Source organism: Streptacidiphilus sp. MAP12-33 (genome assembly GCF_041261265.1).
GTDB lineage: Bacteria > Actinomycetota > Actinomycetes > Streptomycetales > Streptomycetaceae > Streptacidiphilus.
The window spans coordinates 57,672-167,027 of record NZ_JBGCCA010000017.1; the positions used below are offsets into that span (position 1 = coordinate 57,672).

79 protein-coding genes and 1 pseudogene (1 of these 80 cut by a window edge) are annotated in these 109,356 nt (G+C 72.8%); 30 read left to right on the top strand and 50 right to left on the bottom strand.

Annotated elements, in window-relative coordinates:
• The 4 genes from ABH931_RS18355 to ABH931_RS18370 form a co-directional block, all read right to left on the bottom strand.
• Positions 1-2,123, bottom strand: partial view of a hypothetical protein gene (locus ABH931_RS18355; RefSeq protein ID WP_370114521.1) — the 5' portion only. 1,132 nt of this gene lie to the left of the window's left edge; 2,123 of the gene's 3,255 nt are visible here — the first part of the coding sequence; the start codon lies at positions 2,121-2,123; its stop codon lies beyond the left edge, outside the window.
• Positions 2,120-3,301 (bottom strand): hypothetical protein, encoded by a 1,182-nt coding sequence (locus ABH931_RS18360; RefSeq protein ID WP_370114522.1) that lies wholly within the window; start codon positions 3,299-3,301, stop codon positions 2,120-2,122. The genes ABH931_RS18355 and ABH931_RS18360 overlap by 4 nt, the downstream gene beginning before the upstream one ends.
• The gene (locus ABH931_RS18365) at positions 3,298-4,119 is read right to left on the bottom strand and encodes an AAA family ATPase (RefSeq protein ID WP_370114524.1); all 822 of its coding nucleotides are present in this window, start codon (positions 4,117-4,119) and stop codon (positions 3,298-3,300) included. Before ABH931_RS18365 ends, ABH931_RS18360 begins: the two co-directional genes overlap by 4 nt.
• Before the next feature lie 147 nt (positions 4,120-4,266).
• Positions 4,267-6,948 carry a hypothetical protein gene (locus tag ABH931_RS18370; protein ID WP_370114526.1) on the bottom strand — a complete coding sequence of 894 codons (2,682 nt, stop codon included), beginning with the start codon at positions 6,946-6,948 and terminating at the stop codon, positions 4,267-4,269.
• A gap of 74 nt (positions 6,949-7,022) precedes the next feature.
• Between ABH931_RS18370 and ABH931_RS18375 the strand changes: the two genes are divergently transcribed.
• Positions 7,023-8,276 (top strand): hypothetical protein, encoded by a 1,254-nt coding sequence (locus ABH931_RS18375; RefSeq protein WP_370114528.1) that lies wholly within the window; start codon positions 7,023-7,025, stop codon positions 8,274-8,276.
• Positions 8,277-8,291: 15 nt separating this feature from the next.
• On the opposite strand, the gene ABH931_RS18380 is transcribed toward ABH931_RS18375, so the two are convergent.
• The 4 genes from ABH931_RS18380 to ABH931_RS18395 all read right to left on the bottom strand — a co-directional run bounded on the left by ABH931_RS18380 (position 8,292) and on the right by ABH931_RS18395 (position 12,742).
• Positions 8,292-8,702 (bottom strand): DUF779 domain-containing protein, encoded by a 411-nt coding sequence (locus tag ABH931_RS18380; protein WP_370114530.1) that lies wholly within the window; start codon positions 8,700-8,702, stop codon positions 8,292-8,294.
• Positions 8,702-10,219 (bottom strand): aldehyde dehydrogenase, encoded by a 1,518-nt coding sequence (adh, locus tag ABH931_RS18385; protein ID WP_370114531.1) that lies wholly within the window; start codon positions 10,217-10,219, stop codon positions 8,702-8,704. Before adh ends, ABH931_RS18380 begins: the two co-directional genes overlap by 1 nt.
• Before the next feature lie 221 nt (positions 10,220-10,440).
• Entirely contained in the window at positions 10,441-11,232 is a 792-nt protein-coding gene (locus ABH931_RS18390; protein ID WP_370114533.1) for a class I SAM-dependent methyltransferase, read from the bottom strand.
• A 163-nt stretch (positions 11,233-11,395) separates the two neighbouring features.
• Complete coding sequence (locus tag ABH931_RS18395; protein ID WP_370114535.1) at positions 11,396-12,742, bottom strand: GAF domain-containing protein; 1,347 nt, start codon at positions 12,740-12,742, stop codon at positions 11,396-11,398.
• Between the two features lie 441 nt (positions 12,743-13,183).
• Here ABH931_RS18395 and ABH931_RS18400 point away from each other — a divergent pair, with 441 nt between their 5' ends.
• A complete protein-coding gene (locus ABH931_RS18400) occupies positions 13,184-15,925 on the top strand; it encodes a SpoIIE family protein phosphatase (RefSeq protein WP_370114537.1) in 2,742 nt (913 codons plus the stop codon).
• 35 nt (positions 15,926-15,960) lie between these two features.
• Positions 15,961-16,560: a GNAT family N-acetyltransferase gene (locus tag ABH931_RS18405; RefSeq protein ID WP_370114539.1), complete on the top strand. Its 600-nt coding sequence runs from the start codon at positions 15,961-15,963 to the stop codon at positions 16,558-16,560.
• A 38-nt stretch (positions 16,561-16,598) separates the two neighbouring features.
• Here the strand turns inward: ABH931_RS18405 and ABH931_RS18410 are convergent, their stop codons facing one another.
• From ABH931_RS18410 to ABH931_RS18450, 9 genes are all read right to left on the bottom strand, one after another.
• A complete protein-coding gene (locus tag ABH931_RS18410; protein WP_370114541.1) occupies positions 16,599-17,147 on the bottom strand; it encodes a hypothetical protein in 549 nt (182 codons plus the stop codon).
• A gap of 107 nt (positions 17,148-17,254) precedes the next feature.
• Positions 17,255-17,494 carry a hypothetical protein gene (locus tag ABH931_RS18415; RefSeq protein WP_370114543.1) on the bottom strand — a complete coding sequence of 80 codons (240 nt, stop codon included), beginning with the start codon at positions 17,492-17,494 and terminating at the stop codon, positions 17,255-17,257.
• A 173-nt stretch (positions 17,495-17,667) separates the two neighbouring features.
• Positions 17,668-17,859 (bottom strand): YegP family protein, encoded by a 192-nt coding sequence (locus ABH931_RS18420; RefSeq protein ID WP_370114544.1) that lies wholly within the window; start codon positions 17,857-17,859, stop codon positions 17,668-17,670.
• 131 nt (positions 17,860-17,990) lie between these two features.
• Positions 17,991-19,163 carry an acyl-CoA dehydrogenase family protein gene (locus tag ABH931_RS18425; protein ID WP_370114546.1) on the bottom strand — a complete coding sequence of 391 codons (1,173 nt, stop codon included), beginning with the start codon at positions 19,161-19,163 and terminating at the stop codon, positions 17,991-17,993.
• A gap of 75 nt (positions 19,164-19,238) precedes the next feature.
• Entirely contained in the window at positions 19,239-20,411 is a 1,173-nt protein-coding gene (locus ABH931_RS18430; RefSeq protein WP_370114548.1) for an acyl-CoA dehydrogenase family protein, read from the bottom strand.
• 55 nt (positions 20,412-20,466) lie between these two features.
• Entirely contained in the window at positions 20,467-22,593 is a 2,127-nt protein-coding gene (locus ABH931_RS18435; RefSeq protein ID WP_370114550.1) for an acetate--CoA ligase family protein, read from the bottom strand.
• A 3-nt stretch (positions 22,594-22,596) separates the two neighbouring features.
• Positions 22,597-22,788 carry a ferredoxin gene (locus ABH931_RS18440; RefSeq protein WP_370114551.1) on the bottom strand — a complete coding sequence of 64 codons (192 nt, stop codon included), beginning with the start codon at positions 22,786-22,788 and terminating at the stop codon, positions 22,597-22,599.
• Positions 22,789-22,834: 46 nt separating this feature from the next.
• Positions 22,835-24,316 (bottom strand): NADH-ubiquinone oxidoreductase-F iron-sulfur binding region domain-containing protein, encoded by a 1,482-nt coding sequence (locus ABH931_RS18445; protein ID WP_370114553.1) that lies wholly within the window; start codon positions 24,314-24,316, stop codon positions 22,835-22,837.
• Positions 24,313-24,792, bottom strand: a complete 480-nt coding sequence (locus ABH931_RS18450; protein ID WP_370114555.1) for a hypothetical protein — start codon at positions 24,790-24,792, stop codon at positions 24,313-24,315. Before ABH931_RS18450 ends, ABH931_RS18445 begins: the two co-directional genes overlap by 4 nt.
• A gap of 298 nt (positions 24,793-25,090) precedes the next feature.
• Between ABH931_RS18450 and ABH931_RS18455 the strand changes: the two genes are divergently transcribed.
• The 8 genes from ABH931_RS18455 (at position 25,091) to ABH931_RS18490 (ending at position 34,134) form a co-directional block, all read left to right on the top strand.
• A complete protein-coding gene (locus tag ABH931_RS18455; protein WP_370114557.1) occupies positions 25,091-26,341 on the top strand; it encodes an aromatic ring-hydroxylating dioxygenase subunit alpha in 1,251 nt (416 codons plus the stop codon).
• On the top strand, positions 26,338-27,015 hold the full coding sequence (locus ABH931_RS18460) for a TetR/AcrR family transcriptional regulator (protein WP_370114559.1): 678 nt from the start codon (positions 26,338-26,340) through the stop codon (positions 27,013-27,015). The genes ABH931_RS18455 and ABH931_RS18460 overlap by 4 nt, the downstream gene beginning before the upstream one ends.
• A gap of 208 nt (positions 27,016-27,223) precedes the next feature.
• The gene (locus tag ABH931_RS18465; RefSeq protein WP_370114561.1) at positions 27,224-28,351 is read left to right on the top strand and encodes a spermidine/putrescine ABC transporter substrate-binding protein; all 1,128 of its coding nucleotides are present in this window, start codon (positions 27,224-27,226) and stop codon (positions 28,349-28,351) included.
• 1 nt (position 28,352) lies between these two features.
• Positions 28,353-29,285: an ABC transporter permease gene (locus ABH931_RS18470; RefSeq protein WP_370114563.1), complete on the top strand. Its 933-nt coding sequence runs from the start codon at positions 28,353-28,355 to the stop codon at positions 29,283-29,285.
• The gene (locus ABH931_RS18475; protein WP_370114565.1) at positions 29,282-30,136 is read left to right on the top strand and encodes an ABC transporter permease; all 855 of its coding nucleotides are present in this window, start codon (positions 29,282-29,284) and stop codon (positions 30,134-30,136) included. The genes ABH931_RS18470 and ABH931_RS18475 overlap by 4 nt, the downstream gene beginning before the upstream one ends.
• A 5-nt stretch (positions 30,137-30,141) precedes the next feature.
• Entirely contained in the window at positions 30,142-31,242 is a 1,101-nt protein-coding gene (locus tag ABH931_RS18480) for an ABC transporter ATP-binding protein (RefSeq protein WP_370114566.1), read from the top strand.
• A 152-nt stretch (positions 31,243-31,394) separates the two neighbouring features.
• Positions 31,395-32,708 carry a flavin monoamine oxidase family protein gene (locus ABH931_RS18485; protein ID WP_370114568.1) on the top strand — a complete coding sequence of 438 codons (1,314 nt, stop codon included), beginning with the start codon at positions 31,395-31,397 and terminating at the stop codon, positions 32,706-32,708.
• On the top strand, positions 32,701-34,134 hold the full coding sequence (locus tag ABH931_RS18490) for an aminobutyraldehyde dehydrogenase (protein WP_370114570.1): 1,434 nt from the start codon (positions 32,701-32,703) through the stop codon (positions 34,132-34,134). Before ABH931_RS18485 ends, ABH931_RS18490 begins: the two co-directional genes overlap by 8 nt.
• A gap of 167 nt (positions 34,135-34,301) precedes the next feature.
• Here ABH931_RS18490 and ABH931_RS18495 read toward each other — a convergent pair whose 3' ends face one another.
• Positions 34,302-34,676 (bottom strand): hypothetical protein, encoded by a 375-nt coding sequence (locus tag ABH931_RS18495; RefSeq protein WP_370114572.1) that lies wholly within the window; start codon positions 34,674-34,676, stop codon positions 34,302-34,304.
• Positions 34,677-34,815: 139 nt separating this feature from the next.
• On the opposite strand from ABH931_RS18495, the gene ABH931_RS18500 reads away from it, so the two are divergent.
• Positions 34,816-37,158, top strand: a complete 2,343-nt coding sequence (locus ABH931_RS18500; protein ID WP_370114574.1) for a tetratricopeptide repeat protein — start codon at positions 34,816-34,818, stop codon at positions 37,156-37,158.
• 57 nt (positions 37,159-37,215) lie between these two features.
• Here the strand turns inward: ABH931_RS18500 and purB are convergent, their stop codons facing one another.
• The gene (gene purB / locus ABH931_RS18505) at positions 37,216-38,646 is read right to left on the bottom strand and encodes an adenylosuccinate lyase (RefSeq protein ID WP_370114576.1); all 1,431 of its coding nucleotides are present in this window, start codon (positions 38,644-38,646) and stop codon (positions 37,216-37,218) included.
• Between the two features lie 149 nt (positions 38,647-38,795).
• On the opposite strand from purB, the gene ABH931_RS18510 reads away from it, so the two are divergent.
• Entirely contained in the window at positions 38,796-39,104 is a 309-nt protein-coding gene (locus ABH931_RS18510; RefSeq protein WP_370114578.1) for a hypothetical protein, read from the top strand.
• Positions 39,105-39,137: 33 nt separating this feature from the next.
• Here ABH931_RS18510 and ABH931_RS18515 read toward each other — a convergent pair whose 3' ends face one another.
• The 5 genes from ABH931_RS18515 to ABH931_RS18535 all read right to left on the bottom strand — a co-directional run bounded on the left by ABH931_RS18515 (position 39,138) and on the right by ABH931_RS18535 (position 43,915).
• The gene (locus tag ABH931_RS18515) at positions 39,138-39,917 is read right to left on the bottom strand and encodes a TetR/AcrR family transcriptional regulator (RefSeq protein WP_370114580.1); all 780 of its coding nucleotides are present in this window, start codon (positions 39,915-39,917) and stop codon (positions 39,138-39,140) included.
• A gap of 50 nt (positions 39,918-39,967) precedes the next feature.
• Positions 39,968-41,512 (bottom strand): MFS transporter, encoded by a 1,545-nt coding sequence (locus tag ABH931_RS18520; protein WP_370114582.1) that lies wholly within the window; start codon positions 41,510-41,512, stop codon positions 39,968-39,970.
• Between the two features lie 127 nt (positions 41,513-41,639).
• Positions 41,640-42,740 carry a DUF2332 domain-containing protein gene (locus ABH931_RS18525; protein WP_370114584.1) on the bottom strand — a complete coding sequence of 367 codons (1,101 nt, stop codon included), beginning with the start codon at positions 42,738-42,740 and terminating at the stop codon, positions 41,640-41,642.
• A gap of 33 nt (positions 42,741-42,773) precedes the next feature.
• The gene (locus ABH931_RS18530) at positions 42,774-43,169 is read right to left on the bottom strand and encodes a DUF3037 domain-containing protein (RefSeq protein ID WP_370114587.1); all 396 of its coding nucleotides are present in this window, start codon (positions 43,167-43,169) and stop codon (positions 42,774-42,776) included.
• Positions 43,166-43,915, bottom strand: coding sequence for a HipA family kinase (locus tag ABH931_RS18535; protein WP_370114589.1), 750 nt, complete (start codon positions 43,913-43,915; stop codon positions 43,166-43,168). Before ABH931_RS18535 ends, ABH931_RS18530 begins: the two co-directional genes overlap by 4 nt.
• A gap of 197 nt (positions 43,916-44,112) precedes the next feature.
• On the opposite strand from ABH931_RS18535, the gene ABH931_RS18540 reads away from it, so the two are divergent.
• From ABH931_RS18540 to ABH931_RS18550, 3 genes and pseudogenes are all read left to right on the top strand, one after another.
• A complete protein-coding gene (locus ABH931_RS18540) occupies positions 44,113-45,474 on the top strand; it encodes an NAD(P)/FAD-dependent oxidoreductase (protein ID WP_370114590.1) in 1,362 nt (453 codons plus the stop codon).
• Positions 45,475-45,653: 179 nt separating this feature from the next.
• Positions 45,654-47,102 (top strand): glycoside hydrolase family 47 protein, encoded by a 1,449-nt coding sequence (locus ABH931_RS18545; RefSeq protein WP_370114592.1) that lies wholly within the window; start codon positions 45,654-45,656, stop codon positions 47,100-47,102.
• A gap of 131 nt (positions 47,103-47,233) precedes the next feature.
• Positions 47,234-47,500: pseudogene (locus ABH931_RS18550) on the top strand (VOC family protein); the annotation flags it as partial.
• 102 nt (positions 47,501-47,602) lie between these two features.
• On the opposite strand, the gene ABH931_RS18555 reads toward ABH931_RS18550, so the two are convergent.
• Both ABH931_RS18555 and ABH931_RS18560 read right to left on the bottom strand, forming a co-directional pair.
• A complete protein-coding gene (locus ABH931_RS18555) occupies positions 47,603-48,268 on the bottom strand; it encodes a hypothetical protein (RefSeq protein ID WP_370114594.1) in 666 nt (221 codons plus the stop codon).
• Between the two features lie 146 nt (positions 48,269-48,414).
• On the bottom strand, positions 48,415-48,903 hold the full coding sequence (locus ABH931_RS18560; protein ID WP_370114596.1) for a hypothetical protein: 489 nt from the start codon (positions 48,901-48,903) through the stop codon (positions 48,415-48,417).
• 333 nt (positions 48,904-49,236) lie between these two features.
• Between ABH931_RS18560 and pflB the strand changes: the two genes are divergently transcribed.
• The gene (gene pflB, locus ABH931_RS18565) at positions 49,237-51,507 is read left to right on the top strand and encodes a formate C-acetyltransferase (protein WP_370114598.1); all 2,271 of its coding nucleotides are present in this window, start codon (positions 49,237-49,239) and stop codon (positions 51,505-51,507) included.
• Between the two features lie 93 nt (positions 51,508-51,600).
• A complete protein-coding gene (gene pflA, locus ABH931_RS18570) occupies positions 51,601-52,395 on the top strand; it encodes a pyruvate formate-lyase-activating protein (RefSeq protein ID WP_370114599.1) in 795 nt (264 codons plus the stop codon).
• Between the two features lie 94 nt (positions 52,396-52,489).
• On the opposite strand, the gene ABH931_RS18575 is transcribed toward pflA, so the two are convergent.
• Complete coding sequence (locus ABH931_RS18575) at positions 52,490-53,560, bottom strand: NAD(P)-dependent alcohol dehydrogenase (RefSeq protein WP_370114601.1); 1,071 nt, start codon at positions 53,558-53,560, stop codon at positions 52,490-52,492.
• A gap of 85 nt (positions 53,561-53,645) precedes the next feature.
• On the opposite strand from ABH931_RS18575, the gene ABH931_RS18580 reads away from it, so the two are divergent.
• From ABH931_RS18580 to ABH931_RS18590, 3 genes are all read left to right on the top strand, one after another.
• Positions 53,646-54,449: a helix-turn-helix domain-containing protein gene (locus ABH931_RS18580; RefSeq protein WP_370114603.1), complete on the top strand. Its 804-nt coding sequence runs from the start codon at positions 53,646-53,648 to the stop codon at positions 54,447-54,449.
• Positions 54,450-54,529: 80 nt separating this feature from the next.
• Positions 54,530-54,940, top strand: a complete 411-nt coding sequence (locus ABH931_RS18585) for a hypothetical protein (RefSeq protein WP_370114605.1) — start codon at positions 54,530-54,532, stop codon at positions 54,938-54,940.
• 111 nt (positions 54,941-55,051) lie between these two features.
• On the top strand, positions 55,052-55,978 hold the full coding sequence (locus ABH931_RS18590; protein WP_370114606.1) for an Ig-like domain-containing protein: 927 nt from the start codon (positions 55,052-55,054) through the stop codon (positions 55,976-55,978).
• Between the two features lie 61 nt (positions 55,979-56,039).
• Here ABH931_RS18590 and ABH931_RS18595 read toward each other — a convergent pair whose 3' ends face one another.
• Positions 56,040-56,888 carry a trans-aconitate 2-methyltransferase gene (locus ABH931_RS18595; protein ID WP_370114607.1) on the bottom strand — a complete coding sequence of 283 codons (849 nt, stop codon included), beginning with the start codon at positions 56,886-56,888 and terminating at the stop codon, positions 56,040-56,042.
• A gap of 208 nt (positions 56,889-57,096) precedes the next feature.
• Between ABH931_RS18595 and ABH931_RS18600 the strand changes: the two genes are divergently transcribed.
• Together ABH931_RS18600 and ABH931_RS18605 are read left to right on the top strand one after the other, a co-directional pair.
• Positions 57,097-60,438 carry a molybdopterin-dependent oxidoreductase gene (locus ABH931_RS18600; protein WP_370114609.1) on the top strand — a complete coding sequence of 1,114 codons (3,342 nt, stop codon included), beginning with the start codon at positions 57,097-57,099 and terminating at the stop codon, positions 60,436-60,438.
• A 70-nt stretch (positions 60,439-60,508) separates the two neighbouring features.
• Positions 60,509-62,698 carry an MMPL family transporter gene (locus tag ABH931_RS18605; protein WP_370114611.1) on the top strand — a complete coding sequence of 730 codons (2,190 nt, stop codon included), beginning with the start codon at positions 60,509-60,511 and terminating at the stop codon, positions 62,696-62,698.
• On the opposite strand, the gene ABH931_RS18610 is transcribed toward ABH931_RS18605, so the two are convergent.
• Positions 62,683-63,138, bottom strand: coding sequence for a molybdopterin-dependent oxidoreductase (locus ABH931_RS18610; protein ID WP_370114613.1), 456 nt, complete (start codon positions 63,136-63,138; stop codon positions 62,683-62,685). The genes ABH931_RS18605 and ABH931_RS18610 overlap by 16 nt on opposite strands.
• Positions 63,139-63,452: 314 nt before the next feature.
• Here ABH931_RS18610 and ABH931_RS18615 point away from each other — a divergent pair, with 314 nt between their 5' ends.
• Positions 63,453-65,609 (top strand): NEW3 domain-containing protein, encoded by a 2,157-nt coding sequence (locus ABH931_RS18615; protein WP_370114615.1) that lies wholly within the window; start codon positions 63,453-63,455, stop codon positions 65,607-65,609.
• A gap of 49 nt (positions 65,610-65,658) precedes the next feature.
• On the opposite strand, the gene ABH931_RS18620 is transcribed toward ABH931_RS18615, so the two are convergent.
• Positions 65,659-65,874, bottom strand: coding sequence for a hypothetical protein (locus ABH931_RS18620; protein ID WP_370114617.1), 216 nt, complete (start codon positions 65,872-65,874; stop codon positions 65,659-65,661).
• Between the two features lie 188 nt (positions 65,875-66,062).
• Between ABH931_RS18620 and ABH931_RS18625 the strand changes: the two genes are divergently transcribed.
• Entirely contained in the window at positions 66,063-66,563 is a 501-nt protein-coding gene (locus tag ABH931_RS18625; RefSeq protein ID WP_370114619.1) for an aminoacyl-tRNA deacylase, read from the top strand.
• Between the two features lie 121 nt (positions 66,564-66,684).
• On the top strand, positions 66,685-68,265 hold the full coding sequence (locus tag ABH931_RS18630; RefSeq protein ID WP_370114621.1) for a glycosyltransferase family 39 protein: 1,581 nt from the start codon (positions 66,685-66,687) through the stop codon (positions 68,263-68,265).
• Between the two features lie 75 nt (positions 68,266-68,340).
• On the opposite strand, the gene ABH931_RS18635 is transcribed toward ABH931_RS18630, so the two are convergent.
• The 7 genes from ABH931_RS18635 to ABH931_RS18665 all read right to left on the bottom strand — a co-directional run bounded on the left by ABH931_RS18635 (position 68,341) and on the right by ABH931_RS18665 (position 90,492).
• On the bottom strand, positions 68,341-69,555 hold the full coding sequence (locus tag ABH931_RS18635; protein WP_370114623.1) for an MFS transporter: 1,215 nt from the start codon (positions 69,553-69,555) through the stop codon (positions 68,341-68,343).
• Between the two features lie 23 nt (positions 69,556-69,578).
• Positions 69,579-78,908, bottom strand: coding sequence for an amino acid adenylation domain-containing protein (locus ABH931_RS18640; protein WP_370114625.1), 9,330 nt, complete (start codon positions 78,906-78,908; stop codon positions 69,579-69,581).
• A 41-nt stretch (positions 78,909-78,949) separates the two neighbouring features.
• A complete protein-coding gene (locus tag ABH931_RS18645; protein ID WP_370114627.1) occupies positions 78,950-84,532 on the bottom strand; it encodes an amino acid adenylation domain-containing protein in 5,583 nt (1,860 codons plus the stop codon).
• Positions 84,533-84,754: 222 nt separating this feature from the next.
• The gene (locus ABH931_RS18650; protein ID WP_370114629.1) at positions 84,755-87,313 is read right to left on the bottom strand and encodes an FtsX-like permease family protein; all 2,559 of its coding nucleotides are present in this window, start codon (positions 87,311-87,313) and stop codon (positions 84,755-84,757) included.
• 32 nt (positions 87,314-87,345) lie between these two features.
• Positions 87,346-88,104, bottom strand: a complete 759-nt coding sequence (locus ABH931_RS18655; protein WP_370114630.1) for an ABC transporter ATP-binding protein — start codon at positions 88,102-88,104, stop codon at positions 87,346-87,348.
• A 176-nt stretch (positions 88,105-88,280) separates the two neighbouring features.
• On the bottom strand, positions 88,281-89,435 hold the full coding sequence (locus ABH931_RS18660; RefSeq protein WP_370114632.1) for a tryptophan 2,3-dioxygenase family protein: 1,155 nt from the start codon (positions 89,433-89,435) through the stop codon (positions 88,281-88,283).
• Positions 89,436-89,493: 58 nt separating this feature from the next.
• Positions 89,494-90,492 carry a methyltransferase gene (locus ABH931_RS18665; RefSeq protein ID WP_370114634.1) on the bottom strand — a complete coding sequence of 333 codons (999 nt, stop codon included), beginning with the start codon at positions 90,490-90,492 and terminating at the stop codon, positions 89,494-89,496.
• 604 nt (positions 90,493-91,096) lie between these two features.
• Here ABH931_RS18665 and ABH931_RS18670 point away from each other — a divergent pair.
• Positions 91,097-91,948, top strand: a complete 852-nt coding sequence (locus ABH931_RS18670; RefSeq protein WP_370114636.1) for an ArsR/SmtB family transcription factor — start codon at positions 91,097-91,099, stop codon at positions 91,946-91,948.
• 37 nt (positions 91,949-91,985) lie between these two features.
• Entirely contained in the window at positions 91,986-92,201 is a 216-nt protein-coding gene (locus ABH931_RS18675) for an MbtH family protein (protein ID WP_370114638.1), read from the top strand.
• 330 nt (positions 92,202-92,531) lie between these two features.
• Here ABH931_RS18675 and ABH931_RS18680 read toward each other — a convergent pair whose 3' ends face one another.
• The 7 genes from ABH931_RS18680 to ABH931_RS18710 all read right to left on the bottom strand — a co-directional run bounded on the left by ABH931_RS18680 (position 92,532) and on the right by ABH931_RS18710 (position 100,076).
• Complete coding sequence (locus tag ABH931_RS18680; RefSeq protein ID WP_370114640.1) at positions 92,532-93,083, bottom strand: flavin reductase family protein; 552 nt, start codon at positions 93,081-93,083, stop codon at positions 92,532-92,534.
• Positions 93,080-94,327, bottom strand: coding sequence for a cation:proton antiporter (locus ABH931_RS18685; protein ID WP_370114642.1), 1,248 nt, complete (start codon positions 94,325-94,327; stop codon positions 93,080-93,082). Before ABH931_RS18685 ends, ABH931_RS18680 begins: the two co-directional genes overlap by 4 nt.
• A gap of 2 nt (positions 94,328-94,329) precedes the next feature.
• Positions 94,330-95,913, bottom strand: a complete 1,584-nt coding sequence (locus tag ABH931_RS18690) for a tryptophan halogenase family protein (RefSeq protein ID WP_370114644.1) — start codon at positions 95,911-95,913, stop codon at positions 94,330-94,332.
• Between the two features lie 99 nt (positions 95,914-96,012).
• Positions 96,013-96,678 (bottom strand): response regulator, encoded by a 666-nt coding sequence (locus ABH931_RS18695; RefSeq protein ID WP_370114646.1) that lies wholly within the window; start codon positions 96,676-96,678, stop codon positions 96,013-96,015.
• A complete protein-coding gene (locus ABH931_RS18700) occupies positions 96,654-98,033 on the bottom strand; it encodes a sensor histidine kinase (protein ID WP_370114648.1) in 1,380 nt (459 codons plus the stop codon). Before ABH931_RS18700 ends, ABH931_RS18695 begins: the two co-directional genes overlap by 25 nt.
• A gap of 208 nt (positions 98,034-98,241) precedes the next feature.
• On the bottom strand, positions 98,242-99,201 hold the full coding sequence (locus ABH931_RS18705; RefSeq protein WP_370114650.1) for a TauD/TfdA family dioxygenase: 960 nt from the start codon (positions 99,199-99,201) through the stop codon (positions 98,242-98,244).
• A gap of 131 nt (positions 99,202-99,332) precedes the next feature.
• Positions 99,333-100,076: a response regulator transcription factor gene (locus ABH931_RS18710; protein ID WP_370114651.1), complete on the bottom strand. Its 744-nt coding sequence runs from the start codon at positions 100,074-100,076 to the stop codon at positions 99,333-99,335.
• Between the two features lie 466 nt (positions 100,077-100,542).
• On the opposite strand from ABH931_RS18710, the gene ABH931_RS18715 reads away from it, so the two are divergent.
• Positions 100,543-101,484, top strand: coding sequence for a ScbA/BarX family gamma-butyrolactone biosynthesis protein (locus ABH931_RS18715; RefSeq protein ID WP_370114653.1), 942 nt, complete (start codon positions 100,543-100,545; stop codon positions 101,482-101,484).
• Between the two features lie 132 nt (positions 101,485-101,616).
• Here the strand turns inward: ABH931_RS18715 and ABH931_RS18720 are convergent, their stop codons facing one another.
• The 4 genes from ABH931_RS18720 to ABH931_RS18735 all read right to left on the bottom strand — a co-directional run bounded on the left by ABH931_RS18720 (position 101,617) and on the right by ABH931_RS18735 (position 104,986).
• Positions 101,617-102,408, bottom strand: a complete 792-nt coding sequence (locus ABH931_RS18720; protein ID WP_370114655.1) for an SDR family NAD(P)-dependent oxidoreductase — start codon at positions 102,406-102,408, stop codon at positions 101,617-101,619.
• 54 nt (positions 102,409-102,462) lie between these two features.
• Positions 102,463-103,158 (bottom strand): HAD family hydrolase, encoded by a 696-nt coding sequence (locus ABH931_RS18725; RefSeq protein ID WP_370114672.1) that lies wholly within the window; start codon positions 103,156-103,158, stop codon positions 102,463-102,465.
• 56 nt (positions 103,159-103,214) lie between these two features.
• Entirely contained in the window at positions 103,215-103,853 is a 639-nt protein-coding gene (locus ABH931_RS18730; protein ID WP_370114658.1) for a ScbR family autoregulator-binding transcription factor, read from the bottom strand.
• 110 nt (positions 103,854-103,963) lie between these two features.
• Positions 103,964-104,986 carry a 1-aminocyclopropane-1-carboxylate deaminase/D-cysteine desulfhydrase gene (locus ABH931_RS18735; RefSeq protein ID WP_370114660.1) on the bottom strand — a complete coding sequence of 341 codons (1,023 nt, stop codon included), beginning with the start codon at positions 104,984-104,986 and terminating at the stop codon, positions 103,964-103,966.
• Between the two features lie 140 nt (positions 104,987-105,126).
• Here ABH931_RS18735 and ABH931_RS18740 point away from each other — a divergent pair, with 140 nt between their 5' ends.
• Complete coding sequence (locus ABH931_RS18740) at positions 105,127-106,959, top strand: glycoside hydrolase family 15 protein (protein WP_370114662.1); 1,833 nt, start codon at positions 105,127-105,129, stop codon at positions 106,957-106,959.
• A 12-nt stretch (positions 106,960-106,971) separates the two neighbouring features.
• On the opposite strand, the gene ABH931_RS18745 is transcribed toward ABH931_RS18740, so the two are convergent.
• Positions 106,972-107,886: an AEC family transporter gene (locus ABH931_RS18745; protein ID WP_370114664.1), complete on the bottom strand. Its 915-nt coding sequence runs from the start codon at positions 107,884-107,886 to the stop codon at positions 106,972-106,974.
• Between the two features lie 4 nt (positions 107,887-107,890).
• On the bottom strand, positions 107,891-108,925 hold the full coding sequence (locus tag ABH931_RS18750) for a Gfo/Idh/MocA family protein (protein WP_370114666.1): 1,035 nt from the start codon (positions 108,923-108,925) through the stop codon (positions 107,891-107,893).
• Positions 108,926-109,356 lie beyond the last annotated feature (431 nt).

Genomic DNA, 109,356 nt, shown 5'->3' on the forward strand with positions numbered 1-109,356 from the left:
CGGCCCCGCGGGCCCTCGCGACCGTCGGAGCTCCGGAAGCCCCAGCCGCCCTCGCGAGCGTCGCGACCCTGGCCGCCGTCACCGACGTCGCGGCCCCGCGGGCCCCCGCGACCGTCGGAGCCCTGGGGGGCCAAGCGGCTGTCGGAGACGAGCAGTTCGGCGGGGACCATCGCGTAGGCGAGGCCGGAGGCGCGGGCGGTCCGGAGCAGGAGGGCCGGGTCGCGTCCGAGCGGGCCGGCGCTCAGGACGACGCCAAGGGAGTGCCGCAGCCAGGCCGGACCGGTGGGGTCGGGTTCCGCGCCACGCACGGTGCCGTGGCCGGGCACGATGGCACGCCCCGGTTCGGTGACGGGCCGCGGGTCGGGGGTGAGCAGTTGGAGGTGCCCGTCCTCGGCGGCGATCTCCATGGCCCCGCCGCGGCCGACCACCAGCAACCGGCCGCCGTCGAGCGCATGGACCGCCTCGGCGCGGAAGGGCACCCGCGTCGGCGCCGATGCGGCCACCGGCTCCACCCCGCCGATCGACATGCGACGCAGCTCCGACGTGCCGTCGGCGATCCACAGCTCTTCAGGCGCGCCCGCCGCGTCGGTGGTGAGGGCGAGCCCGGTGATCTCGCGGCCCGGCACGGCCCGGGTCAGCTCGCGTGCGGCTCGGCCGGGCTCCGCGCCGCTCACCCGGCCGTCCGACAGGGCCCAGCAGACGAGCCCCGAGCCGCAGTCCAGCGCGAGCGCCGTCACCCGGGCTCCTGGACCGGTGAGCGTCTCGCCGACCGGCGTGTCCGGGTCGTCCAGCCACCAGCGGTGGACCCGGCCGGCCCGGTCGGCCGCGGCGAGCCAGGGAGCGGCGCTGCCGCCGCGCAACTCGCTCACCACGTCCGCGTGGCCGAGCGTCCGCCGCAGGCGCCCGTCGTCGCGCAGCTCGACCGACGGCCCGTGCGCCGCCGCGAGCAGCGGCCGTCCGCTCCCCGCGACCCAGGCCAACACGGCAGGCGTGGCTTCCAGTTCGAAGGAGTCGACGACCGGCGCCGGCTGCTGCGCGTGGACGAGCACCACGGTACGGCCGACCGAGACCGCGGCCTGCCGGCCGTCCGCTGTGACGGCCAACCGCTGTGGCACGCCGACCAGTTCGACGTCGGTGGGCCCGCCCTCGCGTTCGAGCCGCAGCCGGGTGGCCCCGGCCCAGCCGAAGGCCACCGCGTGGGCGGACCCCGACCCGCCGTGCGCGCAGAGCAGATCGGCGTTCAGTTCGGCCTGGGCGCTGAGTACGGACCCGTCCGGCCGCACCCGCGCGACCAGCCGCACCCGCAGGTCGGCCTCCTGGCCCTCGTACAGGTCGAGCTCGTGCGGACGGGCACCCGGCAGCGCGCTGCGCAGCAGCAGCCGGGTCCGGGCCGCACCGGAGACGGTGCAGATCCGGGCGTCCAGGGCCGGCGGACGGCTCACCACCGCGCCGTCGGCGGTGAGGCGCACCCCCACCGCGACGCGGTTGCGGGCGAGGGCGCGAGCGGCCAGCAGCTCCTCGGGGTCACGTCCGGCCCCGGCCTCCGGCGGCAGGTCCAGGCCGAGCCGCTCCGCGGCCGCCACCCACAGCCGCCACACCGCCTCGCTGCGGCGGGCCCGGTCCGGCAGGCGGGGCAGGAACCGCAGCAGCCACCGGCCCACCTCGGCCCCCTCGGGCCCGGCGTCGGCCAGGGCGGTCTCGAACGGCAGCAGCTCCGCCCGCAGCTCCTGCTCGCTCGGCTCGGTTCCCTGCGCCTCCGCCCACAGCAGCCGTTCCAGGATCCGCACCGAGGGCGGCGCGTCCCGGTGCTCCCGTTCCGTGAACTCCCGGACCCGGTGCAGCAGCTCGCGGTCTCCGGCCAGCTCCCGCCGCAGTTCGGCGGCCACGCCCGGGTCCAGCACGACGGCGCGGCGGCCGGCTGCCTCCACCAGTGGGGAGAACCAGAGCAACCCCTCGAGCGCGGTACTGCTCCTCGGCAGAAAGTGCAGCCGGGCGCGGCGGACCATCGCCGGCTCGGCATGGGCCGCGAGGCAGAGCCTGGTGGCCAGCGCCACCACCTCCGGGTGCTGTTCGGCCAGCTCCGCCACCCGTGCCGAGGCGCGCCGGTCCACCGGGACGCTCACCGGTGCGGCCCCCGGTCACGCAGCCTGCGGGTCTCCGCGCGCACGGCGCCGATGGTGGTCCGGTGGTCGAGCGGCACCAGCGCGACGGCCTGGCGCAGCGCGGCCGGGTAGACCTCGGGCGGGAAGGGCGTCAGGCACGCCACCGGGTTGCCCATCCGGCGTATGCCGCGCAGCCAGGTGAGCCACTGGGCCGATGTCGTGGCCGTGCGCTCGACGAACGGGACCGGCAGCGCGCCGAGATCGGACAGCACCAGCACCGGACGGCCCGGGGCGGGCGGCTGGTACTCCTGCCAGCTGCGTCCGCCATCGTGGCTCACCCGCCCGCCGCGCACGTCGCGGACCTCGATCCGGTCCCGGCGCAGCACCGCGGCCGCCAGTTCGGTCAGCCAGACCCGGTCGTCGCGGTAGGGCTCCATGGCGGCGCCGCGATCGAGCAGCAGCAGGGCGCCCTGCCGGGTGGTCGGCCGGATCCGCCGGGGCGAGCGCCGTGGACGTCGCGGTGACCCGCCGGTGGCCACCCGGACCACCAGCTCGGCCATCCCCTGCGGATCCACCTCGCGGCCCTCCACATCGGTGGAGGCGGCGGCGAAGAGCACACCGCGCTGGGCCCGGGGATCCCAGGGCGCCGGCATGGCGGCGGCGGACGCCCGGCCGACCTCGAAGAGCGGCGTCGGGGCCGTCGTCGCGGCCGGGGGACGTGGCCCGCGGCCCGGATCCGGGCCGTTGAGCGTGGTGAGCGACCCGGTCGCGGGCGGGGCCGCCTCCACGACGGGCGCGTGCGCCGGGCGGCCGGCGAGGCCGAGCGGCGCCAGCGCGTCGAAGGGCGGTATCCCGTCGACGGAGGCGGCCACGGCGAGAGAGCCGGCCCCGCCGCCCGCGGATCCGGGCTGCGGGGTGGGGCGCTCGGTCGGGTCCGGCGCTCCGGGCCGCCCCTCTCGGAGGGTCGCGGGAGGCGCGAGCGGTGCGGGCGCCGCAGGCCCGGTGGACGTGTGGACACCGCTGCCCGGGCGTGGTGTTGCGTGGGCCGGCCGGCCCGGGTCGACCGCTCCGCCCTGGCCCGGCGTGGGCAGCGGAAGGCCGAGCGCCCGCGCGAGGATCCGCAGGTCCTCGCTGGAGTGCACGTCCAACGCGACGGCGGCCGTGAGCAGGTCCCCCAGCTGCTTGGGGCCGCGGATCACAGCAGTCCCTCGGACGCGAAACCGGTCTTGATCATGGCGAGGTCGGCCACCGTCCGCCACAGCGGCGAGTCCGACCGCAGGGCCAGCCTGCGACAGGCCCGCAGGGTGTCCAGGTACTCGGCGGTGCTCGCCACACCGACCCGGTGCGCCGAGAACCCCTCCAGCAGGTGGTCCGCCAACTGACCGGCCAGATCGCGGTCCAGGTCGTCGCCCAGGTGCAACTCGGCCACCCGCAGCAGGTGCTCCTGGGTGGGCGGCTTCAACCGCAGTGCGATGCAGCGACGCAGGAAAGGCACCGACAGTGCCCGCTCTTCGTTGGTGGTGACCACGACCAAGGGCCGTTCCGTGGCCGGGTCGACGGTCACCGGCGTGCCGCCCGGGCCGGCGAAGCGCAGTTCGCCCAGCGGTACCAGCAGCGCGTTCGGGAAGTCGGGGTCCGCCTTGTCGATCTCGTCGATCAGCAGCACCGCCCGGCGTCGGCGCCGGTCGGCGGGGAGGGCGAGGTCCTTTTCCGGGTCCAACGCCATCCAGAGCGGTCCCGGTTGGCAGTAGGGGTCGATGCCGGAACCGTCCGGCGGGCGCAGCGCCCCGTGCTGCGCGTCGCTCAGCCGCCGCAGCACCTCCTCGCGCCAGAGCAGGTCCGTGTCCTCGGTCCGGGCGGTGACGACCACGGAGTAGTAGCGACAGCCCATGATGCGGGCGACGTTGGGCGCGAGCGACGACTTGCCCGATCCCGGAGGGCCGGAGACCAGCAACGGACGGCCGGTGGCGAGCGCCACGTTGACCGCCAGCACCGTCTCCTCGTCGAACGCGTACACCCGCCCGTCCGCTCCGACTCCGTCAGCCTCACCAGAAACCGGCTCTGACGGTATGTCAGGATCGAACAGCTTGGTGTAGCGCATCGAGGACCCCCGTTCCGACTCACCGCCCCGGCACTTCCCGGCCCGCGCTGAACGATGGTCACATCAGTCACCGCCGGGAGACAACCCCACCTTCCCGTGCACCCGCACCACGAGCCGCTCGGATCTCAACTCCCAGATGTCCCCACCTTGTTCACGTACCAGATCGAGTCGGCGAAGCCAGCGCGCCCGCGCCGCGCAGTCGAGGTCGAAGGCCGCCGGCCCCGGATGGAACTCGGCGAAGACCACCTGGGAGCCGGCCAGCGCCTCCAGACTCGCCAACCGTGGGCAGTCGCGCACCACCAGGGTCCGCAGCGAGGCGCAGTCGCCGAGATCCGGCAGGTAGGTCAACCCGGGATCGCCCGAGAGGACCAGGGTGCGCAGCCCTCCCAGTCGGGACAGCGGCGCGGTGTCGCCGTCGAGCGACCCGTGCCAGTGCAGCTCGGTGACCTCGTCGGCCTCGGGTGAGGCGGCCAGCGCGGCCAACTCCGCGGCGGAGCGAACCACCCGCTGCCCGGAGCCGGGGGTTCGGGACGGCAGGCGGGCGGCGAGCCGGTGCACCGGCTCGCCGTCGGCCGAGCGCGCGAGAGGCGCGGTGGTCGAGCCGTTCGACCGTGCGGGGGCGGGCCGTTCCGACTCCGGCAGCAGACGACGCAGGCGGACTCCGCCACGCCTGACCAGCGCCAGCTCCGGCGCCCCCAGCGGACCGAGGCCCGCCAGGGCCGTACGCAGGTGCTCGGTCGGCACCGTCTGCTCGCCGTCACCCCAACCGTCCCCGCTGCGGTCGCCGCCCTCACCACGGTCGCCGCCCCCGCCCCGGTCGCCGTCCTCGTCCGTCGCCGCCAGGGCGACGGCGAGCGGCAGCAGGCGGGCGACGGAGCCGGACACCGGCACGTCCAGCAGCCCGGCCAGGACCGCGCCGCGCCGGGCCCCGGTCAGCCGCTGGGAGACCAGCAGGATCGGCTCGGCGGATCCGGAGCGTTCCAGGTGCCCGACCAGCTCCGCGACGACCGACGGCACCGGGGCGAGGGCCAGCTCCGTGGCGGCCAGGCAGTCCCGCAGGGCCGCGCTGCCGAAAGCCAGCCGGTCGTGCCGGACCTGGTAGAAGACACCCGCGTGGCCGGTCAGTTCGGTGACCAGCTCGCGGCCGTCCGGCTCCGCCCGGTCGCTGACCGCCGCGGCAGCCTCCTCCCGGCTGACCTCTGTCGTGCCCGCCCGCTGGGCCACCAGCGCCAGCCGCCCGGCCGCGCGGGTCAACCACGGCGCAGGAGGCGTCACTTCGCCGGACTCTCCGGGGTGCGGAACATGGCCGTCCGCACGGGCCGAACGCCAGGCCGCCGCCACCGCCGCGTCGACGAGCCCGCGGCGCGAGGGCAGGGCGGAGTCGTCCGCCCCGGACTCCCCGGACAGGGCGGCCGCCCAGACCGCCGCGGCCCCGGAGGGCCAGGCGGCCAGCTCCCGCAGCACGGGATCGCGCGCGAGCAGCGCCCCCAGCGAGCGTGCCAGCGCCTGCTCCCGCTGCCGCCCGGAGCCCCTGGCGGCCAGGGCGAGGAACGCCTGCGTCTCGTCGAGGCTCCACGGCTGCAGCCGAACCAGGGAGAAGTCGTCGTCCAGCCAGCTCCAAGGCGCCTGTTCGCCGTCGGTCGCCACGGCCAGCGGGGTGGCGGGGTAGCCGGTCAGCAGCAGCCGCAACCAGTCCCAGATCCCCTCCCGCGCCCGGGCGGACTGGGCCTCCAGGCCGCTCAGGGTCAGCAGCACCGAACCCGCCCGCAGCCGGCGGGCGGCCCAGCCTGCCGGCTCCTCCGCCGCGAGCTCCGGCGCGACGGCCTGCACCAGGTCCGGCACCGGCGGCATGCCCCCGCTGCGCGCCGTCAGCGGCAGCACGACGTCACAGCCCCACGGGCCGGCCCCGGGCCGCTCCTCCAGCACCGCCCGCCCCAGCCAGGACAGCTCGCGCCGACGGCCGCTGCCCGGGGGCCCGGTCAGCATCAGGCGGCGGCCGAGGTCCGGGAGCTGCTCGCGCAGCAGTGCGGCGCCCGGCCCGTCCACGGTGGCCACCCGGCGCGGCACGTCCACCGGTGGCCCGTCTCCGGACAACGGCAGCGTCTCGGCCAGCCGAGCCCGCAGCCGCGTGGTGAACGCCTGGTCGTCGTCGTAGAACGGCCCCGCCTGGTCGACGTCCTGCTGCTGCGGCCGTTCCTCGACCGCGGTGGCCCCGACCGCGTTGGTTTCGACCGGGGTGGCCTCGTCCGCGACCACCCGCATCTGCTCCACGAGGGCAGCGAGGACCACGGTGTACTCCGCCGCCAGCCGGGGGGCGCGTCGCAGCACCTGGGCCAGGCCGTGTTCGAGGTACTCACGCGGAAGGCCGGACCGTCCGAGGACGTCCAGCTCCGCGGCGACGGAAGGCAGCCGCTGCCGCATCGCCTGCCACCGGACCGGTAGCAGCAACCGCGGGGTCGACCCGGTGCGGGCCTGGCCGAGGGTGCGCCGCCGGGCCGCGACCGTCCACTCGGCGACCACCCCCGCGTCGCCGAAGTAGTCCGGGGAGCAGAGCGCCACCACGACGTCCGCGCGCCGCGCCCCGAGCAGCGGGTCGTCCCCCGGGGACGCACCGATGCGAACGAAGCCACCCGGCCATCGCCGGTCCAACTCCCTTTGGAGATCGGCGAGAAACCGTGCCGACCAGGCGCTGTCCCCGCCGTCGGCCCCGCTGACGGCGTACCTGGACACGGCAACCGTGGACACCCGACAGCCCCTTCCTCGACCCGCCTGCCGGACTGGAGAGGCTACCCAGGTTCCTTGTGCCACAATCCTCTGCAGTGACGTACGTCACCCCGCACGTGAACAGGACGCCTCAGCACATGGTCGGCCGACCTCCTCCCGCCGCTCCCGCCGCCCTCGCCGCCCCAGCCGCCTCCGGCACCGCGGCAAGCGCCCTGTCCCTGGAGCGGATGGCGACGGCCGCCGAGGCCGGCGCACTCCCGGGCCCGGTCCCCGGAGCTCCCGGAACCGCACGCGGGCTGCTGACCCGTCATCAGTACGCGCTGCTGAGCACCGGTCTGCGCGTGACTCCGGTGATCGGCGCCGACGGCCGGCCACAGGTGCTCCCCATGAACGAGATCGACGCCGCGCTCGCCGTCTTCCGGCCGCAGCACGTGGAGGGGGAGCGTGCGGGGCTGGCCAACCGCGGCCGTCCGCAACTGCTCAACGCCCTGGTCGGGCCGGAGGCCCGGACCGTCGGCTACATCCAGGGGTTGCCACCCGGCTGCCTGCCACAGGTGCTGTCCGCTGTGGACCTCGCCGTCGAACAGCCGGTCGTGCTCCGGGTCGTCTACGGGGCCAGCACCTGCATGCCGTTGCGGGCGCTGAGCTACGTGCTGCCCGCCGTCCAGCTCGCCCAGCGGATCGACACCGTCGTCGGTGCGGGCCGCACCCATGTCGAGGTCGTGCTGATGGGCCGTCTCGGCACCGCGGTCAACGGGCTGCCCGCCGCCGAGGTGAGCGACGAACTCGGGCTGCTGGCCCGGATGCTCACCCAGCTCCTCACCACGCTGCGGCCCGGCGGGTTCAGCGTGCTCGGCGACGCGACCGCGGACGTGGCCGAACCCCTGACCGAGCTGACCCGGCGCCTCGGGTCCGCCACCCGCGCCGGGACGCTCGCGCTGCTGTCCGGCCGCGGCGGCAGCCACAGCGACGAGCAGACCCTGCGCTACGTCGCCGCGCACATCCTGCTGCACGACCTCGGCGGGGTCGAGCTCACCCGCGAGGCGGGCTCGGCCCCACCGGACCGCCCCGTCCGGATCGACGTGGGCGGCCTGCTGGAACGTCACTTCTTGCAGGCCCGCCTGCTGATGCTGCGGGAGCTGGATGCCCCCCTGGCCGCGCCGCTCGTCCTCACCCGCCACTCGGTTCCCCCGTACCTGATGGCCAGGGACGGTGACCTGGCCCTCCGGGACGCCCGCTCCGCCACCCTGACCAGCCATCCGGACACCCCGCTGGCCAAGGCCGCCGGCCTCGACCTCGCCTACCTGCGCCGTCACCTGCCGCCGGGGGTGCTGCCGCCGAACGCCTGACGCGGCGGCGCGGCGTCAGCCGGCGGTCTCCGCGCCGGTGGCGAGCGGCGGCTCCGCGTCGATGCCGGCCAGTTCGGCGTCGGTGAGCAGGCGGGAACGGATCAGGAAGCGGACGCCCTCGGGGGCCTCCACGGAGAAGCCGCTGCCACGACCGGGGACGACGTCGACGGTCAGGTGGGTGTGCTCCCAGTAGGCGAACTGGTCGGCGCTCATCCAGAACGGCGTATCGCCGTCCACGTGACCGAGCAGCACGTCCTGACCACCGACGCGGAACTCGCCGCGCGGGTAGCACATGGGTGCGCTGCCGTCGCAGCAGCCACCGGACTGGTGGAACATCAGCGGGCCGTGCTGCCGCGCCAGCCGCCGCAGAAGTGCGGCGGCCGGCGCGGTCAGCTCCACCCGCGGGACCCGCGGGTCCGGACCCATCAGAAGAAGCCGAGCTTCTGGTCGGAGTAGCTGACCAGCAGGTTCTTGGTCTGCTGGTAGTGGTCCAGCATCATCTTGTGCGTCTCACGGCCGATGCCGGACTTCTTGTAACCGCCGAACGCGGCGTGCGCCGGGTAGAGGTGGTAGGAGTTGGTCCAGACCCGGCCGGCCTTGATCGCGCGGCCGAAGCGGTAGGCGGTGTTGCCGTCGCGGGTCCACACGCCGGCGCCGAGGCCGTAGAGGGTGTCGTTGGCGATCCGCAGGGCCTCCTCCTCGGTGTCGAAGGTGGTGACCGAGACGACCGGGCCGAAGATCTCCTCCTGGAAGATCCGCATGTCGTTGCGGCCCTTGAAGATCGTCGGCTCGATGTAGTAGCCGCCCTCCAGACCGGCGACCTTGCGCGGGCCGCCACCGGTCAGCACCCGGGCGCCCTCCTTCATGCCGATGTCGAAGTAGGAGAGGATCTTCTCGTACTGGTCGTTGCTCGCCTGCGCGCCGATCATGGTGGCCGGGTCGAGCGGGTCGCCACCGACGATCGCCTCGGTGCGCGCGATGCAGCGGGCCATGAACTCCTCGTAGATGGAGGAGTGGACCAGCGCGCGGGAGGGGCAGGTGCAGACCTCGCCCTGGTTCAGGGCGAACATCACGAAGCCCTCGACGGCCTTGTCCAGGTAGGCGTCGTCGTGGGCGGTCACGTCCGGCAGGAAGATGTTCGGGCTCTTGCCGCCGAGCTCCAGCGTCACGGGGATGATGTTCTCCGAGGCGTACTGCATGATCAGCCGCCCGGTCGTGGTCTCGCCCGTGAAGGCGACCTTGGCGACGCGCGAGCTGGACGCCAACGGCTTGCCGGCCTCGACGCCGAACCCGTTGACGACGTTGACGACGCCCGGCGGCAGCAGGTCCGCGATCAGCTCCATGACGACGAGGATGCTGACGGGCGTCTGCTCGGCGGGCTTGATGACCACGCAGTTGCCGGCGGCGATGGCGGGGGCGAGCTTCCACGCGGCCATCAGGATGGGGAAGTTCCACGGGATGATCTGGCCGACCACACCCAGCGGCTCGTGGAAGTGGTACGCGACGGTGTCCTCGTCGATCTGGGAGATCGAGCCCTCCTGGGCCCGGATCATGCTCGCGAAGTAACGGAAGTGGTCCACGGCGAGCGGGATGTCGGCGGCGAGGGTCTCCCGGACCGGCTTGCCGTTCTCCCACGTCTCGGTGAGCGCGAGCACCTCCAGGTGCTGCTCCATCCGGTCGGCGATCCGGTTCAGCACGGTGGCCCGCTGGGTCGGCGAGGTGCGGCCCCACGCCTCGGCCGCACCGTGCGCGGCGTCCAGCGCGCGCTCGATGTCGGGGGCGGTGGAGCGGGCGACCTGACAGAAGGTCTCGCCGGTGACGGGCGTGGGGTTGTCGAAGTAGCGGCCCTCGGCCGGGGCGACGAAGTCGCCGCCGATGAAGTTGTCGTAGCGGGGCTTGAAGCCGAAGACGCTGCCCTCGGTCCCGGGCTGGGCATAGACCATTACGCGCTCCTCGTCGAGCGTCCGGTGGGTTGCCGCCCACTCTTGCCGCCCGAGGTTGGCGAAAGGTTGGCGCCCAGGCGCCTGACGCTCCACCACGACGTAGAAACCCCGGTGGACCTTGCCGACCACCTGGGCGCCGAGGACCACAAGGCGCTGGACCTCGCCGATCAGTGTCCCCGCCCCGGGCGCGAAGGCGCGACGCGCCCGGGCCGAGCCCGAGGCTAGCCGGCGACCGGCCCCGGATCGGCGCGAAGCCGGCGGGCCCGGTAGCACTCGGTGCGGTAAGGGAGTTCGACGTGGCTGCGGCCCGCAAGGGACGGGTGGTGCGCGAGCAGGTCGCGGACCTCGGCGAAGAGGGCCTCGCGTTCGGCCTCCGCCATGGTGATCACGTAGCTGCGCGAGGCGACCATGTCCAGGAGCTGGTCGCCCGTCAGCGTGTTGACCCATTCGACGTCGTGGCGCTCCACCGGACCGAACAGGTCGGGGTGGGCCGCCAGGCCCTCGACACCGACGCCGCCGATGACGGGCGTGCCGCCGGGGTAGAGGAGACGGCCCAGCGCGGCCACCCAGTCCTCGCGTTCGTCGCGGACGTTCCAGACCATGCCGAGGTGTCCGCCGGGACGCAGGACGCGGGCCACCTCGGGGACCGCGAGGGAGGTGTCCACCCAGTGCCAGGCCTGCGCCGCCAGCACGACGTCGGCGGAGCCGTCGGCCAGCGGGACCGACTCGCCGGAGCCCGCCAGGACTGTGGCGCCCGGCACCGCCGCCGACAGCTGCTCGCGCATGCCCTCCGACGGCTCGACGGCGCTGACCTCGAGCCCTCGCGCGCACAGCGACCGCGTCAACTTGCCCGTCCCCGCCCCCAGGTCGACGACGGCGCGCGGCGCGGCGCCGCCCTCCGGGCCTGGGGCGAGCAGCCAGTCCAGAGCCGCCTCGGGGTACTCGGGACGGCCGCGCTCGTAGGCGGCGGCCGCCGCACCGAAGGAAGTGGCCTGGGCAGAGCGGTCGTGCATGCGGTTCCTCACGTCGTCGGTCACGGGCTCCCGGTCACGGGCTCCCGGTCACGGGCTCCCGGTCACGGGCTCCCGGTCACGGGCTCCCGGCACCCTAACGGTCAGTGGCATCCGGCGCCCGTCCATTTCCGCGTCGCCGGATGACCGTCGACGCGGCCGGCCGCTACGCCAGGGCCGCGCGCAGGCGGGCGGTGGCGAGGCCGCGGCGGGTGTCGTGGGGGGCGAGGAGGGAGAGGGCGTGGCGGTGCAGGGCGATGTCGTAGCGGGCGTGGTGGCCGAAGGCGAGGGCGAGGGCCGGGTCCGGGGAGGCGAGGACGGTCTCCCGGAGGGCGACGTGGAGGTGGTCGCGCCACTCCACGATGCCCGGGGCCTCGGAGCGGGCGAGCAGTGGCCCGGTGTAGGCGGCGACCGCCGCGGCCGCGTCGCCGCGCTCGACGGCGGCGGCGACCAGCGCCGCGTCACAGGCGAGCGGGCTGGTCAGCGCGTAGCGGCGGATCGCGATGCCGCCGCCGAGCGCGCTGCGCAGGTGCGAGACCTCCGCCTTGAACGTGGAGGCGGAGACCGGGCGTTCGCCGTAGAGGGCGTCGTGCAGCCGGTCCGGGCTGAACCCCTCGGGTTCCAGGGCCAGCAGGGTCAGGATCTCCAACTGCCGTGGCCGCAGTGGCAGCTCGCACGACCCACGTTCCAGGCGCGGGCCTTCGCCCAGCACGGTCAGCCGCAGCCGCGATCCCGCGGCCGCAGGGGACCCGCTGCCGTCACCTCGTGGCGCCGCCGCGTCCTCGCGGAGCCGCTCCTCGATGCCGGCGGCGAGCAGCCGGACCGTGGAGAGGGCGAGCGGATGGGATCGGTCCCAGGTCGTCGACAGGTCCAGGACCCCGAGCACCCGGCCGTCCGGGTGGCGGATGGGCGCGCAGTAGCAGACCCAGCCGTGCAGCGCGGACAGGTAGTGCTCGGCGGAGAAGACCGTGGCGGCCTGGCCCCGCAGCAATGCCAGCGAGAGGGCGTTGGTGCCCATGGCCCGCTCGTCCCAACGACCGCCCGGCGCGAAGTTGATCCGCTCGGCCGCGCGCCGCATGTGGGCGCCCCCGCAGGTCCACAGGATGGTGCCCGTCTCGTCCGTCACCGCCGCGACGAAGCCGGCGTCCTCGGTGATCCGCCGCAGCTCCTCCGCCACCGCTCCCACCGGGAGTCTCAGTTGGGAATCCGCCCAGCGCGAGCGGGCCGCGTCGGCGTCCGTGGTGGGCGCCTGCGCACAGCCCCGGTCCAGACTGGCGCCGCTGCGCGCCCACGACTCGGCGACCTCCGACCGCAGCGCCCCGCCCGCCGGCTTCGGCCGCCAGGTGCGCGACCGCCCGCGTACGGAACGGGGGCCGCCGGGAGTCTCGCCCCAGGTGACCCAGGCGTGCTCCAACTCCCGCCGGAGCCGCCGCAATCGTGACGCGTCGGGCAGGTCGGTCGATCCACCGGGCTCTGCCCCGGCCGGCTGCACTCCCGCGTCCGTCGTCCCCACGCATCCATTTAGCTCGCCGTGACCGCGCTCGACAAGAGCCCCCGCAGTGGACCGGTCGGGCGCAGCCCGTTGAGCCGGAGTCAGTATTCGCCTCCTGTCCATCTGGCGCACGCTTTCGGCCCGAACTCACTCCTTCGAGTGGTCGGCTCTGGAAAACCTTCCGGATCGGGGCAGCCGGACTAGCGTCGGCAGCGGAGTCGGGCCACGGCTCGGCATCACGCAGGGGCAGGGCAGGGCAGGTGGGGCCCGGCCCGGGTGGGACCGGGCGGGGAGGTTGCCGTCATGGGGAGTTCGGCCGGCAGGGGTGCTCCGAGCGCGGCAGGGACACCGTCCAGGGCGCCGACAAGGACACCGGCAGCGACACCACGGGCTCCGTGGGAGGGCGACCGGGGATCGGCGCAGGCACGTGAGCGCTTCCTCAGTGGCCCAGGTGGTGGAGAGGTGCGGGGCGTCGTCCGGGCCGGGGTGCTCGCCTCCTGGGAGCGGTGCCGCGCCACCGGGCTCTCGGCGGAGCGGACGGAGCTGCCCTACGATCCCGGCTTCGACCACGAGGAGCGGCTGCTGCTGGCGTCGCTGCCGGTGCTGGACCGGCTGCACGAACAGCTACTCGGGACGCGGGTGAGCGTGCTGCTGACCGACGCCCGGGCCCGGGTGATGGACCGGCGAGCCGGCGAGTCCGGCCTCAACCGGCACCTGGACGCGGTGCAGCTCGCCCCCGGCTTCGGCTGGGCGGAGGGGGACGCGGGAACGAACGGCATCGGCACGGTCCTGGCGGAGGGCCGCGCGGGGGTGGTCATCGGCAGCGAGCACTTCTCCGAGGCCCACCGCGCGTTCGCCTGCGCGGGCGCGCCGATCCGCGATCCGCTGACGGGCGCGCTCCGGGGCGTCGTCGACCTGACGAGCTGGCGCCGCGACGCCCACCCGCTGATGGCCGCGCTGGCCCGCGAGGCCGCCCTGTCGGTCGAGCAACGGCTCCTGGATCAGTACTCGCTCAACGAACGCGCCCTCCACGACCGCGCGCTGCGCACCCCCGCTCGCGCGGGCACCCGCCCCCGCCCCGGCCGCGCGACGGCCCCGGGCTGGTCGCCGCCGGTCCACCGCCCGTTAGGGCACGGGGCGCCGTGCGCAGCGGCCGATATCGGCGCCCCCGAGCTCGAAGGTTCGACCGTCACGGCGGACACGGCAGGCCCGGCGGCGGCCGGCCCCGCCCCGGGCACCGGAGTCGTTGGCTGGGGCGAGGCGGAGCCGAAACCGGCTGCGGAGCCGGTCCGTTCCACGAGCGGAGCGGTGTCCGCCACCACGGGCTCCGGGCCGGCACCTGACGGCCCCGCACGCGCCGGTCGGGGAGCCGCCACCGCCCCGCCCGACACCGACGCCGCGTCCACCGTGCCCGTGCCCGTTCCCGTGCCTGCGCCTGCGCCTGCGCCTGCGCCACGCGATGACAGGGCGCGAAGAGGCGACACCCGGCGGCTCGGCCTCGGCCGGCTCGCCGTCGCCGCGCGGGACCGGCTCGCGTTGTTGTGGGAGGCCGGGGTACGGATCGGGACGACACTCGACGTCGCGCAGACCGCGGACGAACTGGCCGAGGTGGCGCTGCCGCAGTTCGCGCAGTACGCCGCCGTGGACCTCGCCGAGTGGGTGCCGGAGGGCGCCGAGGCACCGGCCGGTGAGGGAGTGGGCTCGCTGCGGCGCGTCGCGACCCGGACGATCCGGCGGGGTGGAGCCCTGCTGCCGCTCGGCTCCCCCGCGGGCTACCCGGCCGGCTCGGCGCAGGAGCGTGCGCTCACCGCGGGGCGGGCCGTCCTGGACGAGGAGCCGCTGCGGGTCGAGCGCGGCGAGCCGGGGCTGGAGCGCTACCGGATGGGCTCGGTGATCGCGGTGCCGCTCTCCGCCCGGGGCACGGTCCTCGGCGTGGCCTCCTTCTACCGGTCGCTCGACGCGGGCCCGTTCCGGGCGGACGACCTGACGCTGGCGGAGGAGCTGGCGCACCGGGCCGCGGTCTGCCTGGACAACGCGCGCCGCTACACGCGCGAGCACGCGCTCGCGCTGACCCTGCAGCGCAGCCTGCTGCCGCGTACGCTGCCCGCCCTGCCCGCGATCGAGGTGGCTCACCGCTACCTGCCCGCGCAGGAGGGCGTCGGCGGGGACTGGTTCGACGTCATCCCGCTGTCCGGGGCACGCGTCGCGCTCGTCGTCGGGGACGTGGTCGGGCACGGCATCCACGCCGCGGCGACGATGGGGCGGCTGCGTACGGCAGTGCGCAACTTCTCCGCCCTGGACCTGCCGCCCGAGGAGCTCCTGGGCCATCTCGACGCGCTCGTGGACGACATGGACCAGGAGGAGGGCGAGCTCGGCGGGATCGGCATCATCGGCGCCACCTGCCTCTACGTCGTCTACGACCCCGTCGCGCACCGCTGCACGCTCGCGAGCGCGGGCCATCCCTCCCCTGCCGTGCGGCTGCCCGACGGCGCGGTGGGCTTTCCCGAGGTCCCCTGCGGTCCGCCACTCGGGCTGGGCAGCACCCCCTTCGAGGCGGTCGAGTTCGACCTGCCGGCGGGCAGCGAGATCGTCCTCTACACGGACGGGCTGATCGAGGACCGCGGCCAGGACATCGACGTCGGCCTCGCCCGGCTCGCCGAGGCACTGACCTCGGTCCGTGTCGGGCACGACCGGACGCCCGAGACCCTGTGCCGGACGGTGGTGACCACACTCCTTCCGCAGCGGCCGTGCGACGACGTGGCCCTGCTGGTGGCCCGCACCCGCGGGGTCAGCCCCGCGATGGTGGCGCGTTGGCCCGTCCCCATGGACGCGGCAGCAGTGTCGGGCCTGCGCGCCCAGGTGGGCGCGCGGCTGGCCGCCTGGGGGTTGGCGGAGCTGACCGGCACGGTGGAGCTGCTGGTCAGCGAGCTGGTGACGAACGCGATCCGGCACGCCGCCGGCCCGGTGGAGCTCCGGCTGCTGCGCGACAGGTCGCTGATCTGCGAGGTCGCCGACGGCAGCAGCGTCGCCCCGCGCATGCGCCGCGCACGGACGGAGGACGAGAGCGGACGCGGCCTCTTCCTCGTGGCGCAGCTGGCCGAACGCTGGGGAACGCGGTTCACCAGCGGCGGCGGCAAGGTGATCTGGGCGGAGCTCAAGATACGCGCCCGGGTGGGCGGGACGCGGCGCGACGCGGCCGGGTGATCCCTCGCCCGGGCCGTTCCGACGTAGGGTGAGGCATGGCAGAAATGATCTCCGCTTCGGGCCCTGACCAGCCGAACCGTCCGCTCTCCTTGATCGAGGAGGGGTTCGCCGGATCCACCGCGCCCGGGTGGGCCGTGGCGGCGGAGGAGCCGGACGGCTCCGAGCGGGCGGCGGTCCGCCGGGTCAACCTCGCGGCCTTCCCGACGCCGAACGAGGCCGATCTGGTCGACGCGCTGCGTGAGGACGCGGAGGCGTGGCTGCCGCAGTACTCCGTGGTGGCGTTCGCCCCCGACGACGAGATCGTCGGCCACGCCCTGCTGACCCGCTGTCACGTGGACGGGGTGCCCGCGCTCGCGCTGGCTCCGGTCGCCGTGCTCCCGGCCTGGCAGCGGCAGGGCGCGGGCGCGGCGATGACGCGGGCGCTGCTGGCCACGGCTCACGCGGCCGGGGAGCAGCTGGTGCTGGTCCTGGGCCACCCCGCGTACTACCCGCGCTTCGGCTTCGTCCCGGCTTCGGGATACGGCATCAGGCCGCCGTTCGAGGTGCCGGACGAGGCGATGATGGCCCTCGCGCTGGACCCGGGCCGGCCGGTGCCGGGCGGGTCGATCCGCTACGCCACCGCGTTCGGGGCGTAGCCACCGCAGTCGGGGGCGTCGTGCCTGTGGGGCCCGGGTCAGCCGTTCGGCGTCGAGGCGTCGTCCGCCGAGCCGGTCGACTGGTTCGGGATGTGGGCCAACCCGCCCGCCCCGGGGCCACGCTCGGCCGTGCCGCCGCCGGCCGGGGCGTCGGACGCCTCGGTCAGCGGGTGGGTGACACCGCGGGTGTCGAGGAAGAGGGCACTGAACGCCGCCGCGACGGCGACGAAGGCGTTCGGGGCGTTGGCGTGGCCGGTACCGTTCACGGCCAGCGCGAGCGCGGTCAGCAGCAGGGCCGCGCACCCGACGACGGTCTGGAGCGCCCAGAACACGTCCATCTCCCGCGCGCTCGCCGGGCTCGCGGGCTCCGCCGTGCCCGCCCCGGCGGGCCGCTCGGGTCCGCTCGGGTTGATGGCGGCGCCGAGCAGCCCGGCCCCGAGCGCGCCGAAGACCTGGCCCACCGAGGACAGGCCGACCTTGCCGCCCTGCCAGGCGACCACGGTCATCACGATCATCAGGCCCAGGTAGGCGACGGTCAGCGCGGCCCGTGCCAGCGTGCGCGGCTTGGACACCAGTTCGGCGAACATGGACCAACGATGAAGCGACCGGACGGGTGCCACAACGGTCCGGCCGATAACGATTTGACGGAGCGTCGTCCGTTTCCGGTGGCGCCGCGCCAGGCCCCGGACAGGGTCTACGCCTCGGGCGGCGGGGTGAAGGCCTCGACGATGTCGGCGCTCTCGCCCTCGAAGTCGAAGTGGTCGAGGGTGACCCCGTAGCGCCGGGCCATCTCGTAGAGGTCGTGCGACTCGGTCACCACGACCTCCTCGCCGATGGGGTTGTTGAGCGCGTCGTGGGCCTGGGCGACGACGTGCCGGGGGCCGATCTCGGTCTTGACCCAGACCCGAACCGATGTCCCGGATTGTCCCGTCATGATCCAATTATCCGCCCGCGCACGCGGAAGTGCCACCCCGACACGCGCAGTAGTCGACAACTCAACCAAACTTGACCGGACGCACCGGGCACGCCGGACGCACCGGCCGAACCCGACAAGGGCGCCCACCCGGCACTCACGTGCCCGGTCGGCGCCCGGCCGGAGCGGACGGCTCAGCCCACCGGGGCGCCGGCCTCGACGAGCTTGGCGTAGGGGGCGTTCTTGCGCACCGCCTCGATGCTGCGCTCGCAGGCCTCGCGCGAGTCGAAAGCCTCGCTCACGGCGATGACCTCGCCGGAGGCGGCCTTGAGGGTGAACCGGTACTCCTGCGCCTTGTCCTTGTGCACTTCGAACTTGCCGGGCATGCCCGCACTCCTTCGTCCATCGGTCACTGTGAGTCGCTGGGCGACTACTGCGAAGCTAACGCCGATCCCCGCCCTCGGCATCCGGAGCGAGGGCGAGGAGCGGGGTCGCGGACGGGCGTGCCCTGCGCGGGTCACTCGGCGGACGGCAGCTGCAACACCCCCGTCCCCCGCTTGACCAGCTCACCGGCGATGATCAGGCGCTGGATCTCGGAGGTGCCCTCCCAGATCCGGTCCACGCGCAGCTCGCGGTAGAGGCGCTCGACGGGGTAGCTGCGGTCGTAGCCGCGACCCCCGAAGATCTGCACGCAGCGGTCGATCACCCGTCCCGAGGCCTCGCTCGCGGAGAGCTTGGCGATGGCGGCCTTGGCGTGCAGGGTCTTGCGGTCGGTCCCGGCCTGGTCGGCCTCCCAGGCCACCTGGTGGGTGTAGGCGCGGTGCACCGCGATGTCCGCGGCGCTGTCCGCGAGCATGCCCTGGACCAGCTGGAACGAGGCGATCGGCTGCCCGAACTGCTCCCGCTCCACGGCCCAGTCCCGGGCCAGCTCCAGGCCGCGCTCGGCGGCGCCGATGGTACGGGCCGCGATCATCAGCCGCTCCTCGGTGAACCAGGAGCGGGTGATGTCGTAGCCGTTGCCGATGCCGCCGAGCACGGCGTCCTCGGGGACGAACACGTCGCTGAAGGTGAACTCGGGGTGCTCGTAGACAAAGGTGTGCATGAAGCGCGGCACCCGCGTCATCTCGATGCCCGGGGTGTCCTTGTCGACCAGGAACAGCGTCGGCGCCTTCTCCTCGCCCGCGGCGGCGAGCAGGATCAGGAAGTCCGCGTGGTCACCGACGGTGACGAACCACTTCTCGCCGTTGATCAGCCAGCCGCCGTCGGTCCGCATCGCGGTGGTGGCGAGGTTCTGCGGGTCGGAGCCTGCGCCCGGCTCGGTGACGGCGTAGCAGTCGCGCCGCTGTCCCTTGATGACGGGGACGAGGTAGCGCTCGCGCTGCTCGGGGGTGCAGAAGCGCAGCGCGTTGGCGGGACGCCAGACCATGTCCCACAGGGCGCCGGTGAGCCGGCCCAGCTCCTCCTGGACGACGGCCTGCTCCAGGATGGTCAGTCCGGCGCCGCCCCACTCGGCGGGCATGTTGACGGCCTGGAGTCCGGCCTCCAGCACGGCGTCGCGGACGGCCTCGTGGGCCTCGCGCGGCAGTCCGTTGTTCTCCTCGCAGTCGACCTCGTACTTGGCGACGAAGTCCATCAGCTCCCTGGCCTTGGCCTTGAGCTCGGCCTGACGCGGGGTGAGACGGAAGTCCATGGTGCGTGCTCCTCAGCGGGTGAAGCGGGGATGGGCGGGGATGGGCGGGGATGGGTGAGGGTGGGGCTTCGGGCTTCAGTGCGTGGGCAGTTGGAGGGCGCGGGTGCCGCGCTTGATCAGCTCGTTGGCGATGATCAGGCGCTGGATCTCGGAGGTGCCCTCCCAGATCCGGTCCACGCGCAGCTCGCGGTACATCCGCTCGACGGGGTAGCTGCGGTCGTAGCCGCGTCCGCCGAAGATCTGCACGCAGCGGTCGACCACGCGCCCGGCCGCCTCGCTGGCGGCGAGCTTGGCCGTCGAGGCCTTGGCGTGCAGGGTCTTGCGGTCCGTCCCGGGCTGGTCGGCCTCCCAGGCCACCTGGTGGGTGTAGGCGCGGTGCACCGCGATCTCGGCGGCGCAGTCCGCGAGCATGCCCTGGACCAGCTGGAACGAGGCGATCGGCTGCCCGAACTGCTCCCGGCCCACGGCCCAGTCCCGGGCCAGCTCCAGGGCACGCTCGGCGGCGCCGACCGTCCGCGCGGCGATCATCAGCCGCTCGTCGGTGAACCACTCCTTGGTCAGCTCGTAGCCCTGGCCGACCTCGCCGAGCACGTCCTCGTCGGCGACGAAGACGTCGGAGAAGGTGAACTCCGGGTGCCCGTTGACGGCGGAGTGCATGAAGTGCGGCACCCGGGTCATGGTCACGCCCGGCGCCTGCTTGTCGACGAAGAAGAGCGTCGCGGCACGCTCGGGCCCGGCGTCGGCCTGGACGACGAGGAAGTCGGCGATGTCGCCGCAGGTGACGAACCACTTCTCGCCGTTGAGCAGCCAGCCGCCGTCGGTTCGGGTCGCGGCGGTGGTCCCGGAGGAGGGGTCGGAGCCCGCGCCGGGCTCGGTGACGGCGAAGGCGTCGAACTTCTCCGCCCGCACGATCGGCAGCAGGTACTTCTCGCGCTGGGCGGGCGTGCCGTAGACGAGGACGTTGGCGGGCCGCCAGGGGATGTCCCACAGGCAGTTGGTGACCTTGCCGAACTCCTCCTCGACGATCACCTGGTCCAGCAGCGACAGACCGGGGCCGCCGTACTCGACGGGCATGTTGATGGCGTAGACGCCGGCGTCCATCGCCGCGCGGGTCAGCTCCTTGACGGTCTCGACCGGCAGCGGGCCGCCGGCCTGCTCGGACTGGTCCTCGTACCGCATCAGCAGCCGGGCGTAACCGGCGGCGCGGCGCTTGAGGTCGGCCTGCTCGGGGGTGTAGCGGAAGTCCATGCGGGATCTCCTGCGGGAACGGGCGGTTGGGTGGGGGTTGCTCGGCGGTGCGGGCTCAGGAGCCGAGCACCGCACGGGAGTCGAGGGCGAGCGCGCCGCGCGGGGTCACCAGCAGCGGGTTGACCTCCATCTCGGCGATCTCCGGGTGCGCGGCGGCCACGGCCGTGATCGCGGCGACCGCCCGCGCGGCAGCCGCGACGTCGACGGCCGGACGGCCGCGCACGCCGTCGAGCAGCACCGCGCTGCGCAGACCGCGCAGCAACTGCTCGGCGTGTTCGGGGGTGACGGGCGCCAGGGCGAAGGCGACGTCCCCGAGCGCCTCGGTGAGCACGCCGCCGAGCCCGACCATGGCCACCGGCCCGAAGCGCGGGTCACGGTTGACGCCGACGATGAGTTCGACGCCGTCGCTGAGGTCCGCCATCGCCTCCACGGAGTACGACGGCGCGCCGAGCCGGGCGTGCATCTCGCGGTGAGCGGCGACGAGCGCCTCCTCGTCCGCCAGCCGCAGCACGACGCCACCGGCGTCGGACTTGTGCAGCAGGTGCAGCGCCTTGAGCACGTAGGGACCGGGGAACGCACGGGCGGCGTCCCGCAGTTCGTCCTCGGTGGCGATCTCGCGGGCGGGCGGGAAGGGCACCCCCGCAGCCGCCAGCAGGCGCCGGGTGGCGTGGTAGTCGGGGTCGTCCAGCGGCTCGGCCGCGGGCGGCAGCGCCTGCAGGCGGCGCGAACCGCCGTCGGGCGCGGCGGCCTCGGGGGCGAGGGCGAGCAGGGCGCGGGCGGCGTCCTCCACGGCCTCGTGCACGGGTATGCCGGCCGCGGCCAGGCTACGGCAGCTCACCGACGCCGGGTACATCGACTGCACCACCAGCGGTTTGCCGGACGCGGGCACGGCGGCGGCGATGGCCTCGGCGGCCGCCAGCTCCCCGGTACCCAGCGCGCTCAGCCCGCCCGCGTCGCTCTCCCCGCCGTCGGCCTCGCCGGCGCCCTCGGCCCCGCCCGAGCCGCCCAGCCCGCCGTCCCCGGCGGCGTAGCCGCCGAAGTAGCCGGTGAGCAGCACCGCGTCGACCTCGTCGGAGTCCAGTAGCGCCTGGACGGTACGGGCGTACGACATCGGGTCCTGCTCGCCCATGCCCGCCAGGTCCACCGGGTTACCCACGGCGGACTGCTGCCAGAGCAGACCGGTGAGCTCCTCCTGAAGCGGCCCGGAGAGCTCCGGCACTGCCAGGCCCGCGGCCTCGACGGCGTCGGCGGCGATGGAGCCGTGGCCGCCGCCGTCGGTGAAGACGGCCGTCCGACGCCCCCGCGCACGCCGTCCGGCGTCCAGGGCGCCCAGCACGCAGGCGAGTTCGCGCGGGGTGCGGGTCAGCTGGACACCCGCGTCGCGGCAGGCGGCGCGGACCACGTCGTCGGAGGTCGTGAGGGCGCCCGTGTGGGACTTCGCGCTGCGGGCCGAGGCGTCGCCGCGCCCGGCGGTCAGCAGCACGACGGGCTTGCCGGCCTGGGCGGCGGCCTCGGCAAAGGCGCGGCCGTCGCCGAAGTCCTCGGCGTAGACGGCGATCGCGCGGGTCCCGTCGTGGCGGGCGCAGTCCTCGACGAGGTCCACCAGCGTCACGTCGGCCTGGTTGCCCAGCGAGACGAACCGGGAGAAGCCCAGACCCTGCGGGGCGAGGCGGAGTTGGAGCTCCAGCGCGAGGTTGCCGCTCTGGCTGAGCAGGGCGACCCCACCGGGGGCGAAGCGGTCGGAGGCGAGGTACAGCTCGGTGGTGTTGTCGGCGATGCCGAGGCAGTTGGGGCCGACGAGCAGCGCTCCGGCCGCGCGGACCCTCTCGGCGGCGGCGCGCTGGCGGGCCAGGCCCTCGGCGCCGAGCTCGGCGAAGCCCGCCGTGATCGCGACGATCGCACGGGCCCCACAGGCGAGGGCCTCGTCCACGGCGTCCTCGAAGCCGGTCTGCGGCACGCTGACGACGACCAGCTCGACGGGCTCGCCGATCGCGCCGAGGCTGGTGGCGGCGGTCCGCCCCAGGACGGTGCCGCCACGCCGGTTGACCAGGTGCAACGGGCGCCGCCCGTTGGCGCGCAGCGCCTGCACGGAGATGGCGTGGCCGTACTTGGCCGGGTCGTCGCTGGCACCGAGGACGGCGACGGACGCCGGGTCGAACAGCGCGGTGAGGTCACGTCCCATCGGTCAACGCTCCAGTCGCAGAGCGTCGTTGGGGCAGGCGTCGACGGCGGCGCGGGCGGCGGTCTCCTGGTCGGCGGTCAGCTCGACGACGAGGAGCTTGGCATAGCCCCACTCGTCGAGCTCGATCAGCCGGGGTGCCGGCGGCAGGCACTCCCCGTAGCCCTGGCAGCGGGTGGAGTCGATGCGGAGTTTCATGGCGGCCCCTCTTCGGGTGGGCGGTGGGACGGGGGAATTCAGGTGGTCAGCACAGGCCCGCACCGACGGGCGCGGGCGTCGACCCGGCGCCGGGCTCCGCCGCACGGGCGGGCCCGCTCGCGGGCTCAGGCGCGGACGCAGGCCGCGCGGCATGCCGGGGCTCCGCTCCGGAGCCGAACCCGGCCGCAGGGCCGGGGCTCGCAGGCGCCGATCCCTGCTCAGGCGCGGGCGCGGGCGTCGCCCCGGCGCCGGGCTCCGCCGCACGGGCGGGCCCGCTCGCGGGCTCAGGCGCGGGGACGGGTGCGGGGACGCGGAGGCGTTGACCGCCGTTCGGCGGGGTGGCGGCGCAGGTGGGGCAGGGGTGGCGCTGGTGGGCGGCGACGAGGTCCGGGAAGCCGGTGAGCAGGCTGCCCGCCAGGCGGGCGGCCGCGTCGAGGAGGCCGCACGCGCCCCGGCCCGGGAGGGCCTGCGCCCAGCGGGCCAGCGCGGCGATGCCGTCGTCGTCGCAGCGTCCCTCGGCGAGGGCGACGAGCGTGTCGCGCAGCGCGCGGGTACCGGAGACGCAGACGCCGCACTGGCGGCTGCTCTCGACGGCGAGGTGGTCCACGGCGTCGGCCGCGACCGAGACGGGGCACTCGTTCGGCGCGAGGAAGCGGATCGCGCCGCAGCCCAGGCCGGTGCCCGCCGCCGCCAGCCGGACGCGGTCGAGCGGCAGGTCGAGCGCGGACGGCGGGAGCAGCCCGCCGAACAGGCCGCCCATCAGCACGGCGGCCGGCTGCGGCGTGCCGTGCTCACGGGCGAGCCGACCGAGCGTCACTCCGTAGGGCCGCTCGACCAGCAGCGCGGGCCGGGTGCCGCCCGACAGGGTCAGCAGCACCGTGGAGCCGCCGTCGGTGCCCGCCGCCAGCAGTGCCAGCCGGGCCAGGGTCTCGACGTTGGCGACGAGGGTCGGCGCGCCGCCGACGCCCTGCTCGAAGACGCGCGGCGGCTTGGCGGTCGGCAGCGCGGGTCCGCCGTCGATGCGCCGGACCACCGCGCTCTCCTCCCCCGCGACGTAGGCGTGCTCCACTCGCACGAGCTCCAGCGGCGGACCGTCGAACGCGCGCTCCGCCAGTGCCTCGCGCACGCGCCGTTCGGCCGTGGGGTCGGAGACGTAGACGTAGGCGTGGTCGGCCCCGGTGATCGCCGCGGCGCGGGCCAGGCCGTCCAGGACGAGGTGCGGGCGGGCGCGCAGCAGCCAGCGGTCCTTGACCGAGCCGGGCTCGCCCTCCTCGCCGTTGGCGACGACGACGGGCGGGCGACCGGAGCGACCGGCGTCACGGACGGCGCGCAGCTTGACGGCGGTCGGGAAGCCCGCGCCGCCGTGCCCACGCAGGTCGGCCGCGGCCACGCGGTCGAGCAGTTCCTCCGGATCGGGGCCGGAACCGTAGCCGCCGTGCGAGCGGTAGTCGGCGAGGCTCTCGACCCGGTCGGGGCCGGGGCCGAACACCGGCGTGGCGCCGGGACCGGATGCGACGGTGGCGGTCATCGGGTGCCTGCCTCTGGATCGTGTGCGGCGCGCAGTGCGGCCTGGCGGTGGCGCAGGCGTTCGACGGCGCGGGTGAGCAGGGCCCGGTCGGCCGCGGCCTCGTCGTAACCGGGACCGGGCAGGCCGATCAGCATCTGGTGGTGGCCGAGGACGACCTCGCCCGCGACGAGTGCCGCCTCGACGTCGGCGGCGCCCATCGCGCCCACACCACCCACGGCGCCCTCGGAGCCCTCGGAGCCCGGGGGCCCGTTCCGGACCGGGTCGCCGGCCGCAACGTGGGTGACCAGCGCGGTGACCTCGCCGAGGTAGCGGAGCCAGCCGCGGCGGCTGCCGTGCAGGACGAGCCGCTCGACGCGACGCCGCTCGGCCTCGGGGGGCCGGCTGCGCAGCCGGGCGACGGCGTGCGGCAGCTCGCGCTCGGGCTCGGGGGTGAGTCCGAGCCAGGCGTTCCTGCGGGTTGCGTGGGGTCCGTGCATGCCTGCCTCCGCGGTGGGACGGGGTGCGATGCCGAGCGGCCCGGCGTGCGCCGAACCGGTGGGGAGTGGTGTGGGAGGTGCCGCGCCCGGGGGACGGCGGCGGCTCCTGGGATGGGACGTCAGGAGCGCCGGTGTCGGCCTGGCGGTGTTCGCCACGGTACTGATCAACCAGTTAGTCAGCAAGTATTGACAGCGACAGCCAGAGGGCGCAACCTTGCCGCACCGCTCACTGAGCAGACAGTCAGTCCCTGCCCCACCCCCGGTCCCGCGCGACGAACAAGCGACGAGCAGGAGCGCCATGCAGTCCGAACTGACCCGCCCCAGTCCCAGCCCCGCCACCGCCGAAGGCTCCGAAGAGAGCCTCGCCCCGGCCGAGGCCCTGGCGGCGCACTACTACACCGATCCGGCCGTCGCGGCGGCCGAGCACGAGCGCGTCTTCGCCCGCTCCTGGCAGCTGGTCTGCCACGAGTCGGAGCTGGCAGGCCCCGGGGCCCGGCTGAGCGCCTGGGCCGCCGGCCGCGAGGTCCTGGTGGTCCGCACCGAGGACGGCGGTCTCGCCGCCCACCTCAACGTCTGCCGCCACCGCGGCACCCGGCTGGTCTCCGAGCCGGAGCCCTCCGGCAAGGCCATCCGCTGTCCCTACCACGGCTGGACCTACCGCCTCGACGGCAGCCTGGTCGGCGCGCCGGAGGCCCGGCAGATCCCCTGCCTGGACAAGCCGAAGCTGGGTCTCTTCCCGGTGGCGGTCGAGTCCTTCCTGGGCTTCGTCTTCGTCAACCTCGACGGACGGGCCGCACCCCTGGCCGAGCAGTGCGCCGGGCTGGCCGAGGCGATCGGCCGCTACACCACGCCCGGGCTGCAGCCCCTCGGCCGCGGCCGGATCCACGACCTGGCCGGGGCGGAGGTGCAGCACGCCAACTGGAAGGTCGCCGTCGACAACTACCTGGAGGGCTACCACGTCCCGGTGGCGCACCCGGCGCTGATGCGGCTGCTGGACTACCAGAACTACGACGGCGAGGAACACGGCTCCTACGTGCTCTTCGAGTCGCCGCTGCGCGAGAAGCCCTCGTCCAACCTGTTCGAGCGCCTCTACCAGAAGCTGGCCGGCATGATGCCGGGCCTGACCGAGGCGGACCGGCGCACCTGGCGCTACGCGGTGATCTACCCGAACACCCTGCTGGACTTCTATCCTGATCACGTGATCGCCTGGACCGCCGTTCCCACCGCTCCCGACCGAGTGGCGATCCCTGGTGCCTTCTACACCAAGCCCGGCACGAGTCTGCGCACCAAGCTGGCGCGCCGACTGAACATGAGGATCGGGTGGATCACCAACGACGAGGACGCCGTGCTGGTGGCACGCGTTCAGCAGGGCCTGTCCACGCCCGGGTTCCGGCCCGGCCCGCTCGCGCGCCGCGAGGCGGCCGTGGGGTGGTTCGCCCGGCGGATCCGCGCGGACCTCGCGGGTACCGCCGCCGTCGCGGGCGTCGAAAGCCAGGCCGTCACCACCGCCACCGCAGACGACGCACCGAACCCCGGAGCCACCGCGTGAGTCCCGCCAGCCGCCAGGAGACGACCACCGCGCAGGCGGACCGCGCGGAGCAGACCCGGCGCGCGATCCTGCTCGCGGCCTGCGACACGATCGCCGAGGTCGGCTTCGAGAAGGTCCGGATGCGGATGGTGGCGGAGCGTGCCGGGGTCTCCTCGGCGCTGCTGCACTACCACTTCTCGACCCGCGAGAAGCTCTTCCTGGAGGCGCTGGCGTTCTCCTACGAGCACGCGGGCGTCGAGGGGTACGCGGCCGAGCCGCCGGACGAGCGGCCGCACACCTGGCGGCTGGCCCGCGTCGTCGACGCCTGCCTGCCGATCGACACCGAGCTGCGCCGCGACTTCCTGCTCTGGCAGGAGCTGCACCTGCGCGCGGTGCGCGACGCGGACTCGCTCGGCGTCGCGCGGGACCTGTACGCGAACCTGCGCGACTGGATCGCGGGCGTGGTCCGCGACGGCCAGGCGGCCGGCGAGTTCGGCCCGTGCGACGTCGGCCGGCTCGCCGATCTGGTGATCGCGCTGACCAACGGCTTCGGCACCCGGATCCTGCTCGGCTCCTCGGCGATGGACCTCGCCGACGCGCGCGACCAGATCTGGTCCGTCCTCGCGCCGCAGCTCGGCGTCACCACACCGTTCCCGCAGGACGCCACCAGGACGGCGACGCCCCAGCGCGGCTGACCCACCTCACGCACACCCGCACCACCCTCACCCCGCACCACCCTCACCCTGCACACACGACGCGCCTCCCGCACGCGCGCCCGGTGCCGCATCCCCGTACGCACGGCCGCAGGTACGCACGTACCGAGCCGGTGATGCCGCACGCCCACTTTCGGTCACCTCCAGCCGGCCCCGCCCCCGCCGGTCCACCCACCCGGAGAGGACACTGATGTCCGACCACCTCGCTCAGCTCTCCCGCAGATCCCTGCTCCGCGCCGGAGGCCTCGGCGCCCTCGGGCTCGGCCTGGCCGGCTGCGGTTTCAGCCAGCCCGCCACCGTGCAGGCCGCGCAGACCGACAAGCCGATCGACATGAAGGTCGACGGACCGCTCGTCTACTTCAACTGGGCCGACTACATCGACCCCTCCGTCTTCGCCGGGTTCCAGAAGGAGTACGGCGTCAAGATCATCCAGTCGAACTTCGACTCGATGCCCGGCATGGTGGCCAAGCTCGACGCCGGCAACAAGTACGACGTCATCTTCCCCTCGGCCAAGTACGCCCAGCGTCTCGCCCAGGCCGGACGCCTGCACACCATCGACCACGGCAAGCTGCGCAACGCCGAGGCGGTGTTCGGCGGCTACCCGTACTTCGACGACCCCTGGTACGACCCCAGGTCCGCGCACACCGTGCCGTTCACGATGTACAAGACGGGGATCGGCTGGCGCCGCGACAAGCTGGGCGCGCTGACCGGCTCCTGGCAGGACCTGTGGGACGCGCAGTCGAGCGGCACCACCTTCGTCCTGGACGACGAGGACGAAGTGCTCGGCATGGCCGCCCTCAAGCTCGGGCTGGACCCGAACACCACCGCGCAGGGCGACCTGGACAAGATCACGGCGCTGATGCAGACGCTCCGCCCGCACCTGCGCGGCTTCTCCAGCGACGACTACAACAACCTGCTCAACGGCACCGCGACCATGACCCAGGCGTGGAGCGGCGACATGGTCAGCGTGCTCAACCAGGCCAAGGACGCCACCATCTACGGCTTCGAGGTGGCCAGGGAGGGGTCGCCGATCAACTCGGACTGCTTCGCGATACCCGCGAACGCCGAACATCCGGGCACGGCGATGCTCTTCATCGACTACATGCTGCGGCCCGAGAACGCGATCAAGACCATCCAGTACCTCGGCTACCCGATGCCGGTGCGAGGCACCGAGGCGACCTACGCGGCGCTGGTCAAGCAGCTGCCGCAGTGCGTGATCGCGCCGGGCGACCTCAAGCCCTCGCTCTACTTCCGCAATCCGGCCGCGGGCGGCGCGCAGGCGCGCGACACGGCCTGGACCGACGTGAAGGCGGGCTGAGATGGCACTGCGCACCCCCGTCCGCACCGAGGACGAGCCCGTCGGCAGAACCACGCGGCGCGACCGGCGGCCGCGTCCCTCCGCCGCCGGTGCCCGCCTGTGGACCTGGCTGACCCTGCCGGGCACGGTGTGGATGTCCGTCTTCTTCATCGCCTCGCTGCTGCTGGTCGCGGCGATCTCCTTCGGCACCACCGACCAGCTCGGCGACCCGCGCTTCGGCACCGACCTCGGCAACCTCAAGGCGCTGGCCGACCCCGCCTACCGGGACGTGATGGTGCGTTCCCTCGGGTACGCGCTGCTGACCTCGGTGATCTGCCTGCTGATCGCCTACCCGGTGGCCTACGCGGTCGCCCTGCACGCCGGGCGGCTCAAGAACGCGCTGATCGCCGCGATCGTGGTGCCGTTCTTCGCCAACTACCTGGTGCGCATGTACGGGTGGTCGGTGCTGCTGTCCGACGACGGCCCGGTGCTGCGGGTGCTGCGGGCCCTCGGGCTGGCGGACGCCCACACGAAGATCCTCAACACCGGCTTCGGCGTCATCGCGGGCCTGGTCTACGGCTTCGTGGTCTTCATGATCATCCCGCTGTACGCGGCCATGGAACGCATGGACACCTCCCTGATCGAGGCCGGCCGCGACCTGTACGGCGGGCCGCTGCGCACCTTCCTCTACGTCACCGTCCCCGCCACCCGGCAGGGCGCGGCAGCCGGGGTGGTGCTGGTCTTCCTGCCGGCGATGGGCGACTTCGTCAGCGCGCAGTTCATGGGCGGACCGAACCAGATCATGATCGGCAACCTGATCCAGGACAAGTTCTTCGAGGGCCAGGACTGGCCGCTGGGCTCGGCGCTGACGATGGCGCTGATGGCGGTGCTGCTGCTGGCGATGTTCGGCTACCTGCGGCGCACCCGCAAGGACGAGGCGGAGGCCACCCGATGAGCGCGACAGCCACCACTCCCCGTCCCCGCCGACGCCGTCGCGGGTCGCGCCGCCGGCCGGTCTTCGCGATCGCCACCACCGTCGTCTTCTTCGTGCTGCTCTACCTGCCGATCGCGATGGTCGTGCTCTTCTCCTTCAACTCGCAGAAGTCGCTCACCGTCTTCAAGGGCTTCTCGCTGCGCTGGTACGAGGCGTTCTTCCACGACAGCGTGCTGCTCGGCTCGTTGGGGATGAGCCTGGAGGTCTCGCTCGTCGCCATGCTCGGCTCGGTCGTGCTCGGCGTGGCCCTCGCACTCGGCCTGGTCCGCCACAAGGGACGGCTCGGCAGCTACGCGGGCCTGATCATGATGGTCCCGCTGATCACCCCCGAGATCGTCACCGGCGTCGCCTCGCTGCTGCTCTTCAAGGGCCTCGGCATCACCCTGAACAGCGGCACCGTGATGATCGCGGAGATCACCTTCTCCATCTCCTACGTCACCGTCATCCTCCGCTCCCGGGTGGCCGCGCTGAACCCGGAGGTCGAGGAGGCGGCGATGGACCTCGGCGCGACGCGCTGGCAGGCGCTGCGCCTGGTCACCCTGCCCGCGCTGCTGCCCGCCATCCTGGCCAGCGCCGTGCTGATCTTCGCCCTGGTGTTCGACGACTTCGTGCTCGCCTACTTCACCACCGGCGTCGACCCGCAGCCGCTGGCCGTGCGCATCTACTCCGCGATCCGCTTCGGCGTCGAGCCGACCATCAACGCGGTCGGGACCATGATGCTGGCCGGCTCCATCACCCTGATCGGCCTCGCCCTGGCCATCCCGCGCCTCTTCGGCCGCCGCGGCGGCCTCGACCTCATCTCCGGGGAGTAAGACCCATGACGCAGACCCCCGTTGTGCCCGACGCACCCGCCGTGCCGGCCGTCAGACTCGAGCACATCAGCAAGGAGTTCAACGGCTCCCACGCCGTGCGCGACCTCTGCCTGGACATCGCCCCGGGCGAGTTCTTCTCGCTGCTCGGCCCCTCCGGCTGCGGCAAGACCACCACCCTGCGCATGATCGGCGGATTCGCCGACCCGACCGACGGCGCCGTGCTGCTCTCCGGCGAGGACGTCACCGCCCTGCCGCCGAACAAGCGCAACGTCAACACCGTCTTCCAGAGCTACGCGCTCTTCGACCACCTCAGTGTCGCCGACAACATCGGCTTCGGGCTCAGGCGCAAGGGTGTGCCGAAGGCCGAGATCCGCGAGCGGGTCGGCGCCATGGTCGACCTGGTGCAGCTCGGCGGCATGGCGGAGCGCAAGCCGCGCACCCTCTCCGGCGGCCAGCGTCAGCGCGTCGCCCTGGCCAGGGCGCTGGTCAACCGGCCGGCCGTGCTGCTGCTCGACGAGCCGCTGGCCGCGCTCGACCTCAAGCTGCGGCGGCAGATGCAGGTGGAACTCAAGCAGATCCAGCGCGAGGTGGGCATCACCTTCGTCTTCGTCACCCACGACCAGGACGAGGCACTGACCATGTCCGACCGCGTCGCCGTCATGAACGGCGGCCGCGTGGAGCAGTGCGGCACGCCCGAGGACGTCTACGAGCGGCCCGAGAGCCGGTTCGTGGCCGCGTTCATGGGGACGTCCAACCTCGTGAGCGGTGTCTACCGCGACGGCGCCGTCCAGCTCGACGGCGGCCCCTCGCTGCCCGTCGGCACCCGGCCGGGGATCGCCGACGGCAGCACCGTCGACGTGTCGATCCGGCCCGAGAAGATCTGGCTGTCCGACTTCGAGCCGGGCATGCCCGTCGTCGGCGGGGTGATCCGGGAGACGGTCTACTCCGGGCCCACCACCACCTACCTGATCGAACTCGCCCCCGGCGTCACCGTCGCCGCGCTGGAGCAGAACACCGCCCGCGCCCGGATGGAGGACCGCTGGGAGGGCGGCGAGCGGGTCGAGATCGGCTACGACCCCGAGCACTGCCTGGTCCTCGGCCGCTGACCACTCCGCCGCCTGCGCAGCACGAACCCGGCCCTCGGTCCGTCCCTCCCGCCTCCCGCGCGGAACGGACGGGCCGGGCCGGGCCGAACGGGCGACGGCGGGTGAGCCCCGCGCCTCCCCGCCCCGCCCCGCTCACGAGAGGAACCACCCCTGTGAACCACGACGTCATCGTGCTCGGCGCCGGCCTGGCCGGGCTCAGCGCCGCCCGCGATCTCGCCACCGCCGGCGTCGACGTCCTCGTCGTCGAGGCCCGCGACCGCGTCGGCGGCCGGGTCGAGCAGCAGCAACTCCCCGACGGGCGGCTGGTGCAGCTCGGCGGCGAGGTCGTCGGCCGCGCCCACACCGCCTACCTGGGCCTGGTCGCCGAGCTCGGCCTGACCCTGGTGCCCAGCTACGTCGCCGAGCCCGGCCTGATCGCCCGCGCCACGCCCGAGGGCGTCTCCGCGGGCGACCCCCCGCACTGGTTCGGTCCCGACGACGAGGCCGAACAGCGCGAGATCACCGCCGAGTTCGTCTCACTGGCCGCCACCGTCGACCCGGCGGACCCGTGGTCGCACCCCGAGGCGGCCTCGCTCGACGCCCTGTCGGTGGGCGCCTGGCTGCGCGCACGCAAGGCCCCGGCCGCGGTGGTGCGGCTGTGGGAGATCGGCTCGCTCGGCCTCGCCGACGGCTCGATCGAACGCTCCTCGCTGCTCGCCGCGCTGCGCAAGCAGGCGGCCGTGCCGAGCAAGGGCCACTACGACTACGACGACTGGGAGGGCCTGCGCGTCGCCGAAGGCTCGGCGACGGTGGCGCTGCGGATGGCCGAGGAGCTCGGCCCGCGCGTCCGACTCGGCGCCGCCGTCTCGGCGTTGGACATCAGGCCCGGCCGCTGCACGGTCCGGCTGCGCGGCGGCGAGACGCTGACCGCCTCGGCGGTGGTCAGCGCGCTGCCGGTCGGCCCGTTGCGGGACGTGGCGGTCAGCGGCGTCTCCGACCCGCGGCTCGCCTCGCTGCACGCCCAACGCCACGCGACAGCTGCGAAGTTCGTCGCCGCGTACCGGCAGCCGTTCTGGCGCGACCGGGGGCTGAGCGGCCTGTCCGAGTGCGAGGGCGTGCTCGGCAGCACCTGGCCGCAGAGCACCGCCGTCCTCTCCGCCCTCGTCCCGCCGGAGCGGTTCGGCGTGCTGCTCGGCATGCCGGCCCACCTGCGTGAGCGCGAACTGCTGGACGAGATCGCCGGGTTGTACGGGCCGGAGGCGACCGCTCCGATCGCCGTCTGGCTGCGGAACTGGGGCACGGACCCGTGGACGCAGGGCTACGTGACCCAGTGGGTCCCCGGCGACGTGCTGCGCGTCGGCCCGCTGCACGGCACGCACGAGCCGCCCTTCTACGTGTGCGGCTCGGACCAGTGGGTGGCCGGCTACATGGAGGGCGCGGTCCGTACCGGTCGCGCCGCCGCCGAGGAGGCGCTGCGCCGTGGCTGACCTCACATCGACCTCCGAGGTGCTCAACCACATCGGGGGAACGGACCGGCCCGCCGCCGACGGCGCGCGGACCGCCCTGGTCGACCCGGCCACCGGGCACCCGCACGGGCACGCCGCCCGCTCCGGGCCCGAGGACGTCGACGCGGCGTGCGCCGCCGCCGAATCGGCCTTGGACCGCTGGTCGCGTGCCACGCCCGCCCGGCGGCAACGGGCCCTGCTGCGCCTCGCGGACTCCGTGGAGCGCCACCTCAAGGAGTTCACCGAGACCGAGACCGCCGACACGGGCAAGCCGCGCGACGCGTTCCTGGCTGACGAACTCCCGGCCGTCGTCGACACGCTGCGCTTCTTCGCGGGCGCCGCGCGGGCGCTGCCGGGGAGCGTGGCGGCGGAGTACACCGAGGACCGCACCTCGCTGCTGCGCCGCGAACCGATCGGGGTCTGCGCGCAGATCACACCGTGGAACTACCCGTTGATGATGGCGGTGTGGAAGCTGGCCCCGGCTCTCGCGGCGGGCAACACCGTCGTGCTCAAGCCGGCCGACACCACCCCCTCCTCCACGGCGCTGCTGGCGCGCCTCGCGGCCGAGCACCTGCCGCCGGGCGTGCTCAACGTCGTCTGCGGCGACCGGGCCACGGGCGCGGCACTGGTCGCGCACCCCACGCCCGCGATGGTCGCGGTCACCGGCAGCGTCCGCGCCGGGCGCGAGATCGCGGCGGCCTGCGCCGCCGACCTCAAGCGCCTGCACCTCGAACTCGGCGGCAACGCACCGGTACTGGTGCACGAGGACGTGGACGTCGAGGCCGTCGCCGAGGCGCTGGCGGAGGTCGCCTTCTACAACGCGGGCCAGGACTGCACGGCCGCCACCCGGCTGCTGGTCCACCGCGACGTCCACGACGCCTTCCTGGACGCCTTCGCCTCCCACGCCGCCGCGCTGCGCACGGGCGGACCCGACGAGCCGGGCGCGGCCTTCGGCCCGCTCAACAGCGCCGCCCAACTGGCCCGCGTCAGTGGGCTGCTGGAACGCCTGCCAGGCCACGCCGAGATCGTGGCGGGCGGTGCGGCGGTGGCTCGGGACGGCTTCTTCCACCAGGCGACGGTCGTCGCCTCGGTGCGGCAGGACGACGAGATCGTGCAGGAGGAGGTGTTCGGGCCGGTCGTCACCGTCCAGTCGTTCGCCGACGAGGCGGAGGCGCTGCGACTCGCCAACGGCGTCCGCTTCGGGCTCGCCGCGAGCGTGTGGACCAACGACGTCGGACGCGCCCTGCGGGCGACGCGGGAGCTGCGGACGGGCATCGTCTGGGTCAACACGCACGGCACGACCGTCTCGGAGATGCCCCACGGCGGACGCGGCCAGTCCGGCTACGGCAGCGACCTGTCGATGACGGGTCTGCTGGAGTACACGCAGGCCAAGCACGTCATGCTGTGACGTTCCGTCATGGTCCACCGGCCACACGGCGAAGCCCCACCACCCGTTGTCCGGGTGGTGGGGCTTCGTCCTGCCGGATGGAGGTCCAGCGCAACCGGCCCTGAGGGGCCGGTCATGCTCCCCCGGCCATGCCTCCGGTCAGCAGGACGACGATGCCGACGCGTCGGTCAGCGGGTGACCGTGCGGCCGTCCTGTGCGCCGTTGTCGGTCGGGTACAGGTGCTCCCAGGCGACCGGACACGAGAACGTCCACCAGGCGTTGTTCCACTGGGACTGGGTCTTGTCGTTCCACGCCCACGAGAAGGTGTGGCCGCAGGTGTCCGCGGCGGTCAGGTACATCTCCTCGTCGGTGTTGCCCAGGTTGACGTGCCAGGCCGCGACGGCGTTGGTGCCGCCGATGTACACCTGGTACCAGGTCCCGTGGGCGCTGGTGGCGCTGTCGCTGCCGGACAGGGCGGACGCGGTGCCGGCGGTCGCGACGCCGACGCCGACGACGGCGGTGGTGGCCAGGGCCACGGCGGCGAGGCTCTTGCTGATGCGCATGCTGTTCTCCCTCTGGTGGACGAGCACTGCCTCGACGATCTCCGTTCTCTCCCCTCGCAGGCCACTTTCCCGGACTTGTCCGGACGCTAGGCTGGCACATGTCACGACAAGGTGCCCGTATAGGGCAACGGGGGGAAACATGGTCGAAGCGCAGGCAAGCGCCTGCCCGGATCCGGGGAGTGCCACGGATCTGGGCGAGTTCATCGCGTTACTGGACCGGTTACGCGTGTGGGGCGGCGACCCCTCCTTCCGGGATCTGGCCAAGCGGGTCGGGGCGCTGTCACGTCGTCCGCAGCAGGTCTCGAAGTCCACCGTCGCCGACCTGTTCCAGCCAGGTCGGCGCAGGCTCAGCCAGGACCTGGTCGTCGCGGTCGTCCGCGCGCTCGGCCTCGACGAGCCGGACGTCGACCGCTGGCGCGCCGCGTGCGTACGGGTCCACGCCCAGCCGAGGCCCCGGCGGGTGGCCACCAGGCCGGCCGAACTCTCCGCCGACCTGCCCGACTTCACCGGCCGGACGGCAGTAGCGGAGCAACTGACCGCGCTGCTCGGGCCGGAGTCCTCGGGCCCCGCCGTTGCGGTGGTGCTCACCGCGGCGATCAGCGGCAGCGGAGGCGTGGGCAAGACGTCGCTGGCGGTGCACGTCGCACACCGGGTGCTGCGGCAGTTCCCCGACGGTCAGTTGCAGGTCGACCTGAACGCCGCCGGCGGCAGCGCGGCCGCTCCCCAGGACGTCCTCGCCCGGTTCCTGCGGGCGCTCGGCACGCCCGCCGCGGAGATCGCCGTCGATCCGGACGAGCGCGGCGCCCAGTACCGCAGCCTCCTCGCGGAGCGCCGCGTGCTCGTCCTGCTGGACAACGTCCGCGACGCCGCCCAGGTGCGTCCGCTGCTGCCGGGGGCGGGCGGCAGCCGGGTGCTGATCACCAGCCGCAGTGCCATGGTGGGGCTCGACGGGGCCGTCCGCGTCACCCTGGGCGTCCTCGACCCGGCGGAGTCCCTGGCGCTGTTCCGCCGCGTCGTGGGCGCGGAGCGGTCCGCGGCCGAGCCGGCGGCGGAGCGGGCCGTGCTGGAGGCGTGCGCCGGCCTTCCGCTCGCGATCCGGCTCGCGGCCAGCAGGCTCGTGGCCCGCCCGGACTGGTCCGTGCGGGACCTGGCCGACCACCTGGCGGACGAGACACGGCGGCTGAACGTGCTCAGCGTGGAGGACCGCGCGGTGCGGGCCACCTTCGCAGTCAGCTACCGGGACCTGTCGCCCCACCAGGCGCGCGCCTTCCGCCTCCTCGCGCTCTGCCCGGGACCGGCCACCAGCCTCCCGGCTGCCGCCGCCCTGCTGGCGCTCCCCCCGCACGAGGCAGCCGAGCACCTCGAGGGCCTGGCCGCGGTGCACCTGATCGAGCAGCCCTCACCCGGCCGTTTCACCATGCACGATCTCGTCCGCCTCTACGCCGCCGAACGCGCTCACGCGGACGAACCCGCCGACGAGCGCGAGGCGGCGACGGACCGCCTGCTGTACTGGCTGCTGCGCACGAACGACGCGGCGTCCCGCCTGCTCCGACCGGACCGGCGCCACCTCGACCTCGAGCCGGTGGGGCCGGACTGCCGGCCGCAGGCCTTCGAGGGCGTCGACGAGGCGCGGACCTGGTGCGCGACGGAGGCCGACCACCTCGTCGCCGCGGTGGCCCTGGCCGCGGAGTCCGGCCGGGACGAGATCGCCTGGAAACTCGCCCACACGATGTGGGAGCTGTTCAACACGGGCGAGGAGCGCGACGGCATCCCCACCTACGAGCGGGCGTTGGCGAGCACACGACGGCTGGGCGACCCCGAGGCCGTCTCCTGGGTGCTCAACGCCCTCGCACCCGCCTACCGCCGGGTCCACCGGATGCCGGAGTCCGAGGCCTGCCTGCTCCAGGCCATCGAGATCCGCAGGAGCCTCGGCGACCTCCGTGGCGAGGCTTCCTGCCTGGGCAATCTGGGACTCACCCTGACCGAGTCCGGACGGGCGGCCGACGCCGTGCCCCTGCTGGAACGCTGCGCCGACATCTTCCGCGGCCTCGGCGTGCCCAGCTTCGAAGGCGCCGCCCACACCAATCTGGGCGAGGCGTACAAGCGCCTCGGGAACCTAGACGCCGCCCTCGACCACTACCGGGCCGCCCTCCGCCTCCACCGCGAGGACGACACGTTCAGCGTCGGCCGGGAGCAGAGCAACATCGCGGACGCCCTGCGCAGGCTGGACCGGTGGGACGAGGCCGCGGTCCACGCCGGGCAGGCGCGCGAGGCGAACCGGCGCACGGGCAACCGCATCGACGAGGCCATCGCGCTGGAGGTCCTCGGCTACGCCGACGACGCCCACGGCCGTGTCCTCGACGCCCGGCGGCGCTGGCAGCAGGCGCTGGCGATCCTGCGCGAGCTGAACCACCCCCGTGCCACGGAGGTGGAGGCGCTGCTGCGAACCGTCACGGCGGCCGGCCGCCGGCGGACCCGGTAGGGAACGGCGAAGGCCGCCGACCGGAGGGGTCGGCGGCCTTCGCTTGTGGTGCGGCGGTCAGAGGATCGCGCCCGGGCGGTACTTGGCCGCCTCCGGGTAGCGGGCGCTGACCTGCTCGACGCGCGCGACCACCTCGCCGACCTGCGCGGAGGCCGCGCCGGTGAAGGAGAGCTTGTCGGCCAGCAGCGCGTCCAGGCCCGCACGGTCCAGCGGGATGCGCTCGTCCGCCGCGAGGCGGTCCAGCAGCTGGTTCTCACGCACGCCCTGACGCATCGCCAGGGCGGAGCCGACCGCGTGCTCCTTGATCGCCTCGTGTGCGGTCTCGCGACCGACACCGGCGCGCACCGAGGCCATCAGGACCTTGGTGGTGCCGAGGAAAGGCAGGTAGCGGTCCAGCTCGGCGGCGATGACGGCCGGGAAGGCGCCGAACTCGTCCAGCACCGTCAGGAACGTCTCGACCAGGCCGTCGAAGGCGAAGAACGCGTCCGGCAGCGCGACGCGGCGCACGACCGAGCAGGAGACGTCGCCCTCGTTCCACTGGTCACCGGAGAGCTCGGAGACCATGGAGGCGTAGCCGCGCAGGATCACGGCCAGGCCGTTGACGCGCTCGCAGGAGCGGGTGTTCATCTTGTGCGGCATCGCGGAGGAGCCGACCTGGCCCTCCTTGAAGCCCTCCGTCACCAGCTCGATGCCGGCCATCAGGCGGATCGTCTTGGCCAGGGAGCCCGGCGCGCCGGCCAGCTGGACCAGGGCCGTGAGCACGTCGTAGTCGAGCGAGCGCGGGTAGACCTGGCCGACGGAGGTGAAGCCGTGGTCGAAGCCGAGGTGACCGGCGACGCGCCGCTCCAGGTCGGCCAGCTTGGCGGCGTCGCCGCCGAGCAGATCCAGCATGTCCTGGCTGGTGCCGACCGGGCCCTTGATCCCGCGCAGCGGGTAACGGGCGATCAGCTCCTCCAGCCGGGTGAAGGCGACGAGCAGCTCGTCGGCGGCGGTCGCGAAGCGCTTGCCCAGCGTGGTCGCCTGGGCGGCGACGTTGTGGGAGCGGCCGGCCATCACGAGCTCGCCGTGCTCGGCGGCGAGCTGCGCGAGACGCGCAAGCAGCGCGACCGTGCGGTCGCGGACGTGCTCCAGCGACTGCTTGATCTGCAGCTGCTCGACGTTCTCGGTCAGGTCCCGGGAGGTCATGCCCTTGTGGACCTGCTCGTGTCCGGCGAGGGCGTTGAACTCCTCGATCCGGGCCTTGACGTCGTGCCGGGTGACCCGCTCGCGCTCGGCGATCGAGCCGAGGTCGACGGTGTCGATCACGCGCTCGTAGTCGGCGACGGCACCCGCGGGCACCTCGATCCCCAGGTCGGCCTGGGCCTTCAGCACGGCCAGCCACAGCTGCCGTTCGAGGACGACCTTGTGTTCGGGGGACCACAGCCGCGCGAGCTCGCCGGAGGCGTAGCGGGCGGCCAGGACATCGGGGATGAAGGGCTTGGCGCTCACGCTGCGCAATTCTAACGCCCAGCTCAGGGAACACGCGCCGCAGGGCGGCGCAGGACGCGCGGACCGTCGGCGCGTGGCCGGCCGAGACGCCGCGCCCGCCCGGAGCGACGCCCGGCAGGCGACGCCTGCCGACCGCCCCGTTCTGGGCGGTGCTCGCCCTCGCCGCGGCCATGCTGGTGGGCCTGGCCTCCGCGGACGTGGCGCTGCTGGGGCGGCACACCACCGCGCAGGTGGTCCGGGTGCAGCCGGACCAGGGCGCGTGCGCGGTCCGCTGGTCGCCCGAAGGCCGGGCCACCGTCGACTGCGGCACCCCCACGGCCAGACCCGGGAACCCGGTCGCGACCGTCGCGCTGCCCTGGCCGTTCCCGGGTGACACCGTGGACACGACCGGCACGCCAGTCGCGGCGGCCGTCGCCGGGGGCGGCCTCGGCCCCGTCGGCAGGACAGGGCGGCTCTGACCAAGTCGCTCAGACGTCGGAGCGGGTCCGACGTCAGACGGTGCCCGCGCTCCTGCCGATGCGGGCCGCGATGCCGTCGAGGGCCAGGTCCAGGCTCTCGGCGAAGCTGCGGTCCCGCTTCGCGGCCTCCGTCTCCCCCGCCTGCGGCGGCATGACCTTGTCCGCGTTGTCGACGTGCCGGTGGTCGATCTCGGCCGCCAGACCGACCACCGCGGCGTGGTACTGCTGCTCGTCCAGCCCGGACTCGCGCACCCGGATGAGCATCTGCCCCTCGGACGTGGCGAAGCCGTAGACGAACTGGAAGAGCAGGCCCAGCGCGCCCGCGTAGTGCTGGCGCGGCAGGCCGGTGCGTTCCGCCGCCGCGACCGCGCTGGTGGTGAAGAACAGCGCGTTCGGCCCGAGCGGCAGCACCTCTCCCGCGACGCGGGTGGCCCACAGGTGGCGGCGGTAGAAGGCGCGGTACTCCTCGCACATCACCCGCAGGTGCTCACGCCAGTCGCCGTCCTCGGCGAGCGGCGGGATCCGCATCTCACCGAGGGCCTCGTCGAGGGCCAGCTCCAGCAGCTCGCCCTTGTTGTCGACATACCAGTAGACCGACATCGGGGTGACCCCGAGCTCCGCCGCCAGCCGCCGCATCGAGAAGCGCTGCTCGCCCTCGGCGTCCAGCAGCGCGACCGCGGCGCGGACGATGCGCTCCCGCGAGAGCCCGCTGGGCGCGCTGCCGCGCCGGTGCTCCTTCGGCGGCCGCACCCAGACGCTGACCTGCGGCGCGGCGGCCGGGTTGGCGGGCGAATCGGACTTCTGCGAGGCCATGCGGCGATCGTAGTGCCGCTCGCCGGCACCCACGTCCCGCGCCGGGCCGCTCAGCCCGCCGTGAGGGGCCGGCTCTCGGACGGACCCGGCTGCGACGGGCCGGGGACCTGCCCGCCTCCCGCCGGCGCGCCGGCGGCGACCCGGCCGATCAGCCAGGCGGCCAGCAGGCCACCGAGCAGGACCGCGACCGCGCCGATGAGCTGGGCGGCGGTGAGGCTGTCCGCGAAGGCCTTGGTGACCTGGTGCGCCGCACCCGGTCCGGCCGTGGCGAGCGCCTCGGGCAGGGAGCGCGCCGCGGCCTGCGGCACCGCGGCGGGCAGCGAGGCGGCGAAACCGGCGGTCAGGACGGCGCCGAGCACGGCCACACCGAGGGAGTTGCCCAGCTCGCTGAGCGTGCCCATGAGGCCGGAGCCGACGCCCGCCTTCTCCGGCGGGATGGAGCCCATCACCGCACCGGCCATGGCGGGCTGCGCGCAGGCGACACCGGCGCCCATCAGGACCAGGCCGAGGAGGATCCCCGGGTAAGCGCCGTCGCGGCCGAGCACGGCGATGGCGGCGAGACCGCCCGCCATCAGGCTGAGACCACCGGCGATGGCGACGGGGGCGGGCAGCTTGGAGGTGACCCGCATGCCCGCGCCGGTGAGGTTCAGCAGCACGATCGTCAGGGCCATCGGCGCGGTGCGCAGACCCGCCTCCAGCGGTCCGTAGCCGAGCACGAACTGGAGGTGCTGGGTCAGCAGGAACAGCGAGCCTCCCATCCCGAAGGAGACCAGCACCCCGCCGGAGACGGCGCCGCGGAAGCGGGCGTTGCGGAAGAAGGACATGTCCAGCAGCGGGTGCGGGATGCGCCGCTCCCACAGGGAGAAGGCGGCGAGGACGACCACCCCGATCGCGCCCGGGACGAGCGTGCGGCCGGAGGTCCACCCGTAGCCGGGGCCCTGGATGATCGCGTAGACGACGGCGACCAGGCCGACGATCGACAGCAACGCGCCCAGCAGGTCCGGGCGCTCCCCCTGCGGGTCCTTGGACTCCGGGACGAACCTGGCCACGGCGAGCAGGCCGAGCAGGCAGACGGGCAGGTTGACGATGAAGATCGACCCCCACCAGAAGTGCGCGAGCAGCGCGCCGCCGATGACGGGCCCGAGCGCGAACCCGAGCGAGCCGACGCCCATCGCGGCGCCGAGCGCCTTCGGCTGCTCCTCGGCGTCGAAGGTCCGCACGACCAGCGCGATGGTGGTCGCGAGCAGCAGGCTGCCGCCGACGCCCATTCCGGCGCGGGCGGCGATCAGCTCCCCGGGACTGGAGGACAGGGCCCCGCCGAGGGAGCCGATCCCGAACAGGCCGAGGCCCACCATCTGCACGAGCTTGCGCCCGTAGCGGTCGGCGAGACCCCCGGCGGCGATCAGCATGCCCGCCTGCGCGAGCGAGTAGGCGCCGATCACCCACTGCGTCTGCGCGGTGGTGGCGCCGAGCTCCCTGGTCAGCGAGGGGACGGCGACGTTGAGCACGGTGTTGTCGAGGATCACCACGAGCTGCACCAGACAGATGACGGCGAGGATCACCCAGCGGTCCGGCCGCCGCTCGACTCCGGTCACGGGTGGGGACACTGGCGAGGCGGCGCTCACGGGCACGGCTCCTTCTACGGCGTATAAGACTTCTACACCGTATAAGAAGGGGCCCGTGCGAGCCATCGAGTTTTCCGCGCGTTTTCTCCGGGCGAGGTCAGCTGCCCGGGAGCGTCTCCAGCCAGCGGAGGTGGCCCTCGACGACGGCGAGGTCGCGGGTGGTGCCGTCGGGGGCGCGGAGATGCAGGGAGGCGCCGCCGCGGGAGGGGTCGGGGCGGGGGTCGGGGTTCGGCGCGTCCTCGACGGAGAGCCGCCACAGCGGGCCGGACTCCCCGAGGCCCGCGATCGCGGCGTCGAAGGCGGCGAGCCGGTCCGCCGGAACGTGCATCCGCGTCGCGGAGTGGAAGACCACGCGCGGCTCGCCCGCCGGGAGCGACGCCGCCAGGGCCGGCAGCACGTCGATCGCGTCGCCGCCCAGGATCTGCGGCGGATCGGCCGCGACCAGGTCCAGTGCCGCCGAGAGCAGCAGCCGCTGGTCGTGGTTCTCCGGCCAGACCAGGGCCTTCAGCCAGGCCCGGTCCTCGGCGTCGCGCACGTCGACGGGGTTGAGGTCCACGCCCCGCACGCTCGCGAGCGCGGGCAGCACGTCGAGGTCGGGCAGGACGCCCTCACCCAGCAGTTCGGCCTCCAGCTGGACCGGTGAGCCGGCATCGCCGAAGCTGCGGCCGCCGAGCCGGTAGCCGTAACGGTCGAACCGGAGGTTGAGCCCGGCGCTCGCACCGACCTCGATCAGATGGACCGGGCGGTCCCCCAGCTCGGAGGCGATCGCGGCCAGCCCGAAGCGCAGGCCGAGGGAGCGCTGCACCTGGTTCGTCTGCACCAGCCGGCCGGCGATCACCGTGCGCAGCTCGGCCTCGTACCGGCCGCAGAAGGCGACGAGCGCCGGGCCCGCGTCCTCGGCAGCTCGCACCTCGCCGCCGGGCCCCACGACGGAGGGGAAGAACGCACCGAGCGGGTCCTGGACCCCCGTCAGCAGCAGGTGGTGCACCGCCCCGAAGAACAGGAAGGTCGGGTACTGGCCCGGCCGCCCCGACGCCGCCAGGTCGATCAGCGCCTCGTTCCCCGCAACGGTCGCGCTCAGCGACCGGTACAGCGGCGAGGTGGTGAACTCCCCCGGCGCGGTGAACGCCTGACGCACCCGTTCCCGGTGGTCCCGGCCGGCGCGTCCCGACTGCTCGTCCATGATCGAAATAGCCATGGCCCGACCGTAACGGCGGCGTCAAGCCCGTGCTCAGCGGACCAGCAGCTCCAGCAACCGCTCCGCCTCGCGGGCCGGGTCGGCCGAGAGGCCGCAGTGGACCGGTCCCGGCTGGACGACCGTGCTGCGCGGGGCCGTCAGCCAGCGGAAACGGCGGCCCGGCTCCTCGTCGCGGGCCTGGCCCGCCGCCTCGCCGCCGCCGCAGACGTGCGCCACCGCGTCGAGCGCGGCGCGGACGCCGGCCACGTCCGCGGCCGGGTCGAGCGCGAGCAGCCGGGCCTCGTCCAGATGGATCTCCGCCCGCAGCACGCCCGCCTGACGGCTGTAGACCAGCACCCCGGCGTTGATCTGCTCCCCGCGCTCCACCCGGGGCACGACCCGGACCAGCGCGTACTCGTAGACCAGCTTCTCCTGCGCGGAACCACTCACCGCGACACCCACTCCCTGGGACCGGCGGCACGCTCCGCCAGCAGTGCGACATACGCGGCGCGCACCGCGTCCGGACCGTCGAAGCCGGGCTCGTCCGCGAGCCACACGTCGGGGACGAGCGCCAGGACATCGCCCAGCAGCGCCTCGGTCACCTGCGGGCCGAGCTCCGCGTCCGCGGACGCGACGTCGGGGGCGAACGGCAGCAGGACGTGGTCGGAGGCGTCGAACACCTTGCGGGCGGACGCGGCGGCACGCGGCCAGTTGTGGTGGAAGATCAGGCTGGCCCCGTGGTCGATCAGCCACAGCTCGCCGCCGTGGACGATCAGGTTGGGGTTGCGCCAGGAGCGGTCGACGTTGCCGATCAGCGCGTCGAACCAGACGACCCGGCCGGCGAGGGCCGGGTCCACCGGGAAGGCGAGCGGGTCGAAGCCGAGGGCGCCACTGAGGTAGGCCATGCCGAGGTTGGTGCCGCCGGAGGCCTTGACCAGGTCCTGGACCTGCTGGTCGGGCTCGCCCACGGCGACCCGCGGGTCGACCTCCAGCCGGGCCAGCTCGGGGACGCGGAAGCCCAGGCGCCGGGCCAGCTCCCCGCTCACGACCTCCGCGACCAGCGCCTTGCGCCCCTGCGCCGCCCCGACGAACTTGGCGACCCACAGCCCGGCGGCCTCCGCCTCCACCAGCCCGGGCAGGGAGCCCCCCTCCCGCAGCGGCGTCACATAACGGTCGGCCGTCACCTCTCGCAACATGCGCCCCACCCTATTGCCCCGCGATTGCCGCGTGCGCGGTGGCGGGGGTCGCGCGGGCGTGCGAGTGTGGCCAGGAGCAGCGGCTTCAGGGCGCCTCAGGTGCCCCTTGGCACACTGCGACCGGGCCTGGACCAGGCCTGACAGTGACCACGACGAGTGACCACGTCGAGTGACCACGACCGTGAGGGATGGGCACGATGGAACGACCCCGGATCCTGGTGGTCGGCGGCGGCTTCGCCGGCGTCGAGTGTGCGCGGCGACTGGAGCGGCACCTCGCGCCGAGCGAGGCCGAGATCGTGATGATCGCGCCGTTCAGCTACGAGCTCTACCTCCCCCTGCTGCCGCAGGTCGCCGCCGGTGTGCTGACCCCGCAGTCGGTCGCGGTGTCGCTGCGCCGGATGCTGCGGCGCACCCGCATCGTCCCCGGCGGGGCGATCGGCATCGACGCGAAGGCCAAGATGGTGATCGCCCGCAAGATCACCGACGAGCTGGTCGCCGAGCCGTACGACTACCTGGTGCTGGCACCGGGCAGCGTCACCCGCACCTTCGACATCCCCGGGCTCAGCTCGCACGCGCGCGGCATGAAGACGCTGGCCGAGGCCGCCTACGTGCGCGACCACGTCCTCTCCCAGCTCGACCTCGCGGACGCGGCCACCACCCAGGAGGAGCGCATCTCGCGGCTCGGCTTCGTGGTCGTCGGCGGCGGTTACGCCGGCACCGAGACGGCAGCCTGCCTGCAGCGGGTCACCGCGGCCGCGGTGCGCCGCTACCCGCGGCTCAACCCGAACCTGATCAAGTGGCACCTGGTCGACATCGCCCCGAAGCTGATGCCCGAGCTCGGCGACAAGCTCGGGACCACCGCGATGGACCTGCTGCGCAAGCGCGGCATCGAGATCTCGCTCGGCGTCTCCGTCGCCGAGGTCACCGACGAGACGGTCAAGCTGACGGACGGCCGGGTGGTCCCGGCCCGCACGCTCATCTGGACCGCCGGTGTCGCGGCCAGCCCGCTGGTGGCCACGCTGGACGCGGAGACGGTGCGCGGCCGGCTCGCGGTGACGGCCGAGATGCGGGTGCCGCAGTGCGAGGGCGTCTTCTCCCTCGGCGACGCCGCCGCGGTGCCGGACCTGGCCAGCGGCGACGGCGCGGTCTGCCCGCCCACCGCGCAGCACGCGCAGCGGCAGGGCAAGGCCTGCGCCGACAACGTGATCGCGGCGCTGCGCGGCCAGGAGCTGAAGCCGTACTTCCACAAGGACCTCGGTCTGGTGGTGGACCTCGGCGGCGCGGACGCGGTGTCGAAGCCGCTCGGAATCGAGCTGCACGGCGTCGCCGCGCAGGGCGTGGCCCGCGGCTACCACCTGATGGCCCTGCGGACCAACGTCGCCAAGGTGCGGGTGCTGACCAACTGGATGCTGAACGCCACCGCGGGCGACGACTACGTGCGCACCGGTTTCCAGGCGCGGCGTCCGGCCCGGCTGAGCGACTTCGAGTACACCGACTCGTACCTGACCAAGGACCAGATCCGGCAGCACACGGCGGCGCTGCACGCACGCCAGAAGTAGCGCGTTCGAAGAGGTGACCAGGGAGTCCGCGCCCTGGGCGGCGGGTTGCGACCAGCGCCGTCCAGGGCTGGACGATTCTGGCATGCACCCGCCATACCTGTCACCCGTCCGTGGGCTTTTGCCGACGACACGATGATCCGGCCGCCGGGCGGGCGGGGCGCGGTCCTACCTTTGCGTGCATGCTCGGTCACCCCGCGTCGCCTCAGCTGCCCCACCCCTCCCGCCGTCTGGTACTCGGCTCGGCCGCCGGCTCGGCGCTGCTGACCGCGACGTCGGCGGCCACGTCCACGGCGCGGGCACGGGCCGCCGAACCCGACGTCCGGCCGCTGCCCGGCGACGCGCAGGCCGCGGCGGCCGTCCGCGCGGAGTACCTGCACAGCTGGTACGGCTACACCGGACAGGCCTGGGGCTACGACGAGCTGTGCCCGCTCAGCGGCGGGCACAACGACTTCTTCGCCGACGGCCACACCTTCGGCCTGTCGATCGTCGAGGCCCTCGACACCCTCTACCTGATGGGCTGCGACACCGAGCTGGCGAACGCGCGCGGCTGGGTCGAGGCGAACCTCGACCCCACCCAGGACGTGGACATCCACGTCTTCGAGGCCGTCATCCGCCTGGTCGGCGGCCTGGTGGCCGGGCACCTGACCACGCGCAGCGACGTCCTGCTGGCCCGTGCCCGGGAGTTCGCCGACCGGCTGCTGCCGGCCTTCACCTCCTCCCCCACCGGCATCCCGTACACACACGTCAACCTCCGCACCGGACAGGTGCACGGACGCGAGGTGGCCCTCGCCGAGGCCGGCACCAACGTGATGGAGTTCGGTGCGCTCTCCCGCCTGCTGGGCGACTCCCGCTACTACGACGCCGCGATGCGCGCCTACCGCGCCGTCCTGTCCCGGCGCAGCTCGCTCGACCTGCTCGGCACCACCGTCGACGCGGAGAACGGCCGGTGGGTCGACAACCGCTCCACCGCGCCCAACCCGCCCGTCGACTCGTTCTACGAGTACCTCTGGGGCGGCGGCCGCCTCCTCGGCGACCCGCAACTGACCAGCTGGTACCACACGTTGACGCGAGCGGTGCTGGCCCACCAGACCGAGCGCAGCGGCGGCCGGGTCTGGTACCGCGCCGTCGACGCGGCGACGGGCGCCCGCACCGGCCCCACCCACCAGTCCGAACTCGCCGCGTTCTACGCCGGTCTGCTCGGCAAGGGCGGCGATCTCGCCCGCGGCGCCGCGTACTTCGACTCCTGGACGGCAGTGCTTGACCGCTACCCGGTGCTGCCCGAGACCGTCGACTACACGGACTTCAGCGTCGTCGACCAGGGCAGCCAACTGCGGCCCGAGTACGCCAACTCGGCCTTCGACCTGTGGCGGCTGACCGGCGACGCCCGCTACAAGCACGCCGTCTGGCGCTGGTTCGAGAACCTGCGCACCCACCTGCGCGTCCCGGGCGGCTACACCGTCGCGGACGAGGTCACCACGGACTCCGTCCGCCTCGGCGACCTGACGCCGGGTTACTGGTTCGCGGAGAACCTCAAGTACGCCTGGCTGGTCTTCTCGCGCACCCCGCGCTTCGACTACCGCCAGGGCATCCTCTCCACCGAGGGAAAGGTCCTGGCCGGAGCACGCTGACCCGCCCCGCAGCCTCGGTCCTGCGACCGAGGCCTGATCGGTCCGGCCGGTCCGGCCGGGACCGCCGGCCGCCTGGCGTGATCGGCATGGAGATTCCGCAGCAGCACCGGCAGGCCGTCATCCCCCACGTCATGGTGGACGGCGCGGCGAAGGCGATCGAGTTCTACGGGACGGCGTTCGGCGCCACGGAGCTGTTCCGGCTCGACCGCCCCAACGGTGCCGTCGCCCACGCCGAGATCGGCGTCGAGGGCTCAGTACTGATGCTCGGTGACGGCGAGGCACGCTTCGGGCCGCCCAGCGGGGCGGTGGACGTGGTGCTGCACGTGTACGTGCACGACGTGGACGCCGTCACCGCGCGGGCCGAGGCCGCCGGTGCCGAGGTGCTGGAACCGGCGGCGGACATGGCGTACGGACTGCGGCAGTCGATGCTGCGCGACCCCTTCGGGCATGTCTGGGTCCTGCTCTGCCCGCTGCCTAGGAGCACCGGGCCGGAGCCCGGGTCAGGGCTTCAGGCCGAGGCGGGCCTCCGCCGTGCTCCAGTCGGAGGCGATCGCCTCCTGGGCCTGCGCCAGCGTCACCTGACCGCCGCAGACGGCGGTGTGCAGCCGGGACTCGACCGCGTCCTTGGGGTTGTTGGGACCGGCCCCCGCCTTGTGGCCCGGGGACGGCGGCTCGACCCACAGGTTGCGCGGGTCGTTGGGGTCACCGCCCAGCTCCAGGCTGACGAGGTGGTCGTACTCGGCGTCGTGGAGCTGGCCGGTGTAGCCGTAGGAGGCGGCGTTCTTGCGCTTCTCGGCGTCGGTCACCGAGGCCGGCGGCCGGATACCGCCGGTGTAGCCGCCCTTGCGGCAGATCGTCTGGGCGAGGTCCGCCTGCGTCACCGCCGGCGAGAGCGCGCCCGGCGTGCAGGTCGGGTCGGGCAGCGGCTGCCCGTTGTCGCTGCGGTAGTGGCAGCTGCCGGGCGCCGGCTGGGCCGCGACGGCGTAGTGCGACTGCGGCCCGGGCCCCTCCGCGAGCGGCGCGCCGGCGTCGCCCGCCCGCGCGGTGACGGTGGAGCCCGTCGTCGCGCGGTCGCCGGAGGTGGCGGAGGTACCGGTGGTGTGGGAGCAGCCCGCGACGGCGGCGAGCAGCAGGACGGAGGCCAGGGCCAGGACAGGACGGCGCACAGTGGTTCCTTGGTCCGTTCAGGTGAGGGTGGTGGTGCCGCCGGACAGCCTCCCAGATCAGTCGTCCGCGCAGAGGGGATTCCGCTTCTGACGGCGCGTCGCCCATCCGGCCGATACCCTGATCCGCCGCGCCGAGCGGCGGACGCTCAGCCGCCCGTGCGCTCCGCGCCGTCCGGCCAGACCCGGACCACCTCGACGCCCGCCTCATGGCTCAGCCGCACCAGCTCGCCCGTGCCGCCCGGCCCCGCCGGCGGCTGCCCGTCCCAGACGGCGACCACCACGTCGGCGCGGCTGAGCAGCACCTCGTTGGCCGCCTGGTAGGCCTCGTGCGAGACCTCGGGGTACTGCAGCTCGTGCACCTCGACCGCCGCGCTCACCAGCCGGTCGAAACTCGGGGCGTGCGACGCCTCGCCGCGACTCGCCCGGTAGTCACGGGCCGGCAGGACGACCACGAGGGCGCCACCCGCCTCGACGAGTTCCTCCGCGAAGATGGTGTCGGCCCCCGCCGCCAGGCAGCTGAGGCCCACCAGCGGGCCCTCCGCCGCCCGCGCCACCAGCAGCTTGCGCAGCTCTGCCCGGACGAGCTGGGCGGTCTGGTCGGTCAGATCCCTGTGCCCTGTCACCGCGAGCGTCACCACAGTCTCCCCTTCGTCGCAACCCCGCCCGGCCTGGTGCCCCCGGCCCCCTCTGTCGTATGCCCGCAGCGACGGGGGCCGATACGGCGGGATCCGGGCATCGGGCGCCCGGCGCGGGCGCGGCACAGGGCGCACGGGCTCACCCGTTCGGAGCAGACCGGGCGCGACGCCGCGCGCCCCGGCGCGATGTGGCCTGTGTCCGCGTCCAGGGGACCTTCGTCCCGGCAAGTGGGGCCGATCGCCGCGGTCGCCGGAGCGCGTCCGGGAGCAGGCTGAGGACGTAGGAGTTTTTGCACCACCTTTCTCTGCACCACCTTCTCTGGGGAGCGAGCAATGACCGTCCAGATCAGCGACTCCACGCAGACGGGAGAGGCCTGGGAGGGCTTCCGCGGCGGGCTGTGGCGTGACGCCATCGACGTCCGGGACTTCATCCAGGCCAACTACACCCCGTATCTGGGCGACGACACGTTCCTCGCCGGCCCGACGGAGCGCACGACGGCGGTCTGGAAGAAGATCACCGACCTCTTCCCCGAGGAGCGCCGCAAGGGCGTCCTCGACATCGACGCGCACACCCCGTCGACCATCACCGCGCACGGCCCGGGCTGGATCGACCAGGACAAGGACCTGATCGTCGGCCTTCAGACCGACGCCCCGCTCAAGCGCGCGATCATGCCCTACGGCGGCTGGCGCATGGTCGCGGGCGCGCTGGAGACCTACGGCTACCCGGTCGACCCGGAGTTGGAGAAGGTCTTCACCGAGTACCGCAAGACCCACAACGCGGGCGTCTTCGACGCCTACACCCCGGAGATCCGCGCCGCCCGCAAGGCCGGCATCGTCACCGGCCTGCCGGACGCCTACGGTCGCGGCCGGATCATCGGCGACTACCGCCGCGTCGCCCTCTACGGCGTGGACCGCCTGATCGCGGTCAAGCGGGAGGAGAAGGACGAGCTCAACGCGATGCCCGCCGGCGAGCGCTCCATCGAGGAGACGATCCGGCTGCGCGAGGAGCTGTCCGAGCAGATCCGGGCGCTCGGCGAGCTGAAGACGATGGCCGCGAAGTACGGCTACGACATCTCCGCCCCGGCCCGCGACGGCCGCGAGGCGATCCAGTGGCTGTACTTCGCCTACCTGGCGGCGGTCAAGGAGCAGAACGGCGCGGCGATGTCGCTCGGCCGCACCTCCACCTTCGTCGACGTCTACCTGGAGCGGGACGTCGCGGCCGGGCGGCTGACCGAGTCCGGGGCGCAGGAGCTCGTCGACGACTTCATCATCAAGCTGCGCATCGTCCGCTTCCTGCGCACGCCCGAGTACGACGAGCTGTTCTCCGGCGACCCGACCTGGGTGACGGAGTCCATCGCCGGCATGGGCGAGGACGGCCGCCCGCTGGTGACCCGCACCTCGTTCCGCTACCTGCAGACGCTCTACAACCTGGGCCCGGCGCCCGAGCCGAACATGACGGTGTTCTGGTCGCCGCAGCTGCCGCAGGGCTTCAAGGAGTTCTGCGCCAAGGTCTCCATCGACACCTCCTCGGTGCAGTACGAGTCGGACGAGCTGATGCGCCCGCGATTCGGCGACGACACCGCGATCGCCTGCTGCGTCTCGGCGATGCCGGTCGGCAAGCAGATGCAGTACTTCGGCGCGCGGGTCAACGTCGCCAAGACGCTGCTCTACGCGATCAACGGCGGCCGGGACGAGAAGTCCGGCGCCCAGGTGGGCCCGGAGACGGGCGCGGTCAGCGGCGAGGTGCTCGACTACGACGACGTGATGCGCCGCTTCGACCAGCAGATGGAGTGGCTGGCCGACGTGTACGTGCACGCGCTCAACGTCATCCACTACATGCACGACCGGTACGCCTACGAGCGCATCGAGATGGCGCTGCACGACCGCGACGTGCGCCGCACGATGGCCTGCGGCATCGCAGGCCTGTCGGTGGCCGTCGACTCGCTCTCCGCCATCAAGCACGCCGAGGTCAGCGTGGTGCGCGACGAGACGGGCCTGATCACGGACTACGTCGTGGACGGGGAGTACCCGGCCTACGGCAACAACGACGACCGTGCGGACGCGATGGCGGTGTGGCTGGTCGAGGAGTTCATGAAGAAGGTGCGCAAGCACCCGACCTACCGCGACGCCGAGCACACCCAGTCGGTGCTGACCATCACCTCGAACGTCGTCTACGGCAAGAAGACCGGCAACACCCCGGACGGCCGCCGCGCGGGCGAGCCCTTCTCCCCCGGCGCCAACCCGATGAACGGCCGTGACACGCACGGCTACATCGCCTCGGCACTGTCGGTCGCCAAGCTCCCGTACGAGGAGGCCGAGGACGGCATCTCGCTGACCAACACGGTCACCCCGGACGGCCTGGGCCGCACCCGCGAGGAGCGGGTCACCAACCTGGCGGGCGTGCTGGACGGCTACATGGGCAGCAACGGCTTCCACATGAACGTCAACGTGCTCAACCGCGACACCCTGCTCGACGCGATGGAGCACCCGGAGAACTACCCGCAGCTGACCATCCGGGTCAGCGGTTACGCGGTCAACTTCGTCCGCCTGACCCGCGAGCAGCAGCTGGACGTGCTCAACCGCACGTTCCACGGGACGCTGTGACGTCCCGTCCGTGATCGGCGGCGCCGGTGCACCCGTCCGCGGCACCGGGGCCGCCCACCAACCCCCCTTCCGGAAGCACTCTGGAGCCCTGCCATGCCGACGCCCCTCCCGCTGACCGTCCAGCCGCAGACTCTCGCTGCCGCCGCGACCCACCGCCCGGCGTCCGGCTCGGTCCACTCCTGGGACCTCTCCACCGGCGTGGACGGACCGGGGACCCGCTTCGTCACCTTCCTGTCCGGCTGCCCGCTCAACTGCCTGTACTGCCACAACCCCGACACCAAGAAGATGCGCAACGGCACCCGCACCTCGGCGGACGACGTGGTGGCGGAGGCGGAGAAGTACACCACCTTCATCCGCGCGGCCGGCGGCGGCGCCACCGTCAGCGGCGGCGAGCCGCTGCTCCAACCGGTCTTCACGGGCGAGCTGCTGCACCGCTTCAAGCACGAACTCGGCCTGCACACCGCCCTCGACACCTCCGGCTTCCTCGGCCCCCGCGCGACGGACGCGCTGCTGGCCGACACCGATCTGGTCCTGCTGGACATCAAGTCCTGGGACCGGGACCTCTACCGCAAGGTGACCGGCCGTCCCCTGGAGCCCACCCTGGACTTCGCCCGCCGCCTGGCCGACCTGGGCCAGGACGTCTGGGTCCGCTTCGTCCTCGTCCCGGGCCTCACCGACCCGGAGGACAACGTCGCGGGCGTGGCCCGCTTCGCGGCCTCCCTCGGCAACGTCTCCCGCGTGGACGTGCTGCCCTTCCACAAGCTCGGCGCGGCCAAGTACGAGGCCCTCGGCGAGCGCTTCGAACTCGCCGACACCCCCTCCCCCACCCCGCAGCAGGTGGCCTCCGCCCGCGCGATCTTCGAAGCCGAGGGCCTCCACGCGGTCTGAGACCTCCGCCCTGGCCGATCCGGGCTGTGGCAGCAGCGTCTCGCCCGTGACGAGCGCCGGCGCGCGTGGACGGACGCGCGCCGGAGGCCGCGGCTCAGAAGGAGATGACGACCTTGCCGAACGGCGTCCCCTCGCGGACGTAGCGGTAGGCCTCCGGCGCCGCCTCGAAGGGGAACTCACGGTCGACGACCGGCCGCAGGCGGTGCGCGGACAAGGTGCGGTTCATCGCCTCGAAGTCGGTGCGGCTGCCGACCGCGATGCGGCGGATCGACACGTAGTTCCCGGCGAAGGGATCCGTCAGAGGCGTGGTGGCCGGGAAGGCACCGATCAGGGTGACGCGAGCGTTGTAGGCCGCGGCGGCGACGGACTTCGGCAGGGTCGGCGGGCCGACCGCGTCCACCACGTGCTCGACCCCGTCACCGCCGGTCAGCTCCCGCACGGCGAGGTGCCAGTCCGGGGTCTCCGTCCGGTCGACGACCTCGTCCGCGCCGAGTTCGCGCAGGCGCTTCGCCTTCTCCGGCGAGGAGGTGAGGGAGATGACGCGCGCACCGTGGGCCCGCGCGAACTGCACGGCGAACAGCGCGACCGCGCCGCTGCCGACGGTCAGCAGCGTCTCCCCCGGCCCCGGCGGGGTGGGATTGGTGACCGCCGTCCAGGCCACCAACCCGGCGCAGGTCAGCGACGCCGCCTCGGCGTCGGTCAGGTGGTCGGGGACGTGGACCACCGACACCTCCTCCAGCAGCACGTAGCGGGCCAGCCAGCCGTCGTGGTTGGCCCCGTACTGCTCGCGGACGTCGACCAGCCGCTGCGGGCCGGCGACCCACCGCTGGAAGTACGTGCCGGTCACCCGGTCGCCCACCGCGGCGCGAGTCACTCCCGGCCCCACCTCCACCACCACGCCCACGCCGTCCGAGAGGGGGACGACGCCCGGCGTCGCGGGGATCGGGTAGGTGCCGTCCATGATCATCAGGTCGCGCCGGTTGAGGGAGGCGGCCCGTACCTCGACCAGGACCTGTCCGGGTCCGGGGGTGGGTCGCGACTGCGGCACGGCGCGCAGACGGTCCGCGCCGCGGAGCGGATCGAGCCGCCAGGCGAGCGCGCTCGTGGGGCGGACCGGGGACTGGAGCGGATCCGGGCGTTCGGTGTCCGTGGGTTCGTGGCTCATGCCGACGAGTCTGGGCGGCGGGCGTCGTCCCGGCGATTCCCCGGAAGGTATCGCGGGACCGCGCCACGCCGATGAGGATGGACCCATGACGATCGTGGTGGAACCGACCGGGTTCGCGACCGAGCTACGGCGCTGGCGGACGCTGCGTCACCGCAGCCAGTTGGAGCTGGCGATCGCCGCCGACACCACCCAGCGCCACCTCAGCTTCCTCGAACAGGGCCGTTCGCGGCCCGGCCGGGCGATGGTGATCCGGCTGGCCGAGACCCTCGGCCTGACGCTGCGCGAACGTAACGCCCTGCTGCTGTCGGCGGGGTACGCGCCCGCCTTCGCGGAGTCCGGCCTGGAAGCGCCGCGACTGGAACCGGTGCGGGCGGCGCTGCGCGGCATCCTCGACGGCCATCTGCCGTATCCGGCGGCGGTCGTGACCCGGCACGGCGTGCTGGTCGACGCCAACGCGGCCTTCGCCCTGTTCACCGAGGGCTGCGCGGCGGAACTGCTGCGCCCACCGGTGAACGTCCGCCGACTCGCCCTGCACCCCGAGGGCATGGCGCGCCGCGTGCTCAACCTCCCGGAATGGGGCCGCCACGTCACCGAGGCGCTGCGCAACCGGCTCCGCGTCAGCCCCGACCCCGAACAGGCGGAGCTGCTGGCGGAGTTGGAGAGCTACCTCCCGCCCGCCGAACCCCGCCCCGACTACCTCGGCTTCGCCGTCCCGCTGCGCCTGCGCGCCGCGTCCGGCGTCGAACTGAGCCTGATCACCACGCTCACCACCTTCGCCACCGCCACCGACGTCTCCCTGGCGGAGCTCCACCTCGAAGCCTTCCTCCCCGCCGACGAGACGACCGCCGCCCACCTGCGCGAACAGGTCCGTCAGTCCGGCGGGACCTGAGGACTCCCTCCGGGAGAGCGGGGCGGTCGGGACCGGAGGCCGCCCCCTTCCCCGTGGGTGGCGCCGGTAGCGTAGGCCCCGTGGAGGACGAGCAGCGCGTACGGCCCAGGGCCGGCATGACCATCAGCGTCCGGACGCGTGAGGAGGTGGTGGTCGTCGATCCCGACCGCGTGATCGCCGCCGCCCGCGCGGCACTCGTCGAGGACGACCCCGAGATGACCGAGGAGCAGGCGGCCCGCCACGTCGTCGACGTCTACGACGCCGTCGACGCCCTGGTGGAGCACCACGGCGGCCGGCTCGCGCCGGAGACGATGTCACTCGCGCAGACCCACGGCCGACGCTCGGGCCGGGCCAATCCGGACGGACTCGATCCGGTGGGGTACATCAGGCACTACGCGGTCGACGACCCCGTGCCGCTGCGGCACCTCGCGAGCTGCTTCCGGGTCCCGGACCACGACCCGTTCGCGACGCCTCCGGACGGCGACGGCTGATCCGTACGGCACGGCCGGGGTCGCCCGGGACGGCGTGAACCACCTGCGTATTGTTACCACTCGTTTCGGACATTGATCATTCCGTCCGATGGAACGAGTGGAGAGAACAGCGTGGGGAGAACGAAACGACGCGTCGGGGTGGCACTCCTGACGGGTGCGGTGCTGACCGGGGCGGGGGTGATCGGTGGCACCGCGATGGCGGCGGGCGCGAACACGACCGCACAGGCCTCGGCGCCGGCGATGCTGCTGGACTCGATCAGTCCGGCCAACGGCGCGACCGTCGGGGTGGCCATGCCGATATCGGTGGTCTTCACCGACGCGGTGGCACCCTCGGCGCGAGCCGGGATCGAGCGGCACCTGAAGGTGACCACCTCACGGCCGGTCACCGGTGCCTGGCACTGGTTCAGCGCCAAGCGGGTCGACTGGCGACCGGTGGGGTACTGGGTGCCGGGGACCAAGGTGACCCTGGACGCGCAGCTGAAGGGCGTCGCCGACGGCCACGGCCGGCTCGGCACGCACGAGTACAAGCACGCCTTCACCATCGGCGCGGACTTCGAGGCCTTCGTCTCGGCGCCGGGCCACACCATGAAGGTCACGCGCAACGGCAAGGTGATCCGCACCATGCCGATCGACGCGGGCAGCCCCCAGTTCCCGAGCTGGGACGGCACCATGGCCGTGATCGACAAGCAGCGCGAGGTGCGGATGACCTCGTGCAGCGTGGGGATCACCTGCAACCCGAACAACCCGAACTTCTACGACATCACCCTGCCGTGGGATGTCCACCTCACGTACTCGGGAACCTACGTCCACTACTCGACGGGCGACCCGTTCCCGGGTCACAGCTACGGCTCGCACGGCTGCGTGCACCTGTCGTACGCGAACGCCGAGTGGTACTACAACCAGGTCAAGGTCGGCGACCCGCTGACCATCACCGGCTCGCCACGCGGCAAGGCCGCCGGTGACAACGGCTACGCGGACTACAACCTCTCGTGGTCCCAGTGGCTGGCCGGCAGCGCGACGGGCGCGCACACCGCCTGACCGTCGCTCGCGTCACCGAGGCCCCACCGCTCCCCGGCGGTGGGGCCTTTCGCGTGCCCGCTCACCCGCGCCGGGCCGCCCAGACGGAGCGTTCGGTGCGGACGGCGAGGTCCTCGCGGCGCAGCAGGCTGTGCGGGCTGTCGGCGTCGAGGAGGCGGTCGAGGGCGGCGAGGTCGCGGGCGGACAGGGCTCCGGTGAGGGTCGTGCGCATCCGCCGCAGACTGGTGAGCGCGTACGGGCCGACCGCGGCGGAGTCCTCGGGCGTCAGGTGCGCGGTGACGGTGCGGGTGCCCTCGACGGTGAACCCGGTCGCCGTCAGCCGCGCGCCCCAGTCGGCGCCGCGGTGCGGCAGGTGCGCGGCGTGGTCGTGGGCGCGGACGGCGTGGCAGCGGTCCTCCAGGCCGGGCGCCTCCCGCGGCGCGTCGTCGGGGAGGAAGCGGGGAAAGCCCGCGAGCTCGACGACCGCGAGCAGGCCGTCCGGCGCGAGCGCGGCGTGCACGCGGCGCAGCGTGCGGTCGGGTTCGGCGAGGTGGTGCAGGGAGGCCGAGGCCCACACGAGGTCGAGGCGGCCCACCTCCAGCCAGTCCGCGTCGAGGCCCGTGTCCAGGTCCGCCTGGACCGTGCGGACCTGCTCGGCGACGCCGCGGGCGACCGCCTTCTCCCGCAGGCGCCGCAGGTGGCCGGCGGCGGCGTCGACGGCGGTGACCTCCGCCTGCGGGAAGCGGTCCAGCAGGGCGAAGGTGCCCGCGCCCGTGCCGCAGCCCAGGTCGACCACCCGGCGGGGAGCGGTCGCGAGCGGGAGCCAGGAGACGATCGAGGCGAGGTGTCCGGCGAGGACGTCCGCGTCGAGGTCGAGGATCCGTGCCTGGTCGTGGTCGTGTTCATGGGCGTGCGGTGCGGTGTCGGTCATGGCCCCACCGTGACACGCCCATGCGCCGATGGCATGCATGCTTGCCGAAAACGCAAGGCGATCGTCGACTGCGCTGCCGCACACGCAAGCGGGCAAGCTCGCGTGTGCCCTTCGTCCTGCCGGGTCGGTGACGGAGGACGGTGCCGGGGCGCCCGGCGGGCGGGTCGAATGGAGGGTGGCGCAACGGCACCGCGAGGAGGAGGGCGTGATGACGGTCGAGGAGAAGCGCGGCTACTGCACACTGTGCAAGTCGCGGTGCGGAGCGATCTACACCGTCAAGGACGGCCGGATCACCGGCGTGCGCCCCGACCCGGACCACCCCACCGGCGCGGCGATGTGCCCCAAGGGCCGCGCCGCGGCCGAGATCGCGCACAGCAGCCGCCGGCTCACCACGCCGCTACGCCGGACCCGGCCGAAGGACGACCCCGACCCGGGGTGGGAGCCGATCAGCTGGGACCAGGCCCTGGACGAGATCGCCGCACGCCTCGCCGCGATCGCCGCCGAGGACGGGCCGGAGGCGGTCGCCTTCGCGGTGGCCACGCCCAGCGGGACGATGGTCAGCGACGCCACCGAGTGGATCGAGCGGTTCGTGCGCCGGTTCGGCAGCCCGAACACCGTCTACAGCGCCGAGATCTGCAACTGGCACAAGGACGTCGCGCACACCTTCACCTTCGGCTGCGCGCTCCCGCCCCCGGACTACGCGGGCGCCGACCTGGCACTGCTGTGGGGCTTCAACCCGGCCAAGACCTGGCTCGCCCAGTCCGCCGCCCTCAGTGCCGCGCAGGCACGCGGCACCCGGCTCGCGGTCATCGATCCGCGCCGGTCCACCAGCGCGCTGCGCGCCGACCACTGGCTGCGCGTCCGCCCCGGCACCGACGCGGCGCTGGCCCTGGGCCTGGCGCATCTGTTGATCGAGGACGGCGCCTACGACGACGCGTTCGTCCGCGCCTGGACCAACGGCCCACTGCTGGTCCGCTGCGACGACGGGCGCTTCCTGCGCGCCGACGCGCTGCGCGAGGGCGCCGAGGGCTTCGCCGTGTGGGACGAGCGCGCCGCCCGCCCGGAGGTGTACGACACCCGCACGGAGGCGACGGCCCCCGGGCGCTTCGCACTGCGCGGGGTCCGGCGGGTGCGGACGCGGGGCGGGACGACGGTGTCGTGCGTGCCGGCCTTCGAGCGGTACGCGCAGGCGTGCGCGCGCTGGCCGGTGGCGCGGGTGGCCGAGGCCACCTGGATCCCGGAGGCGGAGGTCCGCGCGCTCGCGGCGGAGCTCGGGCGCGCCCGGCGGGTGACGTACTACGGCTGGACCGGCGTCGGCCAGAGCGCCAACGCGGCCCAGACCGAGCGCGCCCTGGCCACCCTCTACGCGCTGACCGGCTCCTTCGACGCGCCCGGCGGCAACAGGCTCGCTCCGCCGCCGCCCTACCGACCGGCCACCGCGCTCTCCGACTTCGCTCCCGGGCAGCGGGCCAAGGCCCTGGGCCTGGCCCGGCATCCGCTCGGCCCGCCCGCGTCCGGGTACGTCAACGCCGGGGACCTGTGCGCGGCGATCACCGAAGACCGGCCCTACCGTGTCCGCGCGTTGGTCGGCTTCGGCTCCAACCTCGTGGTCGCCCAGCCCGACTCGGACCGGGTGGCCGCCGCGCTGCGCGCCCTCGACTTCCAGGTGCACCTGGACCTGTTCGCGAACCCCACGAGCGCGAGCGCCGACATCGTGCTGCCGGTCAACAGCGCCTACGAGCACGAGGCGTTGCGCTTCGGCTTCGAGATCGGCCACCGGGCCCAGGAGCAGGTGCAGTTGCGGCCGCGCATCGTCGAACCCCTGCCCGGCACCCGCTCGGACACCGAGGTCGTCTTCGACCTCGCCTGCCGTCTGGGCCTGGGCGCCGCGTTCTTCGACGGTGACGTCGAGGCGGCGTGGGACTGGCAGTTGGCGCCGCTCGGACTGAGCGCGGCCGAGCTGCGCAAGCGGCCGGGCGGCGTGCGGATCCCCCGCCCGGAGGGCGAACGGCGCTACGCGACCACCGCCGGGGACGGCACGGTCACCGGCTTCGCGACGCCGACGCGCCGCGTCGAGCTCTACAGCGAGCGCCTGCTGGAGCACGGCTACCCCGCCGTCCCCGAGCACCGGCCCGCGCCCGGCGCCGACGACCCGGCGTTCCCGCTCGTGCTGACCTGCGCCAAGCACGGCACCTACGTGCACAGCCAGCACCGGGGCGTCACCGGGCTGCGCCGCCGCTCCGCCGATCCGCAGCTGGACCTGCACCCGGAGACGGCCGCCGCGCGGGGCATCCGCGAGGGCGCGTGGGTCGAGCTCTCCACCCGCCTGGGCAGCATCCGGCAGCGGGCCAGGTTCGACGCCGCGCTGCACCCCGGCGTGGTCGTCGCGGAGTACGGCTGGTGGGAGGCGGCACCCGACCTCGGCCTGCCCGGCGCGGACCCGAACGGTCCCACGGGCGGCAACGTCAACCGCCTCGTCGACCACAGCGAGACCGACCCGCTCAGCGGCTCCGTGCCGCTGCGCTCGGCGACCTGCGAGGTCCGCGCGGTGCCTGGGGACAGCGCGTGGAGCGGTCTGCGTCCGTTCACGATCACCGAGCTGGGCAGGGAGGGCCGCGGCGTGCGGACGGTCCGCCTGGAGCCCGCGGACGGCGGGCCGCTGCCGGACCACCGCCCGGGCCAGCACGTGACGGTCCGCCGGAGCGCCGAGTCGGAGCCGCGGAGCTACTCCCTGACCGGAGCCGGGTACGACCCCGGCCGCACGGCCTACGAGCTGGCGGTCCGTCATCACCCGGGGGGTGCCTTCTCGTCATGGCTGCACGGCGAGGCACTTGTCGGCGACACGCTCCACCTCACCAGCCCGGCAGGCACGTTCGCCTTGCCCACCGCGCACGACCGCCCGCTCGTGCTGCTGGCCGGCGGAATCGGCGTCACGCCGTTCCTCGGCCTGCTCACCACCCTGGCCGCCCGGCCGGAGCGGGCTCCGGAGGTGGTGCTGCACTACGGCGTCGCCGACCCCGGCGACCATCCCTTCCGCGAGCGGCTGAGGGACCTCGGGCGACGGCTCCCGCAGGTGCGCGTCGTGACCAGGTACGCCGACCGCGAGGGCTTCGTCACGGCCGCGGACGTCGACCCGTCACTGATCGACCGCCGCGCCCGCTTCTACCTCTGCGGGCCGGAACCGATGCTGCGCTCCCTGACCGACGGCCTGATCGCGCGCGGTGTGCCGCGGTTCGAGATCTTCAGCGAGCGGTTCCGCCCGGCGCGCCGCCCCGTCACCCTCCCCGACGACGCCCGCTTCTCGGTCCGCTTCGCCCGCTCGGGCATCGAGCGCACCTGGACCCCGGCCGACGGCACCCTGCTGGACCTCGGCGAACGCGCGGGCGTCCCGCTGCGCAGCGGCTGCCGCGTGGGCCAGTGCGAGAGCTGCGCGTGTGCGCTGATCAAGGGCGAGGTGACCCACCTGGTGGACCCGTCGGAGGAGCTCCCGCAGGGAGAGGCGCTGACCTGCCAGTCGGTCCCGGCGAGCGACCTGGTCGTGGACGCCTGACCAGCCGCACCGCCCCTCGGATGGACCGCCCGGATCGCGGTGGGCCGCAGCCCCTCCGCAGAATGCGAGGGTGTCCACCTATCTCTTCCGGCTCGGGCGCTGGGCGTTCCGGCGGCGGCGGCTCGTGCTCGGGATCTGGCTGGCCGTCGCGGTGATCGCCGTCGTTCTGGCGACCGCCTCGGGCGGAAAGACGAACGACACGTTCACCATCCCCGGGACCGAGTCGCAGCAGACCACGGACCTGCTCAAGCGCACGCTGCCCGCGCTGGCGGGCGGTCAGACGCAGGTCGTCTACGCCGTACCGGCGGGTCAGCGCGTCGGCGATCCAGGGCCCAAGGCCGGGATCGAGGACTCGCTCGCCCGGATCAGGAAGGTGCCGCAGGTCGCGACCGTCGCGGACCCCTACACCGCGCACGGGATCTCGCCTGACGGGCAGGTGGCGCTCGTCACCGTGCAGTGGGACGCGCAGCCGCCGGACGTGAAGGACGCGTCACTGGACGCGCTGAAGGCGGCCGTCGTACCCGCGCAGCAGGCAGGCGTGCAGGTGGAGTACTCCGGCAGCGTGTTCCCCGGCTGGCGGCTGGTGCCGTCCGAACTGCCGGAGCTGATCGGGCTGGTCATCGCGTTCGTGATCCTGCTGATCACTTTCGGTGCGCTGGTGGCCGCCGGGATGCCGATCCTGACGGCGATCCTGGGCGTGGTGGTCTCGCTGATGGGCATCACGGCGCTCGCGTCGGTCATCAACATCGCGTCCGCCTCGACCACCGTCGCGATCATGCTCGGGCTCTCCTGCGGGGTGGACTACGGCCTGTTCGTCCTCTTCCGGCACCGCAACCAGGTGCTCCAAGGGATGGATCTGGACGAGTCGATCGGCCTGGCCGTCGGCACGGCGGGCGGCTCGGTGGTGTTCGCCGCGCTGACGGTGATCATCGCGCTCTGCGGCATGTCCGTGGTCGGCATCCCGTTCCTGACGGTGATGGGGCTCTCCGCGGCGGCGGCCGTGGCGATCGCCCTGCTGATCGCGCTGACGCTGCTGCCCGCGCTGCTGGGCTTCGCGGGCAAAAAGATCACCTCCTTCGTCGACACCCGGCTGCGGCCGGGGCACCACGAGCGGGTCGCCAAGACCTCCGCCGCGGAGTCCCCGAGCACGCGCGGGGCCCGCTGGGCGCGGTTCGTCGTGAGGTACCGGCCGCTGGTGGCGTTCGCGGGCATCGCGCTGCTGCTGCTCCTGGCTGTGCCCGCGCTGGACATGCAGCTCGGGCTGCCCAGCGGCGCGTCCAAGCCCACCTCCAACACCCAGCGCCGCGCCTACGACCTGATCAGCGACCACTTCGGGCCCGGCTACAACGGCCCGCTGCTGGTGGTGACCGAGCACGGCGTTCCGGCGGCCGACGCCCAGCGGCTGGCAGGGCTGCTGGCGACGCAGCAGGACGTCGCCGCGGCGTCCCCCCTTGCCTCGAACCCGCAGGTCGCGATCGTCCGGGTGGTGCCGAAGAGCGGCCCGAACGACACCGCGACGGCGGACCTCGTGCACGGGCTGCGGAACAACCGGGCCAGGATCGAGGCCGTCGTCGGCGCGCCCGTCCTGGTCGGCGGGACGACGGCGTCCAACATCGACGTCTCGCAGAAGCTGGCCGACGCGCTGCCCGTCTTCCTCGCCGTGGTGGTCGGGCTCGCGTTCATCCTGCTGACGCTGGCGTTCCGGACCATCCTGGTGCCGATCAAGTCGATCATCGGCTTCCTGCTCTCGGTCGCGGCGGCGTTCGGCGCGCAGGTGGCGATGTTCCAGTGGGGTTGGGGCCGGCACATCTTCAACATCACCCCGACCGAGACGATCAGCTTCCTGCCGCTGATCATGCTGGCCATCATCTTCGGTCTCTCCAGCGACTACGAGGTCTTCGTCGTCTCCCGGATCAAGGAGGACTTCACCGCCACCGGCGACGCGCGCGGCGCGGTGGAGCGCGGCACCTCCCGCTCGGCGCGGGTGGTGACCGCGGCGGCGCTGATCATGTTCTCGATCTTCGTGGCGTTCATGTTCACCAACGACCCGACCATCAAGGCGATCGGGTTCAGCTTCGCGGCAGGCGTGTTCCTCGACGCCTTCGTGGTGCGGCTGACCGTGGTGCCGGCCGTGATGGCGATCGTGGGCGCGAAGATCTGGTACCACCCGCGCTGGTTCGCCCGCTACGTGCCCGACCCGGACATCGAGGGCAGCCGCCTGGAGGAGCACCTCAAGGACACGGCTCAGCCCCGGTCGTAGCCGTCGACCCTGATCGAGCTGACCCGGCGGATGTAGCGGGTGCCGCAGTGGTCCTGCGGGACGACGAGCTGGGGGCCGTCCGCTCCCAGGGCGACCCCGTCGAGGGCGACGGCCAGCAGGACCGGCGCGGCCGCGAACTCGGGGTCGATCTCGGCCCAGGTGAGCACGGCGAGGTGCCCGTCGGCGCCACGCACACCGATCAGGTACCGGGCCCGCTCCTTGCGTCTGGCCGGGTCGAAGCGGGGGCGGGCGTCGGCCAGCACGTCGTGCAGCAGCGGGCCGGTGAAGGTGTGCCGGTGCGGGCCCGTCCGGCCGCAGGTGTAGAGCGCGTCGGTCGTGTGCTGCGGCCACGACCGCAGGGTGTCCGCGTCCAGCCGCAGCGGGCGCTCCAGATCACCCGTCAGTTCGACCCCGTCGCAGACCCGCGTGTCCGGACTCATCGCCGCTCCTTTCGTGGCTGTCGCCAGGAGTCGTTCCCGCGCGCCACCAGGCCGACACCCATGCGGTCGCAGGTGCCAGTCTGATTAGGCATCAGCCCACGCAGGTGCGGCTCCATATACCCCGGACGGCTCGCGGGAGCGGGACAGCGCTCCTTCCAGACTGTTCACACCTGCTGCACCTGTCGCGCAGACCTGCGTATTTGTGCGTCAGTCTTGTCATAAGTGCGCAACATCCTCTAGAACGGAGGCGGCTGAGCGATCCTCAGCCGCCCTGCCCTGAATGCCCTGACGCCGAGCATCCGTGAGGTCGAAGCGTGTCATCTCCTTTCCCCCGGCGGGTTCGTGCCGCCGTCGCCGGCGCCGCCGCACTGGCCGCCGCCAGTGCCGGACTGCTGTTCGCCCCGTCCGCCCACGCCGCCGCCGTGACGCAGTACCCGAACTTCGCACCGACGCCACCCATGGGCTGGAACGACTGGTCCTACTACCAGTGCGGGATCAACGAGCAGACCATCCTCGGCAACGCCCACGCCCTGGTCAGCTCGGGCCTGGCGAAGAAGGGCTACGACACCGTCACCATCGACGACTGCTGGATGGCCCAGCAGCGTGACGCCAACGGCGAGCTGGTCGCCAACCCGACCCTCTTCCCGCACGGGATGGCCTACGTCGGACAGCAACTGCACAAACTCGGGCTGAAGTTCGGCATCTACGAGGACGCCGGCACCAGCACCTGCGGTGGCTTCCCCGGCTCGCTCGACCACTGGCAGCAGGACGCCGACCTGTTCGCCTCCTGGGGCGTCGACTACGTCAAGCTCGACGGCTGCAACGTCCCCACCAAGCCCGGGGAGACCGACGAGCAGAGCTACCGCGACACCTACGCCGCGATGAGCGCGGCGCTGCTGAACACCCACCGCAGGATCGTCTTCTCGATCTCCGCGCCCGCCTACTTCCAGGGCGAGGCGAACTGGGACTCGGTGATCCGCTGGTCCGCGCAGTACGGCAACCTCTGGCGCGAGGGCGCGGACATCGCGCTCGGCCAGGACACCGGCGCCGACAAGTGGGCCTCGATCGACTACAACTACGGCTACAACGTGGGCCTCGCGGCGCTCCAGCGGCCCGGCCGCTGGAACGACCCCGACTTCCTGCTCGCGGGCGACTCCGGCCTCAGCCGCGACGAGATCCAGAGCCAGGTCTCGCTCTGGGCGATGATGGCGGCACCGCTGATCTCCAGCACCGACCTCACCCACCTCTCCCCCGCCGCCCTGGCCGTGCTCGGCAACCGCGACGTCATCGCCGTGGACCAGGACCGCCTCGGGGTGCAGGGCCGGATCGTCCAGCACGGCACCGGCTACGACGTGCTGAGCAAGCCGCTGGCCAACGGCGACCGGGCCGTGGCGTTGTTCAACTCCTCCGACACCGCGCAGACGATCACCACCACGGCCGCCAGGGCCGGGCTGCGCTCCGCCGCCGGATACCGGCTGGAGAACCTGGTCACCCACCAGGTCACCGCGACCACCGGGGTGATCGCCGCCGACGTGCCGCCGCACGCCACCGTGCTGGTCCGGGTCCACCCGGGCGCGGGCCGCGGCCTGGCCCCCGCCACGACCGTCAGCTGGCACGACGTCAGCACCGCCAGGCAACCTGGCCGCTACCGGATCACCCTGGCCGACCACGGCGCCGTCGCCCTGACCGACGCCAGCGTGCACGTCTCCGGCCCCGCGGGCTGGACGGTCAGCCCGTCCACGCTGCGGCTGCCGCGCGTCGCTGCGGGCGGCTCGGCGTCGGCCACCGTGACCGTGCGCGGCCCCGAGGGCGCGCCGGGCACGACGGTCACCACCCTCGACGCGACCGCGCGCTACCGGGCCGGCTCGGCCCGCACCGACTCGGTCGCCGGTGAGCGGACGATCGTCCAGGTCGTCCCCTTCCCCTCGCTGGCGGCCGCCTTCGACAACGTCGGCGCCACCTCGGAGAGCGCCACCACGGCCGGGAACTTCGACGGCGGCGGTGACAGCTACTCCACCGAGGCGCTCGCCAAGGCCGGTGTCACACCGGGCGCCACGGTCAGCGCCAACGGCCTGAGCTTCACCTGGCCCTCGGCCGCGCCCGGCACGGCGGACAACGTCTCCACCTCGGGCCAGGAGATCACCCTGACCGGAAAGGGCAGCACGCTCGGCTTTCTCGGCGCGGAGGCCGGCTTCGTCTCCGGCACGGTCACCGTCACCTACACCGACGGGACCACCAGCACCGGTCAACTCGGCTTCCCGAACTGGTGCTGCGCCCCGACCGACGCCTACGGCGCGAAGACGGCCTTCACCACGGACCACCGGAACACCCCGACCGGACCGGCCAACTTCGGCATCAGCTACGGCGTGTTCACCAACACCGTCCCGCTGACGCCGGGTAAGACCGTCCAGGCGGTCACCCTGCCGGACGCCCCCGCGATCCACGTGTTCGCGCTGACGATCCAGCCCTGAGCACGACGTCGCGTGCCGCCGCCCCGCCCGTCGGGGCGGCGGCACAGGGCTAGCCGCCGCTTGTATGGCCCCTGGCCGTCTGGCGGGCGCGGTGCAGCTCGACCGACGCGGCACTCGCCGTCTCGCGCAGCCGGTCCAGCTCCGCCCGCTCCGCCTCCGTCAACACCCCGGCGCGGCGGTACTTCTCCCGGATCTCCATGGAGTAGGCGTCGGCGGCGGCTCGCCTCGCCCTGCATCGGGCCTCGAGTTCTTCAATCTTCGACACAGGCGCGAGTCTAGGACACCCCGGCGCGCGGTTCGACACGAAATCAAAACAGCCCCAGAGGTCCGGAAAGGCCAATTTTCCTCTGCGGGAAACAAGGTTTGGGTCGTACACCTCGATCTCCCGGAATGTTCATCACCGGGAGGAATGAGCGGGGGTGCCGTGACGGGTACTCAGCTACTGTGGACCGCATGACTTCCACGTCGCCGGCGGACGCCGCCACCGGACACTCGCCCTGCGACTCGCCTGTCCAGGTCCTGGAGCGGACGGGGATCGCCTTCACGCTCCACGAGCACGTGCCCATCCGCACCCAGTCCGACATCGAGCGGGAACTCGGGCTTCCCGTCGAGCAGTTGCTCAAGACCATGGTCTTTCGCACGGAGGAGACGTTCATCCTGGCCGCCCTGCCCATGGAGCGTCGGGTGCACTACGGGCGCCTTGCGAAGGCGGCGGGGGTCCCGCGGGCATCGCTGCGCCAGGCCGAGCCGGAGGACCTGCGGGAACTGGCCATGGAGCCCGGCGGCGCCAGTCCGGTCTGCGGTCGCGCCGACGTGCTGGTGATCTTCGACTCCGCGGTCCTCGAGATGGACCGCGTCCACTGCGGCAGCGGACGCCCGGAGCAGAGCATCGAAATCGACGTCCAGGAACTGTTGCGATTCCTCGATCCGGTTCTGGCGGCAGTGACGTCCTGAACCGGACACAAGCTGATTCGCCGAGTTTTTCCTACAATTCAACATGGTCGCCCGGGCGCGCGGCGGCGGAGAAAATCCGCGTAGCCGAACCCCAACAGTGAATCAGAGAGGTGTGGCTCACGTGGCGACCACAACCAGTAAACCTTCGGCGTCCTCCCGGGACCGTTCAATTCCGGTTCCCGCGCTGTACCGATGGCCGCTGCTGACCGTCTCGGTCGTGGTGGGTGTGCTGTTGCTGTCCCTCTCGGGGCGGTACGGCTATCACGTCGACGAGCTGTACAACCGGGTGTCCGGGAACCACCTCGCGTGGGGGTACGTCGACCAGCCCCCGCTGGTCGCACTCATCGCCAGAGGGGAGACCCTCCTCTTCGGCGACAACCTGACCGGGCTGCGGGTGGTGCCGGCCCTGCTGGCCTGCCTCGACGTGTGGGTGTCGGGCCTGATCGCACGTGAGCTCGGCGGCGGGCGCGGCGCCCAGGTCTTCGCCGCCGTCTCCACGGCCGGGTCGGTGGTCACGCTCAACGCCGGGCACATGCTGACAACCAACGGCCCCGACCTGCTCAGCTGGGTGACGTTGGGCTGGCTGTTCATCCGCCTGCTGCGGACCGGGGACAGCCGGCTGTGGCCGGCCATCGGTGCTGTCGCCGGTGTCGGCGTGCTCGCCAAGAACCTGATCGTGCTGCTCATCCTCTCGCTGCTGGTGGGCCTCCTGGTGCTCGGGCCACGGACGGTCCTGCGCGGTCGCCACCTCGCGGCGGGAACAGCGATCGCCGCGGCGATCTCGGCGCCGATGGTGGCGTGGCAGATCGCGCACGGCTGGCCCGCGGTCAAGATGAGCGCGGCGTTGACGATCGCCCTGGGCGCGGACTCCCGCGTCGCCTTCGTCCCGTTCCAGATCCTGATGATCGGTCTGTTCCTCAGTCCGGTATGGATCTCCGGGCTGGTGGCCCTCTTCCGCCGCCCGGCGTGGCGGGCCTACCGGTCCGTCGCCCTCGGCTACCTGTTCATGTCGGTGCTGCTCGTCGTCATCGGCGGGGACCCCGAGTACACGGCCGGCCTGCAGGTGGTGCTGCTGGCGGCGGGCTCCGTGGTGGCGGTGGGGTGGGCGAGGACCGCCCTGCGCCGTTCGGTGGCCTGCGGCGCGCTGGTGCTCAACGTGCTGCTGTCGGCCGTGATGATGCTGCCGGTGCTGCCGGCGGCGTGGTACGGGTCGAACCCGGTCCTGAAAGAGCTCGGGGTCTCCCAGCTCGACCAGTCGGGGTGGCCCCAGCTGGCGCGGGAGGTCGCCGGCGTCGACCGGTCGCTGTCCCCGCAGGACCGGGCGCACGCCGTCATCTACGCCAACCACTACGGTCTCGCGGGCGCACTGGACAGGTACGGGCCGCAGTACGGTCTCCCCCACGCCTACAGCGCGCACAACTCCTACGCCGACTACGGCAGGCCCGCCGACGGCACGAACGTCGTCATCGCGGTCGGCGTGGACCGTGCGTCCTTCTCCGCCCTGTTCCAGAGCTGCACGCTCGCCGGCACCTTCCGGATCAGCCTGCCGGTCGCCGACAGGGGCGCCGACTTCCTGGTCTGCCGCAACCCCCGGGAATCGTGGGCCCGGCTGTGGAAGCAGCTGACCTGGATCGGTGTCGCCTGCCCCTACACGTCAGCGGTCGTCACCGACAAGAGCACGTCGGGCTGCTCGATGACCTGAGGCGCTCGAGAAAGGGCCGCGTCCCCTCACTCGCCGTAAGGCTGAGGGGACGCGGCCCTTTCGGGTCGTCCGCTGTCACCTCAGTGTGGGAAACCGGCGCAGGGCGGGGCTGAGGGTGCTGCCCAACGCGACGGCGGCCAGGGCGGCGCAGAGGACCAGCAGACTGCCGTGGCTGCCCCGGTTCGCCGTCAGCAGCCCTCCCAGCAGCGGGCCCACGGCACCGGCGCCGCCCGCGAAGAGCCCGATGACGCCGCTCAGACGGCCGCGCAGCTTCTCGGGCGCGACCGTGAGCTGGTAGGTCATGACCGTGGTGAACGCGGTGGGGATCATGCACGCGATCCCGCCGAGCACCACCGCGGTGGGCACACCGGCCGGCACCAGAGCCAGCACCAGCACCAGGGCCGCCGTGGTCCAGGGGAACCCGAGGATGACCGCCGCCGCCGGCAGGGCCGCGTGCAGCCGGCTCGCGAACGCGGCCCCCAGCAGGCCGCCGAGGCCGAATCCGGTCATCACCAGACCCAACGCGCCCGGGGCCAGGCCGTTCTCCCCGGACAGCGCCAGCACCACGACGAGCAACGCGGAGACGCACAGCTCAACGCCCGTCAGCCAGGCCAGCGTCGGCCGGATCACGGGGTGTCCCAGCGCCCAGCGGAACCCGCTGCCGACCGACCCCGCCTGCTCGGGTGGGCCCGCCGACGCCCTGCCGGGCTCGGCCGCCCGTGGAAGGTCGAGGAAGCACAGCACGACGCAAGATGTCGCCAGCAGCCCGACAGCGACCGTGAACGGGGCCGCCCGCTGGACCGCGAACAGGAATCCCGCGCCCGCCGGGCCCAGCAGCGTGGCGACGTACTGGCGCGTCGTGTTGCGCGCCACCGCCTGCGACAGCTGGGACTCGGCCACGACCCGCGGCAGCGCGGCGTGTTCGGCCGGATCGAAGGCCGCCCCGAGCAGCCCCTCGGCCGCCGCGGCCACGAGCACACAGGGCAGCGAGAAGTGATGCCAGAGCAGCACCGCCACCAGGCCCGCCATGGCCACCGTGCGGACGCCCTGGCACACCAGCATCACCCGCCTGTGGTCGAAGCGGTCCACCAGCGCGCCCGCCGGAACGCCTCCCGCCATCCGCGCCGCCGCGACGACCGCGGCGACGCCACCCATCCGGGCCGCGGAGCCGGTCGCCGCCAGCACCATCAGCGGGAACGCGATCAGGCAGAGCTGGCTGACCAGTTCGGACACCAGCTGACTGCCCCACAGCACGTGGTAGTTCCGGTTGCGTGACAGCGGCGGCGCCACGCGAGCGGGTTCCAGCTCCAGCGTCACCTCACGGGTGCGGCGCTACGACGCAGCAGCCGCCCGGCGAGCTGGAGCAGCTCGATCCGGCCCGTGTCGGGGTCGCGCACGAACCGGCCCGTGCCCGGCACTCCGCCACCGCCCTCCGCGGTGAACCGCAGATCGGCGTGGCACCTGAGCGTGGCGTGCGGGCCGTGCCCGACGGACAGGGTGAGTCCTTCGGGCCGCTCCTGGACCAGGCAGCCCCAGTCGCCGTTGGCGTAGTACCCCGCGCACTCGGCCGGTGCGCCGATCCGCGCGCCCGGAGCGGACAGCACGCGCTTGGAGTGGTCGGCCACGACCAGGCCCGCCGCGCCGAGTTCGGCCAGCAGGTCCTCCCACAGGGCGGCGCCGGTGCTCGCGTTCGCGGTGAGCGCGACGGCCGTGCCGGTGGACGGGTCGAAGCGCAGGTGGGACCAGGCGCCGTCGCCGCTGCCGTCGTGGCCGTTCCACGCGCCGTCCGCGCCGTGGAACACGGCCCAGCCCAGTCCCCAGCCGTCGGCCAGGCCGAAGGGTCCGACCGCCAGGCCGGCGGTCTGATCCTGGAGCATCGCGTCGGCGGCCGCGGGGTCGAGCACTCCTGGCGCGGTCCGGTCGTGCACACCGGCCAGCCGCACCAGGTCGGCCGCGCCGGCCGCCAGCGCCACGGCGGGGTCGTCGAGCGGGGAGAAGTTCTGCTCGGGCACGGTGAGCACCTGGTCGAGCACCACGTGGCCCCGGGCCACGGGACGCGCGCCCGGCTCCCCGTGGAACGCGGCCGTGATCCCGAGCGGACGCAGCAGCATCGACTCCACGGCGGTCCGCCAGTCCAGGCCCGTGAGCACCTCGACCAGACGGCCCGCGAGCACGTAGCCGACGTCGGAGTAGGAGAACGCGCTGCCCGGCCGGTCGAGGACGGCGGTCTCGTCGCAGTGCGCCTCCACCCAGGCACGCCGGTCCGCGCTGGGCACCCGCTCGTCGACCGCGGCGACCAGTCCGCCGGTGTGGCTGAGGGCCTGCCGGGCGGTCACCCGACCCACCGGGCCGGTGACGGCCAGCTCGGGGAGGTACGCGCCGATCGGGGCGTCCAGGTCGAGGCGTCCTTCGGTCGCCAGCCGTTGCACGAGCAGTGCGGTCACCGGCTTCGTCAGGGAGGCGACGGGGAACACGGTGTCGGCCGTGACCGGCAGGCCGCCGCCCGCCACCCGCTCCCCCGTCTCGACGGTGACCAACCGGCCGCCGAGGCGCAGCGCGAGCTGCGCGCCCGGCACCTGGTGCCGGTGTGCCAGCTCGGTGAGGCGGGCGGTCAGGAACGCGTGGCTGACGGCGCCGTGGTCCGGGGCGCCGGAGGTCGTCACCCTTGCGGCGCCGGTGGGCCTTTCCGTACCGGTCGGCGTCGGCTCGGAAGAGGTCGGCTCGGAAGGGGTCGGCTCGGAAGGGGTCTGCCGGGGTATGGCCGCCGCCGTGGGATCCACGGCGGGTACCGCCACGGCGGCCAGGCGCTCGATGGTCGGGGACGAGAACAGGTCCTTCGGCACGATGTGCCATCCGGCCCGGCGGGCGCGGTAGACCACCTGGACGCTCAGCACCGAGTTCCCGCCGAGCGCGAAGTAGTCGCTCGTCGCGTCGATCCGGTCGACCGGGATGCCGAGCACGTCCGCCCAGATCGCGGCCAGGGTGGCCTGCGCCCCTTCGCTCGGGGCGATCCGGGGCGCGTCGGAGTCCGGGACGGCGTCCGGGACGGGCAGCGCCCGCCGGTCGACCTTGCCACTCGGCGTCATCGGGAAGGTCTCCAGCGCCACCAGGAACGCGGGCACCATGTAGCCCGGCAGGTGGCGCTCCAGATGCGCCTTCAGGTCCGCGGTCACGGCGGGCAGGTCCCCGGCCGGCACGAAGTACGCGGCCAGCTGCCGGTTGCCCGGCTGGTCCTCCCGTGCCACCACGACGGCCGAGCCCACCTGCGGATGGGTGCCCAGCACGGTCTCGATCTCGCCGAGCTCGATCCGGAAACCCCGGATCTTGACCTGGTCGTCGACCCGGCCGACGAACTCCAGGTTCCCGTCGGCGCGCCGGCGCACCACGTCCCCGGTGCGGTACATCCGCTCGCCACCGGGCCCGTACGGATCGGCGACGAACCGGGTCGCGGTCAGCGCGGCACGGTTCGCGTAGCCCCGGGCCACTCCGGCGCCCGCGATGTACAGCTCGCCGGGCACGCCGGGCGGGGTGGGCCGCAGGTCGGCGTCGAGCACGTACACCCGGGTGTTGGCGATCGGCCTGCCGATCGGCGGCCCGCCGGCGGCGCGATCCGACAGGCCTGGCGTCAGCTGCGCGGCGGTCGACCAGATCGTGGTCTCGGTCGGCCCGTACACGTTCGTCACCGACGGCGACCCGGCGGTCAGTGCGTCGGCCAGCTCCTGGGGCAGCGCCTCGCCGCCGACCAGCACCCGCAGCCGGGCCAGGATCTCCGGTGCGCCCTCCAGCACACCTCGCCACAGACTCGGTGTCGCCTGCATCACGGTGACCCCCTGCTCGTCGACCAGCTCACGCAACTGCTGCGGGTCGCCGACCAGTTCCTTGTCGGCCAGCACCACGGTCGCACCGCTGACCAGCGGCACGAACAGCTCCAGGTGCGCGATGTCGAAGCCGACGGTCGTCACCGCCAGCAGCCGGTCCCCAGGGGTCATCGCGGTGCGGTCGCGCATGTCGACCACGAAGTTGCGCAGGTTGCCCCGGGTGACCACCACGCCCTTCGGTTGCCCGGTGGAGCCGGAGGTGTAGAGCGTGTAGGCGGCGTTCTCGGTGTTGGCCGGCGCGGACGGGACCGGGCGCGTGGCCGGGTGGTCCGCCAGCGCGGCGACCACGCCGGGGTCGGTGAGCGAGAGCACGGGCGTGCCCTGCGGCAGGCCGGGGACGTCGGCGTCGCCGGTCAGGACCAGGGCCGGGGCCGCATCGCGCAGCATGTGGGCGAGGCGTTCGCGCGGGTGGTCCAGGTCCAGGGGCAGGTAGGCGCCGCCGGTCTTGAGCACCGCGAGCATGGCCACCAGCAGGTCGGGCGTGCGCGGGCAGGCCAGGGCGGCGATCTTCTCGGGGCCGAGGCCCAGCGCGACCAGGTGGTGGGCGAGCCGGTTCGCGCGCGCGTCCAGTTCGGCGTAGCTGAGCACACTGTCCCGGTGCACCAGCGCGGTGCTCCGCGGGCCGGCCGCCGCCTGCTGCTCGAACAGTTCGATGGTGGTCAGCGCTCCGGTCGGCCGGGTGGTGGCGTTCCACTCGTGCAGCAGAACGGCCTCTTCGGCGGCGGGGAGCAGTGGCAGCGAGCCGAGCGGGGACCGGGCGTGGTCGGCGAAGGCGTCGAGCACCGTCCCCAGGCGTGCCACGAGCCGCTCGACGGTGTCCTGGTCGAACAGGAGCGGGTCGTAGCCGAGACGCAGACGCAGCTCGTCGGTGGTGTACGCGGTCAGCGCGAGGGCGAAGTTGGTCTCCTCGGCGCCGTTGGTCCCACGCACCGTGAGCCCGTACCGGGAGGCCGCGTCCCGGTCGTAGGGGAAGCTCTCGAAGACGACGATGCTGTCGAACAGGTTCGACTCGCGGGTCACCTCGCTCCAGCCCCGGACCTGGGCCAGCGACACGTGTTCGAACTGGCGGGTCTCGACCTGCTCGTCCTGGATCCGCCGAAGCCAGGTCACCAGGTCGAGGCCGGTGTCCACGGTCGTGCGCACGGGCAGGGTGTTGATGAACAGACCGACGATCTCGTCCGCACCGGCCAGGTTCTCCGGCCGACCGGAGACGGTCGCGCCGAAGCAGATGTCGCGCTCGCCGCTGTGCCGGGCGAGCAGCAGCGCCCACGCGCCCTGGACGACCGTGTTGACCGTCAGCCGCGCGTTCTTGGCGAACGTGTAGAGCCGGCTGGAGCGCTCGGCGGGCAGTCGCAGGTGCACGTCACGCGAGGAGCGCGCGTCGTGCGCGGCCAGCGGCGGCCGGTCGAACGGCAGGGGTGTGGCGGCGGTGAAGCCCTCCATCGTGCGGCGCCAGTGCGTCTTCGCGGCCTCGTCGTCCTGCTCGGCCAGCCACTGGACGTAGTCCCGGAAGGGGCGGCGCGGCTTCGGTGCCGGGACCGGTGCGCCGCCGAGGGCGCCCCATTCCTCGAACACCTGGGCCAGGACGTCGGCGAAACTCCAGCCGTCCAGCAGCAGGTGGTGGGAGGACCAGAAGATCTGGACGCTCGCCCCCGGAAGCCTGGCGATGGTCAGCCGCATGAGCGGCGCCCGGGTCAGGTCGAGTCCGAGCGCGGGCAGGCCGTCCCACAGCGAGCGCGACACGGCCTCGTACTGCTGCTGGGTCAGCTCGCTCCAGTCCAGCTGCGTCACCGGCAGCCGCACCTCGCGGTGGACGCTCTGGAGCGGCACGTCCGCGCCGGAGCCGACCACCGCGGTGCGCAGGACCGGGGTGCGGTCCACGACGCGCTGGAACGCGTCGGCCAGCCGTTGCGGGTCGTCCACGCCGTCCACGACCGCGGCGAAATGCGTGAGGTACACGTCGCCGCCGCCGTCCGCGTCGAGCGAGTGGAACAGCATGCCGCTCTGCATCGGCGTCAGCGGGTAGAGGTCCTCGATCAACCGGCCGTCGCCGGCGATGCGGTCCACCGCCTCCTGGGCCAGGCCCGCGAGCGGGAAGTCCGAGGGCGTGCAGCCGCCGGCACCGGGCCGGGCGCAGTGCTCGACGATCTGTTCCAGGGCCGCGAGGAACTCCTCGGCCAACTGCGCCACCGTCTCCTCACGGTGGACGTTGGCGGAGTACTCCCAGCCGAACTCCAGTTCGCCGTCTCGCACCATGCCGGTGACCTCGATCAGGCACTGACGGGCCTGGTCGGGTCCGCGGTCGGGCACGGGGTTGCGGCACCAGCCCCGGAACAGCCCGGCGCCGCCGGGGTCGGTGTCGAACCGGCCGTGGTAGTTGAATCCGACCTGGCACTGGCGGCCTCCGCTCAGCGCGCCCGGCGCGGCGAGGTGGCGCAGAGCGCCGTAGCCCAGGCCACGGGAGGGCACGGCACGCAGTCCCTCCTTGACCGCCTTCAGCGTGGCGCCCCAGTCCTCGTCCTCGGGCAGGTCCAGCACCACCGGGAACACGGTGGTGAACCAGCCGACGGTGCGTGAGAGGTCGACGTCGTCGAACAGGTCCTCGCGCCCGTGGCCCTCCAGTTCCACCGGAACGGTGCCGCCGGCCCAGTTGCTCAGCACCCGGGCGAGGGCACTGAGCAGCACGTCGTTGGCCTGGGTCCGGTACACCCGCGGCACCTTGCGCAGCAGCGCCTCGGTGCGGTCCGCGTCCAGCCGCCGGGTCAGGGTGCGCGCGGAGCCGGCGGTGTTGCGCCCCCTGCGGTCCACCGGCAGCGCGGCGGCCTCCAGCGTGGCCTTCTCGACCCGCGTCCAGTGGTCCAGCTCCGCATCGAAGCCGCCTTCGGCCGCCAGGGCGGCCAGGCGCTCGGCCCAGGCGCGGAACGAGGTGGACTTCGCGCCGAGGTCCACCTGCTCGCCGCGCGCCGCCTGCCGGTAGCCGGTGTCCAGATCGGCCAGGATGACCCGCCAGGACACCGCGTCCACGACGTAGTGGTGCGCGGCGAGGAAAAGGCGGGGCGGCCGGCCGCGGCCGAGGGTGAGCAGCAGGGCAGTGAACAGCGGGCCGGTCCGGATGTCGAACCCGGTCTGCGCGGCGGTGATCGCCGCACCGACCGCCTCGTCCTGCGCGGCGTCGTCGAGCCCGGACAGGTCGACGCTCCGGAACACCGTGGGGTCCCCCGTGCTGTCGGCGACGGCCGCGGTGCGCTGCTGCCACCGTCCGCCGACCCGTTCGGCCCGGATGCGCAGCATGTCGTGGTGGTCGAGCACCGCACCGACGGCCGCGCGCAGCGCGTCGGTGTCCGCGTCGGTGTCGAGTTCGAGGTACAGGGACTGGTTGAAGTGGCCCGGTGCCTCGGGGAACTCCTCGAAGTACCAGTGCTGGACCGGCGTCAGCGGCACCGGCCCGGTCACCGGGCCCTGTTCGGCCTCGGGCGCGGTGAGCACGGTGACCTCGCCGGCCAGCTCCGCGATGGTCTGCCGCAGAAAGATCTGCTTGGTGGTCAGCCGGAGGCCCGACCGCCGGGCGAGCGAGACGACCTGGAGGCTGAGGATCGAGTCGCCGCCGAGGTTGAAGAAGTTGTCCTCGACGCCGATCCGGTCGGGCTCCACACCCAGTACCTGCGCCCAGACGTCGACGAGCAGGGTCTCGACGGGGGTTCGCGGCGCGACCCGGTGGGAGAGGCCGGCCACCGGTTCCTCCGGCACGGGCAGGGCGCGCCGGTCCAGGGTCCCGTTCGGGGTCATGGGCAGCGCGTCGAGCACCGTGATCGCCGTCGGCACCGCCTGGCTCGGGAGGTGGGCGGTGAGGAAGGCCCGCATGGCCGCGAGGTCGGGAGCCTGCGTCCCGGCGGGCACCACGTAACCGAACAGCCGGGTGTGGCCGGAGCCGTCGCGCCGGGCCACCGCCGCCGCGGTGGCCACCTCGGGGTGGCGGGCCAGGGCGCTCTCCACCTCGCCGAGCTCCACCCGGAAGCCGCGGATCTTCACCTGGTCGTCGGCTCGGCCGAGGTACTCCAGGTTGCCGTCACCGCGCCAGCGCACCACGTCGCCGGTACGGTAGAACCGGCCGGTGCCCGGCCCGAGGACGTCCCGGGGGAACCGCTCGGCGGTCAGTTCGGGCCGCTGCCAGTAGCCCTGGGCCACGCCGCCGCCACCGACGTAGAGCTCGCCGGGCACCCCGATCGGCGCCGGGCGGCCCGTCTCGTCCAGGACGTGCACGCTGGTGTTGACCATCGGCTTGCCGATCGGGACGAACGCCGACGGCTCGACCGGGTCGCCACGCAGGGCGAAGACGGTGGAGTCCACCGTGGTCTCGGTCGCTCCGTACGCGTTGACCACCAGGGCGTCGGGGCCGATGTGGTCGAGCAGGTCGGCGGCGTCCCCGGCCGGCCAGCCCTCGGCGCCCAGGGACACCAGCCGCAACGAGTCCAGGGTCAGGCCCCGCCACTCCAGTTCGGAGCTGATCGCCCGGGCCAGCGACGGGGTGGTGGCCAGGATCTGCGGCCGGACCTCGGCGATCAGGTCCACCAGCGTGGGCGGGTCGGTCACCGCCTCGGCCGGGCACACCACCATCTCGCCGCCGAACATGGCGGAGAAGAGGAAGTCGCCGAGGAACAGGTCGACACCGAAGCTGGCCACGCACAGGGCCCGGCCGCGGATCTCGTCCAGCCCGTACCGGGCGTTCCAGGACCGCAGGATGTGGTGGATGTTGCGGTGGTTGATCAGCACGCCCTTGGGCTTGCCGGTCGTGCCCGAGGTGTAGATCACGTAGACGAGGTCGTCCACGGTGACCCCAGACTGCGGGGGCGTGGCCGGCAGGGCGTCGAGCACGGGCCGGTCGCGGTCGAGGAGGACCACCGTCCCCTCGTGTCCGGCGACGCGGTCCGCCAGGGCGGTCTCGGTCACCACCACGGGGGCGGCGGCGTCGGCCAGCATCATGCTCAGCCGCTGGGCCGGGTAGTCCGGGTCGAGCGGGACGAACGCCGCGCCCGACTTCACGACGCCCAGCAGCGCGACCATCGCGTCCACGCCGCGCTCGACGCACACGCCGACGAGCGTCCCCGGGCCCACGCCCAGGTCTGCCAGGTGCCGCGCCAGCTGGTTGGCGCGCGTGGCCAGGCCGGCGAACGTGAGTCGTTCGCCGGCGCAGCTGACCGCGATCGCGTCCGGGATGCGCGCGGCCTGCTCGTCGAACAAGTCGTGCAGGCAGCGAGCGGGGCCGAACCCGACCGTGGGGCCGTTCCATTCGGTGGCCAGCTGGTGCTGTTCGGGCTCGGTGAGCAGGGGCAGCGACCGCATCGGCTCGTCCGGCCGGGAGGCGACGCCCTCGAGCAGGGTCACCAGGTGCCCGCTCATCCGCTCGATGGTGGCCCGGTCGAAGAGGTCGGTGCTGTACTCGACCTGGCCGGTCAGCGTGCCGTCGTGCTCGAAGAAGTCGAAGCACACGTCGAACTTGGCCACGTGCACGGACGCGGGGATCTCCGTGACCGTCAGGCCCGGCAGTTCGCCCCGCCCGCCCGGCAGGCTCTGCAGGTTGACCATCACCTGCACCAGGGGCGGCCGGCCCGGATCGCGTTCCGGCCGCAGCACGTCCACCAGCCGCTGGAACGGGACCTCGTCGTTGGCGAACGCGTCGAGCACGGTGGAACGGACGTCGCCGAGGAACTCGGTGAACGACCGCGCCTCCTCCACCTGGGACCGCAGCACGACGGTGTTGCTGAAGAAGCCGATCACCCGGTCCAGTTCGGCCCGGCCACGGCCCGCGGCCACCGAACCCACCGCGATGTCCTGCTGCCCCGAGTAGCGGGCGAACAGCAGCTGGCTCGCGGCCACCAGGGTCATGAACAAGGTGGCGCCGCTGCGGGCGCTGAGCTCCCGCAGCCGCTCGGCCAGCGGTTGCGGCAGGGTGATCTCGTGCATCGCGCCCGCCGAGCCGAGCACCGGCGGCCGCGGCCGGTCTGCCGGGAGCTCCACGGGGGGCAGCCCGGCCAGTTGCGTGCGCCAGTACCCGACCTGGCCGGCCACCTCGGGCCCGGCCAGCCGCTGTTGCTGCCACACGGCGAAGTCGGCGTACTGGAGCGGCATTTCGGGTAGTGCCTCGGCCGGGCCGCCCAGCCGCGCCGCGTAGCGGACGCCCAGTTCCCCGGACAGGATGCCGATGGACCAGCCGTCGCCGACGATGTGGTGCAGGCCCAGCACGAGCACGTGCTCGTCCGGGGCGAGGCGCAGCAAGGTCACCCGGAACAGCGGGCCGCGGCGCAGGTCGAACGGGGTGGACGACTCTCGTTCCAGGCGGCTGTCGAGTGCGGCGGCGCGCTCCGCCTCCGGCAGGTCGGCGAGGTCGACGAAGTCGACCGGCACCGGGGCGGGTTCGTGCACCACCTGGACGCCGCGTCCGGCGACCTCGTCAATGGTGGTGCGCAGCGCCTCGTGCCGTGCGGCCACGTCGTCGAGCGCCGCGCGCAGCGCCTCGACGCGCAGCTCGCCGGTCAGCCGCAGCACCTTCAGCGCGTTGTAGTCGACGTTGTCGGGGTTCAGGTCGGCCAGGAACCACAGCCCCTGCTGGCCCGCCGACAGCGGCAGCGCGCCGTCCCTGGACGCCGGGGTGATCAGGTGGTCCCGGGGTGCGGACTCGGCGGCGCCGGCAAGCTGCCGCATGACCAGTTCACGCAGATGTTCAGGCAGCTGCGACACCTGGTCCCTCGCGGCGGACGGCAGTTCCATGCTGTTCTCTCTCCCATGCGAAAAGGGCGGGTCCGGGGCGTTCAGGACTGGGCTGCGACGCTCTCGAGCACCGCGGTCAGGATCCGGTCGCGGACGGTCCCGGCCAGGTCGGCGATCGTCGGCTGTTCGAACAGATCCCGCGGGGTGACCTCGACTCCGAAGGCGGTTCGCATCCTGGCGACGATGCGCAGGCTGTTCAGGGAGTCGCCACCGAGCGCGAAGTAGTCGTCCTCGATGCCGACGCGCTCGATGCCGAGCACCTGCGACCAGATCCCGGCCAGTGCCTCCTCGGTCGGATCGCTCGGCGCGACGTACGCGGCGCCCGCGCCGTCCTGGCGGGTCGGGACGGGCAGCGCGGCCCGGTCGAGCTTGCCGTTGTGGTTGAGCGGCATCCGCTCCAGCCGGACGATCGCGGTCGGAACCATGTAGGCGGGCAGGGTGGAGCCGAGGTGGCGGCGCAGCCCCTCCACGCTCGGCTCCGGTGCCCCCGGCCGGGCCACGACGTAGGCCACCAGGCGCCTGTTGCCCTTGTCGTCCGGCCACACCGACACCACCGCCTCGGCCACCGCGTCGTGCCGCAGCAGCGCGCTCTCGATCTCGCCGGGTTCGACGCGGAAGCCGCGGATCTTGACCTGGTGGTCGGTGCGCCCGACGAAGTCCAGCAGGCCGTCCGGCAGGCGGCGCACCACGTCGCCGGTCCGGTACAGCCGTGCCCCGGGTGGGCCGAACGGGTCGGCGACGAACCGCTCGGAGGTCTTGGCCTGGTTGTCGACGTAACCGCGCGCCAGGCCGACGCCGCCGACGTACAGTTCGCCCGGCACCCCGATCGGCACCGGGGTGAGGTGGTCGTCGAGCACGTAGGCCCGGGTGTTGGCGAGCGGCTTGCCCAGCGGTACGGAGCGGTAGCCCGCGCCCTGCTCGACCTCGAACAGGCTCACGGTGACGCCCGCCTCGGTCGGCCCGTAGTTGTTGATCACCCGGTGCCGGCGCGCCCACGCCTCGGCGATCTCGGGCACGACCACGTCGCCGCCGACGCGGATGGTCTCCATCCCCGGCAGGGAGTCCGCGTCGAGCGAGGACAGGACGGTGATCGGGATGGACGCCGTGGTGACCTTGCCCGTCAGCAGGTGCTCGACCAGGTAGGCGCCGTTGCGGGCGACGTCGGGGGCCGGCACCACCATCGTGCCGCCGGCGGCCCAGGTGGTGAACAGGTCCTGCACCCCGGTGTCGAAGCTCATGGAGCACAGCTGGAACACCCGGCTGTCCGGGCCCAGTCCGTACGGTCCGGTCACCGCGGTCACGGTGTTGTGGAGCGAGCGGTGCTCGACCATCACGCCCTTGGGCCGGCCGGTCGAGCCCGAGGTGTAGACGACGTAGGCCAGGTCCCGGGCGCTGCCGCGCGGTCCGGGGTCGGTGTCCGGATACGCGGCGACGGCCGGCCAGTCCCGGTCCAGGAGCACCAGCTCCGCGTCGGTCGGCGGGAAGCGGTCGATGCCGTGCTCGTGGGCCAGCAGCACCCGCGGGCGGGTCTCAGCCAGCGTGAAGGCCAGCCGCTCGGCAGGGTAGTCGGGGTCCAGCGGCACGTAGGCGCCACCGGCCTTGAGGATCCCGAGGATCGCCACGAACAGGTCCAGGCTCCGCTCGACGGCGATGCCCACCAGCACGTCGCTGCCGACGCCCCGCTCGATCAGGTAGTGCGCCAGCTGGTTCGCCCGCGCATCCAGGTCGGCGTAGGTCAGCCGCTGGTCGTCGAGTTCCACCGCGACGGCGTCCGGGCGCAGCCGTACCTGGGCGGTCACCAGCTCCTGCATCTGGTGCTCGGCCACGGGGCCGCCGGCCGCGTCGGCCCGGTCACCCAGGACCAGCTGGAGCTCGGCGGTCGCGTGCGGCGGCAGTGCGCCGACGGTCCGCGCGGTGTCGTCGGCGAACGCCTCCAGCAGCGTCCGCAGGTAGTCCGTCATCCGGCGCACGGTGTCCGCCTCGAACAGCGCCGGGTCGTAGTGGACCCGCATGCTGGTCCGGTCACCGGGGTGCACGACGACTCCGAGCGCCGCACCGGAGCCCACCTCGTTGTCGAAGCGGCGCAGTTCCAGGCCGTGCGCGGTGAAGCTACGCTCCTCGAACGGGAAGTTCTCGAAGACCACGATGCTGTCGAACAGGTTGTCACCGGCCGACAGGCCGCTCCACGCCTGGGCCTGCGTCAGCGACACGTCCTCGAAGTCCCGGGCGCGGGCCTGGTCCGCCTGGAGAGCGGCCAGCCACGACTCCAGGTTCTGCTCGCGGTCCACCCGCACCCGCACGGGCAGGGTGTTGACGAGCATGCCGATGATCGAGTCGACACCCGGCACGTCGGGCGTCCGACCGGAGACGGTGCCGCCGAAGCAGACGTCCTGGCTTCCGCTGTACCGCGCGAGCAGCAGCGCCCACGCGCCCTGCAGCAGCGTGCTCGTGGTCAGCCGGGTCCGCTTGGCCACCTCCGTCAGCCGGGCGGACAGCTCGGGGGTGATGTCCACCTCCAGCCGCTCGGTCGCACGGGGCCGGTACCCGGGCGCGGCCGGACGGTCGTAGGGCAGCCGGGTCGGCGTGCTGAACGAGCCGAGCGCGTCGCGCCAGTGGGCCTCCGCCGCGGCCGCGTCCCGCCGGCCCAGCCGGCGCAGGTAGTCCCGGAACAGCGTCCGGGGCTGTGGCGCCGGTCCGCCGCCGTCGCGCAGCCGGGCGTAGTCGGCGGCCACCTCGGCGAGCAGTTCGGTGCTGCTCCAGCCGTCCATGACGATGTGGTGCACCGACCACAGCACCCGGACGCTCGTGTCGGTCAGCCGCAGGACGGTGACCCGGGCCAGGGGCGCTGCGGCGAGGTCCACCCCCTGCGCCCGGTCCTCCGCGCACAGCGCGCCCCAGCGCTCCCGCCGGTCTTCTTCCGGCAGGTCCCGCCAGTCGTGCTGGACCACGGGCAGCGTGGCGGCGGCCCGCACGACCTGCACCGGTGTGCTGACATCCGCCCAGTGCACGGCGGTGCGCAGGACCGGCAGCCGGTCGGCGGTGCGCTGCCATGCCCGGCCCAGCAGGTCCGGATCGTCGACGTGGTCGAGTACCAGGTCGAACTGGATCAGGTGCAGACCGGTGTCCTCGGTCATCAACGCGTCGAAGAGCATGCCGCTCTGCATCGGCGTCAGCGGGTAGACGTCCTCGACGGGTCCGCCCGCGGCGAGGTGTTCGGCCTCCTCGACGGTGAGCTGGACCAGCGGGCCGTTCTCCCCGTCGTCCTGCTCCGCGCCGTCGGCCCGGGTCGCGACCTGGGCCAGCTCCGCGATGGTCGGGGTGAGGAAGAGGTCCTTGGCGGTCAGCCGCAGGCCCTGCGCGCGCGCCCGGGAGACGACCTTGATGGCCTGGATGGAGTCGCCGCCGGAGGCGAAGAAGTTGTCGCTGACGCTCACCCGCTCGACGCCGAACACGTCGGCCCACACCCGGGCCAGCAGCCGCTCGGTGTCATTCCGGGGCTCGACGTGGTCCCCCGCGGTCAGCAGCTCGGCCTGCGGCGCGGGCAGCGCGGAGCGGTCGACCTTGCCGGTGTTCGACAGCGGCAGCGCCTCCATCGGGACGAACCAGGAGGGGACCTCGTAGCTGGGCAGCCGCGCGCGCAGGGCGTCACGCCATCCTGCGACGTCGGGCGCCCGGCCGTGTTCGGGCACCACGTAGGCCACCAGGTGCCGGGCACCGCGCACCTCGTGCACGACGACCACGCCGCCGGCGACGCCGTCGAGCGCGGTCAGCGCCGCCTCGATCTCGCCGATCTCGATCCGGAAGCCACGGATCTTGACCTGGTCGTCCGCCCGGGACAGGAAGTCCATCGTCCCGTCGGCACGCCGGCGGACGACGTCGCCGGTGCGGTACATCCGCTCGCCGGCGGGCCCGTACGGGTCGGCGACGAAGCGCCCGGAGGTCAGCGACGTCCGCCCGAAGTAGCCGCGCGCCAAGCCGTCTCCCCCGATGTAGAGCTCGCCCGGCGCGCCGACCGGAACCGGACGCAGCCACGCGTCGAGCACGTACAGGAGGGTGTTGTCGAGCGGCCGGCCGATCGGCACCGCGCGGGTCCGCACCTGGTCCAGGGTCAGTTCCTGGAACAGGGCGTAGGTCGTGGCCTCGGTGGGTCCGTACGCGTTGATGACCAGCGTGCCGGGGCAGTGCCTGATCACCTGCTCCAGTGCCTCCGGGGAGTGCACCTCGCCGCCGGTGATCACGATCGCGGCGCCCTTGAAGCAGTCGGGGGCCTCCTCGGCGAACAGGCGCAGCAGCGCGGAGGTGAGGAAGACCGCCGTCACGGCGTGCTCGGCGATCAGTTCGCGTACCAGGGCCGGTGTCGGCTCCTCGGCTGCGACCACCATCTCACCGCCGGTCAGCAGCGGCACCCACAGCTCGTAGGTCGCGGCGTCGAAGGCGTGCGGGGAGTGGAAGAGGACGCGCCGGTGTGCCGCGTCGCGCCAGCGGCTGTCCCCGGCCAGAGCGGCCACGTCGCGGTGGGTGATCGCGACGCCCTTGGGCGTTCCGGTGGAGCCCGAGGTGAACATGATGTAGGCGAGCTGCTGGGCGTCGATGGCCACGTCGGGGTCGTGGGCGGGCTCGCCGGAGGTGGTGGCCGCGTCGTTCACGACGAGCACCGGGACGTCGGCCGTGGTGGTCCGGTCGGCCAGGGCGCTGTCGGTGAGCAGCACCTGGGCGCCGACGTCCGCCAGGACGAAGCGGACGCGGTCCTCGGGGTAGGCGGCGTGCAGCGGGACGTAGACTCCCCCGGCCTTCAGCACCGCCAGGACCGACACGACCACGTGCACCGACCGGTCGAGCAGCAGCGCGACCCGGGACTCGGTGGTGACGCCCGCGGCGATCAGGCGGTGGGCGAGCCGGTTGGCTCGCTCGTTGAGTTCCGCGTAGGTGAGCCGCTGGTCTCCGAAGAGCACCGCGGGCTTGTCCGGGTACAGCCGTACCTGCTCGGCGAAGAGGCTCGGCAGGCTGGAGTGCCCGGGGTACGGGTAGGCGGTGTCGTTCCACTCGTGGAGCATGCGGTGCGCCTCGTCGGCGGGCACCAGCCTCAGCTCCCGCAGCGGCCTCCCCGGGCGGGCGACCGCTTCCGCGACCAGCGTGCGGAACGCGGCGGCCAGTTGCTCGACGGTCCCCGCGTCGAGCAAGTGGGGGTGGTAGTCGAGGTCCACCTCGAGCCCGCCGCCCCGAGCGGCGAAGCGCAGCGCGACATCGGCGACGGCGAACTTCGCGGGCAACTCGGCGTCCGCGGCGCGGGACACCTCACCGAGAATGCGTTCGAACGGCACCGCGCGGTCGACGACCGCGCGCACCGGACGGTCGTCCAGCGTCGCGGTCACCTCGTCCTGTCCGGCGTACACCGCGGAGAGCACCAGGCTCGCGGCGGCCAGCGCGCCGGACAGCGTGCCGCCGGCTGACTCCGCCAGTCGGCGCAGTCGCGCGGTGAGCGCGCTGTCGAGTGTGAACCGGTACGTCGCCGTGGCCGCGACGGACCGGGCGGATCGTGGACGGTCCAGGGGAAAGCGGGTCAGCGCTCGGTCGACGGTCGGATCCGTCGTCAGGACTGCTGCTGGGCGCCCCTCGTGGGTCATGTGCGGTCACTCCTCCGGCGGCACTTCCACGGCGGAAGCCATGTCTGAGCGCCAAGTCTCGCCAGCGCGGCGGCGAGTCGGCTACGCACTTGACGGAAGAGCGAAATAGGGCTGTCAGCAGGCACTTTGACGCCAAGGCAGGGCCGGAGGCGGCGGAGCCGCGGGAACGCCGAAGGCGCCACCGGTTCTCCGGCGGCGCCCTCGCGTACGCGTGCGGTGTCCTTACTCGCGTCCGCCGATCGCGTCGATGGGCGCGGACCGCATGGCGAACCGGGTGGCCACCGCGATCGAGCCCCAGCAGAGCGCGACGGTGAGCACCGCGATCGCGAGCAGCCCGAGCACGGAGATGTCGGGGACCGGTGAATGCGACAGCCCCAGGCTCATGCCGACCAGCGACGGGACTCCTGCCAGCAGACCGAACAGCAGCGCCGAGAAGATCACCGTCCGCGCCTCGCCGTTCATCATCGCGCGCACCTGGTCACGGCCCGCGCCGATGAGCTGCAGCATGGCGAACTCGCGCACGCGGGCCGCCGTCGCCATGACCAGGGTGTTCACCACGGCGATGGCGATGTAGCCCAGCAGCAGGGTCTGGAACAGGAGGTTGAGCGCCCAGCCGCCCGAGTCGCCGGCCGCGGGCGTGACCGAGAACGCGGCAGGGCCGCCCACCCGGACCGTCGGGTACGCTGCGACGGCCTTGCGCAACGCGTCGGCCAGCGCGCCCTGGTCGCTGCCGGGCGCGGACGCGACCAGCACCGCGGAGTCGACCTGCGCGGTGGTGTGGGCCACGACGAGGTCGTTGGGCAAGGTGACGTCCCCGAAGCCCAGGCCCCGGTCGTAGAGCGCCACCACGCGCGGCTTGATCAGCGTGCTGTCGCCGAGCCGCAGGACGACCGTCCCGCCGAGCTTCGCGTTCACCATACGGGCGGTGACGTCGCTGAGCGCGACCGTCCCGTCGTGCAGGTCCGCGATACTGCCGCCGTCGACCTTGAGGTCCATGGTGTCCGCGAGCCGGTCGGGGGTGACGCCCTGGGCGGCGAAGACCTTGGTCTGGGTGCCGAACGTCAGCAGTACCTGCATCCGCGCCACCGGCGTGACGGCGGACACCCCGGGCACGCTGCTCACCGCCGCCGCGACCTGCGGGGACACTCCGGCGCCCGAGGACGCGGTCAGCACATGGCCGGCCTTCAGCCCGTCGTTCAGCTGCGCCTGCGTCGCCGCGCCCGTCGTGGTGGCGCCGAAGATCTGTACGGCGGCCAGGGTCACTCCGATGGCCAGCGGGGTCGCCCCCGCGCTCAGGCGCCGCACGTTGGCCCGGGTGTTGGACTGCGCGAGGAAACCGGCGGCGTGGTTCTGGTTGTTCAGGAACCGGCCGAAGAGCACGATGGCGCCGCGCAGCAGCACGGGTCCGAGGCATCCCAGGGCCACGACGAAGAACAGCACCGCGCTGGCCGCGACGTCCGCGACCGAGTCGCCCGAGTCCGCCACGTTGCCCAGGGTCAGCAGCAAGCCGACCGGAATGAGCAGCACACCGATGGCCAACCGGACCCGGCCGAGCTTCCTGGGCTCGACGGCCGCCTCCCCGAGCGCCTCGACCGGGCTGGTCCTGGCCACCTTGCGGGCCACCAGCCAGCCGCTGATCCGGGCGCTGAACACGCACAGCACCAGCGAGGCCAGGACGGGCAGGACGCCCACGTCCATCCGGTAGTCCGGGGGCATCGCCCCGGCGAGGACGAACACGCCACGCATCACGAACGCGAGGAGGACGCCGGGGATCGCGCCGGCCAGGGCGCCGGACAGCGACACCAGGGTCATCTCGGCGCCGATCATCCAGTGGATCTGCCGGGGCGTCGCGCCGATGGCGCGCATCAGGGCCAGCTCGCGCCGCCGTTGCTGCACCGACAGGGTGAGGGTGCTGGCCACCACGAAGACCACGATCAGCACCATCGTGCCGCCGAACGACGCCGAGCTGTCGACCACCAGGTTGCGGGCGTCGCCGACGTCGAGGAACTCGACGTCGCCGCGGCCGGTGCCGGTGTGGGGCTCCACGCCGGGCACCGCGGCCGTGATCGCCTTGGACAACATGTCCGGGTTGACGCCGGGTTGGGCGAGCACGCCGATGGCGGCAACCTGGTCGGGGCGGCCGGACAGCTCGACGGCCTGGTCGTCGGTGAAGAACAGCGCCGACTGGCGGGCCAGGCCGCCCGGGGGCGGGTCGGCGATGCCCACGACGCGGTAGGTCGACGCGTTCGAACCCACCACCAACCGCACCGTGGAGCCGGTCGACAGGTGGGCGCGCCAGGCCAGGCCCGAGTCGAGGACGACCTCGTCGGGCGCGGTGGGCGCGTGTCCCGTGCCCACCCGGAACGGTCCGAGCTCGGCCGAGGTCCAGCCGTGCCCGTACACCGGATAGCCGTTGGCTCCGCCTACCACGCCGCCGTCGGAGTTCAGCACGCTGAGCTCGACGTCGACGTCGCCGACGGCCGCCTTCACCCCCGGTACGGCGGCGACGGCGGCGACCTTGTCGGCGGGCAGCGTGACGCGCTCGCTGTACCGGACGGCGGAGCTCTCGTCCAGCCAGAACGACTGCCCGGCGCTGAGGACCACGTCCGCACCCGCATAGCGTTCGGGAGCCACACCCGAGGCGAGCCCGGACATCAACAGGATCCCACAGGCCGTGATCACCGCCGAGCCCGCAGCGAGCGCGACGAAGGAACCGGCGAAGCCACCCTTCTGACCCTTGATCGTCTTCCAGGCCAGCGACAGGTCCCTGGGAAGGGGCACCAAGGAACGAAGCAGTCGGCCGACGCGGCGGATCACCACTCACCCAGGTGCGTCATGCGCGAGGCGATCTCGTCCGAGGTCGGGCGGCGCAGCTCGCCCGCCAACCTGCCGTCGGCCAGGAACAGCACCGAGTCGGCGTACGAGGCGGCGACCGGGTCGTGAGTCACCATCAGCACCGTCTGGCCCATCTCGTCCGCGACGCGGCGCATGAGTTCCAGCACCTGCTTGCTGGACCTGGTGTCCAGCGCTCCGGTCGGCTCGTCGGCGACGATCGCCTCCGGGCGGGTGATCAGGGCCCGGGCGACCGCGACCCGCTGCTGCTGACCACCGGAGAGCTCGCTCGGCAGCCGCTTGAGGAAATCACCGAGACCGACCGCCGCGAGCACCTGGTGCAGGAACTGGCGGTCGGTCCTGCGGCCGGCGAGCCGCAGCGGCAGCGTCACGTTGTCCGCCACCGTCAGCGAGCCCAGCAGGTTGTACGCCTGGAAGACGAAGCCGATCCGCTCGCGTCGCACCTCGGTCAGTTCGACCTCGCCGAGGCCGGACAGCTCGACGTCGCCGAGCCAGACCGAACCCGAGGTCGGGCGGTCAAGTCCGGCCGCGCAGTTGAGGAACGTACTCTTGCCGGAACCGGAGGGTCCCATGACGGCGGTGAAGGTGCCGCGGCGCAATTGCATACTGACGGAATCCAGGGCCGTGACCGGGATTCTTGTCGATTCGTACACCTTGGACACCGAATCTAAGCGGATCGACCAGTCACTGGGCTTGGGCGGTGAGGCAGAACGAGACATGCGAAGGAGACTACCTACGGCACACCGCGCCGCGCCACCCGCCTTCCGCAAGAGAAGACGCGCCGTGCGGGCGCGGTGAACCGGCCCCTGTTATTTCGATCGGAACAGCGGAGGAGAAATCAACACTCATTCCCGGGCAGGCAATCCCGCCACTTCGCCCGTCGGTCCGCGCGGTCTCAGCGGAACGCGAACCCGAGCAGGTCGACTCCGGGCGCGGTGGTGATGGGCTCCGGAGCCAGGTTGTCCTTGTGGACGAAGCGCCGCAGGTAGCCGGCGCCCTCGGTCCCGCCGGACCCCGGCATGCCCGGCAGGTAGCGACGACCGAACCCGTAGTGCCGGCCGCGCCAGGTCAGCAGCGTCCGTTCGACCTCGGCGAACGCCTCGGTCAGCCTCGGGTCGTCCGCGTCCTGGACCGAGTCGCGCAACGACCGCACGGAGCGCAGCGGCGGCAGGGACAGCTGGCGCAGGTGGTCGAACTTCGAGTACGCCTCCACCTTGCGCGCGTCGTAGCCGTAGATCACCAACTCCATCATGTGGTAGTTCAGCGACTGGACGGCGCTCGCCTCACCGGTGGCGTCCCTGAAGCCCAGGAAGAGCTCAGGGGTGAGCGTCCTCAGCACGTGGAAGATGTGGTTGGGCAGTTCCGCGCACTGGGCCAGCTGGGACATCAGCGCGTGCGCCCGGTCGTCGCCGCGTCGGATGGCGGTCCGCGCCCGCACCGTGAAGTAGCGGATCAGGTAGAAGGCCAACTCGCACGCGTGCACCGCACGCAGGAACATGTGCTCGTGGTGGTCGGCGGAGGCGAGGAAGCCCGAGCAGCGGGTCAGGACGGATGCCTGCCAGCGCGCCAGCGCGTCGTCGCGTGCCCGGTCGATGATCTCGGCTGCGGTCGTCGAGCCGCCGGTCTCCACCCGAAGCCGCCCGACCTGCTCGCGCAGCGTGGTCAACCGGACTAATCGTTCCTCGGTGTTGTCGGCCTCGGTGAGCCGCGGTGCGGCACGCCGCTCGACCGCGTCCAGGTCGGCCAGCGTCGCCTCGAGAGCGAGGACGGCGCCGGCCACCGGCTCGGTCTGGTGCAGGTCGAGGTACCACGCGTAGACGTGCAGGTTGGCGTAGCGGTAGTACTCCGGGATGGGTTCGCGGCTGAACGACCGCGTCAGCAGCCGCATCAGCTCGCTCTCGGCGCTCTGGTCGGCATACGCCTCCTCGTAGAGCTTGGCCAGCAGGTCGCGGTCGCTCTCGCTGAGCGCCTGCCGGCCCGAATGCTCCTGGAGCTGTGCGATCTCGTCGCACCGTCTCGGAAACTGCAGGGAAGCCAGACCGGCTTTCATATGTCCCCCTCGGCTGCGCTCGGAACCGCGGCTCGCCGTCGAGCCGCGGGGTGCGGATTCACCTCTTGAACCCGATGACGAGTTGCTTGTCCTGGGTCGACCGGTGCACCTGGCAGTCGGTGAAGCCCGCGCTCTCCAGCAGGCCCGTGTACTCGGCCGCGGTGCGGTGCCGGCCTTTCGCCTCGACGTGCATCGACAGGTTCATCACCGCCGTGGGCAGCGGCCCGCGCCGGTCGTCGTCGAAGAGCCGGTCCATGATCAGGACTCGGCCGCCGTCGGCACACGCGCGGTGCGCCTTGCGCAGCAGCTCCAGGCCGGTCTCGTCGGTCCAGCCGGACAGGATGTAGCCGAACGCGACGCACTCGGTGGGCGGGAACTCATCGCGGTGGAAGTCCCCGGCGGCGAAGTCCAACCGGCCCTGGAGGCCGTACTTCTCGACGGTGTCGGCCACGTACGGACCGACCTCCGGCAACTCGAACACCGTCGCGCGCAGGCCGGGGGTCGCCTCCAGCGCGGCGACGCAGAAGGGCCCGCTCGCGCCGCCGATGTCCACCAGGTGCCCGACCCCGTCCAGCCCGCACCTGGGAACCAGTTCGCGGGAGACGTCGTAGGTGAGCTCCCACATGGCAGCCAGGAACTCCTCGGTGAGCTTCGGAGTCCGGTACATGACGTCGAACGGAGCCGGCAGGGCGGCGTCCACCGCCGACTTGCCCGCCGTCAGATAGCCGTCCAGCTGCGGCAGTCGGGCCAGCGTGCTGTTCATCACGTGGTTGAGGAAGCCGCCGACGGAGCGCGCGCTGCGCGGGTCGAGGAAGGGAACCATCTCGGCGGGCAGGCGGTAGGCGCCGCGCTCGTCCCGCTCGATCACACCGAAGGAGTCGAGCAGGAGCAGCAGTCGGTCGAGCGTCTCCTCGTCCAGCCCGAGCTCGGCAGCGATCTTGTCCGTCGGCGCTCCCTGGGTGGCGAGAAGGCCGAAAACACCGTGTTTGTCCGCCAGATGGAGGGCGGTGGTGGCGTAGACGCCGTAGACGGCCTCTTCCAGCACTTTGGGCAACATCGGGCACTCCGCATCGTCTCCATGGGCGGGTCACAGAAAGCCGCGGTGCGAGCTGAATACCTGGGAGCTCGGCCGCGACCGGGAACTCCCAGCCCTTCCGAATTACGCGTGACGAAGCTACGTGCACCCTGGAAGGCCCTCAAGGAAGTTGCCTGGTCGTTCAAGGAGCAACCACGGGACCCATGTTGACCAGCCAAAACGTCGGCATCAGGGCACTTGGGCAAGCCGTTTGTCAATTCGCTGACATTCGTTTACGTTTCGCTGACGTTGGATATATCGCACCGCCGAGGTTGTCAACGAGACAGCGATGTGGTGATCGTTACGTGGAGGAACGCCTGCGGTCCCCTTATGGAAATCGTCACATCCGACCTAAGGTCTTGGTCAGCAACGGTCAACTGGGGCCACTGGTCGGGGGACAGATCGGATTCGCTTGGGACGTGTACCCACGGTGCCTTCCATGGCACTCCCAGGCACTGGATCACCGGGCGCGTGCCGTCGCCCGGTGAATCCGGCATGCCGAGATGCCGGCCCACCAGAATTGACGTGTGTGGGAGACGGGGATTTGAGAATCCACTTCACGGTCGACGACGTCGCGCAATCACGAATGATCGACAGCTTAGGGCCGGTAGCGGAGGGCGCATTCGCGCTGAAGCAGTTCGGCAGGCAAGGCGGCGCCGGCTTCCACGGCTGGCGCAGGAATGTCCAGAAACAGCTCGGACCCCGTGTCGCCGAGGTCGAGCTGCTCGCCGCCCGCTACGACGTGCGGCAGCTGCTGCCGCTGCTCAGGCTGCACCCGGGCAGCGGAGTGGCCGAGGACGACGAACGGACGCGTCAGCGGGTACGGGCGACGCTGCTCAAGTTCTGCCAGGTGGCCGTACTGCCGCACTGGCAGCAGACACGGGCTCACACAGCCGCGGTACGGGACGCCTGCGGCCGGATCGGCGTCGCCAACGGAATGCACGCCATGCTGGACAACCTCCATCCCAGGGTGCACTGGAGGGCCCCCGTCCTGGAGGTGGCCGGCGACGGGGACCGCGACGTGTACCTGGACGGGCGCGGGCTCGTGCTGTGCCCCTCGCTGTTCCTCGGCGACCAGGCGTGCATGGTCCTGGAGGACGTCCAGGGAATCGGGGCCCCCATCCTGGTCTTCTCGGTGCCGGTGGACTCGGCGACCGACACCGAGTTCTGGGGCCCCGACCAGGGCGGCGAGCAGGCGTTGAGCGCGCTGGTCGGGCACACGCGCGCTGCCGCACTACAGATGCTCTCGGAGAACTGCACCACCGGAGAGCTCTCGCAGCGACTCAACATCTCGCTGGCGGGCGCCAGCAAGCACGCCACGGTCCTGCGCAAGGCGGGGCTCGTCAGGACGGCTCGCCGACGCAACACGGCCCTGCACTCCCTGACGCCCCTCGGTGTCGCGCTGCTGCGGCAGCAGCACACGACCAGGGCGTCCTAGGACGACGGACAAACCACAACCCACGAAGGGCAGGACGATGAGCACCAATCCGTTTGACGACCCGGAAGGCACGTACCGCGTGCTGGTGAACGACGAGGGCCAGCACTCCCTCTGGCCGTCCTTCGCCGAGACGCCGGCGGGCTGGACAACGGTCCTGGGCGACTGTGACCGGCAGTCCGCGCTCGACTACGTCGAGGCGAACTGGACCGACATGCGCCCCAGAACGCTCGTGGCGGCGATGAACCAGCGGTAGCCCCCGCGGAACCGCACAGAACCACAGGAGTGCCTTCGGGCCGTCGCGCAGGACTCGGAACGAGCCCCGCCGGCCCCGGGGGCACTCCTGTGGTTCTGTGCGGTTCCTGGGACCGATATACCCAGCGATACGAGCGTCGTACCACCAGGACTACAGCATGACCCCATGGTGGGCTGCTTGACTGGAAGCACACCAACACGGTGCGGTACCCGGTCGGCGTCCCCCCGTACGACCGACCGGTCGCGCCTTCCCCAACGGCACGGGGAAGCGCGAAAAAGCCGGTCCGTGGGGGTCCTCCTCCGACGACCCCCACGGACCGGCCACACTCCGTCAGAACTCGGGCCAGGACGAGTACGTCCGCAGCCCGTACAGCAGCGGCGACCGGTGGGCCGCCACGGGCCGGGTCACCCGGTACGCCTCGCCGAAGACCACGGTGTGGTCACCGACGCGGACGGTCCCGCTGATCCGGCAGTCCGCGACGGCGTGCGAGTCCTCGGACAGGTGCGGTCCGCCGGCCTGCGGGTCGGACGTCCAGGGCGCCAGGTCGAACCGGTCGGGGTTTCCCGAAGCGAACAGGTCCGCTGTCGCCCGGGCCCGGGCGTGCAGCAGGTTCACCGCGAAGGTCGACCGGCGCACCATCGCCGCCAGGGTGGGACTGCCCTCCCGCAGGCACACCAGCAGCGTCGGCGGCTCCACCGCGACGCTGCACACCGAGGAGCAGGTCAGCCCCCAGGCCCGACCGTCGAGGTCGGACGTGGTGACGATGGCCACTCCGCTGGGGAATGTCGACATCAGGGAGCGGAACTGTGCGGGAGAGACCGCCGCCACGGCGGTGGACCCCCCCGAGGCGTCGTCCTCCACGCGGTATCCCGTGATGGTCACCCACCCCCTTCCAATACCAGGGCCGCCACTCTCCAGCGGCGTGCCGATCTCCGTTCGAGCAGGTTGTAGCAGGGTCCGGTCATCGCCGTGGTCATCAGCGCCATCACCACCAACGCGAGGAACAACGGGGCGGTGAGGATGCCGGCGCTGTAACCCGCCTGGAGCAGTACCAGTTCGGTCAGGCCCCGGGTGTTGACCAGCACTCCGACGCGCGCCGCGTCGGACGCGGGCGCGCCACCGAGCCTGGCTCCCAGGTACCCACCGCTCATCTTCCCCGCGGTGCCCAACAACGCGGCCAGCACGATCGCCAACCAGGGTGTCGAGCCGATCGGCCCGGCGAACACGCCGACCCCGGTGACCACAAAAAACACCGGGACCAGCGGGCGTCCGATCCGCGAGGCCCGCTGCACCACGGCGTGCCACCCGTCAGCGGGAATGGCCAACCCGACCAGCAGAGCGCCGAAGATGTCGGTAACCCCCTGCTTCTGGAAGACCCAGGAACCCGCCAGCCCGGCCGCCCCGACGAGGACGACGGTGAGTGCGCCGAAGCGCTCCCGGAACCGCGTCACAGCAGCGGCGCGCAGCAGCCGCCCGAGGCAGAACACCAGCAACAGCCCGATGGCGACCACCGCGAGGAGTCGCGGCACGCCGCCCCCACCGCCTGAGGCGAGTCCGATCGCCAGCACCAGAAGCGTCCAGGCGACGACGTCGATGATCATCGACGCGGTCATCGCGAGTCGGCCTGCGGGGGTGTCGAACAGTTGCCGTTCTTCGAGGATGCGCGCGAGGACCGGTACAGCGGTCACCGACAACGCGGCGGCGAGCAGGACGACCACCGCCGCGGTGGGCGCGGTGCCGCGGAGCGTCGGGTCGGTGACCACGACCGCCGCGAACACGCAGCCTGCCAGGGCCGGGACCACCAAGGAGCCGGCGATGGTCCAGGCGATCAGCCGGCCGCCGGGCGGTACCTTCGTACGGCGGATCTCGTGAGCCACTCCGAGCAGGAAGAGCACCAGCCCGACGTGGCCGATGTCGTGCAACCAGCCGAGCGTCTCCTTGGGCAACAGGATCTTCTCGACGCCGAAGTACTTCAGGACCGGACCGACGGCCAGTCCGAACGTGATCTCGGCGACGACGGTCGGCTGCCGGAGAAAGCGGCTCACCGCCCGGCCGAAGGTCGCGACCAGGAGCAGCGCCGCCAGCAGGAGCCCGACGTGGCCGACCCGGGCCGCGAACTCGGCCACGTTCACCGTGTCGTTCCGGCCTTCCGCTGCGCCGGCGGGAGGCCGTGCAGGTGGGCGAAGTACTCGTACTGGGTGGGGAGCTTCGCGACCAGGGCGGCCGCCTGCTCGGCCACCAGACGGAACTCCCGGTCGGCCGCGGTGCCGTCGAGCAGGCCCAGCGCGGGCAGCGGCCGCACGGGCAGGCCGCCCATCCCGAGGATGACGGCGCGGTAGGAGTACGACTCGAAGCCGTGGTAGTGCGGGTAGATCGACTCCTGGTCGGGCAGCTTGACCTTCCACTGCTCCAGGCGCTCCGCCAGACCGTCGGGGATCTCCCGGGTCTTGGTGTCCCTCCAGTACTGGTTGTCGGTGCGGCCCGAGGCGTACCAGTGCAGCACCATGAACTCTCGCAGACCGTCCATCACGTGTGCGGCCTGCCGGTTGTAGGCGTGACGGAGTTCCTCGTCGGTCGCCTCCTGCCCGACGGGGAAGTTCTTGACCAACTGCTCGATGCCGTTCTGGATGATGAAGATGCCGGTGGACTCCAGCGGTTCGACGAACCCGTTGGACAGGCCGATCGCCACGCAGTTCTTCACCCAGGCGCGGCGGCTGCGACCGATGCGCATCCTGATGTGGTTGGCGGTGGCGTTCTCCGCCGCCGGGCCGACGTGTTCGCGCAGGGTGCGCTCGGCCTCGTCGGAGGTGGAGTACTCGCTGGCGTACACGTAGCCGGTACCGAGCCGCGCGAACAGCGGGATCGTCCAGATCCAGCCGGCGTCCGTGGCGGTCGCGGTGGTGGCGGGGCGGATCCCGTGCGTGGCCATGTCCACCGGCACCCGCAGGGCCACCGCGCTGTCGTTGGGCAGGTGCTTCTGGAAGGAGATGAAGGGTTCCTCGAGCGCCTTGTTCACCAGCACACTGCGGAAGCCGGTGCAGTCGATGAACAGGTCGCCGGACAGGTCGCCGTTCTCGCGGGTGCGGACGTGGGCGATGGCGCCGGTGTCGTCCAGGGTGACGTCGACCACGTCGTCGAGCACGTGCCGGACCCCGCGCGCCACACCGTAGCGCGTGAGGAACTTCGCCAGCAGCGCCGCGTCGAAGTGGTACGCGTAGGGGAACTGGGTGTTCTGCTCGGTGAGCGTGCTGCGGTGCTCCGCACCGCGCTCGAAGGTGCTGTCGAAGAGCGAGCCGTCCAGGTAGCGCGGCGAGCTCTCCGCGTCGCACATCGAGGCGATGAGGAAGGAGTCCCGGTCGAACGCCTCGGTGGGCTGCTTCTGCACCCACCAGTCGGTCAGCGGGAACCCGTCCACGACGCGGTTGCGCTCGAACGGGTGGTAGAAGACGTGCCCCGGCTTCCGCCAGCCCTCGAACCGGACAGCCGTCTTGTACGTGCCGTGGCACTCCGGCATCCACTCGCGCTCGTCCAGGCCCAGGTAGTCGAAAAAATGCCGGATGGTGCTGAAGGTGGCCTCGCCCACCCCGAGAGCGGGCACGTTCTTCGACTCGACCAGGGTCACCGACACTCGGTCGCCGAATGCCGCCGTCAGGTAGGTCGCCGTCATCCAGCCTGCCGTCCCACCACCGACGATCACCACGCTGCGTGCCATGAATGCCCCTCTATGGTTGCTCTGCGAACCTGTCGGGACGAGCCTGTAGGAATCACGGCCGCGCAGCCATGTCCTTGACCGATGGGTGAAGTTGGGTGGTCAGGACCGCAGGAAGGTCAGCACGGCCAGCACCCGGCGGTGGCCGTCGCCCTCGGACAGGCCGAGTTTCAGGAAGATGGCGCCGATGCTCTTGGCGACCGTGGGCTGGCTGACGTGAAGCGCCGCCGCGATGTCGGCGTTCGTCTTCCCCTCGGCCATCAGCCCCAACACCGACCGCTCGCGGGAGGTGAGCCGGCCCAGCGGCTCGTTCATCTGCCGGCGCCGCAGCATCAGCCGGACCACTTCCGGATCGATGACGGTGCCGCCCTTGCTGACGGACTCCACCGCCTCCAGGAACTCGGCCACCCCACCGATCCGGTCCTTCAGCAGGTACCCGAGGCCGCCACGGGAGTGCTCGCCCGCCTCCAGCAGCTCGCAGGCGTAGGCGGTAGCGGCGTACTGGGTGAGCACCAGGACCGCGAGGTCCGGGTGGCGCAGGCGCAACTCCATCGCCGATCGCAGTCCGTCGTCGTTGAAGTCCGGCGGCATCCGCACGTCGGTCACCACGATGTCGGGACGGTGCTCCTCGACCGCCTTGATCAGATCACGGCTGTCGCCGACCGCGGCCACGACCTCCTGCCCGAACCGCTCGAGCAGTTCGATCAGTCCTTCACGCAGCAGCACGGCGTCCTCGGCGAGCACTATGCGCAGTCGGGCGTTCGCCACGGCAGCTCCACGACTAGTTGGGTCGGTCCGCCGGGCGGGCTGCACAGCCTGAGCCTGCCCCCCACCACGGCGACGCGATCGGCCAGGCCCTGCAACCCTCTGCCGTCCTTGGACTGGGCCCCGCCAACACCGTTGTCGCTCACACGCAGCACCAGGCGGTCCTCCTCCCGGCCGCCGGTCACCCACGCCGTCTGGGCGCCGCTGTGCTTCACCACGTTGGCGAGCGCCTCCTGCACGGCGAAGTAGGCCACCGTCTCCACAGCGGGCGCCAGGCGCTGCGCCATGGTGATGTCGACGTGCACGGGCACCGGGCATCGGTCCGCGACCTCGGCCACCGCCTCCGGGACGCCGCGGTCGGTCAGCAGTTGGGGGTAGATGCCGCGGATCAGCTCCCGCAGGTCCGCCTGCACGCCTTCGGCTTCCCTGCGGGCTCTGGCCACCAGGTGCGCGGCGTCGGTCCGCTGCCCTTTGAGCTCGTGCTCCGCGATGCCCAGCAGCATGATCAGCGCGGCCAGCCGCTGCTGCGCGCCGTCGTGCAGGTCGCGCTCGATCCGCTTGCGCTCCGCTTCGAACGCGTCGGCCAGTCGGATCCGCGAACGGGTCAGTTCCTGGACGCGGGCGAGGACCTCGGATTCCCGCGGGGCCAGCAGCAGGCGCACGAACGACGCCCGCCCCGCTGCCAGCGCGGTCACCGTGTAGGCCGACGCCGGGAGCAGGGCGAGGCCGACGACCTCCAGCAGCGCCCGATCGAGCAGGCTGCGGATGTGCCAGCCACCGAACACCACCAGCGGGCCGAGGCCCGCGAAGGGTGCCACGAACGGGGCGACGATGAGCAAGGCCACGCAGGCGACCAGCAGGACTCCGCCGAGATCGATCAGTGGCAGCACGAACGTGAGAGAGATCGTGTAGCCGAACTCACGCCAGGTCGCCGCCTCACCGAGACGCAGCAACAGCCACGCCCTGAGGCCGGGCTCGTCCGGGGCCACGTGCGGGTTGCCGATGGGCTCGGCGTCCACCAGCCGCAGGCGCCGACGCTCCGTCGCGGCGATCGGCATGCCCAGCAGGGCGGACAGCAGGAGGACGACCAGCGGTTGCGCGTAGTCGGGGAGCCGGCCGATGTGCAGCGGTTCCTGCATGGCCCCGGCGATGACCAGGAACACCACGAGCGCGCCGCACAACAGGTAGGCGAAGGACCGCCACGGCCAGCTGGACCTCAGAAAGGCGCTGGGATCGCAGCCCAGCGCCTGGTGACAGTTCACCGGGGCCGCGTCCGGCGGGGACACGTCCGGCGGGGACACGTCCGGCGGGGGCACGTCCGCGGCCGCCGACCGGCCGGCCCGCAGACGTGAGCTCACCAAGGTATGACGCCGGGGCTGAGGTCCACACGCCACAGCCAACAGCGACGGTCGTGCGGCCACAAGGCTGCCGCCAGGCGATTTCCTCACGATTCAACCAGGTTGACCGTCGGCAGGCGACGGGCCCGGCTCCGGTCCGGGCGGCCTCGTCGCGGGACGGGGCGCCGCGGCGACCGGGCGAGGATCCCGGCCACCCACGACGGCGGTTTCACCCGATGACCCGCGACCGGGACTCGGTGGCGAGGTAGACCCGGCGTATGTCACGGATCAGGTTGACCCGCTTCAACCAGCGGTCCGTCCCGTCGTACCGCGGCTGAAACGGGTCCCGCCCGTGCACCACACGGTAGTTGTCGAGGAAGATCGCGTCTCCCGGCTCCAGCACCACCTTCTCCCGGGCAGCACACACGTGGGCGTACAACTCGGTGATGGCCTCGGCGGCGTCGTGGTCGTCCTGGTCCGCGGCACAGGTGTCGTCGAAGTCGATCCGCAGGTACCGCGCCTCGGCCGGACCGAACAGGATCGCGTCCGTGTCCACAGCCTCACTGGCATGTCCGTGGGGCCCGACGTGCGACTGGTCGGGGCGGTGGTGGAACCGCCTCTCGGACAGGATCGCGGCCAGCCGCGGCGGCAGGGCGATCCGGTCCGCCCGCACCACCGTGGTGGCGATCCGGTCGTCGTTGCGCAGACAGGACAGCGCTACATAGTCGCAGCGGCACTGGTGGAAGGCGTCCTCTGTGTGCAGCGACAGCGGGGCGGTGCTGCTGCCGCTCGTCTCCGAGAGCTCCTTGCCGGGCGCCGGGCACACGTCGTGCACCATGCGACCGTTCTGCTGGTCACCCCAGGCGAACGGCTCGCCGAGCAGGGCGCTGAGCAGCGTGAGCACGACCTCCTCCCGAGCGCCGGCACCGGTCTTGGCGGCCATCTCCCAGCCGGTCGGCGTGGGTGCGAGGTCCTCGCTGAGCGGAAGTCCCGACACCACCGCCACGTCGGTCTCCGCCGACAACACCCGCCGGAAGAACTGCCGGACCCGGATCGGAAGCGACTCCGCCACCCTCTTGGCGTGCGGGACGAACTGGGCCGCTTCCCACGGGCCGAACTCGACGACCAGGTCGTCGACCAGCCGGTCGATCTGCCTGCGCTCACTGGGTTCGAGGACAAGCCTCTTCATGGGGACCATCCTTCTGCCGACCTCATCGGTTGCTCGGGGTAGTGCCTTCCGAGCCTGTCGAAACCGCAGGCGGGGAACCACCTCTTTGACTGACCGGTGAAACTGGGCAGTTGACGGAGGACCTCAACCTGTCAGGATGCGCCCTCGGCCCGGCTGATGTGCGCCACGTTGGCGAGCCTGCGCGGACCGGAACGGAACGCCGGGTGCACGGGCTTCACGGCGCCGATGCGGTAGCCGACCCCCCGTATGTTGATGATCCACCTGCCGCTGCCCAGCTTCGTTCGCAGACTGCTCACGTGCGTGTCCAGGGTCCGACTGGAGTCGGGCCGCTCGCTCCGCCAGATTCTCGCCATGAGCTCCCGGCGCGAATGGACGTCCTTCGGGTCGGCCGCCAGCGCGTAGAGCAGGTCGAACTCCTTCGCGGTCAGGTCGACCTCGCGGTCGTCGACGTGCACACTGCGCGTTCTGCCGTCGATGTGAAGCGGCGGGAGTGAGATGGACCGAGAGCTCGTCGGACCGCGCTGGGCACGGCGCATGATGGCCGCGATCCGCGCCAGCACCTCGCGCCGGCCGGTGCCCTTGGTGACACAGTCGTCTGCGCCGGCCTGCAGTGCGAGGACCCGGTCGATCTCGGCGTCCCGTGTGGTGAAGGCGAAGACGGGTGTGTCGCCGGCCCTCCGGATGGCTCCGCAGAGCTCGATCCCGTCGAGGTCCGGGAGGTCGAGGTCCAGAAGCACCAGGTCCGCGCCCGGGTGCGCCCGGCGGGCCTCGGCACCGGTGCTGACACTGATGACGTCGTATCCCTGACGCCTGAGATCGTGCACCACGGATTCGGGTGCAGCGGCGTGTTCGCCGACTACGAGGACGTGGACCATCTCCCCCAGTGCCTTCCTGATTGCGGCCGTTGGTGCTGGACGTCGATCCGGGCGGGAAGCAGAAAAAACAGAGCAGCCGTAATGTTTTCCCACTCCGGACGCGCTCAACCGAGGCGGGCGGCAGGCTCCCTGCGTGCGCCGGCGTGGTGACTTCCACCTCTCCACTGACGTGGCAACGAGCGTAGCAGCAAAACAAACCAATCGTTATGTATTCTATGTGGCCCTCCGGTGTCGTGGTCGCACTCACGTCGGCCCGACGGGGCACCGACGGCGCATCTCCTGCACGACGGGCCCACCGTCAGATGGAACAAATAGGGCTTAAGAGACCTTGGAGGCGATTCGTCTCATCAGCCACATCCGTGAAAGCCGGCACTCGAGCACGGTAGAGAACAAAGTGACCACTCTTATATTATTTGGTGGCACACGATCAACTTGGGATCGCGTGCCGAACCTCTAGGGGGACCACTTGCTGACCGCACCGGCTCCATGTACACCGACTGCCGTTCCACGTGAGTACGTGCACAAGGACACAGCCTCGGAGATCCTCCTCACCGGCTGGCAGGACACCGGCCAGGACACCTTCAAGATCACCGCACGGTGGCCCGGCAACCACCCGTTCTACAAGTCCGCCGCCGGCTTCCACGACCCGATGCTCGTCGCCGAGACGGTCAGGCAGGCGGTACCGCTGCTCAGCCACGTCGCCTACGGAGTCCCGTTCGGCCATCGCCAGTCGTGGAGCCACTTCCGCTACGACCTCACACCCGAGGGTCTGGCGACGGACTGCGGGCCGACCGACGTCGAACTCCTGGTGACGTGTGCGGACTTATCCCGGCGCGGCTCCGTGCTGGCGGGGATGACCATGCAGGTGGAGCTCGTCGCGAACGGTCGACCGCTGGGGACCGCCGAGAGCACGTTCCGCAACCACCCGCCGGCGGTCTACCGCAGACTGCGCGGCGACCGCGCCGAGAAGGCGTGGGGCGAGATCCAGGACGCCCCCGTGCCGCCCGGGGTGCCGAGCGGCAGTGTCCGGCGAAGCCGTCAGGCCGATGTCGTTCTGTCCCCCGCCGACGAGCGGTCAGCGGGCCACCGTCTCCGAGTGGACCCGCGCCACCCGGTACTGTTCGACCACCCCTTGGACCACGTCCCGGGCATGCTGCTGCTGGAGGCCGCCCGACAGGCCGCGCACTCCGCGATGGGCCCGTATCCCCTCGTCCCCACCGCCCTTGACGCCACGTTCGCGCGCTACGGGGAGTTCGACAGCCCCTGCGGGATCCAGGCCGAAAGAGTGTCCGGCGTGGCCGGCGACCCAGCGAACATGTCCGCGCACAGGAGGCCGCTGGTCCTGGTCACAGCGGTGCAGGACGAGGAGCAGGTCTTCTCGGCCCTCGTCCGGTTCGAGCCCTGCTGACGCCCCGACCCGGCGGCGGCTCCCGCATGCGCGGTCCCGGCGGCGCGCGGACACGCGCGTCCGCCGGGGCCGTTCACGCCCGACGCGCACGCATCCCGCGGCGCACTCCCCAGGGGGACGGAGCCAGGTGCGTCAGATCGCCGTGGTCCCGCCGTCGACCGCGACGGCCGCGCCGGTGACGAAGGACGACAGGTCGCTGCACAACCAGGCCGCCACGCGGGCGACCTCGGACGGCTCGGCCATGCGACGCTGTACGGACTCGTTGAGGAACGCCTCCTCCAGCGCCGGTGTCCCGGCCAGGACCTGGTCCATCATCTCCGTCCGGGTGCTGCCCACGACCAGGGCGTTGACCCGGACGCCCTGCGTCCCGTACTCGGCTGCGGCCGCTCGCGTCAGCCCGATGACCGCGTGCTTGGCGGCGACATAGGCCGCGGATGCCCCCGTGGCGCGGGTGCCGGCCACGCTGGAGGTGTTGACGACCGATCCCCCACCGCTTTCGAGCATGGCCGGCAGTTGCGCGCGCAGGCAGTTCCACACGCCGGTCACGTTGACTTCCAGGGTCCGGCGGTAGTCACCCTCGGTCATCTCGTGCAGGACCTGTCCTGCGGTGGCCCAACCGGCGTTGTTGAACGCCGCGTCGAGACGACCGTAGGTGTCCACGGCCACGGCGACGGCTCGCTCGCAGTCCTCCGCGGAGGTCACGTCCCCCGCTACGGCAACGGCCAGTCCACCCGCCGCCTCGATCCCGAGGACCACCTCGTCGAGCCGGTCCTTGCGTCTCGCCGTCAGCACCACTGCGGCCCCCTCGGCGGCGAACAGACGCGCCGCCGCCGCACCGATGCCGCTCGAGGCACCGGTGATGAGGGCGACCTTCCCCTCGAGCTGGTTGCCCGCGCGGATGTCCGGTGCGTTTCCGGTGCTCATCGCCGTCCCCTCGATTCACGTGCCGTCACTGGGTCGACCCGCCGTGTCCAACGCCTACCGCTGCCTCGCGGGGTCCAGGGCCGCTTCGGCATCGACGGCGCGCAACAGGGTCTCGTCGATGGCGCCAAGTCGGTCGACCAGGTGGCGCACGCCTGCTTCCCTCATCAACTCGCGCTGGTGACTGTGCGGGAAGGACGTGGGCACGCCGATGAAGGAGGCTCCCAGGTCACGGGCCGCCTCGGCGACCCTGGCCACGTCGTCGACGAAGAGGGTCCGGTCCGGTTCGAGGCCGAATATCTCCGCGATCTCGCGAATGCCGGGCCGGAAATCGTTGGTGCAGACGTACCCGGGCCCGTCGAAAAGATCGGCCACGTCGCCCAGATAGCGATCGAAGTGCTCCTTGTCGAGGCCGCCGTAACAGACGACGCCCAGGCCGAGCAGGCGAACACGGTGAAGCAGGTCCACCGCGCCGTCCGCGCGTGCGACCGGATTACCGCGCAGGTAGTCGTCACGGTCGGCGAAGTACGCCGACAGCGCCTCCTCCCCCGTGAGGTCGGGCACCACGGCCGCTGCCATCTCGCGCCCTGCCACGTCCCGTGGCTGTGAGAAGATCCGCCGTTCGAGGTCGGCCGAGTAGGTACCTCCGCGGCTGACCACGAAGTGGTGGATGACCGGACTGAAGGTGTCGTTGAGCAGGACGCCATCGATGTTCAGGGCGACCAGGCGTAGTTGCTGCAGTGCCACGGTGATGCGGTCTCCAGGAATCAGGCATGCGGAAACGAACGGTTTCGGGTGCGCGGACTGGCTCACGCGGGCCCGCCGACCGTGAGCGGCAGCTCGGGGTTCACGACGGTACGCGAGACGACCGTAGGCACGGCGACCGCCGGCAGCAGCAGCTGCCACATGCTCACCGCCCGCTCGGACAGGTCGGCCCGCCCCGTGGCTGCCTCGGCGTACATCTGCATGCCGGTGCACGCGGCGACAATGAAGCGGGCCACCTCCCCGGGGTCGATGCCCGGCTGCAGCTCCCCCTTGGCCTGAGCCACGCGCAGACACTCGGCCATGATCTCCGCCCACTCGGTGTACGGGGTGGCATCGCGAACGCCGAACGTGCCCTGCTCGTTGGTCAGGCGCACCCCGGCCCGCAGCAGCGGGTCGGTGCGCATCCGCATGGCCCAGACCATCGTGATGTCGACCAGACGCTGCAGGCCCTGGGAGGCGAGCTGCGGCACGATCGTGGAGGGCTGAGCGTTCATCACCGCACGCGCGAGTGCCTCCTTCGACCGGAAGTGGAAGTACATCGCCCCCTGGGTTGTCCCGGCCCTGGAAATGATCTTGCTGATGCTCGCCCCCGCGTAACCGCACTCGTCGAACACCTCGGCCGCTGCACGCAGGATCGTGGCCTTCGTCTGCATGGCCCGCTCCTGCTTCGGCTCACGCTCCATCACGGCCCTCCCAAAAAATGCGAACGCCCTCATCTTATCGATCCCCGTACGGATCATCTCCATGTTCTGGTGTGAATCCGTGCACGCCCGTTGCCACCCGGGGCGGCTGCTCACGTCGTCCGTGGTCCGTGGGTCTGCAGGAAGACGACCGGGCCGCCACCCGCCGCGTCCAGACCGCCGGCGGCGTCGAGGTCCAGCAGGGCCGCCAGCGCCTTCGCGGTATAGGTGCGCTCCAGGGTCAGCCCGGCCTCGGCCGAGGCGCGGGCCAGCGCGGCGTCGCCGCTGTCGGTGGGGTGGGCGTAACCCTCGCCCAGCCAGGCCGTCTCGATCCGCAGCGCGTCGCCGGGCAGGTCGAGGCCGCCCAGGTCCGCGCCCCGCGCGCGCAGCAGCGACGCCGAGCGACGGGCGAGACGCAGCAGCGTCCCGGCGTCCAGGGGCAGCGTGTCGTTGACGACGACGCCGAGGACCCGGGTGCGCACACCGGCCAGCCGCAGTCCGAGGGCCAGGCCCGCCGTGGTGCCGCCGGACCCGACCGCGGTGACGAGCCAGGCGGGCTCGGGCAGCTCTCCCGCCGCCACCTGCTCACCGAGCTCCAGCGCGATCTCCACGGCGCCCAGCACCCCGAGCGGCGAGGAACCGCCGGCCGGGAGGTACGCGGGCGGGCACAGCCCGTGGGTGTGACGGGCGAAGAGCCAGGGCGCGGCCAGGATCAGCCGGGTCTTCGAGTGCAGGAAGTGCAGGCTCGCACCGGAGGCGCGCAGCCGGTCCAGTTGCTCGCGCACATGGTCGTCGACCGGATGGTCGATCAGGCCCAGCGCCACCTCGATGCCCTGCTCGCGGGCGTAGCAGGCGGCCGCGAGGCCCCAGTTGGTTCCGAGCCCGCCGACGCTGAGCAGCGTGCGGGTGCCGCGCCGTCGCGCGTCGGGCAGCAGCCACTCCAGCTTGCGGACCTTGTTGCCGCCCCAGGCACCGTCGCCGTAGCCGCTCTCGTCCTTGACCCATACCGGGGTCCGGGTGCCGAGCCCGTCCAGCGGACGGACCGGGGTCGGGCCCTCGCCCAGCCGCAGGAACGGCAGCGTCCCGGCGAGTTCGGGGAACCGCCGGTGCAGCAGCGGGGGTGTCGGCGCCGTCATGCGCACACGGTAGGGCACGCTCTGCCGGGGAGGGAGCCACGGAGGGAGCAGGTGCGCGCGCGGGGTCCGCTCTGCCCTGGTATGTCTGGATCTCGGGGACCGGGCACCGGGCTCCGTCCGCAGCCGAGGAGGAGCCCGCGATGCGCCGCTACCCGCCGATCGCCGACCACGGACTCATCGGGGACCTTCAGACCTGCGCCCTGGTCTCCGCCGAGGGCTCGGTCGACTTCTTCTGCGCCCCGCGCTTCGACTCCCCCTCGCTGTTCGCCTCCCTGCTCGACCGCGACAAGGGCGGCCACTTCTCCGTCGCCGCCGACGTCGCCGACCCGGCCGACGTGACCGTGCGCCAGCTCTACCTCCCCGACAGCGCGATCGTGGTGACCCGCTTCCTCACCGCGGACGGCATCGGCGAGGTCATCGACTTCATGCCGCTGCACGACCCGCACACCGCGCACGACCGGCGCCGGATCATCCGGGGCGTGCGGGTGGTGCGCGGCACCGTCCGGTTCCGGCTGGAGTGCCGACCGCGCTTCGACTACGGCCGGGCCGGGCACGAGACGGTGGTCGGGCCGGACGGCGTCAGCTTCCGCTCCGCCGCCGGAACGGCGCACCTGCAGGCGCTCGGCCCGGTCTTCCTCGACGTCGAGAACGGCGACGCGGTCAGCTCGTTCACCCTGCGCCAGGGCGACCTGACCGGCATCGTGCTGACCACCGGCGCTCCCGGCGATCCCGCGCCGCCCGCCCTGGTGGAACGCGAGGTCGTCCAGGAGTTCGCCGACACCCACCGCTTCTGGCACGACTGGACGGCGCGCTGCCGCTACAGGGGCCGCTGGCAGCAGGTCGTCAACCGCTCCGCGATCACGCTCAAGCTGCTCTCCTACGCGCCCTCGGGTGCGCTGCTCGCGGCCGCGACGACGGGCCTACCGGAGCAGGTCGGCGGGGAGCGCAACTGGGACTACCGGTTCACCTGGGTGCGGGACGCCTCGCTGGCGGTCAGCGCGCTGATCCGGCTCGGCTACAGCGAGGAGGCCGACGCCTTCCGCCGCTGGCTGGGCGACCGGCTGCGGGCCGGGCAGACCGCCTCCGGCGAACCGCTGCAGATCATGTACCGGATCGACGGCGACCCGCACCTGGTGGAGGAGACCCTGGACCACTTCGAGGGCTATCTCGGTTCCGCCCCGGTCCGGATCGGCAACGGCGCCGCGGACCAGCTCCAGCTCGACATCTACGGCGAGGCGGTCTACGGCCTGGCCCAGGACTCCCACGTCGCCGAGGTCGCCGGCTACGACGGCTGGGTGCGGGTCGCCGAGCTGCTCGACTGGCTCTGCGACCACTGGGACCGCCCCGACGAGGGCATCTGGGAGACCCGCGGCGGTCGCCGCGACTTCACCTACAGCCGGCTGATGTGCTGGGTCGCCTTCGACCGCGGCATCCGCGCCGCCCAGCGCCTGGCCCGCCCCGCCGACCTGCCCCGCTGGACAGCGGCCCGGGACGCGATCCTCCGGCAGGTGATGGAGAAGGGCTGGAACGAGAAGCGGCAGGCCTTCGTCCAGTACTACGGCGGCGACGTGCTCGACGCCTCACTGCTCTGGATGCCGCTGACCGGCTTCGTCAGCCCGCGTGACCGCCGCTGGCTCGCGACGCTGGACGCGATGGGCGAGGAGCTGGTCTCCGACAGTCTGGTCTACCGCTACAACCCCGAGGCCTCCCCCGACGGCCTGCGCGGCAGCGAGGGCACCTTCTCCCTGTGCAGCTTCCTCTACGTCAACGCCCTGGCCCGTGCGGGCCGCCTGGACGAGGCCCGGTACGCCTTCGACAAGATGCTCACCTACGCCAACCACGTCGGCCTCTTCGGCGAGGAGATCGGCCCGACCGGCGAGCAACTGGGCAACTTCCCCCAGGCGTTCACCCACCTCGCCCTGGTCGAGGCGGCCCTGGCCCTGGACGAGGCACTGGACCGCGCGGCGCGGTAGCCGCAGCGGTCGCTACCCCAGCAGGGCCGTCGTGGCGGCGAGGGTGGCGAGGGAGAAGGCGGTCGTCACGATCACCGCACGGCTCGCCAGGGCCTCGCCGACGCCGTACTCCTGGGCGAAGATAAAGGTGTTCTGCGCCGTCGGCAGGCCCGCGCAGACGACGACGGCGAGCAGGTCCGGAGCCGTCAGGTGCAGCAGCAGCCCGAAGGCGAGGGCGAGCAGCGGCTGCGCGAGCAGCTTGAGCACGGTGATCACGCCGGTCTCCACGCCGGCCACCCGCACCTTCGAGTCGCGGTGCAGCGAGGCGCCGAGCGCGATCAGCGCCACGGGCACGGCCGCGCCGGACAGCAGGGCGAGCGGCGAGGAGACGGCCTGCGGCACGGGGAAGTGCCCGGCCGACCAGACCACGCCGAGGGCGGAGGCGAGGATCACCGGGTTGCGCAGCGGCAGTCCCGCGATCCGGCGCAGCCGCACCCGTCCCGCGGCGTCGCCGTGCCGGTCCAGCGCGATCAGGACGACGGGCGTGAGCACCAGCGTCTGCAGCAGGACCACCTCGGCGAGGAACGAGACGGAGTGCAGCACCTGTTGGGCGATCGGGATGCCGAGGTTGGCGGAGTTCACGTACCCCGCCGCCATGCCCCAGATCGGCCGCTCCCCGGCCTTGCGGTCGAACATCCGGCTGACCGCGAGCCAGCCGACCCCGATCACGGCGGCGGTGCTCGCGCCGAAGGCGAGCAGTGCGCGGTAGTCGTACCCCGCGATCGGCGTCGCCGACAGCTTCAGGAACAGTGCGGCGGGCATGGCCATGTGGAAGACGAACCGCCCCAGCACCTGGGCCGCGCTCGCGCCCAGCATGCCGCGTCGGCGCGCCGCGTACCCAACGGCAGTGAGGATCCAGATCGGGACGAACGCGCTGACCAGACTCACCGTGTCACCCTTGCTCGCCGCCACCGCGGAGCGGGAGACCCGCGGCGCGGTAGATCGCGTCGAGGACGCCCATCGTCGCCACCGCGTCGCGCGCCGGCGCGAGGTTGGGGCCACCGTCCAGGACGGCGGCCGCGAAGGCCGCCAACTGGGCGTCGTAGCTGGAGGGACGGCGGGGCAGGTGCTCGCGGCGGAGCAGGCCGCCGCCGGCGGAGCGCGGGCGGCGCAGGGTGAGCCGGTGGAAGAACTGCGGCGCCACGAAGTTGGTGACGGTCAGCTCACCCTCGTCGCCGATCGCACGGGCGCGGATGCCGAGCAGCCGTCGCGACCACATCGAGGCCCGGACGCGTCCCGAAGCCCCGCCGGGGAAGGCGAGTTCCGCACTCATCGCACGGTCGACGCGCGGGTCGCGGCGCAGCGTCAGCATCCGCGCGGAGGTCACCTGCGGCTCTTCGCCGGCCAACAGCCGTGCGACGTGGACGGCGTAGCAGCCGGCGTCCATGGTGGCGCCGCCCGCGAGGCCGTAGTCGTAGCGGATGTCGCTGAACTTCGGCAGCGGGAAACTGAGTTCGGCTTCGACGCGACGCAGCCGACCCAGCTCGCCGCCTGCCACGATCGCGCGCATCCGCTCCGCGAGGGCGTGGTGGCGGTAGTGGAACGCCTCCATCACGACCAGCCCGTCGCGCGTGTACGCCGCGTCGGCGGCGTCGGCCACGCGCTCGGCCTCGGCCTGGTTGGCGGTGAAGGGCTTCTCGCACAGCACGTGCTTGCCCGCGTCCAGCGCGGCCAGCGTCCACTCGGCGTGCAGGCCGTTGGGCAGCGGCACGTACACGGCGTCCAGGCCCGGATCGGCGAGCAGCGCCGCGTAGCTGTCGTGCACCACGGGGATGCCGTGCTTGCGCGCGAACACCTCGGCCCGCGCCCGCTGCCGCGCGGCCACGGCCACCACCGAGACCCGCGGCGTCCGCCGCGCGGGCCCCAGCAACGCCGTCGGCGCGATCGCGGCTGCACCCAGCAGCCCTATCCGCAGTTCCTCTGCCACGGTGAGTACTGTGCCAGCCCGCTCATCCGGCGGGGAACCCGGGGCCCACCCGCTCGGCAGCCAGCCGAGGCGAGGGACGAGACAGCGTGCGGCCTGGCAGGCGCGGCCCGGGCCTGAGCCGGGACACCCGCCCGCGTGGGCGGGCGTACGGGCACGCGGGGCCCGGTACTGTGCCAGCCCGCTCATCCGGCGGGGAACCCGGGGCCCACCCGCTCGGCAGCCAGCCGAGGCGAGGCGCGAGACAGCATGCGGCCTGGCAGGCGCGGCCCGGGCCTGAGCCGGGACACCCGCCCGCGTGGGCGGGCGTACGGGCACGCGGGGCCCAGTACTGTGTCGGCCCGCTCATCCGGCGGGGAACCCGGGGCCCACCCGCTCGGCAGCCAGCCGAGGCGAGGGACGAGACAGCGTGCGGCCTGGCAGGCGCGGCCCGG

Bases quoted from the DNA above. Each gene is read 5' to 3' on its own strand.
- ABH931_RS18420 (WP_370114544.1), bottom strand. From the start codon at position 17,859: ATGCCCGGCAAGTTCGAAGTGCACAAGGACAAGGCGCAGGAGTACCGG.
- ABH931_RS18660 (WP_370114632.1), bottom strand. From the start codon at position 89,435: ATGAAAGCCGGTCTGGCTTCCCTGCAGTTTCCGAGACGGTGCGACGAG.
- ABH931_RS18380 (WP_370114530.1), bottom strand. From the start codon at position 8,702: ATGGGTCCGGACCCGCGGGTCCCGCGGGTGGAGCTGACCGCGCCGGCC.
- ABH931_RS18575 (WP_370114601.1), bottom strand. From the start codon at position 53,560: ATGAGCCACGAACCCACGGACACCGAACGCCCGGATCCGCTCCAGTCC.
- ABH931_RS18450 (WP_370114555.1), bottom strand. From the start codon at position 24,792: ATGCACGGACCCCACGCAACCCGCAGGAACGCCTGGCTCGGACTCACC.
- ABH931_RS18645 (WP_370114627.1), bottom strand. From the start codon at position 84,532: ATGACCCACGAGGGGCGCCCAGCAGCAGTCCTGACGACGGATCCGACC.
- ABH931_RS18665 (WP_370114634.1), bottom strand. From the start codon at position 90,492: ATGTTGCCCAAAGTGCTGGAAGAGGCCGTCTACGGCGTCTACGCCACC.
- adh (WP_370114531.1), bottom strand. From the start codon at position 10,219: ATGGTCTATGCCCAGCCCGGGACCGAGGGCAGCGTCTTCGGCTTCAAG.
- ABH931_RS18705 (WP_370114650.1), bottom strand. From the start codon at position 99,201: ATGAAGAGGCTTGTCCTCGAACCCAGTGAGCGCAGGCAGATCGACCGG.
- ABH931_RS18690 (WP_370114644.1), bottom strand. From the start codon at position 95,913: ATGGCACGCAGCGTGGTGATCGTCGGTGGTGGGACGGCAGGCTGGATG.
- ABH931_RS18710 (WP_370114651.1), bottom strand. From the start codon at position 100,076: ATGGTCCACGTCCTCGTAGTCGGCGAACACGCCGCTGCACCCGAATCC.
- ABH931_RS18500 (WP_370114574.1), top strand. From the start codon at position 34,816: ATGGTCGAAGCGCAGGCAAGCGCCTGCCCGGATCCGGGGAGTGCCACG.
- ABH931_RS18390 (WP_370114533.1), bottom strand. From the start codon at position 11,232: ATGCACGACCGCTCTGCCCAGGCCACTTCCTTCGGTGCGGCGGCCGCC.
- ABH931_RS18625 (WP_370114619.1), top strand. From the start codon at position 66,063: ATGACTTCCACGTCGCCGGCGGACGCCGCCACCGGACACTCGCCCTGC.
- ABH931_RS18475 (WP_370114565.1), top strand. From the start codon at position 29,282: ATGAGCGCGACAGCCACCACTCCCCGTCCCCGCCGACGCCGTCGCGGG.
- ABH931_RS18455 (WP_370114557.1), top strand. From the start codon at position 25,091: ATGCAGTCCGAACTGACCCGCCCCAGTCCCAGCCCCGCCACCGCCGAA.
- ABH931_RS18545 (WP_370114592.1), top strand. From the start codon at position 45,654: ATGCTCGGTCACCCCGCGTCGCCTCAGCTGCCCCACCCCTCCCGCCGT.
- ABH931_RS18480 (WP_370114566.1), top strand. From the start codon at position 30,142: ATGACGCAGACCCCCGTTGTGCCCGACGCACCCGCCGTGCCGGCCGTC.
- ABH931_RS18720 (WP_370114655.1), bottom strand. From the start codon at position 102,408: ATGAGCACCGGAAACGCACCGGACATCCGCGCGGGCAACCAGCTCGAG.
- ABH931_RS18580 (WP_370114603.1), top strand. From the start codon at position 53,646: ATGACGATCGTGGTGGAACCGACCGGGTTCGCGACCGAGCTACGGCGC.
- pflB (WP_370114598.1), top strand. From the start codon at position 49,237: ATGACCGTCCAGATCAGCGACTCCACGCAGACGGGAGAGGCCTGGGAG.
- ABH931_RS18610 (WP_370114613.1), bottom strand. From the start codon at position 63,138: ATGAGTCCGGACACGCGGGTCTGCGACGGGGTCGAACTGACGGGTGAT.
- ABH931_RS18465 (WP_370114561.1), top strand. From the start codon at position 27,224: ATGTCCGACCACCTCGCTCAGCTCTCCCGCAGATCCCTGCTCCGCGCC.
- ABH931_RS18675 (WP_370114638.1), top strand. From the start codon at position 91,986: ATGAGCACCAATCCGTTTGACGACCCGGAAGGCACGTACCGCGTGCTG.
- ABH931_RS18425 (WP_370114546.1), bottom strand. From the start codon at position 19,163: ATGGACTTCCGTCTCACCCCGCGTCAGGCCGAGCTCAAGGCCAAGGCC.
- ABH931_RS18515 (WP_370114580.1), bottom strand. From the start codon at position 39,917: ATGGCCTCGCAGAAGTCCGATTCGCCCGCCAACCCGGCCGCCGCGCCG.
- ABH931_RS18410 (WP_370114541.1), bottom strand. From the start codon at position 17,147: ATGTTCGCCGAACTGGTGTCCAAGCCGCGCACGCTGGCACGGGCCGCG.
- ABH931_RS18435 (WP_370114550.1), bottom strand. From the start codon at position 22,593: ATGGGACGTGACCTCACCGCGCTGTTCGACCCGGCGTCCGTCGCCGTC.
- ABH931_RS18495 (WP_370114572.1), bottom strand. From the start codon at position 34,676: ATGCGCATCAGCAAGAGCCTCGCCGCCGTGGCCCTGGCCACCACCGCC.
- ABH931_RS18735 (WP_370114660.1), bottom strand. From the start codon at position 104,986: ATGACGGCGCCGACACCCCCGCTGCTGCACCGGCGGTTCCCCGAACTC.
- ABH931_RS18640 (WP_370114625.1), bottom strand. From the start codon at position 78,908: ATGGAACTGCCGTCCGCCGCGAGGGACCAGGTGTCGCAGCTGCCTGAA.
- ABH931_RS18440 (WP_370114551.1), bottom strand. From the start codon at position 22,788: ATGAAACTCCGCATCGACTCCACCCGCTGCCAGGGCTACGGGGAGTGC.
- pflA (WP_370114599.1), top strand. From the start codon at position 51,601: ATGCCGACGCCCCTCCCGCTGACCGTCCAGCCGCAGACTCTCGCTGCC.
- ABH931_RS18470 (WP_370114563.1), top strand. From the start codon at position 28,353: ATGGCACTGCGCACCCCCGTCCGCACCGAGGACGAGCCCGTCGGCAGA.
- ABH931_RS18740 (WP_370114662.1), top strand. From the start codon at position 105,127: ATGCGCCGCTACCCGCCGATCGCCGACCACGGACTCATCGGGGACCTT.
- ABH931_RS18525 (WP_370114584.1), bottom strand. From the start codon at position 42,740: ATGGCTATTTCGATCATGGACGAGCAGTCGGGACGCGCCGGCCGGGAC.
- ABH931_RS18730 (WP_370114658.1), bottom strand. From the start codon at position 103,853: ATGGAGCGTGAGCCGAAGCAGGAGCGGGCCATGCAGACGAAGGCCACG.
- ABH931_RS18415 (WP_370114543.1), bottom strand. From the start codon at position 17,494: ATGACGGGACAATCCGGGACATCGGTTCGGGTCTGGGTCAAGACCGAG.
- ABH931_RS18535 (WP_370114589.1), bottom strand. From the start codon at position 43,915: ATGTTGCGAGAGGTGACGGCCGACCGTTATGTGACGCCGCTGCGGGAG.
- ABH931_RS18600 (WP_370114609.1), top strand. From the start codon at position 57,097: ATGACGGTCGAGGAGAAGCGCGGCTACTGCACACTGTGCAAGTCGCGG.
- ABH931_RS18430 (WP_370114548.1), bottom strand. From the start codon at position 20,411: ATGGACTTCCGCTACACCCCCGAGCAGGCCGACCTCAAGCGCCGCGCC.
- ABH931_RS18445 (WP_370114553.1), bottom strand. From the start codon at position 24,316: ATGACCGCCACCGTCGCATCCGGTCCCGGCGCCACGCCGGTGTTCGGC.
- ABH931_RS18670 (WP_370114636.1), top strand. From the start codon at position 91,097: ATGATCGACAGCTTAGGGCCGGTAGCGGAGGGCGCATTCGCGCTGAAG.
- ABH931_RS18655 (WP_370114630.1), bottom strand. From the start codon at position 88,104: ATGTCTCGTTCTGCCTCACCGCCCAAGCCCAGTGACTGGTCGATCCGC.
- ABH931_RS18405 (WP_370114539.1), top strand. From the start codon at position 15,961: ATGGCAGAAATGATCTCCGCTTCGGGCCCTGACCAGCCGAACCGTCCG.
- ABH931_RS18595 (WP_370114607.1), bottom strand. From the start codon at position 56,888: ATGACCGACACCGCACCGCACGCCCATGAACACGACCACGACCAGGCA.
- ABH931_RS18540 (WP_370114590.1), top strand. From the start codon at position 44,113: ATGGAACGACCCCGGATCCTGGTGGTCGGCGGCGGCTTCGCCGGCGTC.